Here is a 92,014-nt window from a genome sequence, read left to right as displayed (position 1 = left end):
GCCGTAGAACACCAGCTCAAGAACGATCGACCAGTAGACGCCGTCCATGAAGGGCTGGCCGAACGTCGGCGCGAACATCGACAGATTGGCGGCATACTGAACGAAAGAGGCCGAAAGCAGCGGCGACCCGGCAAGGAAGACAATCGCGAAGGTGATCGTCATGCAGAGCAGGAAGCCCGGATAGAGGCGAACGAACCGCGCGACCGCAAACTGGTCCCAACTGCGGTTTTCCGCCGACCAGGCAATGACGAAACCGCTGATCAGGAAGAACAGATTGACGCCGAGATAGCCGTAGAGGGCGAACGGTGCCGCAAGCGGATAACCCTCAGCCAGAATGCCCTCGGCAGCCGCGCCGCGAAAGAAATAGTGGAAGAACACGACAGCCATCGCCGCGACCAGCCTGAGCAGGTCCAGCGTCGCAATGTAATTTTGTTCCGCAGGTCTGGTGTTCATCCGCATTTCCCGCATCTACGGTCGGCAAACCATAGAGCGGATCGCGGCTGAGCGGGTTAAGAGGCCTAGATTATCGCCAGATGTAGTAAATTTACGCGGAACGAGGCGTCAGACCGCCGAACCATAGAGGTCATAGGCGTCGGCACGGTCGATCTTGACGGTGACGATATCGCCTTGGCGCAGCGGACGACGCGACTGGATGTGCACCGAGCCATCGATCTCGGGCGCGTCGTATTTGGTGCGGCCCTTTGCCGATGTGCCATGCGCCTCGTCGATCAGCACCGGGAGGCGCTTGCCGACTTTTCTGGCCAGCTGTGTCGCCGAAATCTTCTGCTGACGCTGCATGAAGCGGTGCCAGCGCGCCTCCTTGATTTCCTGCGGGACCTGTTCGAGACCGAGATCGTTGGAGCGGGCGCCGCGGACCGGCTCGTATTTGAAGCAGCCGGCGCGGTCGATCTTGGCTTCATCGAGCCAGTCGAGCAGCATCTCGAAATCGTCATCCGTCTCGCCGGGGAAGCCGACGATGAAGGTCGAGCGGATGGCCAGATCCGGACAGACCTCGCGCCAGCCGCGAATGCGCTCGAGCGTCTTTTCGCCATGCGCGGGCCGTCGCATGTTTTTCAGCACCTGCGGCGAGGCATGCTGGAACGGGATATCCAGGTAAGGGAGGATCTTGCCCTCCGCCATCAGCGGGATGACGTCGGCGACATGCGGGTAGGGGTAGACATAGTGCATGCGCACCCAGATGCCGAGCTTGCCCAGTTCCTCCGAAAGATCGAGGAATTTTGCGCGCACTTCACGGTCGCCGAACATCGACGTCTGGTACTTGATGTCGATGCCGTAGGCGCTGGTGTCCTGCGAGATGACCAGAAGTTCCTTGACGCCAGCCTTGGCCAGTTTCTCAGCCTCACGCAGCACATCTGCCGCCGGCCGCGAGACGAGGTCGCCACGCAGTGCGGGAATGATGCAGAAGGTGCAGCGGTTGTTGCAGCCTTCGGAAATCTTGAGATAGGCGTAGTGACGCGGCGTCAGCTTGACACCCTGCGGCGGCAGGAGATCGATATAGGGATCGTGCGAAGGCGGTGCGGCCTCATGCACCGCGGCCATCACGCTCTCATAGGCCTGCGGCCCGGTGATCGCCAGCACATTGGGGTGCTTTTCGCGAATGACGTCCGGCTCGGCGCCCAGGCAACCGGTGACGATCACTCGGCCGTTTTCCGAAAGCGCGGAGCCGATGGCGTTGAGCGACTCGTCGCGGGCGGAATCGAGAAAACCGCAGGTGTTGACGACGACGAGGTCGGCGCCGTCATGCTTGCGCGCGATTTCGTAACCTTCGGCGCGCAGGCGCGTGATGATGCGCTCCGAATCCACGAGGGCCTTCGGGCATCCAAGACTGACAAAACTCACGCGGGGAGCGGACATAGAGGGTTTCCGGGCTTTTCAGGATTGCCGGCGCAGTACCACACTTATTGCGGCATTGGTATGGGCAGGCCCGCGATGCGGCAAAACGCACGGCGGTCTTGCTTCGACGGAGTGAAGACGCGGATGTCCGCCAGCTTCAGCCGACCACGTTGTTCACATGTGGCCAGACCTCCACCGCGCCACGATAGACCATGTCCAGCGCGACATAGAGTATGATCAGCAGGCCGACATAGGCGATCCAGCGGTGGCGATGCAGCAGCTTGGCAATGAAGGTCGCAGCCAGCCCCATGAGCGCGATCGACAGCACAAGGCCGATGACCAGCACCGGAAAATGATCACGCGCCGCTCCAGCCACCGCCAGCACGTTGTCGAGCGACATCGACACATCGGCGACGACAATCTGCAAGGCAGCCTGGCCAAGGGTCTTGCGCTTCGACTTGCCGGCGACTGCCTGGTCACTGTTGAGGTCCGAATTCGACAGCGCCTCGGTCGCTTCCAGCTCATCGGCATGTGACGTGCGCAGCTCGCGGTACATTTTCCAGCAGACCCACAGCAGCAGGATGCCGCCGGCCAGCAGCAGGCCGACGATCGCCAGCAGCTTGACGGTAATTGCGGCAAAACCGATGCGCAGCACCGTTGCCGCAATCACGCCGATGAGGATCGCCTTCTTGCGTTGGTCAGCCGGCAGGCCGGCAGCGGCAAGGCCGATGACGATCGCATTGTCGCCGGCCAGCACGAGGTCGATGGCGATGACCTGGAGCAGGGCGGTCAGGCTGGCAGCGCTGAAAAAAATGTCCATCGACCGGAAGCCCTTGCTGATTTTGCCGAGTGTTCGTCGATTACCCAGAGGCCCTAACTTGGTGGTCCCTTGGCGTCAAGGGATCACGCGTGGCGCCATCACCGAAGCATCGTTACGTCAAGCCAGATCCAATGCTCGCGGCACTCGCCGACAGCCAGGCAAAACCATGGCCGATCGCAAATCAATCGTAGAGATTATACTTTGCCCAGTCGGCTTCCGGAATCTCGTCGCCGATCCGGTAGCGGAGTTGCAAGACTTCCATATGGTCCGGCCCGGTCTGGCACTTGAATTTCAGCCTATACCACTGCCCCTTGCTGCGAAACGCAGCACCCGGGCTCTTGATTGCATCGGCGCCCATCTCGGGCGTGGCAAAGGCGTAGGCGACGACGCGATCGGCTTTGAACTTGCGATCGTCATGGGTGATGCGGTCGAGCACTTCGGCGTCGCAACGCTGTTCAAGGCGAGTTTGGGGATCGAGTTTCATCAGTCCGGCGCGCAATGCATTGTCCATTGCGCTGGCTGGAAAACTCAGTGTCACTGACGCCAAGGCGGTCATGCAGAGCTTCTTCATGGGCGGGACAAGCAACATATTTTGTCGGAGAAATCAACCGAGCGGACCGCCTCGGACGCTGCGGGAATCTTCAATCATATGGCTGCTGCGTTCAAAATTGCGTGTCGGGATTCGTCGTGCGATGCCTGCGGCCAACGGACCAAAGAGGCACGGCCGGCATCGGTAAGATCGTAGAGGCCGCGGTCGACGCGCGCGAACCAGCCATAGACATTGTGCTGCAGGATCTTGGGCGCGATCGGCGTCACCGCCTTCAGATCTCGCGGCCGCCTGGGGCCATCCACCATGGCGGCAGCGCAGGCGAGGGCGCTTTGGCGATAGGCGGTCATGATCGGATTGCGCGATCCTCCTCCGGCAACGGGATCGCCGCGACGGCGCTGGTGCTCATCGACCAGGCGGGAGCGCCGGCGGGCATTTTTGCGCGGCGCCAGCGCGATCGGGCTGAGAAGCACCTCGACCCGGTCCGTCGCGGTCACGCCAAGCAAGCCGAAGCCAAGCCGGCGGCAGAGATTGCGGAACCTGGCATCGCTTTCGCGTCCCTTGCCGCGAGCCGACATGCGCGCGGCCAGCCACACCTCGTCGCAGGCCGCCGCACGATCGACACCTTGCAGCACCAGTTCGAGATTGAACTGCAGCTTCAACTCGCAGATGACGACAACCGGCGGCTCCCCCTCGCGCAACGCAACAACATCGCAGCCGTCGATCTCGCCTTTGACGACAAAGTCGAGGCTTTCGAGGAACCGCTTCACCGGCGCATAGAGTGAGGTCTCGTTCATGGCACAAGGTTTAGCCGATTCGAGGCGAAAAGCCTTCCGGTGGTTCGGCGTCCTGCGGCTCGAAAGGGGACCGGTGTGGATACCGCAACGCCGGGCCAGCCGTCAGGCTTCGGCGTTCGGCACCGCCCGGTTCGGCAGCTTCCTGCGGCGCAGGAGCGGATAGCCGATCTGGCCGAAATAGGTGGAAGGGATCGGATCGTCGACGCCGTACTTCTCCGGCACCTTGTCACCGGTGGGATTGTAGGTGCCGAACAGCACGTCGAGGAAAGGCAACTGCCCGGCGAAGTTCTTGTCATAGGCTTCGCGCTGGTTGGCATGGTGCCAGCGATGGAACTGCGGGCTGGCGATCAGCCACTTCAAGGGGCCGAACGGAATCCGCACGTTTGAATGCACAAGCAGCGTATGTCCAAGGTAGAGAGTCGAAAAGACGGCGATCGACGCTTCCGAGAAGCCGAGGAAAAAGATCGGCGTCAGCGATATTGCCTTTGTGACGATGGCGTCGACGGGATGATTGTGGAAGGCCCCGAGCCAGTCGAGTTCTTCAATCCCGTGGTGAACGGCATGGAACTTCCAAAGCGCCGGGATTTTGTGAAAGGCCCGATGTGTCCAGTAGACGCCGACATCGGTGATCACGATGATTTCGGCAACCTGCAGCCAGACGGGCTGGCCGCTGACGGCATGCGTTATCGCTTGCGGGACCAGGAGTGCAGCGGCACCGAGCGCGCCTGCCGCCATCATGACGATGGCCAGCTTTATGATGAAGCCGTTGAACAGCAGATAAATCAGATCGACAGCGAAGCCCTTGCGAAAGATCTTCTGCGGCCGCTCGGCAAACAGATGTTCAAACGGAATGAAGATCAGCGCGCAGATCAAAAGTGCCTTGATGCCGAAGATATCCATCGATTCGCCTCTGCGCGCAGTCTGCGCCTCTGAGAGGAACCACATCTCCCTTTCCAAAGGCTAAAGGCTCTGCCTTTTGCGCAAGGGCTCGGACGCGCGGAACGTGCGAGCAATGTCGCCGAACGCGGCGGCTCGGAGCAATGGAACCGTCGAACGCGGTTCCTTGACAAGGCTTCGAACCGTTCGTGTCCTAGCCGTCAGGACCCCAAACATCCGGGTTGCGTTTGAAATACTCAATCGGCATCTCGGTGAGCACGCGCACTTTCCGCGTAGGATGCTGCCCCGGCGGACGAAGAACCGAGGCCAGGTCGACCACGTTCTCTTTGGGTTTCGGCGCGGGTTTCGGGGGTTTTTTGCCCTTGCGCTTGGCGTCGATCATGGCAATCAACGCGGAGGCGAGCGACGATTGAACAGTCAGGCTTCCGTCTGCGCAATCTAGCGGATGGGTATTTTGATAGTTACGTCCGCTTGTCGTCCGGATGGCCAAGCTCGCAGAACCACCCGCCCAGATACTTCACCGATGGCGCCTTGGGATCCGGAATCTGCGTCTTCGCCTCGACCGCTGCGCGGAATGGCTCGGCGCTGTCTTGCGGGATGAACCCCAGATGGTTGGCGCCGCTGTTGTCGACCATTTTCAGCTTGTTGTCGGATATGCCGAACGAGATTGTGTGCCCGACGCGCGGCGCCGTCAGTGCTGCTTCGACCAGACGAACGCAGTCGGCGAAGGAAAGATACGACCACAGCATGCGTCGGTCGGCCGGTTCGGGAAAGGACGAGAAGATACGCAGGCAAGCCGTCTCAATGCCGAACTTGTCCCAGTAGAGCCGGCTCAGGCTTTCGACGAAATTCTTCGACACGCCGTAGAGGCTGTCGGGGCGCACCGGCGCATCGACGCCGATATGGGCTTCGACTTCATGATAGCCGATGGCATGCACCGAGGAAGCATAGATAACCCGCTTCACGCCGTGCTTCCGGGCGCCTTCGTAGATGTGGTAGGATCCGCGAATGCTGGAATCCAGGATCGTTTGCCATTCGCATTCAAGCGGCGCACCGCCGAAATGCACGATCGCGTCGCAGTCCTTGGTGGCCGCAAGTGTAGCCTCCATGTCGGCGAGATCGAAGACCGCTTCTTCCTCGTGAGGAGCAAGATCGCCGAACGGTTCGCGACCTGCCAGGCGGATCGTTTTTGCCAGCGGCACCAGCCCCTTTCGCAGTTCCGAGCCAAGCCGGCCGGCGGCGCCGGTGATCAGGATGCGTTCGTAATGCGGCATGGTCTACTCCACTTGCGCGACGGCGGCGTTGATCCGCGCGATCGCCTCGGCAAGCACCTCCTCGCTGGTGGCGGTGGAGATACGAAAATAGGGGGAAAGTCCGTAGGCAGTGCCCGGCACCGAGGCCACGCGGCCTTCGTTCAGAAGATAGGTCGCCACCGCCGTATCGTCCTCCAGCATGACGCCTTTTGGGGTCCTGCGGCCGATCAGGCTGGCGCAACCGATATAGGCATAGAATGCGCCTTCCGGCGGCGGCAGCGTCAGGCCGTTTATGCGCCTTATGCCATCGACGACCAGGTTCCTGCGCGCCTCGAATGCATCGCGGAAACGAGCCACCTCGTCCTGCGGGCCGTTCAGTGCGGCGACCGTCGCCGCCTGGGCAATCGAGCAGACCGAAGTGACCGACTGGCTCTGGATGATCGACATCGCCTTGACGAGTGGTGCCGGGCCGGCTGCATAACCGACACGCCAGCCGGTCATCGCATAGGCCTTGGCCACACCGTTGACGATGAGGCTTCGGTCCTTGAGGTCAGGGCAGGCCTTGCCGAAGGATACGAATTCGCGGTTATCGAAGATGATGTGCTCATAGATCTCGTCCGACAGGATGAGCACCTGCGGATGCCTGGCAAGGACAGCGCCAAGCGCCTTGAGATCGTCGCCCGAGTAGACCGCTCCGGATGGATTGCCGGGCATGTTCAGGAACAGCCACTTGGTTCTCGGCCCGATCGCCTTTTCCAAGAGTTCGGGCGTCAGCCTGAAGCCGCCGCTTTCCCTGCATTCGACCGTGACGGGCGTGCCGCCTAGCAGCTTCACCATCTCAGGATAGGAGACGAAATAGGGCGCGGGCAGGATGGCCTCGTCGCCGGGTTCCAGCGTCGCCATCAGCGCGTTGAAGATGATCTGCTTGGCGCCGTTGGCCACGACGATGTCGTCGGCCGTGTAGTCCAGTCCGTTCTCGCGCCTGAACTTCCCGGCCACGGCCTCGCGCACTTCCGGCGAGCCGGCTGCGGCGGTGTAGAGGGTCTGGCCCGCTTTGGCGGCTGCATAGGCCGCTTCGATGATGTGGGCAGGCGTCGGAAAATCAGGTTCGCCAAGGCCAAGGTCGATGACGTCGACGCCTTTGGCCCGTAGCGCCTTGGCCGCCTGCGAGGCGGCCATCGAAGCCGACGGCTTGACCACGGACAGGCGCGAGGAAATGTAGCTCATCGGCTTTTCTCCGAAATATAGCCCCTGGACACGTCCTGTGCCCGCGCCTCCGTACTGCGCCTGGAGGGATCGCCATAGCCGCCACCGCCAGGAAGTTCCAGCACCAGGCGACGCCCTTCCGGAACGTGCTGCCAGCCCTTGGGGCGCATCAGCGTGCCATCGTCGAGCCTGACGATGCCGGCGGTTCCGTCCTTGCCGCCATCGCGCCCCTTGGCTGGATGCCTGACCCGGTCGAACATGGCGGAAAAATCGAACTCGTGGCCTTCAGTGGCCGCGATTTCGAGGATCTGGCCGAGGCCGCCGCGAAATTCCCCGTCGCCGCCGGAATCGGGACGCAGTTCCTTGCGCCAGATGACGATCGGCCCGGTGTGCTCGGTCGCCTCGATCGGCATGGTATGGACACCGGACGGAAAGGCGGTGGCGGACAGCCCGTCCAACGTCGGGCGGGCCCCCATGCCGCCGGAATTGAACATCAGCACCTCGGCGCGGCGTCCATCGCTCCCGGCGACCGGCCTGACCGAGATGTGGATGTTCCACAGTGCCGCCGCCCCTTCGGCAAGGATCTGGCCCGGCAGCGCCTTGGCCAGCGCGCCCAGCACCAGATCGGGCACCATATGGCCGATGACGTGCCGCAGGGAGACCGGCGCCGGCCGCGGGGCGTTCAGGATGTTGGTCGGCGACGATATAGTGAACAGAGCAAGCGAGGCCGCATTGTTCGGGATCTCCGGCGCCACGACGCATTTCAGGGCGTAGCAGGCATAGGCCTTGCTGTAGATGATCGGAACGTTGATGCCCCATCGGCTTGTCGGATCGGTGCCGGAGAAATCGACATTCAAATGGTCGTCCTCAATCGAGACAGCTGCCACCAGCTTGACCGGCGTATCGTAGCCGTCGGTCACCAACTCGTTCGACCAGGTGCCTTTCGGCAGCGCCTTGATGCGCTCCAGCGTCGCGTCATGCGTGCGCGTGAAGATGAACTCTCCCAGCCTGTCCAGCGATGCCAGGCCGATCTCCTTCATCATGTCGACCAGGCGGCGATGGCCGACCTCGTTGCAGGCGGCCAGCGAATAGAAGTCGCCGACGACCTGGTTCGGCTCGCGCACATTGGCGCGCAGGATCTTCACCAGATCGAGGTTCACCTTGCCGCGCTCGGCGAACTTCATGATCGGGATCTGGATCCCTTCCTCGTAGACTGACTTGCCGTCGGCGCCGAAGCCACGTCCGCCAACATCGACCACGTGCGCGGTGCAGGCGAAGAATGCCACCAGTTCGCCGTTCAGGAACGAGGGCGAGACCATGGTGATGTCATGGAGATGGCCGGTGCCTTTCCAGGGATCGTTGGTGACATAGGTGTCGCCCTCGTACATCTCCTCGCGCGGGATCTCGTTCATGAACTGCAGCACGGCCTCGGCCATGGTGTTCACATGCCCTGGCGTACCGGTCACGGCCTGCGCCAGCATCTCGCCGCGCGGATTGAACACGCCGGCCGACAGATCGCCCGATTCACGCACCGACGTGGAGAAGGCCGTACGCAACAGGGTCAGCGCCTGCTCCTCGACCACCGAAATCAGGCGATTCCACATCACCTGCATGCGGATTTCCAAGATGTCGCTCATGCCTGGACCCCTTTGCGGATCAGGAGGATCGAACCGTCGCTCTGTAGCGCGGCATCGAAGAGAGTGGTGACGACCGTCGACGTCTCACGCTCGACGATCACCGCCGGACCGCTGATGCGATCCCCTGGCGAAAGGTCGGCGCGTTCGATGATGGCTGAAACCTGCACGGTTCCGGTCGCCGGATCGAAAACCTCGCGTGTTTGCGAAGCGGCGACGGTCCTGGTCCCCATGGTGATCTCGTGCCTTGCGGGCGCCGGCCGCACGTCCTGCGCCTTGACCGACCAGGTGACGATCTCGATTTCCAATCCGTCGAGGCCATCAATGGCACGGCCGAAGAAGCGCGCATAATTGTCCCGGAAGGCGTCCTTGAGGCTCACCTCGTCGCCGGGCTTGAACGCCCTGTCGGGCAGCGGCACCGGGATTTCCCAACCCTGGCCGGCATAGCGCATGAAGGCGGTGATCTCGCGGGTGATGGCATTGTTAGTGCCGGCTCGCACGAAGCTCTCGGCAGTCGTCTTCAGCCCGTCGAGCAGCGCATTCACCTCGCATGCATCGAAGCGCGACAGCCGCATCAGCTTGGAAGCCAGCGCCTCGTAGCCGAACGGCGCCTTGAGGAAACCGATGGCCGAGCCGACGCCGGCGCCTTGCGGGACAAGGCACTGTTCGACGCCAAGCTTCTCGCACAGCCGCGCCGCATGCAGGGGCGCTGCACCGCCAAAGGCGATCATGACATTGTCGGAGATGTTCTTGCCGTTTTCCACCGCGTGGACGCGGGCGGCATTGGCCATATTCTCGTCGACGACCTCGCAGATGCCGAAAGCGGCGGAAACGGAATTGAGCGAAAGCCGGGTGCCGACATCGCGGGTGATCGCCTGCTCGGAAGCCTGCGTGTCGAGCCTGATGGCGCCGCCGGCGAAATTGTCGGGATCGAGCTTGCCCAGCACCAGGTCGGCATCGGTGATGGCTGGGCGGCTGCCGCCACGCCCGTAGCAGGCGGGACCGGGTTCGGACCCGGCACTTTCCGGGCCGGTCTGGATGCGGCCCATGGCGTCGACCCAGGCGATCGAGCCGCCGCCGGCGCCGATCTCGATCATCTCGATGACCGGGATCGAGATCGGCATGCCGGAGCCTTTGCAGAAGCGATAGGTGCGGGCGACCTCGAAGGTCCGCGCCGTGCGCGGCGAATAGTCCTCGATCAGGCAGATCTTCGCGGTCGTTCCGCCCATGTCGTAGGAGACGACGGAGTCCAGGTCGAAGCGCCGCGCCACGTCGGCCGCAAAAATGGCACCGCCGGCCGGACCGGACTCGACCAGGCGCACCGGAAATTCGGACGCGGTTTCCACCGAGATCAGTCCGCCGCCCGAGTGGATCATGAACACCGGACAGTTCGCCCCCATCTCCTTCAGCCGCACCTGGAGGCGCACCAGATAGTCGGCCATCTGCGGCCGGACATAGGCATTGGCGCAAACCGTGTTGAAGCGTTCGAACTCGCGCATCTGCGGCGAGACCTCAGCGCTGATGGAAATCGGTATGTCCAGCTTTCTGGCGAGGATCGCGCGTGCCCGCTGCTCATGCACCGGGTTCATGTAGGAATGGATGAAGCCGATGGCGACGGCGCCGAAGCCGCCCGCGGCGATGCTGTCGGCGATCTCGTCGAGCGCTGCTTCGTCCAGCGGCTGCAATTCCTTTCCGTCCGCGCCGATGCGCCCCTTGACCGTATAGCGATGCTCGCGCGGGATCAGCGGCGGCGGCAGCTTCAGGTTCAGATCATACTGTTCGAACCGGTTTTCCGTGCGCATCTCGATGACATCGCGAAACCCTTCGGTGGTGACCAATGCCGTCTTGGCGCCACGCCGTTCGATGAGCGCGTTGGTCGCCAGCGTGGTGCCGTGAATGACGATGTCGAGGTCCGCCAGCGTGATGCCGGCGTCGCGCACGACGATCTCGATCCCGTCGAGGATAGCCTGTTCGGGGGCGGCATAGTTGGTCAGGATCTTGGTCGAAAAGATCGTGCCGCGCACATCGACCACAATATCGGTGAACGTGCCGCCGATATCCGCGCCGAGACGGATGTCATTTGCCGTACTGGTCATGCGTTGGCCTTATGCGAAGCGAGCGCTGCGTCGCGCATTTGGGAAAGGGTTTGACGCGGCGTGATCGCCTCCGGGGAAATATCCAGCTCCAGGACCGCGCCGGTCGCGGATGCCAGCGCCCTGCCGAAAGCGCCGGCGAAATCGCAGGTCGCGCCGACCTGCTCGGCGTGGAAGCCATAGGCCCGGGCGATGCCGACGAAATCCGGGTTCTCGATGTTCGTTCCCGACACGCGCGCCGGATAGTGCCGCTCCTGATGCGCGCGGATGGTCCCGTAGATGCCGTTGTTCAGGATGAGGACGATCGGCTGCGCCCCGGCCTGCATCGCCGTCCCCAACTCCTGGCAGTTCATCTGGAAATCGCCGTCACCGGCAAAGCAGACCACCGTGCGTGAGGGAAAGGCCACTTTGGCCGCGATGGCCGCCGGCAGGCCGTAGCCCATGGCGCCGGATTGCGGTGCAAGCAGCCGCGCCTTTGGCCCGAATTTGAAGAACTTGTTTGGCCACACGGTGAAATTGCCGGCGCCGTTGGTCAGGATGACGTCGTCGGGCAGCGTTTCGCGCAGCCAGCGGCTGACTTCGACCATGTCGACCGGGCCCGGCTGGGCAGGCGCGGTGAACGTGCCCTCATAGCTTTGGCGTGCCTGCGACCGCCACGCGGCCCAGTCGCCCTTGACCGGCGAGAGCGCCTTGGCGAAGGCGTTCGGCCCGGCATGGATGCCAAGCGCCGGCACATAGATCTTGCCGATCTCGCGATCCGAAGCATGGACATGGATCAGCTTCTGCTTCGGCTCGGGCACGGACAGCAGCGTGTAGCCATCCGTGGTCATCTCGCCGAAGCGCAAATTGATCGCCAGGATCACATCGGCGTCCCGGATCAGCTTCTTGACATGCGGGACCATGCCGACACCGGCCTCGCCGACGAAGACCGGTGAGCCATTGTCGAACTGATCCTGGAAACGGAACGCCGCGACCACCGGAATGTCGGAGGTTTCGGCGAAAGCCTGGAGCACGGCACGCCCGTCAGCTGACCAGTTGGCACCGCCGATCAGGATGACCGGTCTGCTGGAGGCGGCCAGCATGGACCGGGCCTCGGCCAGCGCATCGGCATCGGCCGCGGCCTCGAACACCCTGGCAGGCCCGCTGAGCGCCGCGACATCGGTCGGCGTGGTCAGCATGTTCTCGGGCAGGGCGATCACCACCGGGCCGGGCCGCCCGGTGAGCGCCGTGGTCCAGGCCCGGGCAATGATTTCCGGCAGGCGCTCGACAGCGTCGATCTCCACCGCCCATTTCGCCATCGTGCCGAACACCGCGCGGTAGTCGATTTCCTGAAACGCTTCGCGGCCGCGCATGTCGGTGCCGACCTGGCCGACGAACAGGATCATCGGCGAACTGTCCTGCATCGCCGTGTGCACGCCGATGGACGCATTGGCGACACCCGGTCCGCGCGTCACGAAGCAGATGCCCGGCGAACCCGTCAGCTTGCCATAGGCCGAGGCCATGAATGCCGCGCCGCCCTCGTTGCGGCACAGCACGTAGTCCAGCTTTCCACGAGTGTCGTGCAGCGCGTCCAGCACGGCCAGATAGCTTTCGCCCGGCACACCGAAACTCTTGGTCGCGCCGAGCGCGATCAGGCACTCGACAAGGAGGCGACCGCCATTGCGGATCATGCTGCGACATCCTTCATTCAGGCGGCAAGCGGACCGAGCCTGCCTTTCGAATTCATACGTGCACGCTGGCGCATCGAGACGAAACCAAGAAATGCCGTCTATTCGAAAGTTTTTCTTTCCCGAGAGGCGCGCACCAGGACGTCCGGGTTCATCGTGCCCAGCGGATCGAACGCGCCTTTGAGCCGCGCCATGAGCTCTCGCTCCACCAGGCCGCGATTGCGGTCGGCCATGACCACCTTTGCCCGGCCAAGCCCATGCTCGGCGGCAAAGCTGCCGCCCATCTGAGTGGCAAGAGATGACAGCGCCTCTGCGAACAGCTCGGCCTTGCCGTCGAAATCGGCACGACCTTCCGGCGGAGACAAATTGTAATGGATGTTTCCGTCGCCGAGGTGCCCGAACGGGTTTATCCGCACACCGGGAAGAATGCCGCCGCAGATCTTCGCGCCTGCCTCGACGAAACGGGCGATTGCACCTGGAGGGACGGAGATGTCGTGCTTGAGTTGCTCGCCTTCCAGCCTTTGTCCCTCCGGTTGCTCTTCGCGCAGCCGCCAGAATTGTGCCCGATGCGCACCTGTCGCCGCCAGCGCGCCGTCACTAACCAGGCTCTGTTCCATGCCCCATTCCAGCGCTGACGCCAGGATCTCGTCCAGGGGAACGCGTGACGACCCCGATGCCAGTTCGACCAGCAGATAGACGTCGCCCCGTGTCTCCAGTTGGTAGGCAAGGTCGGGCACGTGCTTGAGCGCCAATCGCAGGCCCACATCGGAGAAGAACTCGAGGCCAGTCAGGAATTCCCCGGCCTCGCCGCGCAGGAAGGCGCCGAACGAAACGGCGGCGGCAAAGCCGGGCAGGACCAGAAGGGCGCTCGCTTGCTGCCGAGGCTTGGGGTAGAGCCGCAGGATCGCGCGCGTGACGATGCCGAGCGTGCCCTCAGCGCCACAGAACAGCTTGCGCAGTTGATAGCCGGCATTGTCCTTCTGCACCGCGCGCAGTCCGTCCCAAATCCCGCCATCAGGCGTCACGACTTCGAGACCCAGGGCGAGATCCTGCATCATGCCGTATCGGAAAGCCTGGCTGCCGCCCGCATTGGTGCCGATCAGGCCGCCGATCCTGGCGCTGCCTTCTGCGCCCAGACGCATTGGAAACATCAGGCCATTCGGTTCCAGCGCCTCGTGCAGCGTTGCCAGCACGACACCCGCCTCGACGACGATCGATCCGCTGTCCAGATCCGGCTTCCCGATCGCCGTCATGCGTGACAGCGAGACGATCACCGCATTCGGCTGCTCGGCGACGGCGGCGCCGCAAAGCCCGGTGTTCCCGCCCTGTGGCACCACCGCCAGCCCTGCCTCGCGACATAGCTTGACGACACTGGCAACCTCCGGCGTATCCGCGGGCCTGGCAACGCCAAGAGGTGCGACGCCATAGCGATTGAGCCAATCGCGCTGGTAGGGCTCGGCATCCCGGCCCGAAAGCCAGCCTTTCGGCCCGAGAATCTCGTGCAGCGCGGTGGCGTGATCGGTCATTGATCTACCCGAGTTAGCTGAGGGCGTGCCGAGCGACACGTCCGGATCGTTGCTTTCCAATCAATGACCCAGCACCTGCGACAGGAATTGTCGAGTGCGCTCGTTGCGGGAAGAGGTGAAGAACTCGTCCGGAGGCGCTTCTTCGAGGATCTCGCCGCCGTCCATGAAAAGCACCCGGTCCGCCACGCGACGCGCAAAGCCCATTTCATGCGTCACGCAGATCATCGTCATGCCTTCCGAGGCAAGCGTGACCATGACGTCAAGCACTTCGGAAACCATTTCCGGATCGAGCGCCGAGGTCGGTTCGTCGAACAGCATGATCTGCGGCTGCATGCAAAGAGCGCGTGCAATGGCGACGCGCTGCTGCTGACCGCCGGACAATTGGCTGGGATATTTCATGGCCTGCTCGGGAATGCGCACCTTCTCCAGGTAGTGGCGGGCGGTTGCCTCGGCTTGCGCCCGCGGCTGCTTGCGCACGATCATCGGGGAGATCATGCAGTTCTCCAGCACCGTCATGTGCGAGAACAGGTTGAAGTGCTGGAACACCATGCCGACTTCACGCCTGATCTCGTCGATATTGCCGACATCGTCGTTGAGCTCGGTCCCGAGCACCGCGATGCGGCCGCGATTGTGCTGTTCGAGGCGGTTGATGCAGCGGATCATCGTCGATTTGCCGGAGCCGGAGGGTCCGCAGACGACGATTTTTTCGCCCCGTTGTACGGAAAGGTTTATCCCGCGCAGTGCTTGGAACGTGCCGTAGTATTTGTCGAGGTTTTCGATGCGGAGCGCCGGCTCACCGGTCGAATTGGTTGAGATCACCTGCACGCCTCCTTACCGTTCGCTGACCGACATGCGGCGCTCGAGAAAGGCGCCATAGCGGGATAGGCTGAAGACGAAGATGAAGTAGATGAAGGCGATGAAGGCATAGACTTCGACATAGGCGAAGCGCCATTCGCCGGTGCCATAGGCGGCATTGCCGGAAGCCAGGATCTCGAAGAAACCGACGATGACCACCAGCGAGGTCTCCTTGAACGAGATGACGAACTGGTTGATCGTGGCCGGCATCGCGTTGCGCATTGCCTGAGGCAGGAGGATGCGGCTGATGCGTTGCCAGTAGCGCATGCCGAGCGCCATGGCAGCCTCCTCCTGTCCTGTCGCAACGCCCTGCATGCCGCCTCTCACGATCTCAGCCTGATAGGCGGAGAAGAACAGAGCGGAGCCGAGGATCACGCGGTAAAGCTTATCGCCCTGCAGCCATTCCGGCAGCGCGAACGGCAGAACCACTGCAAAGGTGAAGAGGATCGATATCAGCGGAAGCGACCGGATCCCGTCGATGATGAGGCCGGTGGTCCGCGAAATCCAGGGCAGCTCCGACCGGCGCAGCAAGGCCAGGCAGATCGCCAAGGGGAAACCGATCAGGCAGGTGGTAACGAAGATGAACAGGGTCAGCGCCAGCCCGCCCCAGGCTTCCTCGCCGACATGGGCAAGGCCAAGCACGCCGCCTTTCATCAATAGGTAGAAAAGGCCTGTTCCGGCTCCCCATACCAGCGCGATCCGGCGGCCCGTCCAGAACGCCGGGATACAGCTCAGCACCGTCATCACCACAACGGCGACGCAGGCCAGCGCCGAGCGCCATTGTTCCTCGTAGGGATAGAGGCCGAAGAAGATGATCCGCCATCTCGCTGCGATGACCGACCAGCAGGCTCCCGCTGTCGCCTGGCAGGCTTCCGGCCCGCCGCTGGTGGTGAAGACAGCCGAGAAAACCGCCCAATTCAGCAGCTTCCAGACCAGGAAGACCATGATCGTCAGACAGGCCAGCGACACCACCGCCTGAAGCGGCGTCGCGAAGAAGCGTCGCCTCAGATCCTCAAGCCTGCCGGGAGCGGGTGGAGCGACAATGACCATCTCCATCTCTCAGCCCCTCAGTTGATTGCCCTTGAGGGCAATTGCCTTGTTGATGCGGTTGAAGACGGCGGCAAGGCTGAGGTTGATGGCGAGGAAGCCTGCCATCAGGATGCCGATCGCTTCGAGTGTTTGCCCGGAATGGTTGATCGTCAGCGCCACAATCATGAAGAAGTCGGTGAAGCCCACGGCGATGCCCATCGTCGTCGCCTTCATCAGCCAGACATACTGATTGGCAAGGATCGGCAGCATGGCACGCAGCGCCAGCGGCAGCCGCACCAGCGTGAAGACCCGCCAGGGACTAAGGCCCAAGGAAAGGGCTGCCTCGACCTGGCCGGTGCCGACAGATTTGAAGCCTCCGCGCACGATCTCCGCAATGTAGGAGCCGCCATAGATGGCGATGGCGATGGCGAGGGTGGCGAACTCCGGAGGGATACGCAGGCCGCCTCTCAGATTGAGGCCTTGCAGGGCAGGGAAGTCCAGCAGCGGCGTATCCGGCAGACGTCCGAGAGCCAGAATGATGGTCGCGCAGGCCAGTGCCGCTGCGGCGGCGGCAAACTGGATGGTGCGCCGCTGGCCGATCGGCTGGGCAAGGAGCGACGTCCTGCCCAGCCAGGCCGGCAGCACGATGGCCGCGATCACAGCCACTGTGGCTGCGGCAAACGCGGCACTGCCGACGTTCGGGAACGGGATGTAGAGTCCTCGGCTGGTGAGCAGGAAGCCCCAGGCTTCGTGCGCGCTGCGCGGCGTCGGCAGGTGCGTGATGATCGCATACCAGAAGAAAACCTGGAGGATCAGGGGAATGTTGCGGAAGATGTCCACATAGGTACGGCCGAGCAGCCGCGCCAAATCGTTCGAAGACGTCCGCGCCAGACCGACGATCGTTCCCACGATCGTCGCCAGTATCAGGCCGACGCTCCCCAGGAACAGCGTGTTGATGATGCCGATGAGGAAGTACCACCAATAGGGATCATTGGCCGTGGCGGGCAGCAGCGAGAAATTCACATCCCAACCCGTCGACTTGAACAGAAAGTCGAATCCGGAGGTGATCCCCTGATCAGCCAGGTTGCGGCGGGCGATCACGATGCCGGCAAGCACCATCGCGGCGATCGAGCCGACATAGAGGACCTGCAACAGCGCGTTGCGGACCTTTTGATTTCTCAGCAGGCTGACCATCCAAAGATCCTTGCCGAATTGTCGCCGACCCCGCCCGGCTGTGCCGGGCGGGGCCTGGAGCGGGTGAGTTAAGGACGGATCAGTCGATCACCAGCGGGAACAGGACCCCGCCATTGTTCCAAAGGTTGGTCAACTCGCGGTCCATCTTGTAGGGCGAGTCCTTGCCGAGGTCGCGCTCGAAGATTTCGCCGTAATTGCCGACGTTCTTGATCACCTTGTAGGCCCAGTCATCATCGAGACCGAGACCCTTGCCCATGCCTGGCGTGACGCCGAGGAACTTGGCGACTTGCGGCGAGGTCGGCTTGGCCTTGACCTCGTCGACGTTCTTGGAGGTGATGCCTTCCTGCTCGGCGAAGATCAGCGTGCTCAGCGTCCAGTTGGCGATGTCAACCCAATTGTCGTCGCCTTGGCGCATGATCATGACTTCAGGCTCGACGGCGAGCACGTCGGGCAGGATGACATGGTCGTCGACCTTGCTCTTGGCGATGCGCGCAATGGCGAGCGTCGGGCCCCACTGCGCATAGAGATCGCAGCGTCCGGAGAAATAGGCCTGCTCGAGCTCCTCGGTCTTTTCGATGAGCACGGGTTCGAGCTTGATGCCAAGCTTGGCCGTATAGGCCGCGACCTGCTGTTCCTGCGACGTGCCGGCGGGAATGCAGATCGTGCCGCCGGCCGCATCCTTGAGCGACTTGAGGTTTAGCTCCTTGTGCGCCATCACCTTGGTCGTTCCGAGGTAATAGGACATGGAAAATTGCAGCCCGAGCTCGGTGTCGCGGCTGAGCGTGCCGCCCGACGCCTTGATGATGATGTCGACATCGCCCGATTGCAGGGACGGCCAGCGCTGCGCCCAGCTGATCGGAACGACCTTCAGTTTTGCCGGGTCGCCGAGCACGGCCGTGGCCACCGCCCGGCAGAGATCGATGTCCATGCCCTTCCAGTTGCCCTTGTCGTCGACTTCGGCGAAGCCGAGATAAGACCCGTCATGGCCGGTGCAGTTGAGCACGCCGCGCGCCTTGACGGCTTCCAGCGTCTTGCCGCCGGCGGCTTCTGCCGGCGCTGCAAAATGCACAAGTCCAAGGGCCATGGCTGCGGCCCCCCATTTCATCGTCTTCATGTTCCGTCTCCACTGTTGAGGTTGTTTGGTTTCTTGTTGTTGGAGGCCCAAAAATTCTCTTTCGGAGCTCTGTCTCAAAGCCGCTCCTAATCGGAAAGCGGGGTCGGTTTCGGCACGGAGGAAATCTTCAGATCGCTGCCCCAGTCCTGCTGGGCGAGCCATCGATGAAGGGCGGCGACCGCCTTCACGCGCAGGTGCCCGCGCGGGACGATCAGGTAGAATCCAGGAACTTCTTCCGGCCGCATATCGGCAAGGGCGTCGCGCCCGACCGGAGCGACCAGCGCGCCCGACCTCAAATCTTCCTCGGCGTCGATGACGGAGACGAGACCGACGCCGATGCCTTGCAGGGTTGCACGGCGCATGGTCGCGGCATCGTCGAAGCTGATGCTTCGGTTGCCGTCCGTCTGCTCGATGGCAAGGTGGCGTAAAATGTCTGGCCAAAGGCGCTTCGACTTGACGGTGTCCAGCAACGTGAACAACGTCAGGTCCTGCGCCGACTTGATGCTCTCGCCGATGGCCGGAGTGCAGCAGATGACCTTCGGGTCAGGCACCAGCAGTATGGTCTCGTAGTCCGGCCAATTGCCGTAGCCCCACTGGACGGTCATATCGATGTCGTCGCGTCCGAAATCGGGCAGATCGACCATCGTCGTCAGGCGCAGATCCGCACCGGGCAATATCTCCCGGAACAGAGATAGGCGAGGCAGCAAATAGTGGGTCGCGAAATAGGGGCTCGCATTCAGGTTGATGCGGTCCCGGTAATTCGACTTGGTGACGCGGCGAACACCTTCGGAAAACTCGTCGAACCCAGCTTTGACATAGTGCGAGAGAAGGATGGCAGACTCGGTCAATTCGACCGACCGCCCCTTGCGTTCGAACAGTGTCACCTGAAGCGTGTCCTCCAGTAGCTTGATCTGCTGTCCGACGGCCTGCGGCGTGACCAGCAATTCATCCGCCGCCTGCCGAAAGCTCTTGTGCTGCGCGACGGCGTGGAAGACGCGAAGCGCATTCAGCGAGGGAAGGCGAAGCTTGCCGGTCATCGTCTATTCCACCTCCTTTCGCTTGCGTTCCTGTTGGACAATTCAGCGCCGCCGGCGCCGCGAAAATAGCTCAGGCGTATATATAACCACCTGAAACAATTACGTTTTCTCCGGTCATGTAGGTATTCTTGGGGCCGCCGGTCATGAGAACCCACTCGGCAATCTCCGCAGGCTCGGCGCCACGACCCAGCGGGCTCGCCTTGGCCAGTTCCTCGAGGAAGCCGAGGGCCTTGGCCCGCTCCGTGGCCATGCCTGCGGGGGCCACCGAATTGACCAGGATCCCGTGTTTTGCGACGTCATGGGCAAAGGAGCGCGTCAGGCTGACCACGGCGGCCTTGGTTGCCGCATAGTGGGCGTTCTGCGGATGCGCCTTGAAGGCATCGACAGAGGTCAGGTTGACGATCCGGCCACGCACATGGCTCTTCGGCTCCTGCGATTGCATGTGGCGAACGGCTGCCACCATCATATGATAAGTGCCCTTGATGTTGATGCCATTGGAGGCATCCCAATCGGCGTCGCTGATCTCGAGGAGCGGGCGGCGAGGGTAGATCGCGGCGCAATTGATCAGCGTGTCGATACGCCCGAGCTTCGAAACGATGGCGTCGAAGGCGGCGTGGCACTGAGGGCCGATCTGGATGTCGCACAGGGCGGCCGCGGTCGGCAGGCCGTTGGCCTTTGCCGGTGCGAGAGCGGCTTCGGCGGCGTCCTGGTTGATGTCGATGATGCCGATCTTTGCAGCCCCGGCCTCTACAGCCATCCTGGCCAAAAGCGCGCCGAGGCCAGCGCCGCCGCCTACGATCAGAACGGAAAGATCCTTCATTCCAGTTTTTCCTTACTTGGTGCCGCTTGGCGAGGTTGGCCATGTCGGCATGATGTCGAAACGGGTAACGTCGGCCCATGCGGGCAGGCCGAGTACCGCGACCACCATTCTGGCCACGTCATCCGGCTGCACCACTTTGCTGGCGTACATGGCCGCGCGCGCCTTTGCGTCGAGGATGTCCTGGTAGAGCTGCGTCTCGACGCGGCCGGCGACGATCTCGGTGACACGGACGCCTGATGGGGAGAGGTCGGCGCGCAACGCGGCGGCAAAGCCTGATATCGCCGCCTTGGTGGCCGAATAGACGGCAATGTTGGAATATGCCGCGTGGCCCGCGGTGGAGCCGGTGAACAGGATGTGGCCAGCCTGCCGCTCGCGCATCTGCGGAACGACGAGGCGGGTAAGCAGGATTGCCGCGCTGAGGTTGACCTCCAGCGTGGTGTCGATGTCGGAGATTTTCATGTCGGCGAAATTGCCCAACGGTGGCATGATCCCGGCATTATTGATCAGCACGTCGATGGTCAGATCCGCCAGAACAGCTTCCAGCGCCTCGCGATCGGTCACGTCGACGGCGATGGGCACGATGCCGGATCGCTCGGCCTGCAACGCCTTGAGCGCGGCCTGGCTGCGCCCGACCGCATAGACATCGTAGCCGGCGTCGCTCAGTGCGATCGCCATGGCCCGCCCTATGCCGCTTGTTGCACCTGTGATGAAGGCTGTCGTCACGTTGGCTTCCCTGATTGCCTGATTCAGTCTGCGGCCTGGGCCGATGCCGCGAAACCAAGAAAACCAGCAAAAAGGAAAGATAAACTTTCGAATTCTCTTTTCCCGCCCGAAAACCGGGCAGGTGGTCACTTCGGCGCCGAGGCTGAAAATCGAAGGAAATGATGGGAAAACGATGTTCTCAACCTGCGGGAAACGGTTCAGGTCAGCTGGCGGAGCCAAAACATGGCTTTCGCAATGCGGTGGCTAATCTGGGTGAGTGCGAATGCCTTAGGTGATCGAAGCCGGGGGCCTTACCCGCCTGTCGGAGCAGGCCTCTTCATATCGGTAAAGAGCGAGGCCGCAGCCGCCTGCTGCTCTGCCTCTGTCGCCGCGACGCCCGAAGCCCGTGCCAAAGCGCGCACACGCCCGAGGCTGTTGTGCAGATGCTTGCGCATGGCCTGGCGAGCGGCACGACCGTCCTGCCTTTCGATGGCGTCCACGATGGTTTTGTGCTCGTTGTGAATGCGTGCGTAGTAGCTGTCCTTGAGCGCCGGCGTGACCACGTAGCCCAGTTGAAAGCGCGGAACGATCATCGGCCTGAGATAGCTCAGGAAGCCGTGGATGAATTCGTTGCGCGCGGCTTTGGCGATCGCCAGATGGAAATCATAGTCATAGTGGATCTGGACGACAGCGGGATCCGCTTGCTGGGCGTCGACCTGTTCCATCAGGGTTCGGATTCCACTCGCCTCCGCATCGGTGCGCCGTTCCGCGCATAGCCCGGCGGACTCCACTTCGACACTCAATCTCAGTTCGAGCAGGGCAATGGTTTCCGGCAAGGTCCTCAGCGCCTCGTCCGGTATCGAGAAATTGCGCGGCGCCGGCGTTTCGCTGACGAACATGCCGCGGCCCTGCTGCGGCACCACCATCCCTTCGGAGCGCAATCGCGCCACCGCTTCCCGCACCACCGTCCGGCTGACGTCGTACTCGGCACAAAGCTCCGCCTCGGTCGGCAATTGCGCGCCGGGAAGCAGAGATCCGGAACGGATCTTTTCGGACAGACTCTCCGCCACGACAGTGGAAAGCGGTTTGCGCTTCGTCATCAGTCTCCCCTTAGCCAGATTCGCGATGATGCCCGAACCGGCAAGGCCATTCAAACCGCCGCGGTGACGATCAGCTCGACCAGCATTCCAGGCTTGGCCATCCGTCCTTCGCCGGAAGAGCGCGCGGGTGCATGCTCCTTCGGCATCCATCCGTCCCAGACCGTGTTGACCTCGTCGAAATCCCTGATGTCGTCCAGCCACATCTGCACGTGAAGGATGCGTGTCTTGTCCGTACCGGCCTTAGCAAGCAGGACGTCGACCTTGCCAAGCGCCTCGCGCATCTGGTCGGCTGCAGACTGACCCGGCTTTGCGACCTGGCCGGTGAGGTAGAGGGTGCCATTGTGGATGACCCCGTGGTGGATGCGGGTGTCGAAGTCGAAGCGCTTGATGTCACTCATTGGATTGTCCTTGTCAGATTTCCGGCCTCCGCCGGATGGACTCAGATTGCCGGCGTCTGGCGGATGGGGTTTCCCTGCAGATATTGTGCGTAGGGCGCCTGAACGAGCCAGCCGGCGTCGACGGGCAGGGTGACGCCGGTTATCGATGCGGCCCGGTCGGAGCAGAGGAACAGTGCGGCCTCGGCAACGTCGCGCGGCTCGACGAAGCGGCGCAGCGCGGTGGTCGCCTGGATGGCTTCGGGGTTGCGCTCACCCTTGGCGATCCTGGCTTTCAGACCGTCCGAAAGCGTGTAGCCGGGTGCCACCGCATTGACGCGTACGCCGTGCGGACCGAGCTCGGCGGCCAGGATCTGGGTCAAGGCCAGGACCGCATGCTTTCCGGGCGTGTAGGCGGGCAGGGACAGCGGCGCGAAGGAGGCAAGCGAGCCGACGTTCAGGATCGCGCCTCGCCCGGCAGCCGACATCAGCCGACCGAACACCTGGCAACCCAGCAAGGTGCCGCGATAGTTCACTCGCCACATCCTCTCGTCTTCGTCCAGATCCTGATCGAGGACGTGCTTGCCACTCTGCAGGATGCCGGCGCAATTGACGACGACGTGCGGGGCACCGAACGCGTCGCTGACGGCCTGCGCCAGCGCTTCCACCGAGCCGGATTCGGAGACATCGGTCTGGACAAACAGCGCGCGCGGTGCGCCGACCGCCGCGCAGGCGCCAACCGCCTCATCGCCCCGTGCCGCATCCCTGCCGGCGACCACCACATGGTAGCCGTCCTCGGCAAAGCGCAGCGCTATCGCGCGTCCGATGCCGGAAGTGCCGCCGATGACGACGGCCGTCAATGTCTCAGCCATTGCCGCGACCCTTGCCTTCGATGTCGAAGAATTCGGACATGGCCCGGACCTGGAAATCCATCATCGGGCGCCCCGGCTGAATGCGGCAGCCAATCTCTTTCGCCGCCTTTAGCAGGGGGGTCTCGGCGGGCTCCATGATGATGTCGACGACCGTCATGTCCGGGGTCAGCCGGCTCACATCCAGCGGCAGCGGGTCGCCGGCGTGCATGCCGACCGGTGTGGCGTTGATCGCCATATGCATGCCGGAAGGCTCGGCCTCTCCAACCTGGATGCGGCATTTCGGGAAGACCTGCGCAACCAGCGCCGCCAGTTTTTCGGCGCGACCGGTATCGATGTCGGCCAAGCGGATTTCCTCGGCACCGGCTTCGGCGAGACAATAGGCCAGGGACGCGCCGGCACCGCCGGCTCCAACTTGGAGAATGCGGCGGCCGGCAATCTGATGCCCGCCTGCCTTGAGGCCATCGATAAAGCCGACGCCGTCGAAATTGTCGGCGTACCAGCTGCCATCGGGCAGCCGGCGCACGGAATTGGCGCTCTGCACCCTCGCGGCGCGGTCGTGAGCGGCGGTGCATTTGTGATAGACCGCAACCTTGTACGGCACCGAGATGATCACGCCCCTGATATTCTCGGCTGCCGTAATGCCGGCCCAGAAGGCCTCGAAATCCTCCGGGCGGCAGCTCAAGGGCACCATGAGGCTGTCGAGGCCCTTCTGCTCGAAGATCTCGTTGAATATGCCGGGGCTCTTGGCATGGGCCACGGGATGGGCCAGCATCACGAAGATCTCGGCCTTGCCGGTTCCGCGCATCGGTTTTACTCCTTTTCTTTTGACAGTTCGTGGCCGCTGAGGATCTCCAGCGCCTGGACGAGGGACGAGTGGTCGGCCTCCGCGCCGCCTGGTCGGGCTGAGCAGGCGCTCATCAGTTGTTGCGCCATCGCGGTGTTCGGCAGCGAGACGCCAAGCGCGCGGGCGCTTTCGAGCGCGAGGTTGAGATCCTTCTGGTGAAGCCGCATGCGAAAGCCCGGGGCGAAGGTCCGGGCGATCATGCGCTCGCCATGCACCTCCAGCACGCGGGACGAGGCAAAGCCGCCCATCAGCGCGGCGCGCACCTTTGCCGGGTCGCAACCGGCCTTGCTGGCAAAGACGAGCGCTTCCGCCACGGCCTCTATGTTGAGCGCGACGATGATCTGATTTGCGATCTTGCAGGTCTGGCCGGCGCCATTGTGCTCGCCGATCAAGGTGATGTTCTTGCCCAGCGTCCGAAAGATCGGCAGCGCGCGCTCGAACTCTGCGGTCGGCCCGCCGACCATGATGGTGAGGCTCGCCGCCTTGGCGCCGACCTCACCGCCCGAGACCGGGGCGTCGAGGTAGCCGGCTCCCGCTTGCCGCAGTTTCGCTGCGAATTCCGCAGTGGCGATAGGGCTGATCGAGCTCATGTCGATGACCAGCTTATCGGCCGACAGCCCCTCCAGGACGCCGTTTCCTCCAAGCAGGACACGCTCCACATCTGGCGTGTCGGGCAGCATGGTCACGATGATCTCGGACATCCGCGCCACATCGCCAGGAGAGGCGACGACCGATGCCCTAAGGTCCTTCGGCAGAGGGGAGCGGTTCAGGACCGTGAAGATCTCATGTCCCGCGCCGACGAGATGGTGCGCCATCGGTGCTCCCATCACACCGAGCCCGATGAACCCGATCTTCATTCTTGAACCCCGTACGAAGGTTGGTGCGTATTGCATCTTGCAGCAAATTATTGCCGTATGATATAGGACATCATACAAATTTCAATGTCCTATCGCTCATCGGAGACTGACCGCAAAATGCAAGAGCGCCTCAACACGCTGAAGGCTGCCGTGTCGGCCGGCCGGGCCCATATCGGCATCTGGTGCTCGCTGGCTTCCGCCCTGACGACGGAAATTGTCGCGGGCTCCGGCGCCGGCTGGCTGCTGATCGATGGCGAGCATAGCCCCAACCATCTGCGCAGCATCATGGCCCAGTTGCAGGTCATGGGCGGCTTCGACAGCGAGGCCGTCGTCAGGCTGCCTTCCGACGATCCCAATCTGATCAAGCAGGCCCTGGATATCGGTGCGCGCAGCCTGATGATCCCCAATGTGCGGACGGCCGATCAGGCCCGCGCCATTGTCGCGGCCATGACATATGCGCCTGGTGGATTTCGCGGCTTCTCGGTCGGTCACCGTGCCAACGGCTTCGGTCGCATCCCCGGTTACCACGCCAAGGCGCGTGAGCAGCAGCTTCTCGCCGTACAGATCGAGGATGAATTAGGCGTCGCCAATGCCGCCGAGATCGCGGCAGTGGACGGCGTCGACGTTCTGTTCGTCGGGCCCGGCGACCTTTCCACCAACATGGGTGCGATGGGCAATCCCGGGGCCGCACACGTTCAAGAAGCGATCGCCTCGGTGCGCAAGGCAGCAACGGCGGCAGGCAAGGCCAGCGGGATCCTGGCTCCCGCAAAGACCGATGCCGACCGCTACCTCGCCGACGGCTTCACCATGGTTGCCGTTGGTTCCGACCTCGGCCTGCTGGCGCGGGGCTCGGATGCCTTGGTCGCTTCGTTCACTCAGTAGACCGGAGATACAGCCATGCCGATCCCCCGGTACAAAGCGCCGTCACGGACCGCCTACGACATCGTCATCGTCGGCGGCGCCGTCATCGGTTCGTCCACGGCCTACTGGCTGAGCCAGGCGCTGGGCAGCGGCGCCTCGATCCTCGTGGTCGAACGCGACTCGAGCTACGAATTCTCGTCGACGGCGCTCTCCACCAGTGCGATCCGGCAGCAATATTCCAATCCGATCAATGTGAAGATCAGCCAGTTCGGCATCGAGGTCATCCGCGGATTTCAGGAGCGTATGGCACCTTTCTACAAGGACGAACCGGCGCCCGACCTCGGCTTCAAGGAGCATGGGTATCTTTACTGCTGTTCACCCGACGGCGTCAAAGCGGCCCGCGAGCGCGTCGATCTGCAGCGCAGTTTTGGGGCCCACACGGTGTTTCTTGAGCCGGGCCCGCTGAAGGATCGCTTCCCCTGGCTCAATGTGGAGGATCTCGGTGGCGGTTCCTGGGGGGCCAGGGAAGAGGGCTGGTTCGATTCCGTGGGGCTGATGAACGGTTTCCGCCGCGCAGCCCGTGCCAGCGGCGTCGAGTATATCGACAATGCCGTGACAGGGCTGGATATCGCAGATGGGCGGGTCATCTCGGTGCGCCTCGCGACCGGACAGACGGTTGCCTGCGGAACATTGGTCAACGCCGCGGGCCCGCGCGCTCAGCAGGTGGCCGCCATGGCCGGCCTGTCGATCCCGGTCGCGCCCTACAAGCGCTACAGCTTCGTCTTCGCCAGCGCCAACCCGATCCCCGGCCGGATGCCCAATGTCATCGACCTTTCCGGAACATTCGTGCGTCCCGAAGGCGAGCTTTTTCTCACCGGCAACACGCCGCAAGGCGACGGACCGGCCGGCTACGACGACTTTGAAATGCACCATGAAGAGTTCGACGACTACATCTGGCCGGCACTCTGGCACCGCATTCCGTCTTTCGACGCACTCAAGGTCCAGACCAGTTGGACCGGCCACTACGAGTACAACATGCTCGACCACAACGGCATCGTCGGCTTCCACCCGCAGGTGACCAATTTCATGTTTGCCAACGGCTTCTCGGGGCACGGGCTGCAACAGTCGCCAGCCGTGGGCCGGGCCGTTTCAGAACTTATCGTTCACGGGGCTTTCCAGACGCTCGATCTTTCGCCGTTCTGTTACGAGCGCATAGATCGCAACGAGCCGTTTCTCGAGGAAGCAGTGATTTAAAGCGAGACGATCGGTCCCCCATTTTATCTCGGGCATTCAGCGTCCAATGAAATTGCATTTTAGTGAGAGATTCTCCATCCACTTCAGGAGGGCGCAGTCCTTCGGCGCGATAGCGGCTAACATTCAGCAAATATTTCCGCCGTGCTCCCGGGCTGATCGAGTTTCCAGACACGGGCTATGCAGCGGCGCATCTCGTCAGCCGTGGCCCCGCCTCGAAATTCGGCAAGACGTATGGCCTTGGCTTCCAGTTCCTGTTTCGCAAGCGTGTTGCCGGGATCGCCCTTGGGCTCGTCGACGCGGGCATTGAGCTTGCGGCCGTCAACGGTCGTGACGCTTACCTTGCCGACCCACTGCTTGGGATAAAGGGTGTCGACCTCGGCGTCGAGTTCCATCCGCACCTTCGCGCGGAAACGGGCTACGCGGGTGTCGGCAAGTGCATGGTGTTCGAAAGCGTCGAGGTCGGCGACGCCGTGAACGGCGATCAGCCCCAAAACCGTGCCCATGGAGAACTTCGCCTGGTGGACGGTGTGCGGAACGACCACCGCGCCCAGGACATCGATGGCTCCCTGATGGACATGGGTCACCACGTCGGTGATGTCGTCCGGACCGAGCCCTTCGCGGCGCATGAGAAGCTGCAGCGCGTCAGCGGCTGGATGAGTGTGCCGGCAGGCTGCGTGCCATTTGAAGGAGGTCTCCTCGGTTGCCCAACGGCTGCCGAGCCCGTCCGTCAGGCGGGCCGGATCGGCGTCGCTGGACATGCCCGAAGCCATGCCCTTTTTCCCTTCGAGAATCTGCGCGGCCCCTTTGAAGCCATCGCGCGCCAGATAGGCAGAAAACAGGCCGTTGGCCGCCGCTCGCGCCGTATGAAGCTGCTTGGAATCGGCGGCATCGCGCAGGAATTCCCAGAGCCCTGCCGCCTGGGTGCCGGCGGAGCCGAGAGCATGATTGAGGCCGGCTGCGTCCAGCCCGATCAACTTGCCGACCGCCGCGGCCGCGGCGACCGCGCCAGCCGTGCCGGTGGTGTGGAATATCTCGTAGTGCGAGCGTCCGAGGAATTCTCCTACGCGGATGCCCACTTCATAGCCGGCGATGCAGGCAGTCAGGACTTCGCGGCCGGTCTTCCCCTCGGCCTCCGCAACCGCCAGAACGGCCGGAAAGATCACCGCCGCGGGGTGAAAGACCGAGCCGTTGTGAACGTCGTCCTGTTCCACGACATGGGAGGCCGCCGCATTGACCATCGCTGCGAAATAGGGGCTTGTGCGCCGCCGCGTCGGGATGATGGTGCTTGGGCCGTCCGCCGGCCCCATGGCACGCGCAAAGCCGTCGATCATCTCGACCTGGTGCGCGCCCTTGCCTGCCAGCGCCGAGCCGAGCCAGTCGATCATCAGTCCTTGCGCGAAATGAACGACGCGCGGCGGGATCTGTTCGAAATCGAGTTCGGCAATGAAGGCGCAGAGCCTGGCGGTTGGCCAATCGGCGGTGTCCGTGCTCATCTGTTGCTCCTCCTCTGCATGCCCTTTAGACCAAAGCGATCCGGTGCAGGATTCGCCTTGCTCGCTCGATGACGGGTCGGTCCACCATCTCGCCGTTCACCAGGCTGGCTTCGCCTGATGAGGCCGCGCCAATGATGTCGCGTGCCCATGCGATGTCATTTTCGCTCGGGCGAAAGCCATTGCGAATAGGCTCGATCTGTCTCGGATGGATGGCCATCTTGCCGCCAAAACCCATCCTCATGGCGTGGCGGGCGTCATACTCGGCGATTTCGGGATTGCTCAGGTCGGTCGTCACGCCGTCGATCGGCGCGGCCCGGCCAGCAGCGCGCGAACGCCAGACGATTTCGTTGCGGGCCGCTAGCAGGATCAGCCGATCATGCGCGCAACCAAGATCGAGCGAGAAGTCGACCGAACCGAAGGCGACGGCAACGACGCCTGAGGTGGCCAGTATGTCCGGCAGGTTGACGAGGCCGACGGCGCTCTCAATGAGCGCTATGACGGAAACGCTGCGTGCCATGTGCCTGGTCATATCGGTAATGTCTTGCGGACGTTCGGCCTTGGGCAGCATGACGGAGACGCCGTCGAGGCGCCGCACGGCATCGACGTCCGCTTCGTGCCAAGGTGTGCCGGCGGCGTTGATGCGGACCACGACTGCGGATTTCAGTGTGGCCGCACGAGCGACGATTGCTTCGCGAGCGCGGTCCTTGTCGCCAGGGGCGACGGCATCCTCGAGGTCGAGAATGACCGCGTCCGCGCCGCTGCTGTCGGCCTTGTCAAACCGCTCAGGACGCGAGCCCGGCACGAAAAGCGGCACGACAGGCGTGACGAAGCTCACCATTGCGCCGTGGCTTTCACTGTTGCATGGCCGTCGGCCGACCGCACCTCGAGAGCCATGCCGTCTTGGCCAGGCGATGTTGCGCTCAGAAGCAGGCGCTGCGGGCCAGTCGCCGGATGCACGCCCCGGAATGAGAAACGGCGCGGCGACTGACCGACAATGGCGGTGGCGAAGTTCATCAGCAGCGTCGCCTGCAGTGGGCCATGGATGACGAGCCCGGGATAGCGCTCGACCCCCGTGGCGTAAGGCGCGTCATAGTGGATGCGGTGCCCGTTGAAGGTCAGCGCGGAATATCGGAAGAGCAGCACGGCATCGATCTCGATCGTGCGCTCGTGCGATGCGGCCAGGGCCGAATTGGCCGGCGGGGCAGGGGGCGCAGCAGCGGCTTCGGCGCCGCGATAAACGATGGTCTGGTCCTCCTCGATCACCGGACCAGCGTCGTTGGCAATGTCGTGCCGGACCGTGACGAAGGTTAGCGGCCCGGTGCGTCCCTGTTTCTCCTCTATGGCGGTCAATGTCGAGCTGCGGCGGATGCGGTCGCCGGAGCGGATCGGAGCCATGAAACGCACATCGCTGGCAGCCCACATGCGGCGCGGAAGCGGCACCGGTGGCAGGAAGCCGCCTTTGGCCGGGTGCCCATCAGGTCCGAGTTCGCGCAGGTCGGCAATGTCGGGTGTCAGGCACCAGTGTAGTCCCGGCGGGGCCGTACCCTCGGCAGCCTGCGCCGCGTGGTCCCCAAGCGTGGCGCCAAAGCTGGCCAGCAGGCGCGGGGTCACGATGTCCTCGACCTCGTGCGTGCGTCCGATCCATTCCTGCAGCGTGCTTGTGTCCAGGCTCATGAGATCCTCGTCAGGCGGCGAATTCGGACCGGATCCGGTCCGAATCGGCGCCAAGGGCGGGAACGCCGGGGACGGTTGCGAACCCCTCCGACCGCCCTGCCGGAATCGGCACGGAGATGCGCCTGCCGTCCGGCAGCGCCACCTCTGTCCGTCGCAACGCCTTGTGGTGTGGCAGGTCGTGCATTGCGCTCACCCGGCCCCAGGCGATCTGCGCCTCGTTGAGACGGTCTATGGCCTTTTCGCAGTCGATTGCCGCGAAGATCGGTTCGATCTCGGCGTCGAGCGCCGTGCGGTTGGCCACCCGCCAGGCATTGGTGGCGAAGCGTTCGTCGGCGAACAGATCCTGCCTTTGCAGCACGAGCGTGCAGAAGCGCTTCCATTCATTGTTCTGCTGGATGGACACGACCACGCTGCCATCCCGACAGGCATAGGGTCGATAGGGGTAGATCGAAGCGTGCGCCAGGCCATATCTCTGGGTCTCGCGGCCCGCATATTCGTAGTGCAGCAGCGGCACGGTCATCCAATCGGCCATGGCGTCGAACATGGCCACCTCGACAATGCGGCCGCGCCCGGTCTTCTGGCGCGCCAGCAAGGCTTCGAGGATCGCTGCATGGGCATTCATGCCGGTGGCGATGTCGGCGGCGGAAACCCCGACCTTGCTCGGTGTGTCCGGTGTGCCGGTGACGGCACAGATACCGCTTTCGGCCTGCACCAGCATGTCGTAGGCGCGCATCGCCGCGTAAGGCGTATCCTGTCCGTAGCCGACGATGTTGATGGCGATCAGCCGAGGGAATTTTTCTGCGATCGCATCGGCGGAGAGGCCGAGCCTGTCGATAGCGCCCGGGGCGAGATTCTGCACGAGAACATCCGCGCGCGCCACCATCCGGTGCAGGAGAGCCAGGTCGTGCTCGGTCTTCAGGTCGAGCACCGCGCTTTCCTTGCCGCGGTTGAGCCAGACGAAGTAAGCCGACATGCCTTCCACTGCGGAATCGTAGTGACGCGCGGTTTCGCCTTCCGGGCGCTCGATCTTCACGACGCGTGCGCCGGCATCGGCAAGGCGGACCGTGCAGAGCGGAGCGGCGACGGCCTGCTCGATCGAAACGACAAACAGGCCCTCCAGTGGGCGGGCGCCGTCAGACATTGCGCTGCACCCCCGAGCGCGCCAGCACGCCAGGCTTCAGCCGCTCGTTTTTGCCGTAATCCTCGGCAGCGTGGAAGAAAAGCCGCGGCGTGCCGTCGATGTCCTCAAGCCTCTTGCTATAGGCTTCCAGATAGGCCTTGCGGCCCTCGTTGCCGACGCGGCCCGGCATATAGGCGACGAAGGGCGGCAGCACGTCGAAACCGGAATAGCGCAGCAGACCATTGTGGATCGGCCACAGCACCGTGAGGATGTCGCCGTCGATGCCGTCGGGCGCGTAGGTGTCGGCCGACGTGCCCGTGGTGGCGGCCACCATGGCGAGCTTTCCCCTGAACATGCCGGTGTCGTATTTACGGCCCGGCAGATAGGCGAAGCCGCGCGCGAAGACACGATCGGCCCAACCCTTGAGCATTGCGGGCATTCCGAACCACCAGACCGGGAATTGGAACAGCACGAAATCCGCCAGCTTCACCTTTTCGACCTCGGCGTTTATGTCGGCCGAGAGTGCGCCGGCCTCGTAGGCGGCGGTCTGTTCGCGCGGCAGGCTGAAGAAGTCCGGATCGTTACGCTCGCCCGATATGTCGCCCGGCCCTGCGACAGGATTGAAGCCCATCGCATAGAGGTCGCTGACAACCACATCGTGGCCTGCGCGGGTCAAGGTTTCCACAGCCAGATCCTTCATGGCGCCGTTGAAGGATCTTGCTTCCGGATGTGCATAGACGATGAGGACGTTCACGGACGACTCCTAAAGCATTTTGCAGCCGAGCGGAATCGCTTGGCGTCGCAGAAATGCGGCTAAAACAAACGGCTAGAGCGGGATGCGAGGTTCAATTCAAATGCATCCCGCTCTAGTAGGAACGCGGCAGTCCAAGCACGTGCTCGGAAAGGTATGACAGGATGAGGTTGGTCGAGATCGGCGCGACCTGATAGAGGCGCGTCTCGCGGAACTTGCGCTCCACATCGTACTCTTCCGCGAAACCGAACCCACCATGCGTTTGGATGCAGACATTGGCGGCTTCGTTCGAAGCGTCGGCCGCCAGCATCTTGGCCATGTTGGCTTCAGCACCGGGGTTCTTGCCGGCCTCGTAGAGGCTCAGCGCCTCGCGCACCATCAATTCGGCCGCGCGCATGTTGGCGTAGGCCCTTGCAATCGGAAACTGGATGCCCTGGTTCTGGCCGATCGCCCGGCCAAACACATGCCGCTCCTTTGCGTAGGTGCTGGCCTTTTCGATGAACCATTTCGCATCGCCGATGCACTCGGCTGATATCAGGATACGCTCGGCGTTCATGCCCGAGAGGATGTAGCGGAATCCCTTTCCCTCTTCGCCGATCAGGTTTTCGGCCGGCACGCGCAGATCGTCGAAGAACACTTCGGTGGTGGCATGGTTCATCATGGTGCGGATCGGCCGGATGGTGAGGCCGTTGCCAACGGCTTCGCGCATGTCGACGATGAGCACTGAAAGGCCGTCAGTCTTCTTCATGCCGTCCGTGAGCGGCGTGGTCCGCGCCAGCAGCAGCATCAGATCCGAATGCTCGGCACGGCTGGTCCAGATCTTCTGGCCCTTGACCACGAAATGATCGCCGTCGAGGCGAGCAGTGGTCTTGAGCGCGCCGGTGTCGGTGCCGCTGCTCGGTTCCGTGACGCCGAATGCCTGCAGGCGCAATTCTCCCGCGGCGATCTTCGGCAGGTATCGCTGCTTCTGGGCTTCCGAGCCGTGGCGAAGAAGCGTGCCCATCGTGTACATCTGGGCATGGCAGGCGCCGCCATTGCAGCCGGCGCGCTGGATTTCCTCCAGCACGGCAGCGGCGGCCGAAAGCGGCAGGCCCGAGCCACCATATGCCTCCGGGATCAGGATCGAGAGCCAACCGGCCTGCGTCAGCGCTGCGACGAAGTCACCGGGATAGGTCATTTCCCTGTCGAGTGCGCGCCAGTATTCTCCGGGAAAGCGGGCGCACAGCCTGGCGACGGCATCGCGAATGTCCTGATAGGCTTCCATGAGGTTTGTCCGGGTTTCGTCTTGCTGCGGGCCTCACTATCGCGCCTCCATGTCCTGTCAGCAATGCAGAGCGGAAGTGAGCAGATATAACGGAATTCGAATGCTTATGGTGGAGGGCCGAGAAGCTGGCCAACCCAGACGGCCCGCCCGACAAGATCCTTGGCGATGTCCTCTATCGCTTGTCCGGCAAACCGCGCCAGCCGCGAGGCAGGCCGGTCTGCGGGGTAGGCAAGGATCAGGCGGCGCACGGGCACCGGATCGATCAACGGCGCGGCGGTGAGCAGCCCGGCGGTCACGTCGGCATGGATGGGAGCGAGCGGCAGGATCGTCCAGCCGTGGCCGTTGCGCACCAGGTCCTTCAGCGCCGAGTACGAGTCCGCTTCGATGCCGACATCGAGCGTGATGCCGGCATCCGTGGCGCAGCGTTCGACGATGATGCGCAGCCCGTGCTTGATGCTGGGCAGCAGCAGGCGCTTGCCGGCGAGCGAGGCGAACGACACGGCGCGCACGGTTGAAAATCCCCCGTCCGGCGGTCCGATCAGGAACAGGTTTTCCAGGAGCAGCGGGCGCGAGCGCAGCGAACGTGCCATGCGCGGGTCGTAGAGCACCGCGACGTCGACCTCGCCGCGGTGCATCCAGTCCAGCAGATAGCCTGTATAGGCGCTGACAAGTCTGAGCTTCGCCTTGGGATGGGCCTTGCCGAAGGCCGCCGCCAACGGCAGCGAAATAATGTCGGCAACAGTGGGTGGCAGACCGATCGCCACTTCGCCGGTCAGCGGCGCATCGGCGGGCGTGGCCGTGGCGCGGATCTCGTCGATCTCGGCCATCACGCGCATGGCGTGCGTCAGCACCTCCTTGCCCTGCTCGGACAGCACCATGCCGCGTCCGTGGCGCAGAAAAAGGGCAAAGCCCAATTCCTCCTCCAACATGCGCACCTGCCGGCTGAGCGCCGGCTGCGCAATGTGCAGCCGATCGGCAGCCTTGCTGAGGCTGCCGAGTTCGGCGACGTGGATCAGGGTGCGCAGCTGCGATAATTCCATGAGCTATCGAATACCATTATATCTGATCACGAGAAAGAGACGAAGATTAGATCGGACCATCGAGGTAACCTGGCTCCAATCCAAATTCTCGGGGGTCCAAGGTGACGGCGAGCGTAGAAACAAAACATCCGCAAACAGCAGCGCTTGCAGCCGCTCCGGCGGCACCTGAAAGGCAGTGGCCGGATCAGGTCTATGAGGTGCTCAAGGCTGCCGGCATCAGCCAGATGTCCTATGTGCCGGATGCCGGCCATACCACATTGATCCGCCTTTTCAGTGAGGATCCCGAGGTCGTCACCAATGTGCTGACGACGGAGGAGGAGGGCATCGCCATAGCCGCCGGCTCCTGGCTCGGCGGCAAGCGGAGCGTCGTGCTCATGCAATCCTCCGGCGTCGGCAATTGCATCAACATGCTGTCGCTTCCCGTGCAGGCGCGCTTCCCCTTGCTCGTCCTGGTGACGATGCGGGGCGAATGGGCCGAGTTCAACCCGTGGCAGGTGCCGATGGGGCAGGCGACGGAGGCCTCGCTGAAAGCGATCGGGCTCAGGGTGCTGCGCGCCGAAACCGGTCCCGACCTGGTGGAGACGGTGGCGCAGGCAGCCCTGATGGCCTTCGATGCCGACCAGCAGATTGCCGTGCTGATCGGGCAGCGGCTGCTCGGCAAGAAGAAGTGGTGAGCGACATGAATTTACCGACAATGGACCGCCGGGTTGCGGTGAAGAAGCTGCTTGACGCCCGCGACGGAGCCTTGGTCGTGACCGGTCTCGGTTCGCCGAGCTACGACGTGCATGCTGCCGGTGACCGCAACGACAACTACTATCTGTGGGGCGCCATGGGCGGCGCGGCGCTGATCGGCCTCGGGCTTGCCCAGGCCCAGCCTGAGAAGCGAGTCATGGTGATTACCGGTGACGGCGAACAGCTCATGGCGTTCGGCTCGCTGGCGACGATCTCGGTGGCGCGGCCGAAAAATCTCGACCTGATCATCCTCGACAACCAGCATTTCGGTGAGACAGGCATGCAATCGAGCCATACCGGTCGGGGCATTGGTTTCGACAAGGTCGCGGCCGCTTGCGGTTTCTCGGAAACCGCCGAGTTGCGTTCTCTGGAAGAGGTTGACACGCTGTGTGACGAGCTGCGTCGCCCGGCCGAAGGTCCACGCCTTTTCGTGCTGAAAATCACCGCCGAGAACCTGCCGCGCTCGCTGCCACCGCGCGACGCGGTCGAGGTCAAGAACCGCTTTCGCGCCCATCTGGGCTTTGCCACCTGTTGAGGACCGATATGGCGCTCGTCAGTTTCCAGAACACGGTCGGCGGTCGGCTGCAATCGACGGCCGATACATTCGAGAGTCATGATCCGTTCACTGGCAGGCCCTGGGCGCTGATTCCGCGTGGAGGAGCGAGCCAAGTGGACGCCGCCGTGGCGTCCGCGAAGGCAGCATTCCGATCGAAGGAATGGGCCGGCATCACGCCGACCGCGCGGGGCAAGCTGCTCGTGCGGCTGGCCGATCTGATCGCCGGGAACGCAGATCGTATTGCCGCCATCGAGACGCGCGACAATGGCAAGCTGCTCACCGAAATGACGGCACAGCTGCGCTATATCCCGGAATGGTTCCGCTATTTCGGCGGTCTTGCCGACAAGATCGAAGGGTCGGTGCTGCCGATCGACAAGGCTGGCATGTTCGCTTTCACCCGCCACGAGCCGCTGGGTGTCATTGCAGCGATCGTGCCCTGGAATTCGCCGCTTCTGCTTCTGACCTGGAAGCTCGCGCCGCTGCTGGCGGCAGGCAACACTGTCGTCATCAAGCCGTCGGAACACGCCTCGGCCTCGACGCTGGAGTTCGTGAAACTGTTTGCGCAGGCAGACTTCCCGCCCGGTGTGGTCAACACCGTCACCGGCATGCCGCTGGATGTCGGCGTGCCGCTTGTTTCCCATCCCGACATCGCCAAGATCGCCTTCACCGGTGGTGAGCCCGGCGGGATCGCCGTTTACCGCGCGGCTGCCGAACAGCTTAAGACCGTCACGCTGGAGCTCGGCGGCAAATCGGCCAACATCGTCTTTGACGACGCCGATATCGAGAGCGCGGTCAACGGCGCGATCTCAGGCATTTTCGCGGCCAGCGGCCAGACCTGCATCGCGGGTTCGCGCCTGCTGGTGCATCGCAAGATCCACGACCGCTTCGTGGAAGGCGTCATAACGCTGGCGGCCAGCGCTCGATTGGGCAATCCGGCGCTGCAAGAGACGCAGGTCGGGCCGATCACCACGCAAGCCCAGCGCGAGAAGGTGCTGTCCTATCTCGGCATAGCGCGCCGCGAGGGTGCGCTGTGCGTGCTGGGTGGCGGAAAGCCGGCGTCCGGCGAACTGGCCGAGGGCTGGTTCGTCGAGCCCACCATTTTCACCGGCGTGAACAACACCATGCGGATTGCGCGCGAAGAGGTGTTCGGGCCGATCCTGTCGGTCATTCCCTTCGACGACGAGGACGAGGCCTTCGCCATTGCCAATGACAGCCCCTACGGATTGGCAGCGGGGATATGGACCAGCGACATGGGCCGGGCACTGCGCGGCGCGGCCGCAATGGAAGCGGGGATGGTCTGGATCAATTCATACCGTGCCGTCTCCTACATGGCGCCCTTCGGCGGCTACAAGAGGAGCGGTATCGGGCGCGAAAGCGGGCAGGATGCCATCAATTCCTATCTGCAAACCAAGACGGTGTGGATAGACACCGCCGGCAAGACCGCCAATCCCTTCGTTATCCGCTAGGCTGGGCTTCGGTGGGAGAATCCCCATCCGTAGCCAAGCTCGGCCCATGCTCCCTGAGAGGGTGGCCGACTTACAAATGATCGAAGGATTGGACATGAGACAGGCAGGCAAGGTGGCGGTTGTCACAGGCGCGGCGCGCGGCATCGGACGCGCTTGCGCGGAACGCTTTTTGGCCGAAGGCGCGAAGCTCGTGCTCGGCGACATCGATGCCGTGGAGCTAAAAAAATGTGCCGCTGAAATCGGCACCACCGACAGCGTCCTGGCGGTGGTTACGGATGTCAGCAAGAAGGACCAGGTCGATGGGCTGATTGCAGCGGCGGTGGCGAAGTTCGGCCGTGTCGACATCATGGTCAACAATGCCGGCATCGCTCCGGTCCAGGACTTTCTCGACATCACAGAGGCGGACTACGACAGGGTTCTCGCCGTCAATCTGAAGGGCGCGTTCATGGGCACCCAGGCCGCAGCCCGCCAGATGATCGCGCAAGGTGGAGGCGGCGTCATCATCAACATGTCGTCGATCAATTCGGGCCTCGCCAACCCGCGTGTCGCCACCTACGCGATCTCCAAGGGCGGCATGAACCAGGTCACCAGCACCGCGGCCGTCGCCTTCGCTCCCCATGGCATCCGTGTGGTTGGGGTCGGACCCGGCACCATTGCCACGGACATGGTCATGGACGGGACATTCATCGATTCGGAAGAAATGCGGCGGGCGGTCCTTTCGCGCACACCGCTCGGGCGCCTCGGCACGGCAGCCGAGATCGCTTCGGTCGTGGCGTTCCTGGCCAGCGACGACGCTTCCTACATCACCGGCGAGACGATCTACCCCGACGGAGGGCGCCGGGTGCTGAACTATACGGTTCCGATCAAGGAGTAGGAAAATGGGTAATTTCGACAAGCTGCATCACATCTGCATCGTCGTGCACGATATCGACAAGGCGCAGGCCTACTATGACTCCATAGGCATCGGGCCATGGGAGTCCTATCCGCCGCTGACCGAATACGAAGAATTGCAGGTCCCAAGCCCCGAGGGTTTCAAGGCGATGCAATACCGGATTTGCAACTTGCCGAACGTTCAGCTGCAGCTGTGCGAGCCGAACGGCGATCCTTCACCGCAGCGGATTCATCTCGATACAAAGGGTGAAGGCGTCTTCCATATCGGCTTCGAGGTTCGTGATGCGGACGCAGCCGAAACCAAGGCGAAAACCGACGGGCTTGCCGTGCTGATGCGCGGGCGCCGGGAAAACCGCACCGGCTTCACCTACTACGACACAGCCGACAAGGCAGGCGTGATCCTGCTGACCCGGGCAACCAATCTGCCCGGCAAATGATCCACCAACGCAAAGGATTGGGGAGGCCGATTAGGCCCAAGAACGACTGGTCCGTCAGCTTCCCCGCAATTCCTGAAGCCGGTCGACCAGGAATTTACCGCTGGTGATGATATGCATTTCCAACAGGCCGACGGCGCGCAGCGTATCCTTGGCTTCGCACAGGTCGATGAGTTGCCAGTGGTCGCGGTCGGACTGGGCCTGGATTTCGGTGAGCGTCACCATCATGCGCGTGTAGCGTTCCAGCTGCTGGTAGATGCGCCCGACCAGTTCGATCGTCGCCTTGCGGCCGGACGGCTGGTAGAGCGCGGCGTGGAAGTTCCAGTTGAGCTGGTTCGAGTACTCGCCGGTCTTGCCCTGCTCCTGGTGCTGCTTTGCGCGCTCGCGGGCCAGCGCGAGGTCTGCCTCCGTCATCCTTGGAATGGCCAGGGCCAGTAGCCATGTTTCGATCCGGGCTCGCAATTCGTAGAGCTCGAGGATCTCGTCCAGGGAAATGGAGGTGACGACGGCGCCCTTGTGGGAAACCAGCGTGACGAAGCCTTCCGAATGAAGCTGATGCAGCGCCTCTCGCACCGGAATTCGGCTGACACCGAACTCGGTGGCCAGATGTTCCTGCCGCAGTTGGAAATTGGCCTCGTATTCACCGATCAGTATCTTCTGCCTGATGGCATCGGCGACCTGGGTCGAGATGGTTTTCTTCTGTACGAGCATGAATCAGCCTGGGGCGGCCGCCTTGTTTGTTGACTGGCGCCGTGTTGATGGAAGAAGTGGACGCATAGCACCGTTGTCACCGCGATGCCATGTCGCCCGTTTCGCTTCAGTAGACATGTTCCTCGATAGGCTGATTGCCAGCGATCCTTTCATAGCGGAAGGCCGACAGGTCGACAGAGCGGTACTCGCCATAGGCAATGAGATCACTGACCCCCGACCCGGTCGCCGCTGCATGCATCATGCCGTGGCCGCTGAAGCCGGTGGCCAGGACAAAGTTCGAGATCTCGGGATGCCGGCCGATGATGCCGCTGTGGTCGAAGGTGTTGTACTCGTAGAGCCCCGCCCAGGCGCGCAGCATCCGCAATTGCTCAAACCCGGGCACACGATGGGCGAGCGCCGGCCAGATCAACTCGTCGAACAGGTCGTAGTCCACATCCAGGCCAAAATCGTCCGGCTCGTTGTCGCGCACCGGCGGAATACCGCACAGGAAGAGCTGACCTTCCGGCCGCAGCCAGAAGCCGCTCGTGTCGAAGACGAAGGGGCAGTTTTCGATCCTTGCCGGCGTTTCGAAGACGAAGACGCAGCGCTTGCTCGGGACAACCGGCAGCTCGGCGCCGGCCATCCTGGCAATGCCCGCGCTCCATGGTCCGGCCGCATTGATCACCGTGCCGGCGGCAAGCCGGTCGCCATTGTCGAGCACCACTTCGCCGACCTTTTGGGGAGACGCCATAGTCAGTCCGGTCACCGTCGCGGCAAGATAGTTCACGCCCTGCGTGCGCGCCTTTCGACGGAAGGCCTGCATCAGGCCGGGGCCGTCGAACCAGCCTTCGCTGCCAAGGCCGAGTGAGCCAAGGGCGAGATCGTCCGTGTTGAGCCACGGGAAGCGTCGTGCCAGATCGACCTGCTCGATCAGTTCGGCGTCGACGCCCATGCCGCGCTGAACGCGGTTCTTGGCACGCTGCGCGTCTGCCCGCTCGGGTGTCGCCAGCACGAGGTAGCCGGGCTCATGCAGGCCGATGTCGGCCAACTCGTCGCCGATGGCAAGCCGCGTCTTTACCTGGCGCAGGAAGTCGATGCTGAACTTCGACATGGCAATGTTGGGCGCCGTGCCGAACTGCTGGCGGATGGCGCTGGTCGACAAGGAAGACGAGGAGGCCGTGTAGTACGGGTCCCGCTCGATCACCGCGATCCTGCCATCGAAATCAGGATTGGCTGACAGAAAGTAGGCGATCGAGCTGCCGACAACGCCACCGCCGACGATCACCACATCATAGTTTGTGCCCATACCAATCGTGTTCCCTATCTCGAATATCATCCGTGGCGACAAGGATTGGATATCTTCCTCTATCGGTCCACCTCCAAAACGAGACATAACCCGGTCTTCGATGCAGAAAAAGAGGTTTGACGTGAAAAACAGAATACATTATCCAATTTGTAACAGATATCACCTGCCCGGCAACGTCGCGGCAGCCATGCCGAGGATTTCCCGTGGGCCTCATCGCTCCCCGTCTCGACGTCATCAAGCCAAGTCCCAGCATGGCGGTCACCGCGCGGGCAATCGAAATGCGCTCGGCCGGCATCGACGTGATCAGTCTGAGCGCCGGCGAGCCGGATTTTCCGACGCCTCCGCACATCGTCGAGGCGGCCTACGAGGCGATGCGCAGGGGTGAGACGCGCTATACGGCGGTCGACGGCACCGCCGCGCTGAAGAAGGCGGTGGCCGGAAAATTCAGACGCGAGAACGGCGTCGACTACGAGACTTCGCAAATCAGTGTCGCGGGCGGCGCCAAGCAGATCATCTACAACGCCCTGCTGGCAACGCTGGCCCCCGGTGACGAGGTGGTTGTCCCGGCGCCCTATTGGGTTTCCTACACCGACATCGTCCTGCTCGGCGAAGGCAAGCCCGTGGTCGTTCCCTGCACGGAGGCGCAGGGCTTCAAGCTGACACCGCAAGCCCTGCGAGCCGCGATCACTGGGCGCACCAAATGGTTGCTGCTCAACACGCCCTCCAATCCGACCGGCGCCGTCTACAGCCGCGACGAACTTGTGGGGCTGGCGGCGGTGTTGCTCGATCACCCGCATGTGCACGTTCTGACCGACGACATCTACGAGCATATCCTGTTCGACGGGCGCGCGTTCCACACCATCGCCGGCGTCGAGCCGCGGCTGAAGGACCGCACGCTGACGGTCAACGGCGTGTCGAAGGCCTACGCCATGACCGGCTGGCGGATCGGCTATGCCGGCGGGCCGGAAGAGCTGATCCGCGCCATGGCGACCGTGCAGAGCCAAAGCACGTCGAACCCGTCATCCATCTCGCAGGCCGCGACCATCGCCGCACTTGAAGGCACTCAGGACTTTCTTCGCCCGCGGGCGCTCGAATTCCAGGCCCGGCGCGACCGTGCGCTGGAGCTGCTGCGCAAGATTCCTGGCCTCACCTGCCAGACGCCCGAGGGCGCCTTCTATCTCTACCCCAATTGCTCGGCCCTGATCGGCCGTCGCCGCCCGGACGGCACTCCTATCGGCAGCGACGACGACTTCTCGCTTTACCTGCTCGATCAGGCACGGGTCGCGGTGGTGCAGGGCTCTGCCTACGGTCTGTCGCCGCATTTCCGCATTTCCATAGCCACGTCGATGGACCTGATCGAAAAAGCGATCGGGCGCATTGCCGAGGCCGTCGAAGCGCTGCGATAGGCCGGCGATGGATCTCGACTTCGTCCAGAAGCTGATCGAATTTGTCTCGCGTTCGCCCATTGCCGAACTGGAGATCGAGCGCGATGGCGTTCGTATCCGCATATCCAGGCAGGCGGCGCTGGCGAAGCCTTCGCTGCAGCCAACCGCCGGCCCTGCCGTCTTCACAAATCCGGCTTCGACAGCTCCGCCCATCGCCCGGCATTCGATCCGCGCGCCACTGACCGGCGTGTTCTACCGTTCCGGCACCGAAGGCGAACCGCCGCTCGCTTCGGTTGGCGATGTGGTCGTGGAAGGGCAGACGGTCGGCGTCCTCGAAGCCATGAAGACTTTCAATGCCGTGGAATCCGACCGCGCTGGGCGGATCGTCCAGATCGCTTTCGACGATCATGCCGCCGTGCAGTCCGGTGACGTGCTGTTCGTTCTGGAAGATGAGGGCTAGCGGCCATGTTCGATACCGTTCTCATCGCCAACCGCGGTGAAATCGCGCTGCGCATCCTGCGCGCCTGCCGCGATCTCGGATTGAAAACGGTGGCAGCGCACTCGGATGCGGATGCGAGCCTTCGCCATGTTGCGCTGGCGGACAGGGCGATCTGCATCGGGCCGGCTACCGCGACGGAGAGCTATCTCAATATCGCCGAGATCATCGCGGCCGCGCAACTCACCGGCGCGGGCGCGATCCATCCAGGCTACGGCTTCCTCTCGGAAAACGCCGCCTTCGCCGAGGCTGTCGAGAATGCCGGCCTTGCCTTCATCGGGCCGTCGGCGGCGGCGATCCGCACCATGGGCGACAAGGTCTCCGCCAAGCGTACGATGATCGCCGCCGGCGTTCCCTGCGTTGCGGGTTCGGAGGGCGCGCTGCCGCAGGATGAGCAGGAGGTGCGCGCTATTGCCGAGGCCATCGGCTATCCGGTCATCGTCAAGGCGGCGGGCGGCGGCGGCGGGCGCGGCATGCGCATCGTGCGCGAGCAGCACGCCCTGATGGAAGCCGTTTCGATGGCGGTGAAAGAGGCGGACCGGGCCTTCGGCAACCCGCATGTCTATCTGGAGAAATTCCTCGAGCACCCGCGCCATATCGAGACTCAGATTCTGGCGGACAAGCATGGCAAGGCGGTGTGGTTAGGCGAACGGGATTGCTCCATGCAGCGCCGCCACCAGAAGATCATCGAGGAGGCGCCGGCGCCGGGAATCGCCCGCGAGGCGATTGCCGAAATCGGCGAACTGTGTGCCCGCGCATGCCTGACCATCGGCTATACCGGCGCCGGCACATTCGAATTCCTCTACGAGGATGGGCGCTTCTCTTTCATCGAGATGAACACCCGCGTGCAGGTGGAGCATCCCGTCACCGAACTCGTCACCGGCATCGATATCGTGCGCGAGCAGATCCGCATCGCCCGGGGCGAACCGCTGTCATTCAGCCAGGAAGACATCCGCATCCAGGGCCATGCTGTCGAATGCCGCATCAACGCTGAAGATCCCTACAGCTTTCGCCCGCATCCGGGCCGGGTCGAGCGCTGGACGCCGCCCGGCGGCCCGGGAATCCGCGTCGAATCGCATCTCTACTCCGGCTACACCGTACCGCCGCACTACGATTCCCTGGTGGCCAAGCTGCTGGCGCATGGCGCGACGCGGGCCGAGGCGATCGGGCGCATGAGCGGCGCGCTGGGCGAGATGGAGGCTGTCGGCATCGCCACCAACGCGCCGCTCCATGGCCTCCTGATGGAGGAGCCCGGCTTCGCCGCCGGAGGCTTCGATATCCATCATCTTGAACGTCTCATTGAAGGTGGTCTGCTCGAGGGACGAGGCGGCGATGACGATTGAGGAGATCGAAAGGCTGGCCGCCTGGTGCGCTAGCGCCGGCATCGGCGAGATCGAAGTGTCGGAGGCCGGCTTTTCGTTGCGCCTGCACATGCAATCCGTTGTTGCCTCGACACCCCCGGCCGAAGCCCCGAAGGCCGAAACGGCCTTCAAGGGCGTGCGCGCGCCCGGCGTCGGTGTGTTCCGTCTCGATCATCCAACGACCGGTCGGCCGATTGCCGGACCTGGCCAGGTGGTTCGCAAGGGCGAGACGGTCGGCGTCCTGCAGGTCGGCCCATGCCTGAGGGCCGTACTCGCGCCGGTAGACGGCGTGCTGGGCGCGGCGCTGGTCGAGGACGGAGCGGTCGTCGGCTACGGCACGCCGCTCTACGAGCTGGTGTGAAGCAAAGGCGATGGTTCGAACCACTGAGGAAAACGCCATGGCGGCCCAAGGATTGCAGGTCGATATCAACTCCGACATGGGCGAGGGTTTTGGAGCCTACAGGCTCGGCGACGATGCGGCGATCCTCGACATCGTCAGTTCCGCCAATGTGGCCTGCGGCTTTCATGCCGGCGACCCCGAGATCATGGCGGCCACGTTCTCGATGGCGCGCGACAAGGGCGTTGCCGTTGGCGCGCATCCGAGCTTCGCCGATCTGTGGGGATTCGGACGCCGCATCATTCCGCATTCCATGGATGAGATCGAAAGGCTGGTCGCCTACCAGATCGGCGCGGCGCAGGCGCTTTCCGCCTATGCCGGCCACCCGATCCGCTATGTGAAGGCGCATGGCGCGCTAGGCAATCTTACCCAGACCGACCGTGGCGTCGCCGAAGCGGTGACGCGCGCAGTCAAGGCCGTCGATCCCGGCCTGATCTGCCTGGCCATTGCGCTTGGCTTCCAGGACAGGATCGCGCGCGACGAGGGCCTGACGGTCAGGTCGGAAATCTTTGCCGACCGCGCCTATACGGAGGAAGGCTTTCTTGTCTCGCGCAAGCTGGAAGGCGCTGTCATCCACGACGCCGAGAAGGCGGCCGAACGGGTCGTGCGAATGGTCAAGCAAGGTGCCATCGAGACGCTTTCCGGACAGATGCTGCAGACGCCGATCGATTCGATCTGCGTCCACAGCGACACGCCGGCGGCCGTCGCCATCGCCGCGCGCGTCCGGCGACGGCTGGAGGCGAGCGGCGTCAGGGTCAGAGCGTTCGCGGCCTGAGCACGGTCGGGTCCGTTTCAGAACCAGACATCGCTGAGGCGATGTCCGCGCGGATAGGGATCTGTCGGGTCGAGACCATATTGGCCGATGCTGGTAATCCAGGCCTGTCCGGCGATGGTGACCACGACAGCGTCGTGATTGCCAACACGCGCATTGGCGATCACGCGGGAATCGAAATGAGTACCGATGATCGACCTGTTGCGGAACAGCTCGCCCTTGGCGATCTGCCCCTTTGCCGACATCACCGCCAGCCGCCCGGTGGTGCCGGTGCCGGTCGGCGAGCGGTCGAGCCTGCCATGCAGGCACACCGTACCGTTGATGCTATCCACGCGCCCGTCGATGCGCTCGATAGGACCTTCGAAAATCACGTTGGACACGTCGCGGATCTTCGCGTTCTCCGGATGCACGACCTTGAGCTGTTCGTTGACCGCCTTCTTGATGCGTTGGCCGATCAGCGACATCTGGTGGGCCTCGTCGGGTGTTATGGAAAAGCCCAGTGCACGGGCATTCACATGGGCGAAAGTCATGCCGCCATAGGAGGTGTCGACGGTGATCGTGCCGAACCCCTCGACTTCGACAGGTGTGTCGAGGTGGAACGCGAAAGCCGGCACATTGGTGAACTCCACCTGCTTCACCTTGCCGTTCTCGCAGCGGCAGCGCACCTCGATCATGCCGGCCGGCGCTTCTATGCGCAGCAATGTCTCGGGCTCCTTCATCGGCACCATGCCCGTCTCCAAAGCCACGGTGGCGACGCAGATGGTGTTTGAGCCCGACATGGGCGGGTATTCCGTGCTTTCAATTATGACGTAGCCGAGATCCGCCGAGGGATCGCAAGGCGGCAGGATGATGTTGCCGTTGACGTAGGGCGCACCGCGCGGCTCGAACAAGAGCAGCCCACGAATGTCGTCCATATGCTCTTCGAGATACTCCTTCTTTTCGAACATGGTCTTGCCCGGAACGTCCTTGACGCCTCCGGTGATCACATTGCCGACTTCGCCCTCGGCATGGCAGCCGACGACCGTGAATGTTTTCGTCCAGCGCATTTTTCTCCTCCTGTGATTGGTCTTGGCCCTGGCGATACCGATTCAGACCGCGTCGAGCCCTCGTTCGAGAAAACGATCGAGTTGTTCCATTTCCTGGTGCGATAGGACGATGCCGTCTCTCTCCGATGTCGCACGAGCAAGGAACCGCCGCTGAGAGGGCAGGCGCGCGCCCTGGCCAAGGATCGCCTCGAACAGCGCTTCAGCACGGCCCAGCGGATTGCCGGGCCGGCCGGCGGCGAAGGCTTTCGGCGAGAAAGCGATGACCAACTCTCCATGCGATGGATAGAGCGTCGTGGTGCCGAGCACATTGAGCGCCTCGGGGCTGGTCAGGTCGCCGATCATGATCCCGGCGAGCAGCTCGATCATCGTCGCGATGGCGGAGCCCTTGTGCCCGCCGAAGGGAAGCATGGCGCCCGCCAGGGCGGCTTCGGGATCGGTCGTTGGCCTGCCGTCCGAATCCATGGCCCAGCCTTCCGGCAGCTTCTTGCCTGCCCGGCGGTGGAGCTCGATCTCGCCGCGCGCGGCAACCGAGGTCGCGAAGTCGAAAACGTAGGGACGCTGCGCTTCTCGCGGCCAGCCAAAGGCAAAAGGATTGGTGCCCAGCAACGGTCCGTTGCCACCGGTCGGAGCGACGGTGGCATAGCTCGGGCACATGGCCAGGCCGGTCAGGCCTGCCTGTGTCAAAGCTTCGACCTCCACCCAAAGGGCGGAAAAATGCACCGCATCATTGATCGCGAGTGCGGCAATGCCGCAGGAGCGTGCCCGCTCGATCAGCACCGGCAGACCCAGTTCGAAGGCTGGGTTGGCGAAGCCGTGCTTCGCATCCACTTTGACGATGGCCGGTGCGTCTTGCGGCAACAACTCGGGCACCGCGTGTGGGCTCACCTTTCCGGCCTTGATCGTCCGCAGGGCGCCTTCGATCCGGTAGATGCCATGTGACTTGCAGGCATCGCGTTCCGCCGCGACGATGACCCTTGTGATGGCGCTGGCCTGAATGGGGTTCAGTCCGGCCTTGCGGAAAATTGCATCGACGCGCTCATGCAGGGCATCGATGGTGATCGTGGTTTTGGTCATTTCTGGCCTTCGGGTTTGGCTGTGCGCAAACGCTGCTTCAAAAATCCAGACCACCGGCAAAGGCTGTTAGATCCTGTGCAAGCAAAGCGGGCTGCTCGAGGGCTGCGAAATGACCACCGCGCGGCATCGCTGTCCACTGGCGGATGTCCTTGAAGACGCGCTCGACCCAACTCCTGGGCGGCATCGGCAGCTCTTTGGGGAACAAAGCCACTGCAAGCGGGACGTTGATCGCTGTGCCGGACGCGAATGCAAGCGGACGGGCGCGCGTTTCCCAATAGAGCCGCATCGACGAAGCGACAGTCCGGGTGAACCAGTAGAGCGAGATGTTGGCGAGCATGTCGTCGCGCGAAAAAGCGGCGTTGGCCAGTTCGCCATCGCAATCGCTCCAGTCGCGGAATTTTTCGATCATCCAGGCTGCCAGTCCGACCGGCGAATCCGTCAGTCCATAGGCAAGCGTTTGCGGACGCGTCGCTTGAATGTGGGCATAGGCGCCATGAAGATCCGCCCATCCGGCTTTCCGTTCCAGGAAGGTGCGTTCTTCCGGCGTCAAGTCGCCGTCCGGACTTGCATCGTGAGGCGGTGAGAATGAGCCGGGGATGAAATTCAGATGCACGCCAGCGAGACTGCCTGGATGCGCGTGCGCCAGACAGGTCGACACGCTGGCGCCCAGATCGCCTCCCTGAGCGAGATATCGCTCGTAGCCGAGACGGCTCATCAGCTCGGCCCAAAGGTCGGCGACGGCGAACAGGTTGAAACCTGGCCTGGTCGGCCGGCTCGAAAAGCCGTAGCCGGGAATCGATGGGACCACGACATTGAAGGCGTCCTCCTGCCTTCCGCCATGCGAAAGCGGGTCGGTCAGGAGCGGGATCAGCCTGTGAAATTCGAAGACGCTGCCTGGCCAGCCATGGGTGAGTATGATCGTTCTGCCGGTCGCAACAGCGGCGCGTGCATGGACGAAATGGATGGTTTCGCCGCCGATATCCGTCTGGTAGTGCGGATGGATGTTCCAGGCGGCTTCATGCTTGCGCCAGTCGAAGCCGGTACGCCAGTACTGCATAAGCCGGCTCAGTTCCTCGTATTCCGTTCCCTGCGCCCAGCCTATTGCCTGCAACTGGTCCGGCTCGCGCCAGGTCGAGATGCGCTTCTTCAAATCGTCGATTTCAGACTGGGCAATCTCGATGGTGAAGGGGCGAATTTTCATGGAGCCCTCTGCTCGCCGGCCATGAGGTTACGGGCGGCGATAAAGTCGCGACGTTGCTGCCGGTTCGCGCGAAGCACTTCCGTCGACGCTTCTATCGAGACCGGCGAGAATCGCAGGTGCGCGCCGACCGGCGCTTGCGCCAGCCGCCAGAGGTCGGCTTCGATCACCGTAGCGATCTTCGGATAGCCGCCGCACGTGTTGGCATCGGCCAGCTGGATGATCGGCTGGCCGGACGGCGGCACCTGGACGGTGCCCGGGACGATCCCGTGCGACAGCAATTCCAGCGGCGAGAGGAGGGAAAGCGTCTCCCCGGAAAGGCGATATCCCATGCGGTTGGCGTCGTTGGTGATGCGCCATTCGCTGCCGGTGAAAGCCGCCTGGGCCTCCGGCGTGAAGGCGTCGAACTCGGCGGCCGGCAGAACCCGCAATTCGATTGCCGAGGCCGCGCCGTCCGCCGCGCCCCGTCGCTCCTCCAGCGCTGCGCCGATGCCGCCCGCGGGAAGCCGGCATTGCGCAGGGTTGAGCGCAAGCCGGTCGCCGCGCGACAGGCCGCGTCCGGCGAGCCCGCCGAAACCGCCTTTCACATCTGTGGCGCGCGAGCCCATGACGGGCGGCAGATCGAGCCCACCGGCGAAGGCGATATAGGAACGCGCACCGATGCGCGGGGCTTCGAGGACAAGGGTCTCGCCGGCGCGGATCGTCGTGGCCCACCAGGGCGGGCAGGGCCGATCGCCGACGCTGACGGCGCAATCCGCGCCGGTGACGGCGACGGCGGTGTCGATGTGCACGCGCAGCCGGAACGGATGAAGCGCCACCTCGATCCCGGCAGCCGAGGGGTCATTGCCCAGCATGAGATTGGCGATCGCCAGCGCCTGCCTGTCCATGGCGCCGCCATGGCTGACCCCCAGCGCCAGATGACCGGGCCGCCCGAGATCTTGGACCGTGTTCGGCAGGCCGGTGGTGAGGATCTCGATCATGCCTCGATCCCTGCGATTGCGAATCGGATTTTGTCTCCGGGCCGGAGCAGCACGGGCAATTCCGCTTCGGCCTTGAACAGCTTCACGTCGGTATGGCCGATGATGTGCCATCCGGACGGCGCAGTCATCGGCATGATACCCGCCTGCGCGCCACCAATGATGACGGCGCCCTCAGCGACTTTGAGGCGAGGCGTGCTGCGCCTTGCCCAGGCAAGCAGCGGGTCGAGACCGGACAGATAGGGAAAGCCCGGCATGGCGCCGATGGCGGCGACGGTGTAGGTGGCCGCCGCGTGGTGCCTGACGGTCTCGTCGACAGACAGGCCGCAATGTGCGGCCCAACCGGCGAGATCCTCGCCACGCGCGCCGCCATAGTGAACGGGAATGGTATGATGCGTGCCGGTCACCGGGTGGGCATCGGTGGCGGACCAGAGCGACATCAGCTGATCTCCGACGCTGTGGGCGTCCGTGGCGAGGGGATCAAACACTACCAGCAGGTTGTTCATGCCGGGAACGGCCTCGCACACCCCTTCGAGGGTCAACGCGGCGTTCGCTACCGCCCAGACCAGTTCCTGGGTGGTATCATTAAAGGCCCCCTGCGCGCCATCGAGCAGCAGCGCGCCCGATCCCGCAAGGCTGATGTGGGGGGTGCCGACAACCATGGGCGGTCAGTCCTTCACCGGCACCGTATAGTTCAGGATCAGGCGACCGCCATCGGGATAGATGGTCTGGCCAACGATGTAGGAAGCGTCGTCGCTGGCCAGGAAGGATGCGACGCTGGCGATCTCCGAAGGTTCGCCACAGCGGCCGCTCGGCGTGCGCGACAGGATAGTCTTGCGCTGCGCTTCGCTGGCCATGACAGAGCTCTTGACCATGTCGGTCAGGATGGTGCCGGGGCCGATGGCATTGACGCGGATATTGTGCGGGATCAATCCGACGGCCATCACCGCCGTCAATTGCTTGATGCCGCCCTTGGACACGGCATAGGCGACGGAATTGGGAATGGCCAGAATGGCATTAATCGACGACATGTTGATAATCGAGCCGCCGCGTCCCTGCGCGATCATGGCCCTTGCCGCGGCCTGTCCGAGTAGGAAGGGAGCCTTGAGATTGACGCGCTGAACCAGGTCGAAGGCTTCCTCGGGGAAGTCGACGAAATCGTCCAGATGGATGATGCCGGCATTGTTGATGAGGACGTCGACACCGCCGAATCGCTCTGTGGCCTTGGCAACAACATCGGCTGCCATTTCCTGCGTGCATTCGGAGAGATCCGCCGATAGCCAGGCGGCACGCTCACCCAGACGTTCGGCATGCTCGCGCCCGCGATCGGCCTGCACGTCGACAAGCACCACCTTGGCGCCATCGGCATGAAAGCGCTCGGCGCAGGCAAGGCCTAGCCCTTGTGCCGCCCCGGTGACGATCACGACTTTTCCTGCGTGCTTCACAACCAATTCCCTTTTTACAATCATGGCGTTTGTGGATATGTTATCCAATCTATCTTGAACTTTGCCGCCATTGCAAGCCCGGACGGGTGGGCTTTGCGGTCACGTTTGCCCAAGCGGCGGCGTTTATGAGCTGCTTTGGCTTTTTTCTGCCAACCATTGCAAGTCGGTTGACTCCACTGAATTAATTGTGATTGGATACTATATTCATAAAAGTGCCAAGGACGGGGAGTGCAGACGATGGCGGATGGATTACAGGAAAGCGAACTGATCGACGCGTTCCGCGTTCTGGCTACGCCGTTGATCAGCGACAATCTCGCCCGTGTCCCCGGGGCTGTCGGATTGCGGCCATTTCACCGGGTAGGCGGCGTCATGGCGGGGAGGGCGCTGACGGTCAGGACCCGCCCCGGCGACAACCAGTTCATCCATCGTGCGCTCGATCTGTTGCAGCCCGGCGATGTCATTGTCGTCGATGGCGGTGGCTATGAGGGGCGCGCGCTGGTCGGCGAGATCATGACAAGTGTCGCGGCGTCGCGCGGTGCCGCAGGCATTGTCATCGACGGCGCCATTCGCGATGCCGGTGCCATCGGCCGCAATCCGTTTCCATGCTTCGCACGGTCGGCCATCCATCTCGGACCTTACAAGGATGGTCCGGGAGCCATAAATGTTCCCGTCTGCATAGGCGGCATGGTCGTCGGTCCTGGCGACATCGTCGTGGGTGACGAGGATGGCGTCGTGGCATTTCCAATCGACGGTGCCGCGGCCTTGCTGGCCGCCGTCAGGGCGCAAGAGGCCCGCGAGGCCGAGATTATGCAGAGCATCCGGGAGAACCGCTACCAGGGAGCCTATGCCCGGGCTGCCGGCGGCAGTCACTGATCGGCGGATCAGGAGCCTGCCGGTGACAATCGCATGGCCGGCTGGCGATCTTGCTCAACATAACCGCTCCGCAGCTAACCGAGGGGCGAAACAATGCATTTCGGGCACGCCGCCTGGATGCGCCAACAGGGGAAATGGAGAGAATTAATGGTTGTTTCCTTCAAGAGGCTTGCCAAGAGGCTTGCTTGCGCCACCGCCCTTGCCGGGCTGGCTATGACCACGATGGCCGCGGCTGCCGACATCAAGATCGGCATCGTGGCCCCCATGACTGGCCAACTGGCCAGTGAAGGGCAGGATATGGAGAACGCCGTGAAGATGGCGATCGATGCCGTCAACGCCAAGGGCGGCGTCAACGGCGACAAGATCACCACCACCACCGCCGACGACGCCTGCGATCCCCAGCAGGCGGTGACCGCAGGCAGCAAGCTTGTCTCGGAAGGCGTGACCGCCATCGTCGGCGGCTACTGCTCGGGCGCCGTCTTGCCGACATTGAAGATCTATGGTGACGCCGGCATTCCGTTCGTCATCATCGGAGCGAACTCGACCAAGCTGGTCGCCGCCAATCAGGGCAATGCTTTCCTCGCCAATTCGACCGGCGACATGCAGGCGACGACAGCCGTCGAACTCTTCAAGAAGAACGGCTACAAGAAGATCGCGGTCGTGGACGAAGGCGATGCCTATTCGTCCGACCTGGCCAAGCTGACCGCCGAAGCTTTCAAGAGTGCTGGCGGCGAAATTGCCGCCAAGGAGACCACCACGGCCGGCGAGCAGGACTATTCGGCGGTCGTCACCAAGATCAAGTCGAGCGGCGCCGATGCTGTCTTCTGGACCGCCTACCATGCCGGTGGTGCCCTGCTCACCAAACAACTTCGGCAGGCCGGGTTCCAGGGCGGCATCGTGCTGGGCGACGGCAACAATTCGCCGGAATATCTGGAGATCGCCGGTTCGGCCGGTGAGGGCGTGTATCTGTTGTCTCCGCCCACCGTCGACCTCTTGTCCGGCGCCGCCGACTTCAAGGCCAAGTACAAGGAAACCTATGGCCGCGACGCGGGCGCCTATGCGGCGCTCTCCCATGATGTGGGCGGCCTGATCGCCGATGCGATCACGCGGGCCAAGTCGGCGGATCAGAAGGCGATCATCGAGGCGCTCAAGGCGAGCGACTTCAAGGGCCTTGCCGGTGAAATCAAGTTCACCGACAAGAACACGCTCCAGACCTCGAACTTCCGCCCGGTGATCGCCAAGGGCGGCAAGTGGGTAGCCGAATAAAGGCTAACAGGATTGACGCCGAGGCAGGCCTTGTGGCGGCCTCGGCGTCACCGCCGATTGTCTGGCGCGCTGACGCGGCGCCCAGCCAAGACTTTTTCAATTCTGCCCTGGAGCATCAATGACGCTCGACCTGCTTATTCAGCAACTGGTGAACGGTCTTATCGTCGGCTCGTTCTATGCCCTGATCGCGCTTGGCTACAGCATGGTCTTTGGCGTCATCAAGCTCCTGAATTTCGCCCATGGCGACATCTACATGAACGGCGCCTTCGTCGGCCTCATCGTGTTTTCCTTCGTCGGCATATGGGTCGGCAATGGCTGGCTGGGCGTGGTCTGCGCCCTGCTTGTGTCGATGCTGGCTGTCGGCTTGCTCGGCGTCATCATCGAGCGCTTCGCCTATCGGCCGATGCGCAATGCGCCGCGCCTGTCCATCCTCATCACGGCGCTCGGTGCGTCGATGGTGTTGAACGGCACGGCACTCGCGCTGACAGGCGGGCGGCATTACGCCTTCAACACGGACCTCGGTTTTGCCGGTGTCGACATTTCCACCGTTCACATCACCTACACGCAGATGGTGCTGGTGGCCGCCTCCATCGCTCTTATGACAGGCATGCAGGCCTTTGTCTCACGCACCATGTACGGCAAGGCGATGCGCGCCGTGTCCATCGACATGGGGGCGAGCCGCCTGATGGGCATCGATGTCGACCGGGTGATCGCGTTGACCTTTTTCATGGGTTCGGCGCTCGCCGCCGGCGGCGGGGTCATGGCCGGCGCCTATTATGGCAGTGTCCATTTCTTCATGGGCTTCATCATGGGGCTCAAGGCCTTCACCGCCGCGGTCATAGGCGGGATCGGCAGCGTGCCGGGCGCCATGCTCGGCGGCTTGCTGCTCGGCCTGCTCGAGGCTTTCGGTTCGTCCTTGCCCTTCGTCGGCTCGGAATGGCGTGACGTCTTCGTGTTCGGGACCCTGATCCTGTTCCTTGTGTTCAAGCCGACCGGCCTTCTTGGACGCTCTGTCGTGGAGCGGGTGTGATGATCGACGAAGTGAGAACCATGCCGGCCGCCGGGCAACAGCAATTGATGCGCTGGTCCGTCGTGCTGCCCAGCCTGGCGGCGCTCGCCGTCGCGCTGGTCTTGCCGCAATTTGCCAACGCCTATGTGACGGAGGTGGCAACTACGGCGCTGCTCTATGTCGTTCTGTGCCTCGGCCTCAACATTGTCGTCGGCTATGCGGGCCTGCTCGACCTCGGCTACGCCGCCTTCTTCGCGGTCGGCGCCTACACGTCAGGCATCCTGACCGCGGAATTCGGCTTCAACTTCTGGCTCACCATCCCGGTCGCCATGGCGGCAGCCTGCGTGGCCGGCATCATCATCGGGGCTCCGACATTGAGACTGCGCAGCGACTATCTGGCGATCGTGACGCTGGGCTTCGGCGAGATCGTGCGCATCATCGCCCGCAACCTCGACATCACCGGTGGCGCCAGCGGCCTCATCGGCATCGAGCGGCCGGAGATCTTCGGCTTCAAGCTGATGCAGGTGCAGCACTTCTACTATGCGTTCCTGGTGCTTGCGCTGCTCACCGCCTTCGTCTGTCTGAGCGTCGAGCGATCGCGAATGGGACGAGCCTGGTTTTATGTTCGCTATGACGAGGACGCTGCCGCCGGTATCGGCATCAACCGTGTCACGGCCAAGCTGCAAGCCTATATGATGGGCGCTGTGATCGCTTCCGTGGCCGGATGCCTCTACGCCGCCAAGATGACGGCCATTTCGCCGGAGAGTTTCACCTTCAACCAATCGCTGCTCATCCTTCTCGGTGTCGTCCTGGGCGGCATGGGCCGCATTCCCGGCGTCGTCCTTGGTGCTGTTCTCGTGGCCCTGCTTCCGGAGGTGCTGCGCGGCGCGGGGACCTATCGTCCCCTGGTGACCGCAATTGCGCTGCTGGCAATCATGCTCTTCAGGCCGAACGGGCTGTGGCCGGACAAGCGAGTTTGACCATGGCGCTGCTGGAAGTCCGCGACCTGCGCCTCAGTTTCGGAGGACTGAAAGTCCTTCACGACATTTCGTTCTCAGTTGAGAAAGGCGCCATCAACAGTCTTATCGGGCCGAACGGGGCCGGCAAGACATCACTCTTCAATTGCCTGACCGGCTTCTACAAGCCGAAGGGCGGCTCGATCAGTCTGGGCGGCCGGCCGATCACCGGCTTGCCGCCGCATCGCATCACCGCGCTCGGCCTCGCCCGTACGTTCCAGAACATCCGGCTGTTCAAGGAAATGACCGTTCTGGAAAACGCCATGTCCGGCCAGCATTGCCGCAGCCGCCACGGCATCGTGTCGGCGATCCTGCACTTGCCTGCACAGCGGCGCGAAGAGGAGGAGATCCGCGCGACCGGCATGCGCTGGCTCGATTTCGTCGGCATCCAGCAGCATGCGCATCGCCGCGCCGGCGGTCTCTCTTATGGCGATCAACGGCGGCTCGAACTCGCAAGAGCCCTGGCGTCGGCGCCTACGCTCATCCTGCTGGACGAGCCTGCCGCCGGCCTGAACGAGCGCGAGAAGCTGGACCTTGTACACCTGATCCGCCGCATCCGTGACGAAACCGGTGTCACCGTCCTGCTGATCGAGCACGACATGGGCCTGGTCATGCAAGTGTCGGAGAAGATCGTGGTGTTCGACTACGGTCAGAAGATCGCCGACGGGCCGCCGGAGGCCGTGCGAGCAGACCCTCGGGTCATCGAAGCCTATCTCGGTACGGAGGAATGATGGAAGCCGAAATCGTTCTTTCCGCGGACCGCATCGTCGCGCGCTATGACGGCATCGAAGCCCTTCATGGCGTCAGTCTTTCTGTCAAACGCGGCCAGATCGTCGCCCTGCTTGGCGCGAATGGTGCAGGCAAGAGCACCACCCTGCGCACGCTGTCCGGCCTTGTTGCCGCATCCTCCGGATGTGTCCGCTTCCTGGGCGAGGACATAACCAAAGTCCCTGCCCATCGCCTGCCGCATCGCGGGCTCGTCCACGTCCCGGAGGGAAGGCGTATTTTCGGCGACATGACGATCAGGGAGAACCTTGACCTGGGCTCGTTTACGCTTGCCGACGACGTCGAGCGCCGGCGACGGCTGGACCATGTTTTCGAGCTCTTTCCCATCTTGGCGCGCCGGCAGAATGGCGATGCAAGGAACCTCTCGGGCGGTGAGCAGCAGATGCTGGCGATCGGCAGAGCCCTCATGGCCGCGCCCAAGGTGCTGTTGCTCGATGAGCCTTCCATGGGTCTGGCGCCGCAACTGATCAAGGAAGTCATGAACATCGTGCAGCGCCTCAATCGTGAAGGCGTGACCATCCTGCTTGTGGAGCAGAATAGCAAAGTCGCCCTGAAATTCGCCGACTACGGCTACGTTCTCAAGGCCGGACGCGTTGTTCTTGAGGGACCAGGCAGCGATCTCGCGAGCAATGAAGCGGTTATCAGCGCCTATTTAGGTGGCGTCGCTGCTTAGCTCGCAAATCTGCCAACGCCCGGATTTTTACAAATGATGCCGCCGCTCCAGTCCATGATTTGTCCGCCTTGCAGGAGTGGGATCAGCCACAACGAGGCGGAGCATATCGAACTCGGATACGCCGTCCCAAAGGGGTAGTTGCGTGAGCCTGCCGAGGGAACACCGGCACTGCGACAGGCTGCCTGGACGATCGGGAAGCGGTCTAATCAGGCAACAGAACCGGTTGTTTCAAGCGCCGCAGGATGTGTCTGCCAACGAAATGGGCCGGGAAGAGCACCATAGTTGTGGTTCACAGAGCGTGGTCTGCGGCAGCCTGGACCTGGCAAAAAGTGCGCGACCTCCACGTCGATCTTGGGCGGGCGCATCTGACTGGCTGCAGGGGCGTCAGTGGCGGAGGAAGTGGGATTCGAACCCACGGTGAGCTTGCACCCACGCCGGTTTTCAAGACCGGTGCCTTAAACCGCTCGGCCATTCCTCCAACTAATTGCAATCACTGTGCTTTTTTCCATTTGCAGCGGGCTTCGAAAAGCCCTTTGCTACGCACTTTGCAACTATTTGCCTTTTCGCTCGCTGCTTATAGCCGCCTGCAACGCGACGTCAACTTGCTCTGCTGCGTCCGCCTGCATTCCTGGCATGACATGCGAATAAAGGTCTAGCGTGATGCCGATGTTCGAATGCCCCAAACGCTCGCTTGCTATCTTCGGGTGAACGCCGGCCGAAAGCATCTGCGTGGCGTGAGTATGCCGCAAATCGTGGAATCGGATGCGGGGCAGGGATGTCTTGCCGAGAACGCGCACCCACTCATGCGTAAGGGATCGCGGCTGCAAAGGCTGGCCGTCTACCTGGGCCACAACGAAACTGTCGCCGTCTGGCCGAAGGCCAAGGCGAAGCTGCTCCTCGGCCTGGCGCGCCCGATGCGCCCTTAGCTCTGCCACGGTGCTGGCTGACAGCGCCACGGTGCGCGCGCGCCCTGACTTCGGTTCCTTGTACCTCACGCCGTCGCTGGTCTGCTCCGCGCTTTCCTCGATCGACATCTGCCGGCGATTGTCTCCTAGCTCAAGATGGCGCCAGCGTAGGGCAAGGATCTCGCCGCGCCGCAATCCGCACGTCACCGCCAACAGGATCGGGATGAACATCCTCGTCGGCCGAAGAGTCTCAAGCAACGTCGCCGTCTGGCTGACATCGTAGGCGAGCATCTTCTGCCGCTCGACCTTGGGTGGCGTCGTCGCCAAGGCCGGGTTGCGTGACAGCCGCTCCCACGTCACCGCTTGGCCGAGCGCCTTGACCAACACCCGGCGGTAGTGGTGGACAGTGCGGGGCGCCAGCGGCGGTAGCAGCTCACGCTTGTCGCCATCTTTCTTGGTGCGGTGGTCGACGCGCGGTGCCGTCAACGCCGTGGTGAAGGCGGCGTCAATTCGATCGGTTTTCAGCTTTGAGAGGACCACGTTGCCGATCAACGGCGCCAGCCCCTTCCTGCATATCTCGGCATATCGCTCGTGCGTCTTCGGCGCCACCGATGGCTTGATGAAGCCCAGCCATTCGTCAAGGAACTCGGCAACCGTCTGTTTGGTGGGCTCGACATAGAGGCCTTGGTCGAGGACGGTGACGAGGCGGGAGCATTCCTTCTGCGCCTCACGCTTCGTGCCCGTGAAGCTGTGCCATTTGCGTTTTTTCTTTCCGGTCTTCGGGTCGATCTCGCCAACGTCGAGGACGATTGCCCAATGGCCTGGGCTGCGCTCGCGAATGTGGCCTTTCATTCGTCATCCTCCTCATCAATGTGACCGCCTTCATCGATCGCCTTGAACATCATCTTCAGCATTTTCGCTCGGTCCTTGGCCTTGGCTTTGATCTCGTCTGCCGCCTTGCTGAGGTCAATGAATTCTCCGTCCGACCGCAACCGATGAACTTGCTCGGTGATGCTGTTCACCGCCAACGTCAGCTTCGCGATGTCCTGTATAAGAGAACTGTTGAAGGCAAGAGCCATCTTTCCAAGGCGCTGCCAATCGGTTTCGCCGCTTGGATTGAGTGTGTCAGTGATGACTTCCGTCCGGGTCAATATGGTCTCGTGAAGGCTCCTGGTCTGCTTGTAGATTTGATCAATCTCATCATCGATCCGCAAAGCGTTTTGAGCCAAGCGCCGGACAGCGTCTGAGCGGGTGGCAATGCGGTTTTGATATCGCCAGTCGTCGATCGATTTGAGCTCATCATCCGACATCATTATTGGTATGCGATTTTCGCGCGGCGCCTTGGCCATTTCAATTCGTCCCTTCCTATCACTGCCTGTAATCCAATACACCAACAAAATCGGCACAACAAGCACAAGTAGCGCTTGTGCGGAACGTTTTGTGAACCTACAATGAAAATCGGCACAAGTAGCGCTGATTCAAAACGGAGGTTCCAAGACAATGACACTGACTGAAGCACTCTCCCGCGCCACAGTATCGGTGCCGGAAGCCGGAAAGGTCTTTTATGATCTGGGCCGAAATGCATCCTATGACGCCGCCAAGCGCGGAGACATGCCGACTGTGACCATCGGCGGAAAGATCCGGGTTCCGGTGGCGCCCGTCGCAATCAAACTTGGCTTGCAGGTTACGGCGGTGAGGGCGGCCGCATGACCGCTAGGGCGCAGATACAACTCGCTGTAGACAACGGACCGACCGACACCGCGTGGCAGGCAATGGCAAATCAGCCGGAGCGATACGCCCCGCTGATCCGCCGACTGGCAGGCTACTACCTCATGTGCGGCGCCACTGAGAACGACTGTGATTTCCCACAGATCGGGACAGCGATCGAGTTGGCGATGCCAGGCTATGCGGAACTGACCCCAGACGAGACATATTTCGTTCGGGCCGGGGCCGTAGTGGTGATCTGCGGATATCACCCCGATGTCGAGATCGACGGCATGGCGAAGATGTGGATGGCTGATGGAGCGCCCGAATGAGCCTCATGACCGGCTGCGATCACGAGCACAGTGACGTCATCGAACAAGCCGTTGAGTGGTATGCCGCCAACTACGGCGCCTGCGAGCGGCCGATAGTGCCAACGTTGCAAAGGCGGTTCGGTCTGACCGCTCACCAGGCGATCGTCGTCATCCGTGAGACGACATTGCGCAGGGCGCGCGCCGCATGAGCAACCGTCTCCCTATCCTCGCCTCTGAAGCGAAGAAAGCACACAAGGACGTCGGCACGTTCACAGGCATGGCGGCCGTCCAGGCCCTTAAAGCCGGCGAAGTGCTTGCCGAAGCCAAGGCCCTTTGCGGGCACGGGCACTGGGCGGCGTGGCTGAGGTCGACCAGTATCTCAGAAAGGTCGGCACAGCGCTACATGCTCATGCATCGAGCCGGTCTGAAACCCGCCATCGTGGCGGATTTGGGCTTCGCCGCTGCCGAACGCTACGCCGGTCTAGGCATGAAGTTATTGCCGGCCGAGGGCGGCGCCGCTTGCCTCGTCTTCGGTGACGAAGACATCGATCACGTAGGACTAGCGTACTGGTGGCGCGCGACAGGTCCGCACGTTGTTTACTGGTGCATCCAGTTTATCGGAGAAGGCGAAGTTCTTCACCTCCACCATACGATCCCTATCTGGCTACTCGGGGCGATGGAGGTCGACCGAGTTGAGCGTCATGACCTCTACAAGCTGCAGCCAGCGACCCAGGAGGAAGCCCTCGATTTCATCACGCGGTTCGAGGATGCAGCATGATGAAAGACAATGCTGAACAGCGCGCCTTCACGTCGTGGAAACTCGACATGCTCGACGCCATGTCTGTCGACCCCGAGGTGACCGACGCTGACTTCCGCGTGGCCTTCCGAATGATGCAGCATGTCAACAGCGTGTCGCGCATTGCCTGGCCGTCGGTCGATCGCTTGGCGGTGCAGTTGGCGCGATCACGCGACAGCATCATGGCATCTACCAAGCGCCTATGCGCTGCCCTGACAAAGGACGGCCGGCCGCGCCTTCCATGGATGAGAAAGAGCCGGCCGCACAAGCGAGCAGCCAATCAATACGGCTTCATGGGAGACCGCGCGAACATGGTCTTGGATGCCATGCATCAGCGGATGGAAGACTTCGAAAACGATAAGTTTGAGGTGGCAAATCTCCAACCTCAAAACCCGTTTGAGGTGGCAAATCACCCTGGGTTTGAGGTCGCAAATCCACCCTATGTTGAGGTGGCAAATCTCCAACATAAACACCTTAATGGAACTACCTTAGAAGAACACCTTCATTCAAAGGGCTCCGAGGATTGTGAAGCTAGTGCTTACGCGCGAGCCAAGAGGAGAACTGCATGAAGCAGCTTGACCTTCTGGATTGGAACCCGCCTTGCATGCTGATCGCCTTCCCGATGGCGAAGCGTATCGGCAAGATCCGGCGTGTTGCCGAGGTGCTTTCGGCGAGGCGTGGCGCTGCGGCGACGAACTACTGGAAGCAGATGGTTGCCACTATGGGCGGGCAGATGCAACGCGCCGGCTTCGATCGAGACACGATCAATCGCGAACTGCGCGAGTTCCACGATGCCGTTCAGCGCGAGCTTTGGCTGCGATCTGGACATGGCCAGCGGCCAGGAGGCAGCGCCGCGTGACCCGGCTCCACTCTGAGAGCCGGGTCTGCAGTCGGAAATTAGTAGTCGTTGTTCTCGATAACGACGTGACGATGGCGGCGGTGCATCGGGCGGTCGTCCGAACGCTTGACGACGACGACGTCGGGACGATGATGCCTGCGCCAATGATGGCGATTGCCGTTGTCGTAAAACGCCTCGGTGCCATGACGGCGATGATGGAGGCGAGCTCCGTCCTCATTTATGACGACAGCGTCCGAACGATGGTGATGGCGGTGCTGGTTCGTGGTGAGAACGATCGCATCGGCCGACGCAATCGAAGGCGCGGCCAAGCAAAGCGCCAGCGCGCCCAGAATCAGGGTGGTTTTCATTTTCAACTCTCCAAGGAAGTAAGATGCCCTTCGGTCAATAAACACCCTTTGCAGACTTTGGTTCCTGCCTGGAGTGTTAGCCCGCTCGACCAGGCGAATAGCCGCGCCGCCTCCCTGATGGTCTCGGCCAATGAGCGGCAGATTTCACAGCCCAATAGTTTGGCCGGCTTCAACCTGAAGAAAATCTGCGGACGAATTCCGGGACACCGCGTCCTGGAACGCGTCGACGGCAGAGCCGTGGGTGACATCGACCAGCACGGCCGCCGCGGCTTGAACCTTGTCGGCCGCTTCTTCGACCTTGTCGAATCGCATCAGCATTCGATCATGGAGCATCGACAACCGGGCCGCGTGGTAGAGCACGCTGCGCTTGTGATAGTCCGAGTCCAAAGGTTCGAACAGCATCATGGTCCAGACTCCTCAACGCGCAGTTGGCAGTGCGATCTTCAGCAGTCCATTAGCAAACCTTCATTTGCCGCTTTGGTTCCGTTTGCTGCGAGTGAAGATGCATGACCTCCGGCCCGGACCCGCAACTCGACGCCTACATCGCGTCCGTTGAGGCTGCACTCGCGGATCTACGTCGATATGTCGGCCAAGCGGCTGAGCAACCGCCGGCAGCGCCAGTTGTGATGGAACCCGAAAGGCGAACGGACCTGATTGGCAGGGAGTGGATAGAGACCGGTTCGGCAGCGAGCCGGTTCGAGATTTCGAAATTCAGAGTGCTGGCCTGGTGCCAACGCGACGGCAGCTTCGGCTGGAAGCGAGGCGGTCGCTGGTTTGTCTCGATCTCGAAAGTGCAGGCAAAACTAGGCATCCGATAGCCTTGTCGTGTTTGTCGCGTTTGTCGTGTTTCGAGCCCTTCGTCTGTCGTGTTTCGTTCGGCATCTTCGGTGCATGTCCACAGCCCGAAAGTTCGAACGCAGATGAACATCCAAACCATCGTCAAGTCGTTGCGAGGAGGCCAGACGAACACGGCCGACCAGCTTCGTCAGACGCTTGACCAGATCAACATCGAAGGCCTGGAGGCCGCGGCCGAGAAACTGGAAGCCGAACGGCGCCGGGTGCTCCTCGACGGCAGCGACAAGGAACTCGAGGCGATCGAGACCAAGATCGCGGCGGCAAACCGCGACATCGAGCGCGCCTATGCGGCCAAGGCCGAATTGGAGAAGCGCCTCGAGGCAGCCATCGCTGCGGCGACTGAGGCTGAACTCTCCGACCGTTACAACGCCGCGAAGGCCAAAGCCGATGCTGCCGCCAAGTTGCTTCGGAAGGAATACCCCGACCTAGGCCAACGCCTTGTCGAACTGATTAGGGTGGTCGCCGAGGCTGACGTCGCGATCGAGGAAGCCAATAAGCGATTGCCCGAGGATGCTGCTGCGCTGTGGCCTGTCGAGGTGACGGTGCGCCGGCGCCCAGGATCGGAGGAGAAGACCCTCAGCGAGAAGGAAGTCCAGCTTTGGTGTCACGCCGGGTCTTGGGAGATATTGCCCGACAACAGGCAGGGCGAGGCCGAGAAACGCGCCAAGGAGCTTGGAGCCGAAGGGCGGCTGCCTTCCGATGGCATCATCCATATTCACGGCGGCATCCGTGCGGTCGAGCGCCGCTTCATTCGGCGGACCTATCTGCCCCGGACCAGCCCGATCCATTACTCTCCGCTGGCCAGTGTCGTGCTGCCCGGCCTCGTCGCCGGCGACCCTCCCATCTGGGAGCACAGGAACAACAGCACAGACATGCCAAGGCTTGTCCTGGCAAGGATGAGTGATCTCGCGATCATGCGGCCGATGCCGCCTGATGCCGATCAGGAACCGGTCACTCAGCTGATCGCAGTTGCCGATACGCCTGCCAAGGCCAAGGAAGAGCCTGCCACCATCGACATGGCCGAGGAGCCGTGATGATGACGAGTGTTAGCCAAACGCTCGGATTGAATACGCCGACGACCTGGACAGTTGTCGGCGTTGCCCTCGGGATGGTCGAGCGGGTCAGCCACCCGAGGGCGCCCCGCCCCCTATTGAGGTTCCCCACCGCCGTTCAGGCACACAATGGGGGGCCGCAAGGTGCGGGTTTCGCGCGTTTCCGCGATTCTGAAATTCTCGCTTTCCTATCCATAGCGGGCCGCCCGTTCGGCCTCGCACACCCTATTGCCCGACCGTTCCTGTCAGCCCGGTTGAGGCAAAAGAGCCGGATGGTTTCACAGCGGTTGCTGTCCGGCTCGTCAATCAAAGGCGCGGTCACGGCTTATCTTTTCAACGTGGCGTGCGTCGCGGCCAGGATGGTGTTGGTGCACGTCCTGGCCGCATCGATCAGAGGAAACCCCGTAGCATGATACCCAGCACGTTCTCGCCGGCATGGCGGGCCGCTGTCGAGCGCGGTGATGTCTCGCAGTTCAAGAGCCAATCCGACCTCGCCGCCTTCTTCCGCGCGACCAGTATGATTGGTGGTTGCTTCCAGGATCTTCCCGACAGCCAACAAGACAGGGTCGTTGGCCTTCGTGACCGTTTCCCGGCGGCCATAGCCGAGGCAAGGGCAGCAGCCACAAGAGAACGTGAGGCGGCCGACGGTGCGCCGCGCTACATCCTAGGCCGCACCAACCCGGAGCGCATACCGACACTCGCCGAGCTAAAGCCCGAACTCGACGCAATCGAAACAGAGATCGGCAATGTTCCGGACAAGCCGCCGAGCAAATCCGATGGTCAATCAACATGGGTCGAGGTGATCAAGCGCGTCAATGCCAAGCCTGCAAAGCGGACACGGGCAGAGATCGACGCGATGTGGACGAAGGCCACCGAGAAGGTGAATCGAGAACGCGGCTTCAACAGTCTCGCCAGAGAGATCTATGCCCGCCGCAACAGGCAGGCCTGACCGATGACGCCGGGTCCTTCCGACGCCGTACACGTGATGAGGGGACGCAAGGCGCATGTCCCTCGTAGAGATAGGCCGCGCCTAGGGGGTTCCGCCGCCAAGACCAATGCAAGCTTGGAGGCGCATGATGGACGGCAACATTGAAATTCTCGGACGGGCCGCGGCATTGGCGCGGGATGAAGGCTTTGCCGAAGGCAGGAAGCTCGGTGCAGCCGCAGAACGCGAACGCTTCAAGGCGATCGTCGACGTCTGCAAAGGCGATGGCAAGCTCCTAGTGGTGGCTCTCGATCTGGCGGTTGAGATCCCAGGCATGACAGCGGCGCGCACGGTCGAGGTGGCTCGCCGTTTCGCGAAAGCCAATTCACCGGCCAACCGCGACACGCTCCCCGATTCTCTTGCGCAAGCGCAGTTGAGGCCCTGACCATGAGCATTTGGGATCTCCACTACAACGCGTTGTATTCGTCTCCCCTGGCGGTCGACGCGGTGCTGGTCGTTGCCTGTGGTGACCCGCCCAGGACCATCCGGGCATTCGACAAGACCGCGCCCAAGACGATCAGTTTTCAGAGCGGCGATGTGCTGACCATCGCGCCGGCGGCCATGGTGCGAGCGTCCGACCTGGCCGACGTGGATCCAGCCGATCTGCGCGACGCCCAACTGACCCTGAACGGCAAGACGTGGCGTGTCGTCAATCACCAGCCCGTGCCGGCACCGACGGGCGAGGCTGGTGGCGAGATCATGTTGATGTTGTCGGAGGTCTGACCAGAATGGCCAAGCTGGGGTTCCGCTTCAACTCGCCGACTGGTGCGATCGAGCGCGCCATGAAGCGCAACCTTGAGGTTATGGCGAAGGCGGCCACAGGCGCCATGACCCAAGCCGCCACCAGCATCAAAAAGGAGGGCAGATCCGACATCGTGAGCGGCGGGTTTTCGAGGCGGTTCGCCAACTCTTTCAGGACCAACGTCTATCCGAAAACTGGAGCCTCACTCGGCGCGGCCGCTCTGGTTTTCGACACGGTCCCATACTTCGACATTTTCGAGACCGGCGGGCGCGTTGCTGGCAAGCCGATGCTGTGGCTTCCGCTGCCTTCCGCGCCCAAAAGGATAGGGCGCCAGCGCATGACAGCCGAACTCTACATCAAGAGCGTCGGCCCGCTGTTCACCATCAACCGGCCGGGCAAGGCGCCATTGCTCGCCGCCAATGTCGGGGTCTCCGCGAGAACCGGCAAGGTGGGTAAGCTCACCAGCGCCAAGCTGCGCAGGGGGGCGAGCGGTGGCGGCGCGAAACAGGCCGTGCCTTTGTTCGTCGGCGTCGATGACGTCACCCTGAAAAAGCGGTTCAACCTGCGCAGGATTACCGCCGCCCACGCTGCAAAGCTTGGCGCGTATTTCGCCGAAAAACTCAAGGACGAATTGAATGGCCAATGAGATCAAAACGCGCCTGTCCTTCGATGGTGTCGCCGACATCGTCGCCAATCTGAAGCGACTCGGCGCTGCGGGCGAACAGGCCTTTAAATCCATCCAGGCGGCGGCAAACCGCGCCGACTTCCAAAAGTTCACGGCGAGCTTGTCCAAGGCTCGTTCGGACCTCACCAGCTTCGTCAGGAACGTTGCCCTATTGGGTACAAGCCTGACCGCCGTTGCCGGCACTGCAGGGGCCGCGCTGTTCGGTCTTGCGAAATCCTCCGGCGAGGTGGCGGACCAGGCGGGCAAAAGTGCCGAAAAAACGGGACTGCAAACCGAAGCTTACACCCGCCTGGCCTTCGCCGCCGAGATGGCGGACGTAGGCAACGATCAGTTCGTCTCCGGTATGAGCAAATTAAACAGGGCGCTCGCCGAAGCCGTCAAGGGAAGCGACAAGGCTGGCGACACTATCGACGCGGCCGGCGTCAAGGTGACGAAGTTCGGCGGCGCGACCGAAAAGGCGGCCGACAAGACCAAGGCGGCCGGCAACATATTCGACCGGCTTGGCGTAAAGATAAAAGATATCAACGGCAAGCTTCGGCCGACAGAGGACATAGTTTTAGACGTCGCTGACGCCTTCGCTCGGCTGCCGGATGGCGCGTTGAAAGCCGCTTTGGCGATCGAGCTTTTTGGAAAATCCGGTGCCGAACTCTTGCCGTTTCTGAACGCCGGCAAAGCGGGTCTGCAGGATCTCGGCAAGCAGGCCGAGCAGCTTGGCATCGTGCTTACCAAGGAACAGGCCGCCATCGGTGATGCGCTGGGCGATAGCTTGGACAGCATCAAGAAGGCGGCGGCCGGTACACGGTTGCAGATGGGCCTGGTTTTCGGACCCGGCTTGACGGTGCTGGCGAATGGCTTCGCCGACGTGATCAACAATAACCGCCAGGCCTTCGTCGATATGGCGGAGGTTATCAATCGCAACGTTCTGAGCGTCGTAGGCGACCTCCTGCACCTTCTCAGCGGCAACAGCCAGAACGTCAAGAACCCATGGATCAAGGAATGGGCGGCTGCCATTGTGCAGTTCGGCAACGATGTCTCGGGCGTGTTCAACGGCCTGGTGTTGCCGGCATTCAAAGCGCTGCGCGAGGGCGCGCAATTCGTTGCCGATCTGCTTAACCGAGTTTTCGGAACGGACATCACGGCAGGCGAGCTGGCGCTCGGCGCAGCGGTCCTTTCGCTGGTCGGAGCATTTAGCCTGCTCGGCTCGATCATCGGCGTCGTTGTGTCCGGCGTCGGGCTCCTGGCCGGCTTGGTTGGCGGTATCCCGCTGGCCATCGCTGCCGCGGCTGTCGGTGCCGGAATCGCCATACGTGTTTTCTGGACTGACATCCAGGCCGGCGCCGCTGCCGCATGGCAGTTCATCACCGAAGGCGCAGCGGCGGCATGGGCGGCGATCGTCCAAGGTGCCACTGATATTTGGTCGCAGATCGTTGCTGCCTTCGGGGCCGGCCAGCAGATGGCCATTGACGCGTTCAATGCGATCGTCGAGAGCATCGCGGCGGCGTGGGGCGGTCTTATCGAGCGCCTTGGCCAGATCGCGCAACAGATCGTCGAGCGCATCGTGGGGGCCTTCCAAGGCATCACCACGCGCATCTCCGCTATCCTGAACGGCATCGTCGATATCGCCCGCAGCATTCTCGGGCGGGTCTCTGCACTCGTCGACAGCGTCATATCGAAAATCAAATCGGCGATTGAGTTTGCAAAGCAGCTCGCCGGTTTCGGCGGTGGGGATTCGGGTGGGGGCGGATCGTCGACACAAGGCTTCGCCGGCGGCGGCCACCTTGCTCACGGCCCGGGTACCAGCACCAGCGACTCCATCTTCGCAAGATTGAGCGTGGGCGAATTTGTCGTCCGGGCGGCGATCGTCAAGCAACTCGGGGCGGATTTCTTCCATGCGCTGAATTCCGGCGTCATGCCCAATATTGAAGCCTTCCGGGGGTTGGCTAAGGGCTTCAGCGTCGGCGGAGTAGCCGATCACTTCAACCGATCGATGTCGCCGCAGAGATTTGCCGTCGGCGGTCTTGCCAGCAGCCTAAATCTGGCACCATCGGTCAGCAGCGGCGCCATGACCACTGTGCGGCTCGACTTCGGTCTTGGTCCCCAAGATGTGTTCGACCTCATAGGCGAAGATCACATCGTCAGAAAGCTGCAGAATTTCGCGGTCAAGAGCGCGTTGACGTCCCTTGGCAGAAGGCCGATGCGATGAGCAATTTTGACATGCCAGACTTCGATCCCGCCACGATCCCGAAGCCCGGAGATCAGCACAACCCGAAGGTGCGGGCAAACCAGACGGCTTTTCAAGAGCGCTTCGGCGACTTCAAAAGCCGGCATGTCATGGGCCTTCATTTCGGCCCGGCGCCGAAAGGCGAGTGGGTCGGCATCATCCTGGACATGGAAGACGGTTCGACCGTCAAAGTCGCGATCCCGTTCACGCTCTGGCAGCAGTTCGGCAACGAATACGCGCTGGCCATGATGACGTCGGCCGAGATCGTGCAGATGGCATACGGGCCGGCTGGGGGCGAAGCATGATCGCCTGGCTGGCCTTTTTACTCGCATACGGCGTCGTCGCCGCCTTGACCCTTTTTTGAACCCCGAAAGGAAGACCCTACATGCCTGACCTTCTCTCAATTGCGCCACTGACTGCAACGGTGCCGGTGCGCGGCGACCAAGCGATTATTCGCGGCGTCGAGGTGCAAACGATCGCCGACCTCCTGTTCCGCTTCCCGGACTTGCGAAAGATGTGGGCGCGCGGCAATTTCCAGATCGAACCGCTGCTTGGCATGTCTGACACTATCATCGCCGCGTTGATCGCGGCCGGCTGCTCGAACATCGACGAGGCGAATGCAAAGAACCTTTCTCTGGATGAGAAGGCCGAGTTGCTTGCTGCAATCGTGCGCGTGACGATGCCGCGCGGTGCTGCCCCTTTCGTGGCGGCGTTGACCGAAATGGCGGGCACGGTCGGCGGCGGAGCATTGCCCACGGTGCGGGCTACGACCTCGCCCAGGCCATCGAGAGGCTGATCGCCGAAGGGCACTCTCCGGCCGAGGTCTGGCGCTACACCCCGCGCCAGATCGTCGGCTTCATCGGATTCGCAGCCAGGCGTCGCAACCACGATGCGGCGGCAACGCTTGCGCTCGGCGCCTTGGCAGCACGCGGCGATCCGAAGGATTTGAAGAAACAGATCGCTGATCTCGACCGAGAGTGAAGCAACCGATAGGGCGCTCTGCCCTTAAGGAGGTTGAATTGAAAATCACTGTGTTGGAATTGCCTTCCCACGTCGAACTTGTCGTGGATGATACTCCCCCGTTATGCCGCAAGACGGACAGCGGATGGGCAATTTGGTGGGAAGATCCTCCCAAACTAGCATCGTCCCTTCAGCCGACGGCTCGATCTCAATTGGGATCGGCTGTTGGCAACTCGGATTCAGACAACTGACGGTCAGATGCCACGCGTTTTGAAACGCTATTTTGCTTTGCACCTCGCGAAGGGAGGCGGCGAGCATATGCAAGGCAGCTTCCATTGATGCATTGGCTTGGTCTTTCGATTGTCCGTATCCTAGCGCCTTCAGCATCAGGCAGTGGCAATCTGATTGGCCGAAGAACGTCTTCAGGGGCTCGATTGTGAGTTCGTATTGCATCGGAACACGCCAGGTCACGGGCGCAGCAATGTTGTCCCAAATTTCTTTTGCCAACGCGATGTGATTTTCGGCACTCCTATTGAGGCGTCCATCGTCGAAAGCAGTGACAACAAAGGCCCCTGACTGCCATCTGAAGCCGCTCGGGTCATTTTCCCCGCGGTCAAAAGCATGGTGCTCACACCCGCTGGAAAGGATTGGAGATCCAGGAGCCGCCAGTTCGCGGAGCACCGCTTGAAGAGCTGTGCTATCGGCAGCCTCCTTGATTCCTGAGACGAGATCCGGCCTGCCTCTCAAGTCAACCCAGCCATAGTTTCGCGTTCCATCTGGCCGAGCACCGCTCGGACCGTACGGAATCATTGTCTCGGGCTTGTGGATACGGGCAATCGTGTAACCGGGCCCTTGGTAAAGAATTTCGTCGTCCATCGGCACTTATCTCCATGCCTTCCGCCAGCCGGCCGCCATCGCCTCAGCCTCGCTACAGAACCACCGCTCGCCGAACTCGGGCCGGATGCGCGTGCGCGAATAATACTTCTGGCCGGGCACGTGGAAGATATGTTCCCCCGTGTCGATACTGACGTTGCCCTTGATGTTGCATCCAGCGCCTGTGGACAAGAGAGAGGCGCTTGGAGATGCATCGATCTGCACAAGGCTGGGAGCCGCGCCGATGATGTCGGGGTTCTGCGAGAGGAACACGGCCAAAGGCACAAAGATCAGCGCGAGCAGATACGCTGGTCGCAATATGCGGCGGCGTCGCTTCCTGGCGCTGCGCCAGCGGTCAGCCTGGTCGGCCCCGATATGCTGCTTCTGGAATTTGCCCACTGTCTCACTTCCCCGGCGGGGAAGATGCGGCCGTTCTAATAAATAGTCCAGAGAGCGTCGTGCGGCGCCTTAGAATACCGTCGTCATTTTAGAATGAAGTAGAGCGGAACGAGCAACGCGAATGCAGCGACACCCGTGAGAAACAGGTTTGTGGTCATGTCGTGTGGCCCCCCGGCCAATTTTCATCGGCCATACAGCCACGCAATTTAGCTCAAATGCAAGTGACCTCACTCCAGGCCAACCGATCTATTGCGCATAAGCCGCGACTTATGCAATATCCCCGCGTTCTCACAGCGAGGCGCGGCATGCTGGCACGGACGGTCCACCCTTGCGATATCCACGCCATAGCCCGCATGTGCGGCGTCAAGCTCCACAATAGCGCTGACAACCGGTCGAGCGGCCGCAAGCCCGGCCATTGCTACTGCAAGCCGACGGTGCGCGCGATCGGGCGCCGGCATGGCGAGCAACACCTGGCCATGGTGCTGAAGCTCATCAACTCGACTGACAACGGCCATGACCTTCATGCTGCGACGCTGCAGGCGGTCTCAGCGGTGCTCCTGACTGGTGAGGTGGTGCTCAATGCTGCTCTGTTCCTGGCCATGGATGAAATAGACCTGGGCAAGCTCAGGACGGCCGCCAAGGCGCTGCCAGGATCGACGGCCGACGTCATGGCCGGCGCACTGCTGGCGCTGCTCACAGGCCCTGCAATCGCGAGGCGCATCGCATGTTAGCCAGGACCCCTTTCACCGAAATTGAGATCGAGGGCATCGGCACCTATCGGCTTCCGAACCAATGGCAAAGCCAGCGGCTGAGGCGCCTTCGTGGTGAGGAGCGCCACACCGCTGTCCTGGCAACAGGTTGCGGGATGTCGGTGCGCCAGTTCAACAAGCTGCCGGCCGACAAGCAAGCCGAGGTGCACAAGGCCTATCTCGCTCTTATGTCCCCGAGCAATGTCGCGCCGCTGGCAGATCCCGTGCCGGCCAACACTCGAGCAATTCCCCGCGGGCACTTGTCCGACGGGCAGAAGCTGGCGATCGGCCGCTGGCTGCTGCACCACAAGGCAAAATTGCCGCACGGCCATTTTGGACCATGGGTCGAGAAGCAGGAAGGTCTCTGCCGATCGATGGCGCATCAGTGCATGGCGATGGCGAGGAACTGCTACGAAGGCACGGAGGCCGCGGAATAGCGCATCGGCACCTACGGCCATTGGTTCAAAACCTCCATTTGGTCACGCAAGCATGCCGCGTCCGCCCCTACTATCGCAACCAACCCCGCCGCGGCTCGTTTGACCTTTGCTGGTTGATCCCAGCTACTACAGACCCTTCCCGCTGCCGAAAGGTGGCGGGCTTTTTCGTGCATTAGCGGAACCCGCGTTGGCGCTAAAGGGCTTGGGTCCGACCAAAGCCCAATGCCGAAGCGCAAAGGTCTGACCCGTGAAACATTGGAGTTCTTTACACGTTTGATGCAGCTGACGATCAACAGTCCCCTCATCGTCGGTTGGTTGATTACCCGCCACGGCTCGCTTGGCGTGGCGGGTAATCATCACGGATGAGCGAATGCAGCCTGGTGAGATCATTGCAACCCGTTCGCAACAGGGTTTGCCGGCCTGGCGCCATCGTCAAGAATTAGGGCAACCTAATTTTCTGCCGCCCATGAACGATAATCAGCCGCCCAACAGGCTGGGACACGAGCCGCCGCAGGGATGGCAGAGCCCAGGGGTGCTTCTCGCAGCCGCCGCTCTGGTCTCATCCTTATGCGCCCTACTACTGGCATCTTGGATGTCAGGTTGAGCGCTCGGCGCGCCTACCTTCCAACGTTGGCTAAGCTTTAATGCTGGGCGCCGGCGGAATCCTCGTCGAACTCAATGTCAGCTTGTCGACGGTCTTGACAATGGCGGTGGCCAAAGCGGCGGCTTCATGCATGAGCTCCGGCCCATAAAGACCATTTACCGCTTCCTCGCTCGGAAGAACGCCAGGCGGACAATGATCCTCGATTGTTCGCCGGATCAGCGTTAGCGCCGCTCTGCACTCTTCTGTGTCTATCGTCGGCATGCACTGAAACATGCAGGATGGCTAAAATGTTCCGGAACCATTTTAGCGCGCGCTAATTGAATCGCACTATGCGAGTCAGCGCATGCCTCTGAAGTTCATCAAGCCCATGGAACCCGAGCTGGTCGACACGCCACCGCAAGGCGACGAATGGCTCCATGAAATCAAATTCGACGGGTATCGCACCCAAATTATCAAGGATGAAAACGGTATACGGCTGTTCACCAAGAATGGTTACGACTGGACCGGCCGCTACATCGAACTTGCCGGAGAGGCGGAGGCGATCGAGGCGGAAAGTTTCATCATCGATGGCGAGACAATCACGGTCAACGAGGCCGGCCTCTCCGACTTCCGCGCCCTGCAATCAGCCGTTACCCGCCGTAAGCCGTCGCGCGACCTGTATTTGGTGGCGTTCGATCTCCTGCACCTGAACGGGCACGACCTGCGCAACATGCCGGTGGAAGACCGCCGCGAGATCCTGCAGGAACTGATTCCAGCCGTTGGCCGCATTCAGATCAGCAAAGCCATGCCCGGCACTGGCGACGCGGTTTATCACCTGGTCGACAGGGCAGGGCTGGAGGGCATGGTCTCGAAGCGCAAGGGCAGCATCTACCGCAGCGGGCCGACGATGAACTGGCGCAAGATCAAGTGCTATGCCGAAAAGGAAATGGACATCATTGGCGTGCAGCGCGAGGCGGGAAAGCCCGCGATGGTGCTGATGGCCGACAAAGGTCGCTATGCCGGCGGCGCTTTCGTTGCCTTTAAAGCCGACAAGCGCCAGCGCCTGTGGGATCGCGTGCAAGGGAAAGTCGGCGGACCAGTGCCCATCGGTCTAAAGAAAGAAAAGGCCGAATGGCTTAAGCCTGGTCTGGTCGGTCGCGTGCGGTTCCTGAAGGGCGAGGAGAGACTCCGCCATGCCAAGCTGCTCGATTTCCGGGATAAGCAATAGACAGCGCTTGCCAGCCCAAAGCAGATGAGGAATATAATCCTCCCGTTGCGGCGATCACCCTCTAACGGAGTTCGCTACCATGGCTAGGTCAAAACCCTCAAAGCAGTTATCGCAGGCTGAAATCGAGCGCTTTCTCGTGGCGGCAGAAGCGCTGCACCTGAGCATCATCAAGCCATTCATATCGCCGCATTGCGACCACTACCGGGCAACGCATGTCTTGCACGAGGTGTTGTTGAACACCGTGCGGCAAGTCACCGGGAAGGAAGTCGAGTTCATCCAGTGGCACACTACAGGTCCGGTTAGACCGGCTGCCGCAGAGTAGCCCGTTTGGGCGGCTATATGTATGCAGGGCTTTAAGCGGCGATAAGCTTTCCGCCAGCGTGATGGTCGGGGCCGCCATTCGATGCGAACAAACGCGCAATGCGAGCCCACAGCGAAACGGGATCCCGGGCCGCCTCAGTCTTCATTTTCTCAACTTTGAAGTCATCGGCGAGGTTCAGGAAAACCAAGCCGAAAACTAGGCTGGCCATCACATGATGAGTCTGCCGTGCAAGCGCCGGATTGGCACGGCCGAGATTCTTCATTGACTGGGAAATAGGATCCATCCCGTCGTCTTCCGCAGAGGGAGCGTCCTCCTGTCCGTTGACTTGGACGAGAAAGGTCTCGGCAAACGACTTGCCGCGCTTCTTGTCCCCATAAGCCGCAAGCAAAACCAAGATGGCCTGTCGGATCGGCTTAGGAGTGTTCTTGTCGTCAAGCACCGTACCGGCCGAGCTGAACGATTCGAGCAAATCTTCGCGCACGTCGGCGAGGAACTCACACTGATGCTCCAACTCTGTCTTGCGACGGAAAAAATGCACGCCAGCGCCGGCTGCCAAGCCGACAAAGCCGTAGGTAAGCGACGCAGGGTCAAAGCTCATCAGCGCACCTCATTGTGGTCGGGTGTCCCTAAACAAATCGGCTATCTCGTCCTTGGTTGCATGGTCTGCAAGCGTTTTCTGCGCTTTGATCGTGGCAGCTTCTTGGAGGTTCCGCAATCGCTCGCGAGATTGAATGGACAAAAGGGCGTAGCGGAGTAGCACCCATACAGCGGCGAGAACAACGGCTATTCCAGCGGCGCCCCCTAGGCCGACTCCCTCCACCATACCGCCAACGGAGAGGACCGCGATAAGGGCAAACGCGATGAAATCTATGTTGCCCTTGCCGGCCTCAACGATCGCCTTAAGGGTCTCTTCACCGAACGCCATTCGCAGTCTGCCCCCCAGCACGACCCTTTTTGTCTGATTCCGGCCGAGAAATCTATCAGCCAATAGTCCGTTCAATCGTGACCTTCTTCCCGCGGGAAAGAGCGACAAGCAACCCGAGAATGATGTCGCCGAACAGCCAGAGCCAAAGCAGCATCCCGACCGCGAGTGTCCCGCCTATGGCAGTGCCGGCCTGAGATGCAGCGTCGGCCGTCGCCTGGTAGTGCTCACTGGAAATCTTGATGGCGTAGAATATCCACAGACCCATCAGCGCGTTGAAGGCGAGGAACATCCACCAGAAGATCATTCCGAAGAAACCGCGCTTGCGGGTTTCCGTACGTTCAATTCGTGACATAATTTTCCTCTTCCCTTTAAAAAGACTCGACGCTGCCGTCCTCATAGACAATTCGCTTAACGGCAACTTCGGTCTTGGCCGTACTTGCGGTGACTGGACCGATAAGCCTGCTGTACGGATCATCGTGGATGAACGGATTGTCTTCCCAAAAGAAATACGTGTTGCTCGCCGTGGACCCGCCAGGTGGGATGCTTATGTCCAGCTTGCTGTCGTTCACCAAAATCTCGTCGCCGAACGCGTCCTTGATGGTGATCAACATGGCCAAGGCTGAGACACGCTTCGCAGACGAATTTTCAAAGGATAGATATAATTCGATCCTTGGATTATAGATACTTCGCCTCGTGTCCTCCATCTGAACATTGAAGCGTGCTCTGGCCAGTTTAACCGGAGAGTCAGCCACGTTCATCGCCGGCTCAAGTTTGAGCGGCGCCGCTGTTCCATCGGCCTTGAGCGCATCGTAACAAGTTAGTCTGTCTGCGTCGGCGACCAGCTGTCGACAATTCTCTATGTGTTGAAACGACTGGGCATTAGCGCCGCCAACGAATACTAGCGAAAAGATCGCCGAAGCTACCTTGAACATCCCATTCTACTCCCCACCACCACGAACATTTGCGCAATTGGTTGCGCAAAGCAATCCGCCGACGGCGGATCATGATGGGGAGGAAGTCCGGCCGCGCGGAGAACTAGTCTATTTTGCCGCCCTTTTTGAGCCTCACACCGGCGCCGCCGCCATTCTCGGGGATGAACTCAACGCCGGCGGCCTCCAGTGCTCGGGCCAGCGCCTCCTTTGTCAGCACACGCGGTTCACGCGCACCACGTTCGAAATCGACTATGCTTCGATGGCTGACCTTGGACCGCTCCGACAGCATTTCCCTAGACCAATCGACTAGAGCGCGAGCCGCCCGGCATTGTGCTGAAGTGAGCATGAACCTTCCTAAGTTGCAAAAAACATGTTGACACAGAATGCGCAGAGTTGCAAAAAACATGTGCATTCTTGGTTAACATCGCACTGGAGAAAGTCAATGCCGAACACTCACGTTCCGGCCGCCGGCGAAGCTATGCCCGGCGCCGAGGTAATGCCTATCATCGGGCGCTTTTCCCGCCGGCCGATCGTGATCATGGGTGACGTCACGATCGCCGCGGCCGCAATGCAGATCGAGCGAGACGCCGCCTCGATCGCCTCTTCCTTGGCGATGATCCATGGCGGACGGTGCCGCGTCCAGATCGATCATGAGACCGGATTTGTTTTAGTCGTGCGGAGGTCATCATGACCGCGCACACACCTATCCTGCAGCCTCTAGGCATGCCGAAGGGGATGGACCCGCGCATATGGCGCCAATCGGTCGAGACGCGCCTGAACGACCTCCTAGACCGCGCCATGGCCCTGATCACCGCGCTCGACATGATGGAAGTCGATTGCGACCTCGAGGACACGGCCGACGACGAGCCGTCCCTTGGCTGGGGACATCGCGCCGGGCAATCGTTCCTGTCTGCCACCGCGCCGAACCTGCCTCCCGGCGACGTGCTCGACCTCGAGTTGGACAACTGCGACGACGAGGAGGGCGGCGATCTGGAGGGTTACTGTCCCGGTGACTATGGCGAAGTCATCATGTGGCCGGATGATCTGGAATCGCAAGAGACGCTGGTGAGGAGCGGGCTATGACCGCGCCAAAACTCTCCGCGGCGATAGAGCCGAACAACGACATGATAGTCGTGCCGTTCCACTACGCCTACCGCAACATCTTCGGCATGATGCCTATCCGCGCCGACGTCGATTTCATGCTCGTCTCGCCGTCGAGCTATGACCCGAAGCACTACCCGCCAGGCTCTTGCATTCAATAGTCCGACGCCCGATCAATTGGCCCGCCGCCTCACGGTCGCGGGCCTCTATTCTTTGTGTTGAACGATGTAGCTATTGCTGATGGCTTTGCTCCCAACGCCCCGCGTGACAACAACGGTGGTGTACCCGGCGGGCAGTGAACCGGTGACAGTCTCGTCGACAGGATGGCAACGTCCGACGATTTCCCCATTTGGCGCACCTGCGAGCCTGTCTTTCAGAGATGCCAGACATACGTCAAGCGACGCATATGTGGTCGGCGCGGCCTCAATGGGCTTGCAGACGGCAGGCTCGCCAGGGCTGCAAGATAGTAAAAGCAGTACTGCTGCGGTTGCCGGATCCATTGTCAAAGCTCCACTGAGACGAGCCTCAACGCCGATAGACGGCCTTTGTTGCACAGACAGCCCCGGCGGCGGCCCCTCTATTTCGCAAGCGAGTCGCCGGACAGCTCAAAAACCATCGGCTCGCCTCTGAAATCGGAATAGCGAATCCATTGGGGCGAAATCGTAAAGAGTTGCGCCCCTTGCTTTAGAAACTCCGCTTCAAGCGGACAGTTGGCAACGTGAGCATCTCTCAACCGCTGCAATTCGTTAGCCTTGGCAGGTCGGGCCAGGCCTTCAATTTGAACCGTCACGTTTTCGTCCCAGCCGATCACCATGGCGATCCGACTGTCTCGTTTAATATTTGCCAGCTTCCGACTTCCGGGAAAGCTGTCGAACACGATGTTGAGGTCGTCGCCCAACGTCACCTGAATGACGGCTGCCTCTGGAGACCCGTCCGGATGCACGGTGCTGATAGCCCCAAGCTTATGCCTAGCCAGAAAATCCCGAACAAGTTGCCGTCGCTCGTCCCCGTGCATTAACGTGTCCTCCCCGCGCGAATGCCGCGACGTTACTACTGCACCCAATCCGTTCTAGCTGGACGCCCGCTGCCTCACGGCGGCGGGCCATTTTGGGCCTAATTGTCGTATTCCTTCAAAAGCCCTTCAAGCTCAGCCTTCAATTCCTTGTTGTCTGCGAGGATGGTGTCTGTCGTGTCTACAGACGGCCCATTGTCATGCTTCGAGTAGAAGCGGGCCTTTCCAGCTTCGATCATCTCGATCCGGGCGTTCAAACTGACCACCTCTTTCTTCATCCAGGCGATATGGTTTTCTAACATGGTGGCCATTCTGCTTCTTCCTCCGTTGTTCCCTCTGCCGAAAATGGCGGGCGTTTCAATGGCTGGCGTTCGACTTCCCCTCGCTTACTCCGGTGTCGTAAACCAGCGCCGCAGCTAGGGTGCTAGTCACGGCAGCTCCGATCAACAGGCCGCTACGTTCACTCATTCCGAGGGCCTGCAGCAGAAAGCCCAAGCCGGCGCAGCCAACCAACGTTGCGATGCCGCACGCCACGGCATATTGCCACCCTGACTTGTTCAAAAGCTTCCCTCCCATGTCGCGTCCATGTCGCACGGACTAGCCGATACTCGCAGGAAACCCTTGGAAATCAAATGCACGAACAGGCAGCGAACAAACTGCTACACTTTTTGCAACGCAACGCTACGGTATGAGGCGGGACGGTGTAGCACGTTGGCGCCCTCGCCATAGCGCAAAGCCATGACAGGCAAGGATTTGGCAGCACTAGAGGGGAAGGGCAGGGACGCCGTCGAGCGAATTTCAAGACCGGTGCCTTAAACCGCTCGGCCATTCCTCCATCGTGGTTTTTCAACCATTTGGGCAGCGCGGGGCCAACTCGTTTGGCCTGCGGCACCGGATTGGCACCGAAGGCGCTCCCGGCTGGTTCACGCCTCATTCCTGTAAAGCGGCATTGAGGGCTGCGTCAACCACCACTGTGTCGGTTCCTGCCGTCCTGGCAGGCTCTGAGTTTGTCGGAATCGAGCACCGGAACTCGCTATCCCATTGGTGCATGATGAAGAAGGAGCCCGCCGACTGGCGATGTACAGGTTTGCGCGCGAACACAAAAAGCCTGACGCTGGAGGGCTTTCGTGCAGGCCCAACCGAGGGCGCGACCTACCGACCAAGCCATCCTCGGAATTGGGCGGAGGGAATCCCTACGGGTCAGCCTCTTGGGACAGCTGCGGTATCCCGCAGAATTTAACTTTCGCCAAGGGAACAGCTACTGGTGAGGAAGGCCGAAGCTGCAAATCGGCTCCGGCCTGTACGGTCCTCAGTCTTTGCAATTTTCGTCCGCCTTTGCCGCCGCGGCCTTATCACCGTGCTGCTGCGCCTCGATGTCCTGCTGCGAGGTTGCAAGGTTTTTGTCGCCGCCGCCTTCAGCGCCCGCCAATGGCATCGTGGTGCCATCCTTGGCGGCTGGCTTGTTCGCGTTGCCCATGGCCTTCGGAGTCTCTAAAGGCGCGTGGGTTCCATCTTTCGAAATACCGGCGGTCTGTCCGGCATCGGTCCCGGTGTTCGAAGCTGACTTGTCCGGACATGCGGCGATCGCAGACCCGGCAGAAAGCGACATCGCGATCGCGACCATCAATGAAGTCATTTTCATCATGCTCGTCCTTCTGTTCGAGTGCCCTGCGGATGAAACTAGCGGCGCATTTCTTTGTTCCGGCGGTCGGTCCGCTGCCCGACAAAGCCCGGTCAACCGGCAGACACGGCGGGCAGGAGCGAAGCCAGGCTTTCTGTGGCAGAGGGCATCACATCTCTCGCGTGGAAGCACGAAAACCGTTACTTTTCAGAGAGCTCTTACGGCGGAGACGCCACAATCTTGCCCGGTTGCGGCCACAATCGGTTAATACCGTGATAAGCAATTCCTGCGCACAAAGGATCGGGGTTTTAAGCGTCGTTGGTATTGTCGGGTGAGTGTTTTGGCTCCTCTGGTGGTTGAACGTGACGCCTTGAGTTGAGACTGAAGGGGACATCAGGAAAATGCAGGCTGTGACGCCACCGCGTCTTCGTCGCGCTGCTACCGTCGCGTTGTTCGCCATGTCGGCCGCCTTGCTGGCTGCCTGCGCGTCGCAGCCTGAGCCGAAAGCGATGGTCAACAAGAAGACCCGCTCCAAGGAATATTTCGCCGAATCCGAATATGGCGTGAAGGCAAGCCCGCGTGTGATCTCCCGGAACGGGCGCATCCAACGTGGCGGCGGCAGGGATCAGCTTGGCAAACCCTATCAGGTCCGCGGCAAGTGGTATTACCCGAAGGAAGACAAGCGTTACGCCAAGGTCGGCCTCGCCTCCTGGTATGGCGACGCCTTCCATGGCCGGCTTACCGCCAATGGCGAAGTCTATGACATGACCCATCTGACGGCGGCGCACCCGACCATGCCGCTGCCAAGCTATGCCCGCGTCACCAATCTCAAGACCGGCAGTTCGGTCATCGTTCGCGTCAACGATCGCGGCCCATATCACGAAGGCCGCATCATCGACGTATCGGAGCGCGCTGCCCAGATGCTTGACTATGCCAACACCGGCACCGCTCAGGTAAAGGTCGAATATGTCGGCCGCGCGCCGCTCGACGGCGATGACGACCAGTATCTGATGGCCTCCTATCATCCCGGCAACAGGGCGCCGGACCCGTCGGATGGACTGCCGACCGGCGTCATGGTCGCCATGAACGGGCCGTCGCCAAGCCTGCCTGCCGGCACTGCTGCCGTGCCGTTTCCGGGCCAGTTGACCGATTCCGGTTCTGTCCAGCCGATCATGTCGACGCAGTCGTCGGCCTATGGCGATCTGGCGCTTCCGGATTTCGGCCCGATCGTGCCGGAGCGTCCGCAGATCAATCTGCCGCCGCAATCGCCGTTTGCCGTGGCCTCGCTGTCCTATGCCGACGAGCGGGTCGAACGCGCCTCAAATGCCTTCGCCGCGATGGGTGGCGACGGCATGTCGCCGGCCGATGTGCTCCAATCATGGAAACGGCAGCCGCCAACGGCCGGTCCGTCCACTGACTACGTCGCGGCTGGTTCGTTCGAGGATGCAGCGGAGGCCAAGCGTGTTGCCGCTCAGCTTGCCGCATACGGAAAGATCGAGATCCAGCGTTCGGAACTCGATGGCGAGGATTGGTATTCGGTCAATCTCTATCCCGATGGCCACCGCAATCTCGATGATTTGCTGCAGGCTGCCTGGTCGCATGGCGCGCCCGATGCACTGGCTGTGCGCAACTGAGCGCAAGCCTGGTGGGATTTCCGCTGCGCGGTTGATCCGCCGCGCAAAAAGCCTGATACTTTTCGCGGGCTTGCCGGCGGTGCCGGCCAACGGGTCGAACATCATGCAATTTCGCTTGCTCCCGCCTCTCGCCGGGCTTCTGGTTTTTGGCTTGCTGCTGTTTTTCCAGGCTCCGGCCGGTGCACAGCTGTTCGAGACCAAGGCCGCGCAGGCCTTCATGATCGATGCCGAGACCGGGACGGTGCTGTTTTCCAAGGAGGCCGACAAGCGGATACCGCCGGCCTCGATGGCCAAGCTGATGACCATGGAAGTGGTTTTCAACGCCATCAAATCCGGCCGCCTAAAGCTCGACGATACGTTCGTGGTCAGCGAGAACGCCTGGCGCAAGGGTGGTGCGCCTTCGGGAACATCGACGATGTTCGCCAAGCTCAAGTCGTCGATCCGGCTCGAAGACCTGATTCAGGGCGTGACCGTGCAGGCGGCCAATGACGGCTGCATCGTCATCGCCGAAGGCATGTCGGGATCCGAAGACAATTTTGCCGCGCAGATGACCGAACGCGCCCGCCAGATCGGCCTCAAGACGTCGACTTTCGTCAATTCGACCGGCCTGCCGGCGGATGGCCAGCAGACGACCGTGCGCGAGCTGGCGCAGCTCGCCCTGCACCTGTGGCGCGAATATCCGGATTTCTATCGCTATTATGCCCAAAAGGATTTCACCTGGAACAAGATCTCACAGAGGAACCGCAATCCGCTGCTGGCGATGGACATCGGCGCCGACGGCCTGGCAGTCGGGGCGAGCGAGGCAGCCGGTTTCGGCATCGTCGGTTCGCTCAGCCACAATGGCACCCGCGTGATCGCGGCGATGAGCGGGCTGGCCTCGGACAAGGAGCGCGCCGAGGAAGCGCGAAAGCTGCTCGACTGGGGTGTCCGCTCCTTCGAGAAGACTGAAATTTTCGCCAGGGACGAGGTGGTTGGAGAAGCCCAGGTTTTCGGCGGCGCCAAATCCGGGGTGACGCTGAAGGCAAAGGGACCGATCGACATCTTCCTGCCGATCACCAACCGCGACAAGCTGACGGCCAGGATCGTCTATGACGGCCCGGTTGCAGCACCGGTGGAGGAGGGGCAGCCGGTGGGTGCGCTGCGCGTCTGGATCGGCGATACGCTGAGCCAGGAGACGCCGCTTTTCGCAGCCGAATCGATCGGCGTCGGCACGCTGCCGCAGCGCGCGCTCGATGCCGTCAAGGAACTGGCGGTCGGCTGGCTGCGCTAACGCATGTCGCTCAAAACCAGCCATGGTTTTGGGGAACGGCATGCATAAGGGCAAAAAATTGACGGCATGGACGTTTGACCCAACGCGGACTATCTAGAGCGCTACAATCCCATTCAGCCATGGACAAGAAGGCCTCTCGGTTGGCACGCGGTTTTTTCATCACCTTCGAAGGCGGCGAGGGGGCAGGCAAGTCGACGCAGATCGAGCGGCTGGCCAGGAAGATGCGCGCCAAGAAATACGACGTGCTGCTTACCCGCGAACCCGGCGGCTCGCCGGGCGCCGAAGCGGTCAGGCACGTATTGCTTTCAGGCGCCGCCGAACCGTTCGGGCCGAAGATGGAAGCGCTGCTGTTCGCCGCCGCGCGGTCCGATCATGTCGAGCAGGTGATCCGGCCGGCGGTCGAGCGTGGCTCCATCGTGCTTTGCGACCGCTTCCTCGATTCCTCACGCGTCTATCAGGGCGTCACCGGCGGCATCGATCCGGCATTCATGGATGCGCTGGAACAGGTCGCCATCAACGGCATGATGCCGGACATGACGCTGATCTTCGACATCGACCCAGCGGAAGGCCTGAGGCGCGCAACGCTGCGGCGCGGCGCGGAGGCAGTCGCCGACCGTTTCGAAAAGGAGACGCTGGCGATCCACCGGGCCCGCCGCGAGGCGTTTCTGGCGATCGCCAAGGCCGAGCCGGAGCGCTGCATCGTCGTCGACGCAGCCGCCGAGCCCGACGCGGTTGAGAACGTCGTCACCGCGGCAGTGTTCGCGGCGCTGGCGGCGAGAGCGCCGGCACGCGACAGGCAGGCGACGCCGGCATGATCTTCGAGCGCATCGCACCCGAGCAGCACGACACGCTCGACGGCGTGCCGGAGCCCTCCGAAACGCCCCTTCTGGTCGGGCACGGCCAGGCTGCAGGCGTGCTCACCGCCGCCTATCGCGCCGGCAAGCTGCCGCATGCGCTGATCTTTTCCGGGCCAGTCGGCATCGGCAAGGCGACGCTCGCCTTCCACCTTGCGCATCATCTGCTGAAGCACCCGGATTTCGCGCAGGCGCCGGAAAGCCTTGCCGCTCCCGATCCGGCGTCGTCGCTGTTTCGCCAGATCGCCACCGGGGCGCATCCTTCCGTGCTGCACCTGACCCGGCCGCTGAACGACAAGACCAAGAGTTTCAAGACGGTCGTCACCGTCGATGAGATCCGCAAGGTCAGCCGCTTCCTGTCGCTGACCTCGCATGACGGCAGCTACCGGGTCGTCATCGTCGACCCCGCCGACGACATGAACACCAATGCCGCCAATGCCTTGCTGAAAAATCTTGAAGAGCCGCCGGCACGGACGCTGTTCATCCTGATTGTCCACGCGCCGGGCAGTCTGCTGCCGACGATCCGGTCGCGCTGTCAGGTGGTGCGATTGAACCCGCTCGACGCCGACGACCTGATGACGGTGCTGGAAACGACCGAGCCGGCGCCGCCTGAGGATCCGGCGGCGCGCGCGGCACTGGCCGAGCGGGCAGGGGGCAGCGCCCGCACCGCGATCCTCTTGACGCAGTATGGCGGGTTGGAGATCGCTTCGACGCTCGACGCTCTGGTCACCGGGAAAAAGAGCGATGTCGGCGGCGCGTTCCGCCTCGCCGAAGCCGTGGCCGGCCGCGATCAGGCGATCCAGTTCGATATCTTCAACCGCCGGGCGCTAGACCTGTTGTCGGACGCGGCAAGTCAGGCAGCACTGGCTGGCGATCTCGCACGAGCCAAAACGCTGTCGGACACTTGGCATGAGGCGCTGGACGCTATATCTGAGACCGATACTTACAATCTCGATAAGAAGCAGCACGCCTTGATCATGATCGACCGCCTGAATTCTGCAATGCGAATGTGACTGGGTTTCCTGGATCGGGATGGCAAATGCTGCCTCGATACGATATCCACCGCCACGCCTTTCCATTCAGACATTCATGACGGTTCATTCATGTCACGCGACAAATTCTACATCACCACCCCGATCTTTTATCCGAACGGCAAGCCGCATATCGGCCACGCCTATACGGTCATTGCAACCGACGCCCTGGCACGCTTCCAGCGCCTGGACGGCAAGGACGTCTTCTTCCTGACCGGCACCGACGAGCATGGCCTGAAGATGCAGCAAACGGCCGAGAAGGAAGGCATAACGCCACTGGCGCTGGCCGACCGCAATTCGGCGATTTTCCGCGCAATGACCGAGGCGATGGGCGGCTCGAATGACCAATACATTCGCACGACCGAACCGCGCCACTACGAATCCTGTCAGGCGATCTGGAAAGCGATGGCCGCCAATGGCGACATCTATCTCGACCGCTATAGCGGCTGGTATTCGGTGCGCCAGGAAGCCTATTTCGACGAGAGCGAGACGACGCTCGGCGACGACGGCGTGCGCCGCGAACCGCTTGGGTCGCCGGTCGAATGGAACGAGGAAGAAAGCTATTTCTTCCGGCTTTCCGCCTATCAGGACAAATTGCTGGCGCTTTATGAGAGCCAGCCCGACTTTGTCGGTCCGACCGAGCGCCGCAACGAGGTGCTCAGCTTCGTCAAGTCGGGGCTGAAGGATCTGTCGATCTCGCGCACGACCTTCAAATGGGGCGTGCCGGTGCCAGGCGACGACAACCATGTGATGTATGTCTGGGTCGACGCCTTGACCAACTACATCACCGCCGCCGGCTATCCCGACACAAAGGCCGAGCAATGGCACTATTGGCCGGCCACGCACATCATCGGCAAGGACATTGTCCGCTTCCATGCGGTCTATTGGCCGGCATTTCTGATGTCGGCGGGCATCGAGTTGCCAAAGCGCGTTTTCGCGCATGGCTTCCTGTTCAACCGCGGCGAGAAGATGTCGAAATCTGTTGGCAACGTCGTCGATCCATTCGCGATGGTCGAGCACTACGGTCTCGACCAGGTGCGCTACTTCTTCCTGCGCGAGGTGCCGTTCGGTAACGATGGCAGCTACAGCCATGACGCGATCGTCAACCGCACCAATGCCGATCTTGCCAACGGCCTCGGCAACCTGGCGCAGCGCTCGCTGTCGATGATCGCCAAGAACTGCGGCGGCGTGGTGCCGCAGCGCGGCGAGCTGACGGATGCAGACAGAGCGATCCTGGATCAGGCCGCCGCCGCGCTCGACACCGCGCGCAAGGCGGTCGCCGAGCAGGGCATCCATCTGGCGCTGGCAGCGATCTTCGGCGTGGTGGCGGAAGCCGATCGCTACTTCGCCGGCGAGGCACCATGGGCGCTGAAGAAGACCAACCCGGCGCGCATGGAAACGGTGCTATGGACGACCGCCGAAGTCGTGCGCCGCGTGGCGGTGCTGTGTCAGCCCTTCACTCCGGGCTCGGCCGCGAAACTGCTCGACCTGCTGGCGGTGCCGGCGGAGAGCCGCGATTTCGCGCATGTCCACGCGGACCATGCGCTGGTGCCGGGTACTGCGTTGCCCGTACCGGAAGGCGTGTTTCCGCGTTACGTCGAACAGCCGGACGCGAACGTCTGATGCTCGTCGACAGCCACTGCCATCTGGATTTTCCAGATTTCGCCGAGGAGCGGGCGGCCATCGTCGCCCGCGCTTTAGCCGCCGGAATTGGCCGTATGGTGACGATCTCGACACGCGTGAAGCGTTTTCCGCAAGTACTTGAGATCGCTGAAATTTTCGACAGAGTCTATTGCTCTGTCGGCACTCATCCGCACAATGCGGCCGAAGAACTGGATATCACGGTCGAGGAGCTTGTGCGGCTATCCGCGCACCCGAAAGTAGTGGCCATCGGCGAGGCCGGTCTCGACTATTTTTACGACAAGGCGCCACGCGATGCACAGGCGCAAGGCTTTCGCAATCACATCGCCGCCGCCCGTGAAACGGGGCTGCCGCTGGTCATCCATTCGCGCGATGCCGATGCCGACATGGCTGATATTCTCGAGGACGAAACAGGGAAGGGCGCCTTCCCCTTCATCCTGCATTGCTTTTCTTCCGGGCGCCGGCTTGCCGAGGTGGGCGTCGCTCTCGGTGGCTACGTGTCGTTCTCGGGCATCCTGACCTTCAAGAATTCAGCTGAGTTGCGTGCCATTGCCGCCGATGTCCCGCATGCCCGATTGCTGGTCGAAACCGATGCGCCCTATCTGGCGCCCGTGCCGTTTCGCGGCAAACGCAACGAGCCCGCCTATGTCGCCCATACCGCCAAGGTGCTGGCCGAAACGATCGGGGTAAGCAAAGCTGAAATCGCCGATCTGACCACAGATAATTTCTTCCGGCTGTTCGGCAAGATGCCGCGGCCTGCAGAGCAAAGTGCCTGAACGATGACTGACCGGCTGCGCCTCACCATTCTCGGCTGCGGCTCGTCCCCAGGTACGCCGCGCATCACCGGCGATTGGGGCAATTGCGACCCCGACAACCCCAGGAACCGGCGCACCCGTGCCGCCGCGCTCGTCGAGCGGATCGCGGCGAACGGCAGCCGAACGACTGTCGTCATCGACACGGGGCCGGATTTTCGGCAGCAGATGCTGCTGGCCGGCGTTAAACGTGTCGATGCGGTCGTCTATACCCACCCGCATGCCGACCATATCCATGGCATCGACGATCTGCGCGGTTTCGTCCTCGATCAGCGCCAGCTCATCGACGTCCATGCCGACAGGGCGACGATGCTTCGGCTGCGGGAAGCGTTCGGATACTGTTTCGAGACGCCGCAAGGCAGCTCCTATCCGCCGATCGTCAGGCCGCATCTCATCGACCACACCAGGCCGGTGGTCGTTGAAGGAGAGGGGGGTACCCTCACCCTCGAGCCGCTGCCGCAGATCCACGGCGACATCGTATCGCTCGGTTTCCGCATTGGCGGTCTCGCCTATTGCCCCGACATCAGCGACTTTCCGGAACCCACCGCCGAACGGCTGGGCGACCTCGACGTGCTGATCATCGACGCGCTGCAGTACCGGACGCATCCAAGTCATCTGTCACTTGGCGAAGCGCTTGAATGGATCCAGCGGCTGGCGCCGATACATGCGGTGCTGACACATATGCACGTGCCGCTCGACTACGTCTCGGTGATGGCCGAGACACCAGCCAATGTCGAACCCGCCTATGACGGCATGGTTATAGAAATCCCTTATGAATCAGCACGATGCGAATAGAGCTTCATGAGGGCTTTCGGCTCCTTGGTGCAAATATCAGCAGCGTTCCGATCCGCTCGTAGCCCATCCGAGGATAAAGCAGCGCCCCGGCATGGGTTGCTGCCAGCACCGAGTACCTTGAACCGCGCGCGCGATCGTCGTGCAACATTTTCGATATCAAAGCCTGACCAATGCCGCGACGCCGGTGCGACGGCTCGACATACATGCTCGAACACCAGGTGGCTCCCACGGCATCCAGGCTGCGAACGCGCCCAACGATGTCGGCGCCATCGATTGCCACATACTGGCGGAACGGCGCGGTGTCGCCGAGCAAATCGTCTGGGATCGGCTGCCGGCGGATGATCTTTCCCAACTGTGCCGCCCGTTCGGCCGTCTGCACGCGTTCGACCGAAGCAACCGATGGCGGGTTCGGAATCCGGTGCAATCGGTGGACGAAAAAGCCTTCGGTCCGCAGCAGCCGGTAGCCGAGAGCTTTGTAGGCGGTTCGTGTCGGCCCGTCCGGATCGTCGTTCGCGATCACAACGGAAATGGCAAAGCCCGGCCGTGCATGCTGCCGCACGACGGCATCGGTCTCTTGAGCGGCGACGTCATGGACGACCCATTCTTCGCCGCGGTAATCGCGAGGATTCTTGCGTTCGGCATCGCGCATCAGCCACAATGGTCCAACCCGGCTGGCCTCGTAAGGAAAGGTGCGGCTCCTGTCAGCGCTGAAGCCATGCACGAACACTTCGATTGCCGCTTCGATCTCGCTGTTTGCCATCTTCATTTCGACAGCCTAGCGTTGGCGATCCGCTCAAGGCAATACGCCACAATCGGCTCAAGCCTATGAGAACCAGCGGCAATTTACAGTTCTTGGCCCATGCGTTAGTTCCATAATCTATCTTATGCGACTTTTGGATACGGCGAGCGGCATGGATGCGGCGGTCCCCGACTTCACTTTCCAGTTCCCTTGGAGGCTTCAGCCTGGAGACACGTCAGGCTTGCAAACATCGGCTCGATATTGTGAGCGCGCAGCCGTCGGCAGCGCGCTCGACTCTTTGTTCGAACGATCGGGTCAATCGGAGCGACTATTCCAGAATAACGGTGGCCTCCACCTCGAAAAGAATGGGATCGATTGCAAGCTTGGGAACGGGAACCAGAGTCTGCGCCGGCAGCGCCTCGCCGAACATGTCCTTGACGTTCCTGGTCAACACCTCGAGCTTGGACATGTCGTGGTCGACCACGAAGACCGTGAGCTTCGCCACCTGATCCGGCCTGGCGCCGATGCCCTCAAGCGCAGCATGCAAATTTGCGTAGGCCTGCTTCACCTGGACGGCGAAATCCGGTGACAAGGCTCCTGTGCTGTCTTGGCCGCCCTGCCCGGAGATGTAGGCGATCCGAGCTCCGAGCGGTGCGATTACGGCGGTGCTGTAGCCATTCGGCGACGGGTCGTAGAGCGCCTGTGGATTGACAATAGTCAGCTTGAACTCGTTCGCCGGCGACGCAGTGGGGACTGCAATGGTCATGATGATTAGCCCTCCGATAAGCAGATGCTTGATTGCGCGTGACATGGTTTTTCGCTTGGCTCCGCAGCCTGCGAGCAACCCTACCCTGGCGCCTGCAGATTGAACTTTAACCTAATCGCTACGTGAATCGTGCGATGTACGAGTCATCGTATGGTACGTCGTACGAGTCAATCGTTCAAGATCGACATTTGTCGCGTTGCCGGTCAAAATCGATGTTCTGAAAAAGCGAGGACGACGGATGGTAGCCAAACGCAGCGGCGCCCGGAGCAAAGGAGATCAACAGAGCGTGTCGCTCCAGCCCGTGCAGCAAGCGAGCAGCGAGCCGCCGCTGTCTCGAGAGCGTATCGTGGCGACCGCGGTGGAACTGCTGGACGCCCAGGGCATAGACGGATTGACAATGCGTCGGCTGGCCGATCGCCTCGGCTCGGGTGTGATGAGTCTATATTGGCACGTCGACAACAAGGAGGATGTCTTTGATCTAGCAGTCGATTCGGTGCTCGAACATCGCGGATCGCCTGAAACAGGTGAGTCTCCGGACTGGCGCGGAGACGTCGTTCATATGCTCGAAGACTGGCGCGCCAGAATGTTGCGCCATCCTTGGTCGGCATCGCTGTTGCGGCGCCGGGCGCTCGGTCGGAACATTCTCGGTCGCCTGGAAATGCTGAGCAAGACCTTGTCCAGAGCCGGTGTTGCGGACGCGGATCTGAACGCCGCGATATGGTCGCTCTGGAACTATGTGATGGGCGCTACCCTCACCCGGGCAAGCTTCGACCTCTCGGAAGAAGACAGGGCAGCCGCACAGCAGCGTCTTACACATCTCAGCGAACACTACCCGACAATCGAACGCTCTCGTCTGCTGTTGGACAACGATTGGGATGGCGCCTTCCGAAGAGGCCTCGACTTCCTGCTCGACGGCCTCTCGCCAAGATAGAATTCCGGCGCTCCGCCCGGAGCAGACCGGATGGCGCTGCTTTGCGCATGCCAGTTTGACGCAAGTGCTTCCCAGTCCACATCGTCACGTTTGGCTCGCCGCCAGGGCGGCGCAGCAGCGGGCAAGCCCCAGGTGCTCGATCCCATCGCGGCGGTGGCTGGTGCGGCTGCATTGCAGCTGAATTGTTGCAGTTGGCGATGTCGTCGCCACGCATTGCCAACCGCTGGTCGGAATCCTCTCTGCAGTCGATCTTTTGCGCAAACCTTTTTGGCCGACATGCGTTGTTTTCTCTCCAAGCCAAGGAGACGATCATGCAGATGAAGTCGGAAATAGCCGGTGAAGCGGCCAAGCAGCGCCATATCCAACGTGGCATCGATGCCAAGGACAAATCGAAAGGCGATGGGAAGCTGCAAGGCGCCATGCAGGCTGGCGCCCGCGAATATCCCGAGCCCCCTTTCCCTGAGCAACATCAGCCCAAACCGGGACATGAATGGGCCATAGAGCCGGCGCCGCTGTACGATGCGCCTTACTATCTCGGATCGAAAAAACTCAACCAAAAGGTAGCGCTCATCACGGGCGGCGATTCGGGCATCGGCCGCTCGGTGGCGGTGTTGTTCGCCCGCGAGGGCGCCGACGTCGCGATCGTCTATCTGGCCGAGGACAAGGACGCTGAAGAGACCAAATCCGCGGTGGAAAAGGAGGGACGACGCTGCCTCCTGGTCAAGGCCGATGTCAGCGAACGCAGCCACTGCCACAAGGCGGTCATGGAGACCGTTGAAAAATTCGGCCGCATCGACGTGCTGGTCAACAATGCTGCGTTCCAGATCCATTCCAGCGACTTCGGCGAGCTCACCGAAGAACATTTCGACACGACGTTGAAGACCAATCTTTACGGCTATTTTCATATGGCGCAGGAAGCGGTGCCGCACATGAAACCCGGTTCGGCGATCATCAACACCGGTTCGGTAACCGGTATCGACGGTTCAAAACAGCTGGTCGACTATTCGATGACCAAGGGCGGCATCCATGCTTTCACGCGGGCCCTGTCGGGCAATCTCATCGGCAAGGGCATAAGGGTGAATGCGGTAGCACCGGGTCCGGTGTGGACGCCGCTCAATCCGTCGGACAAGGAAGCTGACGACGTCTCGAAATTCGGCGCCGACACGCCAATGAAACGACCAGCGCAACCGGAAGAGCTCGCGCCGGCCTATGTGTTCCTCGCTTCGCCGCATTGCTCGAGCTACATCACCGGCGAGATCTTGCCCGTCGTCGGAGGGTACTGAGGATGGCCGAAACGAAGTCCGCAACGAAGGAGTAGGATGGATGGGCCGTCTGCTTTTCATGGTGGCGTTCGCTTGTGTAGCGTATCGCATCTACACGGAAACCGCAGGGTCTGCTCGGCATGTGCCGCAGGATGACGGTGAGGCGCTGCGCAAGCAATCAGCGGCACTGGGCGTCGACCCGTCTCGCTGACGGGATGGAACCTACCGGCAATCCGGCCGGCCGAGTTACCAGCCGGCCGGATTGCAGCCTTATTCGGCTGCCTGCAGGTTGATCTTGCTTTCCGCCATTTCGGTGAGCTTGCGATCTGTCGCCTGCTCTTCCTTGAGATTCTTGGCCAGCACATTGGCGCAGTCGGTGCGGCCAAGCTGCTTTGCCCAGGCGATGAGCGTGCCGTAGCGCGTCATCTCGTAGTGTTCGACGGCCTGCGCCGAAGCAATCAGCGCCGCGTCGAGAACCTCCTTGTCATCGACGTCACCGCTCACGTCGTCGGCCTCCTCGAGAATGCCGTCGATTGCCGGACAGTTGACCTCCTTGGCCTTGACGCCATGCAACTCAAACACCTGTTCGACGCGCTCGACATGGCCTCTCGTCTGATCGAGGTGCTTTTCAAATCCGGCTTTCAATTGCGGGTCGGTTGCCTTGTCGATCATCTTCGGCAGCGCTTTCTCGATCTGCTTTTCGGCGTAATAGATGTCGCGCAGCGTGTGCACGAAGAGATCGTCGAGTGTCTTTATGTCCTTCGAAAAGAAGCCCATGGCCTTACCTTTCATTGCGCTTGGTGTGGATTTCGGCGACGGGGTTTGCGCCGCCAACAAAGACCGGGACGGTTCCCGGCTTGTCTGGTCAACGTGCCGGCACCGAAGGAGTTCCTGATTTCCGAGGGCGGACCCGTTCCCCCTTCTCCAAGACCTGCGATCCGGTCGGTGGGGAGCCTTTGTCTCGATCACACGTTCTAGTCGCAGAGCAATCGGAACCGAGAAGGGTTGGCGGAATGTATTTCATTGCATTGGCGACTGACTATGACGGCACGCTGGCTCATGATGGGGTCGTCGCCAAGAAAACGCTCACTGCGCTTGAGCGGTTCAAGAAAAGCGGCCGCAAGCTGGTTCTCGTCACCGGGCGTGAACTGCCCGATCTCAAGGGCGTCTTTCCCGAGCTTAGCCTCTTCGACAAGGTCGTCGCTGAGAATGGCGCGATGATCTACACGCCGGCCAGCGAGGAAGAGCGGGTGATCGCCCCGCCGCCCGAGCCCAAA

The 92,014-nt window shown here is 62.1% G+C and carries 107 protein-coding genes, 1 tRNA gene and 1 pseudogene; 51 read left to right on the top strand and 58 right to left on the bottom strand.

The annotated features are described in order from the left end of the window. The 25 genes and pseudogenes from EN955_RS04425 to EN955_RS04305 form a co-directional block, all read right to left on the bottom strand. Positions 1-453, bottom strand: a 453-nt coding sequence (locus EN955_RS04425; RefSeq protein ID WP_164769872.1) for an acyltransferase family protein, incomplete at its 3' end; no start/stop codon positions are given. Positions 454-561: 108 nt separating this feature from the next. Then, a complete protein-coding gene (gene rimO / locus EN955_RS04420) occupies positions 562-1,875 on the bottom strand; it encodes a 30S ribosomal protein S12 methylthiotransferase RimO (protein WP_013531645.1) in 1,314 nt (437 codons plus the stop codon). A gap of 136 nt (positions 1,876-2,011) precedes the next feature. Continuing rightward, positions 2,012-2,674: a TerC family protein gene (locus EN955_RS04415; protein WP_013531644.1), complete on the bottom strand. Its 663-nt coding sequence runs from the start codon at positions 2,672-2,674 to the stop codon at positions 2,012-2,014. Between the two features lie 181 nt (positions 2,675-2,855). Then, positions 2,856-3,263 carry a DUF930 domain-containing protein gene (locus EN955_RS04410; protein WP_032808257.1) on the bottom strand — a complete coding sequence of 136 codons (408 nt, stop codon included), beginning with the start codon at positions 3,261-3,263 and terminating at the stop codon, positions 2,856-2,858. Positions 3,264-3,319: 56 nt separating this feature from the next. Beyond that, positions 3,320-4,018 carry a DUF2161 domain-containing phosphodiesterase gene (locus tag EN955_RS04405; RefSeq protein WP_024503270.1) on the bottom strand — a complete coding sequence of 233 codons (699 nt, stop codon included), beginning with the start codon at positions 4,016-4,018 and terminating at the stop codon, positions 3,320-3,322. A gap of 102 nt (positions 4,019-4,120) precedes the next feature. Beyond that, positions 4,121-4,918, bottom strand: coding sequence for a sterol desaturase family protein (locus tag EN955_RS04400; protein WP_024503269.1), 798 nt, complete (start codon positions 4,916-4,918; stop codon positions 4,121-4,123). A gap of 190 nt (positions 4,919-5,108) precedes the next feature. Continuing rightward, positions 5,109-5,222, bottom strand: a pseudogene (locus tag EN955_RS04395) (LysR family transcriptional regulator); the annotation flags it as partial. A 154-nt stretch (positions 5,223-5,376) separates the two neighbouring features. Further along, positions 5,377-6,189, bottom strand: coding sequence for an NAD(P)-dependent oxidoreductase (locus EN955_RS04390; RefSeq protein ID WP_024503267.1), 813 nt, complete (start codon positions 6,187-6,189; stop codon positions 5,377-5,379). 3 nt (positions 6,190-6,192) lie between these two features. Continuing rightward, positions 6,193-7,395 carry a pyridoxal phosphate-dependent aminotransferase gene (locus EN955_RS04385; RefSeq protein ID WP_024503266.1) on the bottom strand — a complete coding sequence of 401 codons (1,203 nt, stop codon included), beginning with the start codon at positions 7,393-7,395 and terminating at the stop codon, positions 6,193-6,195. Beyond that, positions 7,392-9,011 (bottom strand): hydantoinase B/oxoprolinase family protein, encoded by a 1,620-nt coding sequence (locus EN955_RS04380; RefSeq protein WP_024503265.1) that lies wholly within the window; start codon positions 9,009-9,011, stop codon positions 7,392-7,394. Before EN955_RS04380 ends, EN955_RS04385 begins: the two co-directional genes overlap by 4 nt. Continuing rightward, positions 9,008-11,104, bottom strand: a complete 2,097-nt coding sequence (locus tag EN955_RS04375; protein WP_024503264.1) for a hydantoinase/oxoprolinase family protein — start codon at positions 11,102-11,104, stop codon at positions 9,008-9,010. The genes EN955_RS04380 and EN955_RS04375 overlap by 4 nt, the downstream gene beginning before the upstream one ends. Continuing rightward, entirely contained in the window at positions 11,101-12,771 is a 1,671-nt protein-coding gene (locus EN955_RS04370; RefSeq protein ID WP_024503263.1) for a thiamine pyrophosphate-dependent enzyme, read from the bottom strand. The genes EN955_RS04375 and EN955_RS04370 overlap by 4 nt, the downstream gene beginning before the upstream one ends. Positions 12,772-12,869: 98 nt before the next feature. Beyond that, positions 12,870-14,294, bottom strand: coding sequence for an FAD-binding oxidoreductase (locus EN955_RS04365; RefSeq protein ID WP_024503262.1), 1,425 nt, complete (start codon positions 14,292-14,294; stop codon positions 12,870-12,872). A gap of 60 nt (positions 14,295-14,354) precedes the next feature. Continuing rightward, positions 14,355-15,113, bottom strand: a complete 759-nt coding sequence (locus tag EN955_RS04360; protein ID WP_032899191.1) for an amino acid ABC transporter ATP-binding protein — start codon at positions 15,111-15,113, stop codon at positions 14,355-14,357. A gap of 12 nt (positions 15,114-15,125) precedes the next feature. Continuing rightward, on the bottom strand, positions 15,126-16,205 hold the full coding sequence (locus EN955_RS04355; protein WP_024503260.1) for an amino acid ABC transporter permease: 1,080 nt from the start codon (positions 16,203-16,205) through the stop codon (positions 15,126-15,128). Positions 16,206-16,208: 3 nt separating this feature from the next. Beyond that, entirely contained in the window at positions 16,209-17,372 is a 1,164-nt protein-coding gene (locus tag EN955_RS04350; protein ID WP_013530399.1) for an ABC transporter permease subunit, read from the bottom strand. A gap of 79 nt (positions 17,373-17,451) precedes the next feature. Beyond that, complete coding sequence (locus EN955_RS04345) at positions 17,452-18,486, bottom strand: amino acid ABC transporter substrate-binding protein (protein ID WP_013530400.1); 1,035 nt, start codon at positions 18,484-18,486, stop codon at positions 17,452-17,454. An 86-nt stretch (positions 18,487-18,572) separates the two neighbouring features. Continuing rightward, positions 18,573-19,523, bottom strand: a complete 951-nt coding sequence (locus EN955_RS04340; RefSeq protein WP_013530401.1) for a LysR substrate-binding domain-containing protein — start codon at positions 19,521-19,523, stop codon at positions 18,573-18,575. A gap of 70 nt (positions 19,524-19,593) precedes the next feature. Then, positions 19,594-20,343: an SDR family oxidoreductase gene (locus tag EN955_RS04335; RefSeq protein WP_024503258.1), complete on the bottom strand. Its 750-nt coding sequence runs from the start codon at positions 20,341-20,343 to the stop codon at positions 19,594-19,596. 12 nt (positions 20,344-20,355) lie between these two features. Then, complete coding sequence (locus tag EN955_RS04330) at positions 20,356-21,066, bottom strand: SDR family oxidoreductase (RefSeq protein ID WP_013530403.1); 711 nt, start codon at positions 21,064-21,066, stop codon at positions 20,356-20,358. 290 nt (positions 21,067-21,356) lie between these two features. Then, positions 21,357-22,145, bottom strand: a complete 789-nt coding sequence (locus tag EN955_RS04325) for a FadR/GntR family transcriptional regulator (protein WP_024503256.1) — start codon at positions 22,143-22,145, stop codon at positions 21,357-21,359. 50 nt (positions 22,146-22,195) lie between these two features. Beyond that, positions 22,196-22,543 carry a RidA family protein gene (locus EN955_RS04320; protein WP_013530405.1) on the bottom strand — a complete coding sequence of 116 codons (348 nt, stop codon included), beginning with the start codon at positions 22,541-22,543 and terminating at the stop codon, positions 22,196-22,198. 41 nt (positions 22,544-22,584) lie between these two features. Next, positions 22,585-23,391, bottom strand: coding sequence for an SDR family oxidoreductase (locus EN955_RS04315; RefSeq protein WP_024503255.1), 807 nt, complete (start codon positions 23,389-23,391; stop codon positions 22,585-22,587). Then, positions 23,384-24,196, bottom strand: a complete 813-nt coding sequence (locus tag EN955_RS04310) for a shikimate dehydrogenase (protein WP_024503254.1) — start codon at positions 24,194-24,196, stop codon at positions 23,384-23,386. The genes EN955_RS04315 and EN955_RS04310 overlap by 8 nt, the downstream gene beginning before the upstream one ends. Before the next feature lie 5 nt (positions 24,197-24,201). Then, positions 24,202-25,092, bottom strand: coding sequence for a 2-hydroxy-3-oxopropionate reductase (locus EN955_RS04305; RefSeq protein ID WP_024503253.1), 891 nt, complete (start codon positions 25,090-25,092; stop codon positions 24,202-24,204). A 117-nt stretch (positions 25,093-25,209) separates the two neighbouring features. On the opposite strand from EN955_RS04305, the gene EN955_RS04300 reads away from it, so the two are divergent. Beyond that, positions 25,210-25,974, top strand: coding sequence for an HpcH/HpaI aldolase/citrate lyase family protein (locus EN955_RS04300; RefSeq protein WP_024503252.1), 765 nt, complete (start codon positions 25,210-25,212; stop codon positions 25,972-25,974). A gap of 15 nt (positions 25,975-25,989) precedes the next feature. Continuing rightward, positions 25,990-27,207 carry an FAD-dependent oxidoreductase gene (locus EN955_RS04295; protein WP_024503251.1) on the top strand — a complete coding sequence of 406 codons (1,218 nt, stop codon included), beginning with the start codon at positions 25,990-25,992 and terminating at the stop codon, positions 27,205-27,207. A gap of 116 nt (positions 27,208-27,323) precedes the next feature. On the opposite strand, the gene EN955_RS04290 is transcribed toward EN955_RS04295, so the two are convergent. The 7 genes from EN955_RS04290 to EN955_RS04260 form a co-directional block, all read right to left on the bottom strand. Next, positions 27,324-28,700, bottom strand: coding sequence for an MmgE/PrpD family protein (locus EN955_RS04290; RefSeq protein WP_024503250.1), 1,377 nt, complete (start codon positions 28,698-28,700; stop codon positions 27,324-27,326). A 25-nt stretch (positions 28,701-28,725) separates the two neighbouring features. Continuing rightward, positions 28,726-29,538 (bottom strand): CoA ester lyase, encoded by an 813-nt coding sequence (locus EN955_RS04285; RefSeq protein WP_024503249.1) that lies wholly within the window; start codon positions 29,536-29,538, stop codon positions 28,726-28,728. Continuing rightward, a complete protein-coding gene (locus tag EN955_RS04280; RefSeq protein ID WP_024503248.1) occupies positions 29,532-30,374 on the bottom strand; it encodes a MaoC family dehydratase N-terminal domain-containing protein in 843 nt (280 codons plus the stop codon). Before EN955_RS04280 ends, EN955_RS04285 begins: the two co-directional genes overlap by 7 nt. A 10-nt stretch (positions 30,375-30,384) precedes the next feature. Further along, the gene (locus EN955_RS04275; protein WP_024503247.1) at positions 30,385-31,515 is read right to left on the bottom strand and encodes a CaiB/BaiF CoA-transferase family protein; all 1,131 of its coding nucleotides are present in this window, start codon (positions 31,513-31,515) and stop codon (positions 30,385-30,387) included. Continuing rightward, entirely contained in the window at positions 31,508-32,248 is a 741-nt protein-coding gene (locus EN955_RS04270) for an NAD(P)H-dependent oxidoreductase (RefSeq protein WP_024503246.1), read from the bottom strand. The genes EN955_RS04275 and EN955_RS04270 overlap by 8 nt, the downstream gene beginning before the upstream one ends. Before the next feature lie 112 nt (positions 32,249-32,360). Beyond that, complete coding sequence (locus tag EN955_RS04265) at positions 32,361-33,509, bottom strand: acyl-CoA dehydrogenase family protein (RefSeq protein ID WP_024503245.1); 1,149 nt, start codon at positions 33,507-33,509, stop codon at positions 32,361-32,363. Positions 33,510-33,613: 104 nt separating this feature from the next. Next, on the bottom strand, positions 33,614-34,549 hold the full coding sequence (locus EN955_RS04260) for a LysR substrate-binding domain-containing protein (RefSeq protein ID WP_024503244.1): 936 nt from the start codon (positions 34,547-34,549) through the stop codon (positions 33,614-33,616). Positions 34,550-34,650: 101 nt separating this feature from the next. Between EN955_RS04260 and EN955_RS04255 the strand changes: the two genes are divergently transcribed. The 5 genes from EN955_RS04255 (at position 34,651) to EN955_RS04235 (ending at position 38,631) form a co-directional block, all read left to right on the top strand. After that, positions 34,651-35,223: a thiamine pyrophosphate-binding protein gene (locus EN955_RS04255; RefSeq protein WP_024503243.1), complete on the top strand. Its 573-nt coding sequence runs from the start codon at positions 34,651-34,653 to the stop codon at positions 35,221-35,223. A gap of 5 nt (positions 35,224-35,228) precedes the next feature. Beyond that, a complete protein-coding gene (locus tag EN955_RS04250) occupies positions 35,229-35,816 on the top strand; it encodes a thiamine pyrophosphate-dependent enzyme (protein WP_024503242.1) in 588 nt (195 codons plus the stop codon). A gap of 8 nt (positions 35,817-35,824) precedes the next feature. Beyond that, a complete protein-coding gene (locus EN955_RS04245) occupies positions 35,825-37,303 on the top strand; it encodes an aldehyde dehydrogenase (protein WP_024503241.1) in 1,479 nt (492 codons plus the stop codon). Positions 37,304-37,397: 94 nt separating this feature from the next. After that, positions 37,398-38,177 carry an SDR family oxidoreductase gene (locus EN955_RS04240; protein ID WP_024503240.1) on the top strand — a complete coding sequence of 260 codons (780 nt, stop codon included), beginning with the start codon at positions 37,398-37,400 and terminating at the stop codon, positions 38,175-38,177. 4 nt (positions 38,178-38,181) lie between these two features. Next, complete coding sequence (locus EN955_RS04235; RefSeq protein WP_024503239.1) at positions 38,182-38,631, top strand: VOC family protein; 450 nt, start codon at positions 38,182-38,184, stop codon at positions 38,629-38,631. A 54-nt stretch (positions 38,632-38,685) separates the two neighbouring features. On the opposite strand, the gene EN955_RS04230 is transcribed toward EN955_RS04235, so the two are convergent. Beyond that, the gene (locus EN955_RS04230) at positions 38,686-39,339 is read right to left on the bottom strand and encodes a GntR family transcriptional regulator (RefSeq protein ID WP_013525162.1); all 654 of its coding nucleotides are present in this window, start codon (positions 39,337-39,339) and stop codon (positions 38,686-38,688) included. Positions 39,340-39,445: 106 nt separating this feature from the next. After that, on the bottom strand, positions 39,446-40,624 hold the full coding sequence (locus EN955_RS04225; RefSeq protein WP_024503238.1) for an FAD-binding oxidoreductase: 1,179 nt from the start codon (positions 40,622-40,624) through the stop codon (positions 39,446-39,448). A gap of 203 nt (positions 40,625-40,827) precedes the next feature. Here EN955_RS04225 and EN955_RS04220 point away from each other — a divergent pair, with 203 nt between their 5' ends. Genes EN955_RS04220 through EN955_RS04200 form a run of 5 tightly spaced genes read left to right on the top strand, consistent with a single transcriptional unit; the run spans position 40,828 to position 45,038 of the window. Next, entirely contained in the window at positions 40,828-42,030 is a 1,203-nt protein-coding gene (locus EN955_RS04220; RefSeq protein WP_024503237.1) for a pyridoxal phosphate-dependent aminotransferase, read from the top strand. 7 nt (positions 42,031-42,037) lie between these two features. Further along, complete coding sequence (locus EN955_RS04215) at positions 42,038-42,469, top strand: biotin/lipoyl-containing protein (protein ID WP_024503236.1); 432 nt, start codon at positions 42,038-42,040, stop codon at positions 42,467-42,469. Between the two features lie 5 nt (positions 42,470-42,474). Then, on the top strand, positions 42,475-43,848 hold the full coding sequence (gene accC / locus EN955_RS04210; protein WP_024503235.1) for an acetyl-CoA carboxylase biotin carboxylase subunit: 1,374 nt from the start codon (positions 42,475-42,477) through the stop codon (positions 43,846-43,848). Next, a complete protein-coding gene (locus tag EN955_RS04205) occupies positions 43,838-44,227 on the top strand; it encodes a biotin attachment protein (RefSeq protein ID WP_024503234.1) in 390 nt (129 codons plus the stop codon). Before accC ends, EN955_RS04205 begins: the two co-directional genes overlap by 11 nt. A 37-nt stretch (positions 44,228-44,264) precedes the next feature. Continuing rightward, the gene (locus EN955_RS04200) at positions 44,265-45,038 is read left to right on the top strand and encodes a 5-oxoprolinase subunit PxpA (protein ID WP_024503233.1); all 774 of its coding nucleotides are present in this window, start codon (positions 44,265-44,267) and stop codon (positions 45,036-45,038) included. Positions 45,039-45,055: 17 nt separating this feature from the next. Here EN955_RS04200 and EN955_RS04195 read toward each other — a convergent pair whose 3' ends face one another. From EN955_RS04195 to EN955_RS04170, 6 genes are read right to left on the bottom strand one after another with little or no spacing between them, the layout of a single operon-like run. Next, the gene (locus tag EN955_RS04195) at positions 45,056-46,081 is read right to left on the bottom strand and encodes a proline racemase family protein (protein WP_024503232.1); all 1,026 of its coding nucleotides are present in this window, start codon (positions 46,079-46,081) and stop codon (positions 45,056-45,058) included. Between the two features lie 42 nt (positions 46,082-46,123). Then, positions 46,124-47,155 (bottom strand): Ldh family oxidoreductase, encoded by a 1,032-nt coding sequence (locus EN955_RS04190; protein WP_024503231.1) that lies wholly within the window; start codon positions 47,153-47,155, stop codon positions 46,124-46,126. A gap of 37 nt (positions 47,156-47,192) precedes the next feature. Then, complete coding sequence (locus EN955_RS04185; RefSeq protein WP_024503230.1) at positions 47,193-48,356, bottom strand: epoxide hydrolase family protein; 1,164 nt, start codon at positions 48,354-48,356, stop codon at positions 47,193-47,195. Then, positions 48,353-49,333, bottom strand: coding sequence for a biotin-dependent carboxyltransferase family protein (locus tag EN955_RS04180; protein WP_024503229.1), 981 nt, complete (start codon positions 49,331-49,333; stop codon positions 48,353-48,355). The genes EN955_RS04185 and EN955_RS04180 overlap by 4 nt, the downstream gene beginning before the upstream one ends. Further along, the gene (pxpB, locus tag EN955_RS04175) at positions 49,330-49,992 is read right to left on the bottom strand and encodes a 5-oxoprolinase subunit PxpB (protein ID WP_024503228.1); all 663 of its coding nucleotides are present in this window, start codon (positions 49,990-49,992) and stop codon (positions 49,330-49,332) included. Before pxpB ends, EN955_RS04180 begins: the two co-directional genes overlap by 4 nt. 6 nt (positions 49,993-49,998) lie before the next feature. Continuing rightward, positions 49,999-50,775, bottom strand: coding sequence for an SDR family oxidoreductase (locus EN955_RS04170; RefSeq protein WP_024503227.1), 777 nt, complete (start codon positions 50,773-50,775; stop codon positions 49,999-50,001). 237 nt (positions 50,776-51,012) lie between these two features. Here EN955_RS04170 and EN955_RS04165 point away from each other — a divergent pair, with 237 nt between their 5' ends. From EN955_RS04165 to EN955_RS04140, 6 genes are all read left to right on the top strand, one after another. Next, positions 51,013-51,648, top strand: a complete 636-nt coding sequence (locus EN955_RS04165) for an RraA family protein (protein ID WP_024503226.1) — start codon at positions 51,013-51,015, stop codon at positions 51,646-51,648. A gap of 147 nt (positions 51,649-51,795) precedes the next feature. Continuing rightward, positions 51,796-52,914, top strand: coding sequence for a branched-chain amino acid ABC transporter substrate-binding protein (locus tag EN955_RS04160; RefSeq protein WP_245265327.1), 1,119 nt, complete (start codon positions 51,796-51,798; stop codon positions 52,912-52,914). Positions 52,915-53,032: 118 nt separating this feature from the next. Continuing rightward, the gene (locus tag EN955_RS04155) at positions 53,033-53,944 is read left to right on the top strand and encodes a branched-chain amino acid ABC transporter permease (RefSeq protein ID WP_024503224.1); all 912 of its coding nucleotides are present in this window, start codon (positions 53,033-53,035) and stop codon (positions 53,942-53,944) included. Then, a complete protein-coding gene (locus tag EN955_RS04150) occupies positions 53,944-54,903 on the top strand; it encodes a branched-chain amino acid ABC transporter permease (protein ID WP_245265326.1) in 960 nt (319 codons plus the stop codon). Before EN955_RS04155 ends, EN955_RS04150 begins: the two co-directional genes overlap by 1 nt. 2 nt (positions 54,904-54,905) lie before the next feature. Continuing rightward, complete coding sequence (locus EN955_RS04145) at positions 54,906-55,670, top strand: ABC transporter ATP-binding protein (protein ID WP_024503222.1); 765 nt, start codon at positions 54,906-54,908, stop codon at positions 55,668-55,670. Beyond that, the gene (locus EN955_RS04140; protein ID WP_024503221.1) at positions 55,670-56,398 is read left to right on the top strand and encodes an ABC transporter ATP-binding protein; all 729 of its coding nucleotides are present in this window, start codon (positions 55,670-55,672) and stop codon (positions 56,396-56,398) included. Before EN955_RS04145 ends, EN955_RS04140 begins: the two co-directional genes overlap by 1 nt. Before the next feature lie 388 nt (positions 56,399-56,786). Here the strand turns inward: EN955_RS04140 and EN955_RS04135 are convergent. From EN955_RS04135 to EN955_RS04125, 3 genes are all read right to left on the bottom strand, one after another. Next, positions 56,787-56,876, bottom strand: a tRNA-Ser gene (locus tag EN955_RS04135). A gap of 73 nt (positions 56,877-56,949) precedes the next feature. Next, entirely contained in the window at positions 56,950-58,155 is a 1,206-nt protein-coding gene (locus EN955_RS04130; RefSeq protein ID WP_024503220.1) for a site-specific integrase, read from the bottom strand. Continuing rightward, positions 58,152-58,652 (bottom strand): hypothetical protein, encoded by a 501-nt coding sequence (locus tag EN955_RS04125; RefSeq protein WP_024503219.1) that lies wholly within the window; start codon positions 58,650-58,652, stop codon positions 58,152-58,154. The genes EN955_RS04130 and EN955_RS04125 overlap by 4 nt, the downstream gene beginning before the upstream one ends. Positions 58,653-58,803: 151 nt before the next feature. On the opposite strand from EN955_RS04125, the gene EN955_RS04120 reads away from it, so the two are divergent. The 6 genes from EN955_RS04120 to EN955_RS04095 are packed head-to-tail and all read left to right on the top strand — an operon-like array spanning position 58,804 to position 60,973. Continuing rightward, positions 58,804-59,013, top strand: coding sequence for a hypothetical protein (locus EN955_RS04120; protein ID WP_024503218.1), 210 nt, complete (start codon positions 58,804-58,806; stop codon positions 59,011-59,013). Continuing rightward, on the top strand, positions 59,010-59,339 hold the full coding sequence (locus EN955_RS04115; RefSeq protein WP_024503217.1) for a hypothetical protein: 330 nt from the start codon (positions 59,010-59,012) through the stop codon (positions 59,337-59,339). The genes EN955_RS04120 and EN955_RS04115 overlap by 4 nt, the downstream gene beginning before the upstream one ends. Further along, positions 59,336-59,527 (top strand): hypothetical protein, encoded by a 192-nt coding sequence (locus EN955_RS04110; protein ID WP_024503216.1) that lies wholly within the window; start codon positions 59,336-59,338, stop codon positions 59,525-59,527. The genes EN955_RS04115 and EN955_RS04110 overlap by 4 nt, the downstream gene beginning before the upstream one ends. After that, entirely contained in the window at positions 59,524-60,096 is a 573-nt protein-coding gene (locus EN955_RS04105) for a DUF3102 domain-containing protein (RefSeq protein WP_024503215.1), read from the top strand. Before EN955_RS04110 ends, EN955_RS04105 begins: the two co-directional genes overlap by 4 nt. Continuing rightward, positions 60,093-60,683 carry a hypothetical protein gene (locus tag EN955_RS04100; RefSeq protein WP_024503214.1) on the top strand — a complete coding sequence of 197 codons (591 nt, stop codon included), beginning with the start codon at positions 60,093-60,095 and terminating at the stop codon, positions 60,681-60,683. Before EN955_RS04105 ends, EN955_RS04100 begins: the two co-directional genes overlap by 4 nt. Beyond that, positions 60,680-60,973, top strand: coding sequence for a DUF6074 family protein (locus EN955_RS04095; RefSeq protein WP_024503213.1), 294 nt, complete (start codon positions 60,680-60,682; stop codon positions 60,971-60,973). The genes EN955_RS04100 and EN955_RS04095 overlap by 4 nt, the downstream gene beginning before the upstream one ends. A gap of 38 nt (positions 60,974-61,011) precedes the next feature. On the opposite strand, the gene EN955_RS04090 is transcribed toward EN955_RS04095, so the two are convergent. Further along, complete coding sequence (locus EN955_RS04090) at positions 61,012-61,320, bottom strand: hypothetical protein (protein WP_024503212.1); 309 nt, start codon at positions 61,318-61,320, stop codon at positions 61,012-61,014. Between the two features lie 144 nt (positions 61,321-61,464). Continuing rightward, complete coding sequence (locus tag EN955_RS04085; protein ID WP_024503211.1) at positions 61,465-61,725, bottom strand: hypothetical protein; 261 nt, start codon at positions 61,723-61,725, stop codon at positions 61,465-61,467. Between the two features lie 515 nt (positions 61,726-62,240). On the opposite strand from EN955_RS04085, the gene EN955_RS04075 reads away from it, so the two are divergent. The 8 genes from EN955_RS04075 (at position 62,241) to EN955_RS04040 (ending at position 68,656) form a co-directional block, all read left to right on the top strand. Next, positions 62,241-63,209, top strand: coding sequence for a hypothetical protein (locus tag EN955_RS04075; protein WP_024503209.1), 969 nt, complete (start codon positions 62,241-62,243; stop codon positions 63,207-63,209). A 427-nt stretch (positions 63,210-63,636) separates the two neighbouring features. After that, entirely contained in the window at positions 63,637-64,176 is a 540-nt protein-coding gene (locus EN955_RS04070; RefSeq protein WP_024503207.1) for a hypothetical protein, read from the top strand. Between the two features lie 124 nt (positions 64,177-64,300). Next, a complete protein-coding gene (locus tag EN955_RS04065) occupies positions 64,301-64,597 on the top strand; it encodes a hypothetical protein (protein WP_127219394.1) in 297 nt (98 codons plus the stop codon). A gap of 2 nt (positions 64,598-64,599) precedes the next feature. Further along, entirely contained in the window at positions 64,600-64,935 is a 336-nt protein-coding gene (locus tag EN955_RS04060) for a hypothetical protein (RefSeq protein WP_024503205.1), read from the top strand. Between the two features lie 5 nt (positions 64,936-64,940). Continuing rightward, positions 64,941-65,600, top strand: a complete 660-nt coding sequence (locus tag EN955_RS04055; RefSeq protein WP_024503204.1) for a DUF6441 family protein — start codon at positions 64,941-64,943, stop codon at positions 65,598-65,600. Then, complete coding sequence (locus tag EN955_RS04050; RefSeq protein WP_024503203.1) at positions 65,590-67,842, top strand: phage tail tape measure protein; 2,253 nt, start codon at positions 65,590-65,592, stop codon at positions 67,840-67,842. Before EN955_RS04055 ends, EN955_RS04050 begins: the two co-directional genes overlap by 11 nt. Beyond that, the gene (locus EN955_RS04045; protein ID WP_024503202.1) at positions 67,839-68,165 is read left to right on the top strand and encodes a hypothetical protein; all 327 of its coding nucleotides are present in this window, start codon (positions 67,839-67,841) and stop codon (positions 68,163-68,165) included. Before EN955_RS04050 ends, EN955_RS04045 begins: the two co-directional genes overlap by 4 nt. A gap of 119 nt (positions 68,166-68,284) precedes the next feature. Beyond that, positions 68,285-68,656, top strand: a complete 372-nt coding sequence (locus EN955_RS04040; protein WP_127219143.1) for a hypothetical protein — start codon at positions 68,285-68,287, stop codon at positions 68,654-68,656. Between the two features lie 230 nt (positions 68,657-68,886). Here the strand turns inward: EN955_RS04040 and EN955_RS04035 are convergent, their stop codons facing one another. Then, positions 68,887-69,696, bottom strand: a complete 810-nt coding sequence (locus EN955_RS04035) for a hypothetical protein (protein WP_024503200.1) — start codon at positions 69,694-69,696, stop codon at positions 68,887-68,889. Positions 69,697-69,702: 6 nt separating this feature from the next. Continuing rightward, on the bottom strand, positions 69,703-70,092 hold the full coding sequence (locus tag EN955_RS04030; RefSeq protein WP_024503199.1) for a hypothetical protein: 390 nt from the start codon (positions 70,090-70,092) through the stop codon (positions 69,703-69,705). Positions 70,093-70,397: 305 nt separating this feature from the next. On the opposite strand from EN955_RS04030, the gene EN955_RS04025 reads away from it, so the two are divergent. From EN955_RS04025 to EN955_RS04005, 5 genes are all read left to right on the top strand, one after another. Then, positions 70,398-70,823 carry a hypothetical protein gene (locus tag EN955_RS04025; protein ID WP_024503198.1) on the top strand — a complete coding sequence of 142 codons (426 nt, stop codon included), beginning with the start codon at positions 70,398-70,400 and terminating at the stop codon, positions 70,821-70,823. Continuing rightward, on the top strand, positions 70,817-71,278 hold the full coding sequence (locus EN955_RS04020; RefSeq protein WP_024503197.1) for a hypothetical protein: 462 nt from the start codon (positions 70,817-70,819) through the stop codon (positions 71,276-71,278). Before EN955_RS04025 ends, EN955_RS04020 begins: the two co-directional genes overlap by 7 nt. A 222-nt stretch (positions 71,279-71,500) precedes the next feature. Beyond that, a complete protein-coding gene (locus EN955_RS34725) occupies positions 71,501-71,644 on the top strand; it encodes a hypothetical protein (RefSeq protein WP_155924949.1) in 144 nt (47 codons plus the stop codon). A 581-nt stretch (positions 71,645-72,225) separates the two neighbouring features. Next, on the top strand, positions 72,226-73,089 hold the full coding sequence (locus EN955_RS04010) for an ATP-dependent DNA ligase (protein WP_024505500.1): 864 nt from the start codon (positions 72,226-72,228) through the stop codon (positions 73,087-73,089). 79 nt (positions 73,090-73,168) lie between these two features. Beyond that, the gene (locus EN955_RS04005) at positions 73,169-73,411 is read left to right on the top strand and encodes a hypothetical protein (protein ID WP_024505501.1); all 243 of its coding nucleotides are present in this window, start codon (positions 73,169-73,171) and stop codon (positions 73,409-73,411) included. A gap of 31 nt (positions 73,412-73,442) precedes the next feature. Here EN955_RS04005 and EN955_RS04000 read toward each other — a convergent pair whose 3' ends face one another. From EN955_RS04000 to EN955_RS03980, 5 genes are all read right to left on the bottom strand, one after another. Continuing rightward, positions 73,443-74,009, bottom strand: a complete 567-nt coding sequence (locus EN955_RS04000; protein WP_024505502.1) for a hypothetical protein — start codon at positions 74,007-74,009, stop codon at positions 73,443-73,445. Between the two features lie 9 nt (positions 74,010-74,018). Next, positions 74,019-74,336, bottom strand: coding sequence for a hypothetical protein (locus EN955_RS03995; protein WP_024505503.1), 318 nt, complete (start codon positions 74,334-74,336; stop codon positions 74,019-74,021). Between the two features lie 55 nt (positions 74,337-74,391). After that, a complete protein-coding gene (locus EN955_RS03990; protein ID WP_024505504.1) occupies positions 74,392-74,688 on the bottom strand; it encodes a hypothetical protein in 297 nt (98 codons plus the stop codon). Positions 74,689-74,704: 16 nt separating this feature from the next. Further along, complete coding sequence (locus EN955_RS03985) at positions 74,705-75,268, bottom strand: hypothetical protein (RefSeq protein ID WP_024505505.1); 564 nt, start codon at positions 75,266-75,268, stop codon at positions 74,705-74,707. 103 nt (positions 75,269-75,371) lie between these two features. Then, positions 75,372-75,674 carry a helix-turn-helix transcriptional regulator gene (locus tag EN955_RS03980; RefSeq protein WP_245467632.1) on the bottom strand — a complete coding sequence of 101 codons (303 nt, stop codon included), beginning with the start codon at positions 75,672-75,674 and terminating at the stop codon, positions 75,372-75,374. A 36-nt stretch (positions 75,675-75,710) separates the two neighbouring features. Here EN955_RS03980 and EN955_RS03975 point away from each other — a divergent pair, with 36 nt between their 5' ends. Genes EN955_RS03975 through EN955_RS03965 form a run of 3 tightly spaced genes read left to right on the top strand, consistent with a single transcriptional unit; the run spans position 75,711 to position 76,530 of the window. Further along, entirely contained in the window at positions 75,711-75,959 is a 249-nt protein-coding gene (locus tag EN955_RS03975) for a hypothetical protein (protein ID WP_024505507.1), read from the top strand. Beyond that, positions 75,956-76,351, top strand: coding sequence for a hypothetical protein (locus tag EN955_RS03970; protein WP_024505508.1), 396 nt, complete (start codon positions 75,956-75,958; stop codon positions 76,349-76,351). The genes EN955_RS03975 and EN955_RS03970 overlap by 4 nt, the downstream gene beginning before the upstream one ends. Then, complete coding sequence (locus tag EN955_RS03965; protein ID WP_024505509.1) at positions 76,348-76,530, top strand: hypothetical protein; 183 nt, start codon at positions 76,348-76,350, stop codon at positions 76,528-76,530. The genes EN955_RS03970 and EN955_RS03965 overlap by 4 nt, the downstream gene beginning before the upstream one ends. A 416-nt stretch (positions 76,531-76,946) precedes the next feature. Here the strand turns inward: EN955_RS03965 and EN955_RS03955 are convergent, their stop codons facing one another. The 3 genes from EN955_RS03955 to EN955_RS03945 form a co-directional block, all read right to left on the bottom strand. After that, a complete protein-coding gene (locus EN955_RS03955) occupies positions 76,947-77,384 on the bottom strand; it encodes a pyridoxamine 5'-phosphate oxidase family protein (protein WP_024505510.1) in 438 nt (145 codons plus the stop codon). Between the two features lie 98 nt (positions 77,385-77,482). Beyond that, positions 77,483-77,692, bottom strand: a complete 210-nt coding sequence (locus EN955_RS03950; RefSeq protein ID WP_024505511.1) for a hypothetical protein — start codon at positions 77,690-77,692, stop codon at positions 77,483-77,485. Positions 77,693-78,690: 998 nt separating this feature from the next. After that, positions 78,691-79,026: a hypothetical protein gene (locus EN955_RS03945; RefSeq protein ID WP_013531580.1), complete on the bottom strand. Its 336-nt coding sequence runs from the start codon at positions 79,024-79,026 to the stop codon at positions 78,691-78,693. 377 nt (positions 79,027-79,403) lie between these two features. Between EN955_RS03945 and EN955_RS03940 the strand changes: the two genes are divergently transcribed. The 7 genes from EN955_RS03940 (at position 79,404) to EN955_RS03910 (ending at position 87,039) form a co-directional block, all read left to right on the top strand. Continuing rightward, positions 79,404-80,636, top strand: coding sequence for a septal ring lytic transglycosylase RlpA family protein (locus EN955_RS03940; protein WP_024505513.1), 1,233 nt, complete (start codon positions 79,404-79,406; stop codon positions 80,634-80,636). A gap of 103 nt (positions 80,637-80,739) precedes the next feature. Continuing rightward, positions 80,740-81,906, top strand: coding sequence for a D-alanyl-D-alanine carboxypeptidase family protein (locus EN955_RS03935; RefSeq protein WP_164769871.1), 1,167 nt, complete (start codon positions 80,740-80,742; stop codon positions 81,904-81,906). Positions 81,907-82,046: 140 nt separating this feature from the next. Continuing rightward, the gene (tmk, locus tag EN955_RS03930; RefSeq protein ID WP_024505515.1) at positions 82,047-82,721 is read left to right on the top strand and encodes a dTMP kinase; all 675 of its coding nucleotides are present in this window, start codon (positions 82,047-82,049) and stop codon (positions 82,719-82,721) included. Next, positions 82,718-83,773, top strand: a complete 1,056-nt coding sequence (locus EN955_RS03925; protein WP_024505516.1) for a DNA polymerase III subunit delta' — start codon at positions 82,718-82,720, stop codon at positions 83,771-83,773. The genes tmk and EN955_RS03925 overlap by 4 nt, the downstream gene beginning before the upstream one ends. A gap of 90 nt (positions 83,774-83,863) precedes the next feature. After that, complete coding sequence (gene metG / locus EN955_RS03920; protein WP_024505517.1) at positions 83,864-85,414, top strand: methionine--tRNA ligase; 1,551 nt, start codon at positions 83,864-83,866, stop codon at positions 85,412-85,414. Beyond that, positions 85,414-86,208 carry a TatD family hydrolase gene (locus EN955_RS03915; RefSeq protein ID WP_024505518.1) on the top strand — a complete coding sequence of 265 codons (795 nt, stop codon included), beginning with the start codon at positions 85,414-85,416 and terminating at the stop codon, positions 86,206-86,208. The genes metG and EN955_RS03915 overlap by 1 nt, the downstream gene beginning before the upstream one ends. A gap of 3 nt (positions 86,209-86,211) precedes the next feature. Beyond that, positions 86,212-87,039, top strand: a complete 828-nt coding sequence (locus EN955_RS03910; protein WP_013531573.1) for an MBL fold metallo-hydrolase — start codon at positions 86,212-86,214, stop codon at positions 87,037-87,039. A 4-nt stretch (positions 87,040-87,043) separates the two neighbouring features. On the opposite strand, the gene EN955_RS03905 is transcribed toward EN955_RS03910, so the two are convergent. Further along, positions 87,044-87,805, bottom strand: a complete 762-nt coding sequence (locus EN955_RS03905; RefSeq protein WP_013531572.1) for a GNAT family N-acetyltransferase — start codon at positions 87,803-87,805, stop codon at positions 87,044-87,046. Positions 87,806-88,106: 301 nt separating this feature from the next. Beyond that, positions 88,107-88,589 carry a RidA family protein gene (locus tag EN955_RS03900; RefSeq protein ID WP_024505519.1) on the bottom strand — a complete coding sequence of 161 codons (483 nt, stop codon included), beginning with the start codon at positions 88,587-88,589 and terminating at the stop codon, positions 88,107-88,109. Positions 88,590-88,782: 193 nt separating this feature from the next. Here EN955_RS03900 and EN955_RS03895 point away from each other — a divergent pair, with 193 nt between their 5' ends. From EN955_RS03895 to EN955_RS03885, 3 genes are all read left to right on the top strand, one after another. Then, positions 88,783-89,475, top strand: a complete 693-nt coding sequence (locus EN955_RS03895; protein ID WP_024505520.1) for a TetR/AcrR family transcriptional regulator C-terminal domain-containing protein — start codon at positions 88,783-88,785, stop codon at positions 89,473-89,475. 311 nt (positions 89,476-89,786) lie between these two features. Next, positions 89,787-90,758, top strand: coding sequence for an SDR family oxidoreductase (locus tag EN955_RS03890; RefSeq protein WP_024505521.1), 972 nt, complete (start codon positions 89,787-89,789; stop codon positions 90,756-90,758). 40 nt (positions 90,759-90,798) lie between these two features. Further along, positions 90,799-90,948 (top strand): hypothetical protein, encoded by a 150-nt coding sequence (locus EN955_RS03885; RefSeq protein WP_013531568.1) that lies wholly within the window; start codon positions 90,799-90,801, stop codon positions 90,946-90,948. A gap of 59 nt (positions 90,949-91,007) precedes the next feature. On the opposite strand, the gene EN955_RS03880 is transcribed toward EN955_RS03885, so the two are convergent. After that, a complete protein-coding gene (locus EN955_RS03880; RefSeq protein ID WP_013531567.1) occupies positions 91,008-91,514 on the bottom strand; it encodes a ferritin-like domain-containing protein in 507 nt (168 codons plus the stop codon). 236 nt (positions 91,515-91,750) lie between these two features. Here EN955_RS03880 and EN955_RS03875 point away from each other — a divergent pair. After that, positions 91,751-92,014, top strand: a 264-nt coding sequence (locus EN955_RS03875; RefSeq protein ID WP_164769870.1) for an HAD-IIB family hydrolase, incomplete at its 3' end; no start/stop codon positions are given.

The sequence above is a fragment of the Mesorhizobium sp. M7A.F.Ca.CA.001.04.2.1 genome, assembly GCF_003998485.1.
GTDB classification, from domain to species: domain Bacteria; phylum Pseudomonadota; class Alphaproteobacteria; order Rhizobiales; family Rhizobiaceae; genus Mesorhizobium; species Mesorhizobium ciceri.
This window is presented reverse-complemented; position numbering and strand designations above follow the sequence as displayed.

Bases quoted from the DNA above. Each gene is read 5' to 3' on its own strand.
- EN955_RS04390 (WP_024503267.1), bottom strand. From the start codon at position 6,189: ATGCCGCATTACGAACGCATCCTGATCACCGGCGCCGCCGGCCGGCTT.
- EN955_RS04145 (WP_024503222.1), top strand. From the start codon at position 54,906: ATGGCGCTGCTGGAAGTCCGCGACCTGCGCCTCAGTTTCGGAGGACTG.
- EN955_RS04065 (WP_127219394.1), top strand. From the start codon at position 64,301: ATGATGGACGGCAACATTGAAATTCTCGGACGGGCCGCGGCATTGGCG.
- EN955_RS04320 (WP_013530405.1), bottom strand. From the start codon at position 22,543: ATGAGTGACATCAAGCGCTTCGACTTCGACACCCGCATCCACCACGGG.
- EN955_RS04115 (WP_024503217.1), top strand. From the start codon at position 59,010: ATGACCGCTAGGGCGCAGATACAACTCGCTGTAGACAACGGACCGACC.
- EN955_RS04185 (WP_024503230.1), bottom strand. From the start codon at position 48,356: ATGAAAATTCGCCCCTTCACCATCGAGATTGCCCAGTCTGAAATCGAC.
- EN955_RS04305 (WP_024503253.1), bottom strand. From the start codon at position 25,092: ATGAAGATCGGGTTCATCGGGCTCGGTGTGATGGGAGCACCGATGGCG.
- EN955_RS04245 (WP_024503241.1), top strand. From the start codon at position 35,825: ATGGCGCTCGTCAGTTTCCAGAACACGGTCGGCGGTCGGCTGCAATCG.
- EN955_RS34725 (WP_155924949.1), top strand. From the start codon at position 71,501: ATGCCGAAGCGCAAAGGTCTGACCCGTGAAACATTGGAGTTCTTTACA.
- EN955_RS03880 (WP_013531567.1), bottom strand. From the start codon at position 91,514: ATGGGCTTCTTTTCGAAGGACATAAAGACACTCGACGATCTCTTCGTG.
- EN955_RS04400 (WP_024503269.1), bottom strand. From the start codon at position 4,918: ATGGATATCTTCGGCATCAAGGCACTTTTGATCTGCGCGCTGATCTTC.
- EN955_RS04165 (WP_024503226.1), top strand. From the start codon at position 51,013: ATGGCGGATGGATTACAGGAAAGCGAACTGATCGACGCGTTCCGCGTT.
- EN955_RS03885 (WP_013531568.1), top strand. From the start codon at position 90,799: ATGGGCCGTCTGCTTTTCATGGTGGCGTTCGCTTGTGTAGCGTATCGC.
- EN955_RS04000 (WP_024505502.1), bottom strand. From the start codon at position 74,009: ATGAGCTTTGACCCTGCGTCGCTTACCTACGGCTTTGTCGGCTTGGCA.
- metG (WP_024505517.1), top strand. From the start codon at position 83,864: ATGTCACGCGACAAATTCTACATCACCACCCCGATCTTTTATCCGAAC.
- EN955_RS04380 (WP_024503265.1), bottom strand. From the start codon at position 9,011: ATGAGCGACATCTTGGAAATCCGCATGCAGGTGATGTGGAATCGCCTG.
- EN955_RS04230 (WP_013525162.1), bottom strand. From the start codon at position 39,339: ATGCTCGTACAGAAGAAAACCATCTCGACCCAGGTCGCCGATGCCATC.
- EN955_RS04195 (WP_024503232.1), bottom strand. From the start codon at position 46,081: ATGCGCTGGACGAAAACATTCACGGTCGTCGGCTGCCATGCCGAGGGC.
- EN955_RS04385 (WP_024503266.1), bottom strand. From the start codon at position 7,395: ATGAGCTACATTTCCTCGCGCCTGTCCGTGGTCAAGCCGTCGGCTTCG.
- EN955_RS04005 (WP_024505501.1), top strand. From the start codon at position 73,169: ATGGCTAGGTCAAAACCCTCAAAGCAGTTATCGCAGGCTGAAATCGAG.
- accC (WP_024503235.1), top strand. From the start codon at position 42,475: ATGTTCGATACCGTTCTCATCGCCAACCGCGGTGAAATCGCGCTGCGC.
- EN955_RS04085 (WP_024503211.1), bottom strand. From the start codon at position 61,725: ATGATGCTGTTCGAACCTTTGGACTCGGACTATCACAAGCGCAGCGTG.
- EN955_RS04280 (WP_024503248.1), bottom strand. From the start codon at position 30,374: ATGAGCCTGGACACAAGCACGCTGCAGGAATGGATCGGACGCACGCAC.
- EN955_RS04125 (WP_024503219.1), bottom strand. From the start codon at position 58,652: ATGGCCAAGGCGCCGCGCGAAAATCGCATACCAATAATGATGTCGGAT.
- EN955_RS03890 (WP_024505521.1), top strand. From the start codon at position 89,787: ATGCAGATGAAGTCGGAAATAGCCGGTGAAGCGGCCAAGCAGCGCCAT.
- EN955_RS04315 (WP_024503255.1), bottom strand. From the start codon at position 23,391: ATGGCTGAGACATTGACGGCCGTCGTCATCGGCGGCACTTCCGGCATC.
- EN955_RS04095 (WP_024503213.1), top strand. From the start codon at position 60,680: ATGAAGCAGCTTGACCTTCTGGATTGGAACCCGCCTTGCATGCTGATC.
- EN955_RS04130 (WP_024503220.1), bottom strand. From the start codon at position 58,155: ATGAAAGGCCACATTCGCGAGCGCAGCCCAGGCCATTGGGCAATCGTC.
- EN955_RS04300 (WP_024503252.1), top strand. From the start codon at position 25,210: ATGCAAGAGCGCCTCAACACGCTGAAGGCTGCCGTGTCGGCCGGCCGG.
- EN955_RS04090 (WP_024503212.1), bottom strand. From the start codon at position 61,320: ATGAAAACCACCCTGATTCTGGGCGCGCTGGCGCTTTGCTTGGCCGCG.
- EN955_RS04355 (WP_024503260.1), bottom strand. From the start codon at position 16,205: ATGGAGATGGTCATTGTCGCTCCACCCGCTCCCGGCAGGCTTGAGGAT.
- EN955_RS04370 (WP_024503263.1), bottom strand. From the start codon at position 12,771: ATGATCCGCAATGGCGGTCGCCTCCTTGTCGAGTGCCTGATCGCGCTC.
- EN955_RS04180 (WP_024503229.1), bottom strand. From the start codon at position 49,333: ATGATCGAGATCCTCACCACCGGCCTGCCGAACACGGTCCAAGATCTC.
- EN955_RS04285 (WP_024503249.1), bottom strand. From the start codon at position 29,538: ATGGTGAGCTTCGTCACGCCTGTCGTGCCGCTTTTCGTGCCGGGCTCG.
- EN955_RS03945 (WP_013531580.1), bottom strand. From the start codon at position 79,026: ATGATGAAAATGACTTCATTGATGGTCGCGATCGCGATGTCGCTTTCT.
- EN955_RS04240 (WP_024503240.1), top strand. From the start codon at position 37,398: ATGAGACAGGCAGGCAAGGTGGCGGTTGTCACAGGCGCGGCGCGCGGC.
- EN955_RS03895 (WP_024505520.1), top strand. From the start codon at position 88,783: ATGGTAGCCAAACGCAGCGGCGCCCGGAGCAAAGGAGATCAACAGAGC.
- EN955_RS03970 (WP_024505508.1), top strand. From the start codon at position 75,956: ATGACCGCGCACACACCTATCCTGCAGCCTCTAGGCATGCCGAAGGGG.
- EN955_RS04045 (WP_024503202.1), top strand. From the start codon at position 67,839: ATGAGCAATTTTGACATGCCAGACTTCGATCCCGCCACGATCCCGAAG.
- EN955_RS04050 (WP_024503203.1), top strand. From the start codon at position 65,590: ATGGCCAATGAGATCAAAACGCGCCTGTCCTTCGATGGTGTCGCCGAC.
- pxpB (WP_024503228.1), bottom strand. From the start codon at position 49,992: ATGGTTGTCGGCACCCCCCACATCAGCCTTGCGGGATCGGGCGCGCTG.
- EN955_RS04295 (WP_024503251.1), top strand. From the start codon at position 25,990: ATGCCGATCCCCCGGTACAAAGCGCCGTCACGGACCGCCTACGACATC.
- EN955_RS04020 (WP_024503197.1), top strand. From the start codon at position 70,817: ATGTTAGCCAGGACCCCTTTCACCGAAATTGAGATCGAGGGCATCGGC.
- rimO (WP_013531645.1), bottom strand. From the start codon at position 1,875: ATGTCCGCTCCCCGCGTGAGTTTTGTCAGTCTTGGATGCCCGAAGGCC.
- EN955_RS04010 (WP_024505500.1), top strand. From the start codon at position 72,226: ATGCCTCTGAAGTTCATCAAGCCCATGGAACCCGAGCTGGTCGACACG.
- EN955_RS04150 (WP_245265326.1), top strand. From the start codon at position 53,944: ATGATCGACGAAGTGAGAACCATGCCGGCCGCCGGGCAACAGCAATTG.
- EN955_RS04140 (WP_024503221.1), top strand. From the start codon at position 55,670: ATGGAAGCCGAAATCGTTCTTTCCGCGGACCGCATCGTCGCGCGCTAT.
- EN955_RS04350 (WP_013530399.1), bottom strand. From the start codon at position 17,372: ATGGTCAGCCTGCTGAGAAATCAAAAGGTCCGCAACGCGCTGTTGCAG.
- EN955_RS03985 (WP_024505505.1), bottom strand. From the start codon at position 75,268: ATGTTCAAGGTAGCTTCGGCGATCTTTTCGCTAGTATTCGTTGGCGGC.
- EN955_RS04260 (WP_024503244.1), bottom strand. From the start codon at position 34,549: ATGGAATTATCGCAGCTGCGCACCCTGATCCACGTCGCCGAACTCGGC.
- EN955_RS03925 (WP_024505516.1), top strand. From the start codon at position 82,718: ATGATCTTCGAGCGCATCGCACCCGAGCAGCACGACACGCTCGACGGC.
- EN955_RS04035 (WP_024503200.1), bottom strand. From the start codon at position 69,696: ATGGACGACGAAATTCTTTACCAAGGGCCCGGTTACACGATTGCCCGT.
- EN955_RS03965 (WP_024505509.1), top strand. From the start codon at position 76,348: ATGACCGCGCCAAAACTCTCCGCGGCGATAGAGCCGAACAACGACATG.
- EN955_RS04105 (WP_024503215.1), top strand. From the start codon at position 59,524: ATGAGCAACCGTCTCCCTATCCTCGCCTCTGAAGCGAAGAAAGCACAC.
- EN955_RS04310 (WP_024503254.1), bottom strand. From the start codon at position 24,196: ATGCGCGGAACCGGCAAGGCCGAGATCTTCGTGATGCTGGCCCATCCC.
- EN955_RS03975 (WP_024505507.1), top strand. From the start codon at position 75,711: ATGCCGAACACTCACGTTCCGGCCGCCGGCGAAGCTATGCCCGGCGCC.
- EN955_RS04160 (WP_245265327.1), top strand. From the start codon at position 51,796: ATGGTTGTTTCCTTCAAGAGGCTTGCCAAGAGGCTTGCTTGCGCCACC.
- EN955_RS04415 (WP_013531644.1), bottom strand. From the start codon at position 2,674: ATGGACATTTTTTTCAGCGCTGCCAGCCTGACCGCCCTGCTCCAGGTC.
- EN955_RS04265 (WP_024503245.1), bottom strand. From the start codon at position 33,509: ATGGAAGCCTATCAGGACATTCGCGATGCCGTCGCCAGGCTGTGCGCC.
- EN955_RS04410 (WP_032808257.1), bottom strand. From the start codon at position 3,263: ATGTTGCTTGTCCCGCCCATGAAGAAGCTCTGCATGACCGCCTTGGCG.
- EN955_RS03955 (WP_024505510.1), bottom strand. From the start codon at position 77,384: ATGCACGGGGACGAGCGACGGCAACTTGTTCGGGATTTTCTGGCTAGG.
- EN955_RS04155 (WP_024503224.1), top strand. From the start codon at position 53,033: ATGACGCTCGACCTGCTTATTCAGCAACTGGTGAACGGTCTTATCGTC.
- EN955_RS04340 (WP_013530401.1), bottom strand. From the start codon at position 19,523: ATGACCGGCAAGCTTCGCCTTCCCTCGCTGAATGCGCTTCGCGTCTTC.
- EN955_RS04365 (WP_024503262.1), bottom strand. From the start codon at position 14,294: ATGACCGATCACGCCACCGCGCTGCACGAGATTCTCGGGCCGAAAGGC.
- EN955_RS03900 (WP_024505519.1), bottom strand. From the start codon at position 88,589: ATGTCACGCGCAATCAAGCATCTGCTTATCGGAGGGCTAATCATCATG.
- EN955_RS04190 (WP_024503231.1), bottom strand. From the start codon at position 47,155: ATGACCAAAACCACGATCACCATCGATGCCCTGCATGAGCGCGTCGAT.
- EN955_RS04290 (WP_024503250.1), bottom strand. From the start codon at position 28,700: ATGAGCACGGACACCGCCGATTGGCCAACCGCCAGGCTCTGCGCCTTC.
- EN955_RS03905 (WP_013531572.1), bottom strand. From the start codon at position 87,805: ATGAAGATGGCAAACAGCGAGATCGAAGCGGCAATCGAAGTGTTCGTG.
- EN955_RS04215 (WP_024503236.1), top strand. From the start codon at position 42,038: ATGGATCTCGACTTCGTCCAGAAGCTGATCGAATTTGTCTCGCGTTCG.
- EN955_RS04070 (WP_024503207.1), top strand. From the start codon at position 63,637: ATGATACCCAGCACGTTCTCGCCGGCATGGCGGGCCGCTGTCGAGCGC.
- EN955_RS04335 (WP_024503258.1), bottom strand. From the start codon at position 20,343: ATGAAGGATCTTTCCGTTCTGATCGTAGGCGGCGGCGCTGGCCTCGGC.
- EN955_RS03990 (WP_024505504.1), bottom strand. From the start codon at position 74,688: ATGTCACGAATTGAACGTACGGAAACCCGCAAGCGCGGTTTCTTCGGA.
- EN955_RS03950 (WP_024505511.1), bottom strand. From the start codon at position 77,692: ATGGCCACCATGTTAGAAAACCATATCGCCTGGATGAAGAAAGAGGTG.
- EN955_RS04060 (WP_024503205.1), top strand. From the start codon at position 64,600: ATGAGCATTTGGGATCTCCACTACAACGCGTTGTATTCGTCTCCCCTG.
- EN955_RS04250 (WP_024503242.1), top strand. From the start codon at position 35,229: ATGAATTTACCGACAATGGACCGCCGGGTTGCGGTGAAGAAGCTGCTT.
- EN955_RS04275 (WP_024503247.1), bottom strand. From the start codon at position 31,515: ATGTCTGACGGCGCCCGCCCACTGGAGGGCCTGTTTGTCGTTTCGATC.
- EN955_RS04110 (WP_024503216.1), top strand. From the start codon at position 59,336: ATGAGCCTCATGACCGGCTGCGATCACGAGCACAGTGACGTCATCGAA.
- EN955_RS04075 (WP_024503209.1), top strand. From the start codon at position 62,241: ATGAACATCCAAACCATCGTCAAGTCGTTGCGAGGAGGCCAGACGAAC.
- EN955_RS04225 (WP_024503238.1), bottom strand. From the start codon at position 40,624: ATGGGCACAAACTATGATGTGGTGATCGTCGGCGGTGGCGTTGTCGGC.
- EN955_RS04120 (WP_024503218.1), top strand. From the start codon at position 58,804: ATGACACTGACTGAAGCACTCTCCCGCGCCACAGTATCGGTGCCGGAA.
- EN955_RS04100 (WP_024503214.1), top strand. From the start codon at position 60,093: ATGATGAAAGACAATGCTGAACAGCGCGCCTTCACGTCGTGGAAACTC.
- EN955_RS04025 (WP_024503198.1), top strand. From the start codon at position 70,398: ATGCTGGCACGGACGGTCCACCCTTGCGATATCCACGCCATAGCCCGC.
- EN955_RS03995 (WP_024505503.1), bottom strand. From the start codon at position 74,336: ATGGCGTTCGGTGAAGAGACCCTTAAGGCGATCGTTGAGGCCGGCAAG.
- EN955_RS03980 (WP_245467632.1), bottom strand. From the start codon at position 75,674: ATGTTTTTTGCAACTCTGCGCATTCTGTGTCAACATGTTTTTTGCAAC.
- EN955_RS04345 (WP_013530400.1), bottom strand. From the start codon at position 18,486: ATGAAGACGATGAAATGGGGGGCCGCAGCCATGGCCCTTGGACTTGTG.
- EN955_RS03915 (WP_024505518.1), top strand. From the start codon at position 85,414: ATGCTCGTCGACAGCCACTGCCATCTGGATTTTCCAGATTTCGCCGAG.
- EN955_RS04205 (WP_024503234.1), top strand. From the start codon at position 43,838: ATGACGATTGAGGAGATCGAAAGGCTGGCCGCCTGGTGCGCTAGCGCC.
- EN955_RS04325 (WP_024503256.1), bottom strand. From the start codon at position 22,145: ATGACGAAGCGCAAACCGCTTTCCACTGTCGTGGCGGAGAGTCTGTCC.
- EN955_RS03940 (WP_024505513.1), top strand. From the start codon at position 79,404: ATGCAGGCTGTGACGCCACCGCGTCTTCGTCGCGCTGCTACCGTCGCG.
- EN955_RS04200 (WP_024503233.1), top strand. From the start codon at position 44,265: ATGGCGGCCCAAGGATTGCAGGTCGATATCAACTCCGACATGGGCGAG.
- EN955_RS04055 (WP_024503204.1), top strand. From the start codon at position 64,941: ATGGCCAAGCTGGGGTTCCGCTTCAACTCGCCGACTGGTGCGATCGAG.
- EN955_RS04235 (WP_024503239.1), top strand. From the start codon at position 38,182: ATGGGTAATTTCGACAAGCTGCATCACATCTGCATCGTCGTGCACGAT.
- EN955_RS04405 (WP_024503270.1), bottom strand. From the start codon at position 4,018: ATGAACGAGACCTCACTCTATGCGCCGGTGAAGCGGTTCCTCGAAAGC.
- EN955_RS03935 (WP_164769871.1), top strand. From the start codon at position 80,740: ATGCAATTTCGCTTGCTCCCGCCTCTCGCCGGGCTTCTGGTTTTTGGC.
- EN955_RS03910 (WP_013531573.1), top strand. From the start codon at position 86,212: ATGACTGACCGGCTGCGCCTCACCATTCTCGGCTGCGGCTCGTCCCCA.
- EN955_RS04375 (WP_024503264.1), bottom strand. From the start codon at position 11,104: ATGACCAGTACGGCAAATGACATCCGTCTCGGCGCGGATATCGGCGGC.